At 46.5% G+C, this 115,343-nt stretch carries 98 protein-coding genes, 1 tRNA gene, 1 pseudogene and 1 riboswitch (2 of these 101 only partly in view); of the genes and pseudogenes, 45 read left to right on the top strand and 55 right to left on the bottom strand.

Going from position 1 to position 115,343, the window contains the following annotated elements:
- From GA0116948_RS04610 to GA0116948_RS04570, 9 genes are all read right to left on the bottom strand, one after another.
- Positions 1-4: the 5' portion of a DUF4961 domain-containing protein gene (locus tag GA0116948_RS04610; protein ID WP_089709431.1), read on the bottom strand. Its footprint begins 962 nt before the window's first position; only the first 4 of its 966 coding nucleotides appear in the window; the start codon lies at positions 2-4; its stop codon lies off the left edge, out of view.
- 17 nt (positions 5-21) lie between these two features.
- Complete coding sequence (locus GA0116948_RS04605; protein WP_089709430.1) at positions 22-468, bottom strand: DUF5004 domain-containing protein; 447 nt, start codon at positions 466-468, stop codon at positions 22-24.
- A 10-nt stretch (positions 469-478) separates the two neighbouring features.
- The gene (locus GA0116948_RS04600) at positions 479-2,167 is read right to left on the bottom strand and encodes a RagB/SusD family nutrient uptake outer membrane protein (RefSeq protein ID WP_089709429.1); all 1,689 of its coding nucleotides are present in this window, start codon (positions 2,165-2,167) and stop codon (positions 479-481) included.
- A gap of 211 nt (positions 2,168-2,378) precedes the next feature.
- Positions 2,379-4,703 carry a GH92 family glycosyl hydrolase gene (locus GA0116948_RS04595; protein ID WP_089709428.1) on the bottom strand — a complete coding sequence of 775 codons (2,325 nt, stop codon included), beginning with the start codon at positions 4,701-4,703 and terminating at the stop codon, positions 2,379-2,381.
- Positions 4,704-4,707: 4 nt separating this feature from the next.
- Positions 4,708-6,090: an SGNH/GDSL hydrolase family protein gene (locus tag GA0116948_RS04590; RefSeq protein WP_089709427.1), complete on the bottom strand. Its 1,383-nt coding sequence runs from the start codon at positions 6,088-6,090 to the stop codon at positions 4,708-4,710.
- Positions 6,091-6,103: 13 nt separating this feature from the next.
- Positions 6,104-8,611 (bottom strand): glycoside hydrolase family 38 N-terminal domain-containing protein, encoded by a 2,508-nt coding sequence (locus tag GA0116948_RS04585; protein ID WP_089709426.1) that lies wholly within the window; start codon positions 8,609-8,611, stop codon positions 6,104-6,106.
- A gap of 57 nt (positions 8,612-8,668) precedes the next feature.
- On the bottom strand, positions 8,669-9,187 hold the full coding sequence (locus GA0116948_RS04580; protein WP_165798405.1) for a hypothetical protein: 519 nt from the start codon (positions 9,185-9,187) through the stop codon (positions 8,669-8,671).
- Positions 9,188-9,356: 169 nt separating this feature from the next.
- The gene (locus tag GA0116948_RS04575) at positions 9,357-10,142 is read right to left on the bottom strand and encodes a response regulator transcription factor (RefSeq protein WP_089709425.1); all 786 of its coding nucleotides are present in this window, start codon (positions 10,140-10,142) and stop codon (positions 9,357-9,359) included.
- Complete coding sequence (locus GA0116948_RS04570; RefSeq protein ID WP_165798404.1) at positions 10,139-13,273, bottom strand: ligand-binding sensor domain-containing protein; 3,135 nt, start codon at positions 13,271-13,273, stop codon at positions 10,139-10,141. Before GA0116948_RS04570 ends, GA0116948_RS04575 begins: the two co-directional genes overlap by 4 nt.
- Before the next feature lie 186 nt (positions 13,274-13,459).
- On the opposite strand from GA0116948_RS04570, the gene GA0116948_RS04565 reads away from it, so the two are divergent.
- Positions 13,460-14,014, top strand: coding sequence for an RNA polymerase sigma factor (locus GA0116948_RS04565; protein ID WP_089709423.1), 555 nt, complete (start codon positions 13,460-13,462; stop codon positions 14,012-14,014).
- A gap of 574 nt (positions 14,015-14,588) precedes the next feature.
- Here the strand turns inward: GA0116948_RS04565 and GA0116948_RS04555 are convergent.
- The 9 genes from GA0116948_RS04555 to GA0116948_RS04515 form a co-directional block, all read right to left on the bottom strand.
- Positions 14,589-15,080 (bottom strand): SgcJ/EcaC family oxidoreductase, encoded by a 492-nt coding sequence (locus tag GA0116948_RS04555; RefSeq protein WP_089709421.1) that lies wholly within the window; start codon positions 15,078-15,080, stop codon positions 14,589-14,591.
- A gap of 258 nt (positions 15,081-15,338) precedes the next feature.
- Positions 15,339-16,475, bottom strand: a complete 1,137-nt coding sequence (locus tag GA0116948_RS04550; protein WP_089709420.1) for a TlpA disulfide reductase family protein — start codon at positions 16,473-16,475, stop codon at positions 15,339-15,341.
- 3 nt (positions 16,476-16,478) lie between these two features.
- On the bottom strand, positions 16,479-17,945 hold the full coding sequence (locus GA0116948_RS04545) for a PKD-like family lipoprotein (RefSeq protein ID WP_089709419.1): 1,467 nt from the start codon (positions 17,943-17,945) through the stop codon (positions 16,479-16,481).
- 11 nt (positions 17,946-17,956) lie between these two features.
- Entirely contained in the window at positions 17,957-18,697 is a 741-nt protein-coding gene (locus GA0116948_RS04540; RefSeq protein ID WP_089709418.1) for a DUF4843 domain-containing protein, read from the bottom strand.
- Positions 18,698-18,706: 9 nt separating this feature from the next.
- On the bottom strand, positions 18,707-20,143 hold the full coding sequence (locus tag GA0116948_RS04535; RefSeq protein ID WP_089709417.1) for a RagB/SusD family nutrient uptake outer membrane protein: 1,437 nt from the start codon (positions 20,141-20,143) through the stop codon (positions 18,707-18,709).
- 18 nt (positions 20,144-20,161) lie between these two features.
- Entirely contained in the window at positions 20,162-23,515 is a 3,354-nt protein-coding gene (locus tag GA0116948_RS04530) for a SusC/RagA family TonB-linked outer membrane protein (RefSeq protein ID WP_089709416.1), read from the bottom strand.
- 114 nt (positions 23,516-23,629) lie between these two features.
- Positions 23,630-24,808, bottom strand: coding sequence for a FecR family protein (locus GA0116948_RS04525; RefSeq protein WP_089709415.1), 1,179 nt, complete (start codon positions 24,806-24,808; stop codon positions 23,630-23,632).
- Between the two features lie 42 nt (positions 24,809-24,850).
- On the bottom strand, positions 24,851-25,435 hold the full coding sequence (locus GA0116948_RS04520; RefSeq protein ID WP_165798403.1) for an RNA polymerase sigma-70 factor: 585 nt from the start codon (positions 25,433-25,435) through the stop codon (positions 24,851-24,853).
- An 811-nt stretch (positions 25,436-26,246) separates the two neighbouring features.
- A complete protein-coding gene (locus tag GA0116948_RS04515) occupies positions 26,247-26,933 on the bottom strand; it encodes a hypothetical protein (RefSeq protein ID WP_089709413.1) in 687 nt (228 codons plus the stop codon).
- A gap of 256 nt (positions 26,934-27,189) precedes the next feature.
- Between GA0116948_RS04515 and GA0116948_RS04510 the strand changes: the two genes are divergently transcribed.
- The 8 genes from GA0116948_RS04510 (at position 27,190) to GA0116948_RS04470 (ending at position 38,249) form a co-directional block, all read left to right on the top strand.
- Positions 27,190-27,654 carry an Hsp20/alpha crystallin family protein gene (locus GA0116948_RS04510; protein ID WP_089709412.1) on the top strand — a complete coding sequence of 155 codons (465 nt, stop codon included), beginning with the start codon at positions 27,190-27,192 and terminating at the stop codon, positions 27,652-27,654.
- 99 nt (positions 27,655-27,753) lie between these two features.
- Positions 27,754-28,944 (top strand): cation:proton antiporter, encoded by a 1,191-nt coding sequence (locus GA0116948_RS04505; RefSeq protein WP_205686091.1) that lies wholly within the window; start codon positions 27,754-27,756, stop codon positions 28,942-28,944.
- A complete protein-coding gene (locus GA0116948_RS04500; protein ID WP_089709411.1) occupies positions 28,941-29,231 on the top strand; it encodes a hypothetical protein in 291 nt (96 codons plus the stop codon). Before GA0116948_RS04505 ends, GA0116948_RS04500 begins: the two co-directional genes overlap by 4 nt.
- A gap of 662 nt (positions 29,232-29,893) precedes the next feature.
- Entirely contained in the window at positions 29,894-30,484 is a 591-nt protein-coding gene (locus GA0116948_RS04490) for an RNA polymerase sigma factor (protein ID WP_089709409.1), read from the top strand.
- 99 nt (positions 30,485-30,583) lie between these two features.
- The gene (locus GA0116948_RS04485; protein ID WP_089709408.1) at positions 30,584-31,738 is read left to right on the top strand and encodes a FecR family protein; all 1,155 of its coding nucleotides are present in this window, start codon (positions 30,584-30,586) and stop codon (positions 31,736-31,738) included.
- Positions 31,739-31,839: 101 nt separating this feature from the next.
- Complete coding sequence (locus tag GA0116948_RS04480; RefSeq protein WP_089709407.1) at positions 31,840-35,208, top strand: TonB-dependent receptor; 3,369 nt, start codon at positions 31,840-31,842, stop codon at positions 35,206-35,208.
- A 10-nt stretch (positions 35,209-35,218) separates the two neighbouring features.
- The gene (locus tag GA0116948_RS04475; protein WP_089709406.1) at positions 35,219-37,009 is read left to right on the top strand and encodes a RagB/SusD family nutrient uptake outer membrane protein; all 1,791 of its coding nucleotides are present in this window, start codon (positions 35,219-35,221) and stop codon (positions 37,007-37,009) included.
- 37 nt (positions 37,010-37,046) lie between these two features.
- A complete protein-coding gene (locus GA0116948_RS04470) occupies positions 37,047-38,249 on the top strand; it encodes a glycosyltransferase WbsX family protein (RefSeq protein ID WP_089709405.1) in 1,203 nt (400 codons plus the stop codon).
- Between the two features lie 674 nt (positions 38,250-38,923).
- Here the strand turns inward: GA0116948_RS04470 and GA0116948_RS21755 are convergent.
- Positions 38,924-39,240, bottom strand: a pseudogene (locus GA0116948_RS21755) (type I restriction endonuclease subunit R, EcoR124 family).
- Between the two features lie 210 nt (positions 39,241-39,450).
- Here GA0116948_RS21755 and GA0116948_RS04455 point away from each other — a divergent pair.
- The 3 genes from GA0116948_RS04455 to GA0116948_RS04445 are packed head-to-tail and all read left to right on the top strand — an operon-like array spanning position 39,451 to position 40,978.
- The gene (locus GA0116948_RS04455; protein WP_089709403.1) at positions 39,451-39,666 is read left to right on the top strand and encodes a helix-turn-helix domain-containing protein; all 216 of its coding nucleotides are present in this window, start codon (positions 39,451-39,453) and stop codon (positions 39,664-39,666) included.
- Complete coding sequence (locus GA0116948_RS04450) at positions 39,666-39,989, top strand: HipA N-terminal domain-containing protein (protein WP_089709402.1); 324 nt, start codon at positions 39,666-39,668, stop codon at positions 39,987-39,989. The genes GA0116948_RS04455 and GA0116948_RS04450 overlap by 1 nt, the downstream gene beginning before the upstream one ends.
- Positions 39,990-39,991: 2 nt before the next feature.
- Positions 39,992-40,978, top strand: a complete 987-nt coding sequence (locus GA0116948_RS04445; RefSeq protein WP_089709401.1) for a type II toxin-antitoxin system HipA family toxin — start codon at positions 39,992-39,994, stop codon at positions 40,976-40,978.
- Positions 40,979-41,288: 310 nt separating this feature from the next.
- Here GA0116948_RS04445 and GA0116948_RS04440 read toward each other — a convergent pair whose 3' ends face one another.
- From GA0116948_RS04440 to hflX, 9 genes are all read right to left on the bottom strand, one after another.
- Positions 41,289-44,396, bottom strand: coding sequence for a type I restriction endonuclease subunit R (locus tag GA0116948_RS04440; RefSeq protein ID WP_089709400.1), 3,108 nt, complete (start codon positions 44,394-44,396; stop codon positions 41,289-41,291).
- Position 44,397: 1 nt separating this feature from the next.
- Entirely contained in the window at positions 44,398-45,528 is a 1,131-nt protein-coding gene (locus tag GA0116948_RS04435) for an AAA family ATPase (RefSeq protein WP_089709399.1), read from the bottom strand.
- A 1-nt stretch (position 45,529) separates the two neighbouring features.
- A complete protein-coding gene (locus GA0116948_RS04430; RefSeq protein WP_089709398.1) occupies positions 45,530-46,696 on the bottom strand; it encodes a restriction endonuclease subunit S in 1,167 nt (388 codons plus the stop codon).
- Positions 46,693-48,240, bottom strand: coding sequence for a type I restriction-modification system subunit M (locus tag GA0116948_RS04425; protein ID WP_089709397.1), 1,548 nt, complete (start codon positions 48,238-48,240; stop codon positions 46,693-46,695). The genes GA0116948_RS04430 and GA0116948_RS04425 overlap by 4 nt, the downstream gene beginning before the upstream one ends.
- 159 nt (positions 48,241-48,399) lie before the next feature.
- On the bottom strand, positions 48,400-48,618 hold the full coding sequence (locus tag GA0116948_RS04420) for a helix-turn-helix domain-containing protein (RefSeq protein ID WP_089709396.1): 219 nt from the start codon (positions 48,616-48,618) through the stop codon (positions 48,400-48,402).
- Positions 48,619-49,199: 581 nt separating this feature from the next.
- On the bottom strand, positions 49,200-49,505 hold the full coding sequence (locus GA0116948_RS04410) for a hypothetical protein (protein ID WP_089709394.1): 306 nt from the start codon (positions 49,503-49,505) through the stop codon (positions 49,200-49,202).
- Between the two features lie 467 nt (positions 49,506-49,972).
- A tRNA-Asn gene (locus GA0116948_RS04400) sits at positions 49,973-50,046 on the bottom strand.
- Positions 50,047-50,310: 264 nt separating this feature from the next.
- Positions 50,311-50,640, bottom strand: a complete 330-nt coding sequence (locus GA0116948_RS04395; RefSeq protein ID WP_089709392.1) for a Rieske (2Fe-2S) protein — start codon at positions 50,638-50,640, stop codon at positions 50,311-50,313.
- Complete coding sequence (hflX, locus tag GA0116948_RS04390) at positions 50,640-51,827, bottom strand: GTPase HflX (RefSeq protein ID WP_170876068.1); 1,188 nt, start codon at positions 51,825-51,827, stop codon at positions 50,640-50,642. Before hflX ends, GA0116948_RS04395 begins: the two co-directional genes overlap by 1 nt.
- Positions 51,828-52,000: 173 nt before the next feature.
- Here hflX and GA0116948_RS04385 point away from each other — a divergent pair, with 173 nt between their 5' ends.
- Together GA0116948_RS04385 and GA0116948_RS04380 are read left to right on the top strand one after the other, a co-directional pair.
- Positions 52,001-53,974, top strand: a complete 1,974-nt coding sequence (locus GA0116948_RS04385; RefSeq protein WP_240619174.1) for a S9 family peptidase — start codon at positions 52,001-52,003, stop codon at positions 53,972-53,974.
- A gap of 172 nt (positions 53,975-54,146) precedes the next feature.
- Positions 54,147-54,926 carry an enoyl-CoA hydratase-related protein gene (locus tag GA0116948_RS04380; RefSeq protein WP_089709570.1) on the top strand — a complete coding sequence of 260 codons (780 nt, stop codon included), beginning with the start codon at positions 54,147-54,149 and terminating at the stop codon, positions 54,924-54,926.
- A 61-nt stretch (positions 54,927-54,987) separates the two neighbouring features.
- Here GA0116948_RS04380 and GA0116948_RS04375 read toward each other — a convergent pair whose 3' ends face one another.
- On the bottom strand, positions 54,988-55,680 hold the full coding sequence (locus tag GA0116948_RS04375) for a porin family protein (RefSeq protein ID WP_089709391.1): 693 nt from the start codon (positions 55,678-55,680) through the stop codon (positions 54,988-54,990).
- Between the two features lie 175 nt (positions 55,681-55,855).
- Between GA0116948_RS04375 and GA0116948_RS04370 the strand changes: the two genes are divergently transcribed.
- A complete protein-coding gene (locus GA0116948_RS04370; RefSeq protein WP_089709390.1) occupies positions 55,856-58,780 on the top strand; it encodes a PAS domain S-box protein in 2,925 nt (974 codons plus the stop codon).
- A gap of 142 nt (positions 58,781-58,922) precedes the next feature.
- Here GA0116948_RS04370 and GA0116948_RS04365 read toward each other — a convergent pair whose 3' ends face one another.
- Entirely contained in the window at positions 58,923-59,966 is a 1,044-nt protein-coding gene (locus tag GA0116948_RS04365; protein WP_089709389.1) for an MBL fold metallo-hydrolase, read from the bottom strand.
- 114 nt (positions 59,967-60,080) lie between these two features.
- Here GA0116948_RS04365 and GA0116948_RS04360 point away from each other — a divergent pair, with 114 nt between their 5' ends.
- Positions 60,081-60,434, top strand: a complete 354-nt coding sequence (locus tag GA0116948_RS04360; protein WP_089709388.1) for a winged helix-turn-helix transcriptional regulator — start codon at positions 60,081-60,083, stop codon at positions 60,432-60,434.
- Positions 60,435-60,474: 40 nt separating this feature from the next.
- Here GA0116948_RS04360 and GA0116948_RS04355 read toward each other — a convergent pair whose 3' ends face one another.
- The 4 genes from GA0116948_RS04355 to gcvT form a co-directional block, all read right to left on the bottom strand.
- The gene (locus GA0116948_RS04355; RefSeq protein ID WP_089709387.1) at positions 60,475-64,218 is read right to left on the bottom strand and encodes a DEAD/DEAH box helicase; all 3,744 of its coding nucleotides are present in this window, start codon (positions 64,216-64,218) and stop codon (positions 60,475-60,477) included.
- 233 nt (positions 64,219-64,451) lie between these two features.
- Positions 64,452-65,180 carry a 2-phosphosulfolactate phosphatase gene (locus tag GA0116948_RS04350; protein ID WP_089709386.1) on the bottom strand — a complete coding sequence of 243 codons (729 nt, stop codon included), beginning with the start codon at positions 65,178-65,180 and terminating at the stop codon, positions 64,452-64,454.
- Positions 65,181-65,249: 69 nt separating this feature from the next.
- Positions 65,250-65,723 (bottom strand): SRPBCC family protein, encoded by a 474-nt coding sequence (locus tag GA0116948_RS04345; protein WP_089709385.1) that lies wholly within the window; start codon positions 65,721-65,723, stop codon positions 65,250-65,252.
- Between the two features lie 192 nt (positions 65,724-65,915).
- The gene (gene gcvT, locus GA0116948_RS04340; protein ID WP_089709384.1) at positions 65,916-67,001 is read right to left on the bottom strand and encodes a glycine cleavage system aminomethyltransferase GcvT; all 1,086 of its coding nucleotides are present in this window, start codon (positions 66,999-67,001) and stop codon (positions 65,916-65,918) included.
- 185 nt (positions 67,002-67,186) lie between these two features.
- Here gcvT and GA0116948_RS04335 point away from each other — a divergent pair, with 185 nt between their 5' ends.
- The 4 genes from GA0116948_RS04335 (at position 67,187) to GA0116948_RS04320 (ending at position 70,990) form a co-directional block, all read left to right on the top strand.
- Positions 67,187-68,419, top strand: a complete 1,233-nt coding sequence (locus GA0116948_RS04335) for a M28 family peptidase (RefSeq protein WP_089709383.1) — start codon at positions 67,187-67,189, stop codon at positions 68,417-68,419.
- 10 nt (positions 68,420-68,429) lie between these two features.
- A complete protein-coding gene (locus tag GA0116948_RS04330) occupies positions 68,430-68,846 on the top strand; it encodes a hypothetical protein (protein WP_089709382.1) in 417 nt (138 codons plus the stop codon).
- Positions 68,847-68,933: 87 nt separating this feature from the next.
- Positions 68,934-69,878 (top strand): aldo/keto reductase, encoded by a 945-nt coding sequence (locus GA0116948_RS04325; RefSeq protein ID WP_089709381.1) that lies wholly within the window; start codon positions 68,934-68,936, stop codon positions 69,876-69,878.
- A 35-nt stretch (positions 69,879-69,913) separates the two neighbouring features.
- A complete protein-coding gene (locus tag GA0116948_RS04320; protein ID WP_089709380.1) occupies positions 69,914-70,990 on the top strand; it encodes an oxidoreductase in 1,077 nt (358 codons plus the stop codon).
- 66 nt (positions 70,991-71,056) lie between these two features.
- On the opposite strand, the gene GA0116948_RS04315 is transcribed toward GA0116948_RS04320, so the two are convergent.
- The 4 genes from GA0116948_RS04315 to GA0116948_RS20975 form a co-directional block, all read right to left on the bottom strand.
- On the bottom strand, positions 71,057-72,403 hold the full coding sequence (locus GA0116948_RS04315; protein ID WP_089709379.1) for an amidohydrolase family protein: 1,347 nt from the start codon (positions 72,401-72,403) through the stop codon (positions 71,057-71,059).
- A gap of 104 nt (positions 72,404-72,507) precedes the next feature.
- Positions 72,508-73,722: a trans-sulfuration enzyme family protein gene (locus GA0116948_RS04310; RefSeq protein WP_089709378.1), complete on the bottom strand. Its 1,215-nt coding sequence runs from the start codon at positions 73,720-73,722 to the stop codon at positions 72,508-72,510.
- A 151-nt stretch (positions 73,723-73,873) separates the two neighbouring features.
- A riboswitch (SAM riboswitch) is annotated at positions 73,874-73,976 on the bottom strand.
- Between the two features lie 105 nt (positions 73,977-74,081).
- Positions 74,082-75,557: an alpha-amylase gene (locus GA0116948_RS04305; protein ID WP_089709568.1), complete on the bottom strand. Its 1,476-nt coding sequence runs from the start codon at positions 75,555-75,557 to the stop codon at positions 74,082-74,084.
- A 14-nt stretch (positions 75,558-75,571) separates the two neighbouring features.
- A complete protein-coding gene (locus GA0116948_RS20975; RefSeq protein ID WP_108675033.1) occupies positions 75,572-75,724 on the bottom strand; it encodes a lmo0937 family membrane protein in 153 nt (50 codons plus the stop codon).
- A 317-nt stretch (positions 75,725-76,041) separates the two neighbouring features.
- Here GA0116948_RS20975 and GA0116948_RS04300 point away from each other — a divergent pair, with 317 nt between their 5' ends.
- Both GA0116948_RS04300 and GA0116948_RS04295 read left to right on the top strand, forming a co-directional pair.
- A complete protein-coding gene (locus GA0116948_RS04300; protein ID WP_089709377.1) occupies positions 76,042-76,503 on the top strand; it encodes a ferritin-like domain-containing protein in 462 nt (153 codons plus the stop codon).
- 118 nt (positions 76,504-76,621) lie between these two features.
- Positions 76,622-77,134, top strand: coding sequence for a lipocalin family protein (locus GA0116948_RS04295; protein WP_123891753.1), 513 nt, complete (start codon positions 76,622-76,624; stop codon positions 77,132-77,134).
- Positions 77,135-77,162: 28 nt separating this feature from the next.
- Here the strand turns inward: GA0116948_RS04295 and GA0116948_RS04290 are convergent, their stop codons facing one another.
- Together GA0116948_RS04290 and dnaN are read right to left on the bottom strand one after the other, a co-directional pair.
- Positions 77,163-77,414, bottom strand: coding sequence for a hypothetical protein (locus GA0116948_RS04290; protein WP_089709375.1), 252 nt, complete (start codon positions 77,412-77,414; stop codon positions 77,163-77,165).
- Between the two features lie 600 nt (positions 77,415-78,014).
- The gene (gene dnaN / locus GA0116948_RS04285) at positions 78,015-79,133 is read right to left on the bottom strand and encodes a DNA polymerase III subunit beta (protein ID WP_089709374.1); all 1,119 of its coding nucleotides are present in this window, start codon (positions 79,131-79,133) and stop codon (positions 78,015-78,017) included.
- 385 nt (positions 79,134-79,518) lie between these two features.
- On the opposite strand from dnaN, the gene GA0116948_RS04280 reads away from it, so the two are divergent.
- From GA0116948_RS04280 to GA0116948_RS04240, 9 genes are all read left to right on the top strand, one after another.
- Positions 79,519-80,778 (top strand): pyridoxal phosphate-dependent aminotransferase, encoded by a 1,260-nt coding sequence (locus tag GA0116948_RS04280; protein ID WP_089709373.1) that lies wholly within the window; start codon positions 79,519-79,521, stop codon positions 80,776-80,778.
- A 150-nt stretch (positions 80,779-80,928) separates the two neighbouring features.
- Positions 80,929-81,231, top strand: coding sequence for an urease subunit gamma (ureA, locus tag GA0116948_RS04275; RefSeq protein ID WP_089709372.1), 303 nt, complete (start codon positions 80,929-80,931; stop codon positions 81,229-81,231).
- 107 nt (positions 81,232-81,338) lie between these two features.
- Positions 81,339-81,713: an urease subunit beta gene (ureB, locus tag GA0116948_RS04270; RefSeq protein ID WP_089709371.1), complete on the top strand. Its 375-nt coding sequence runs from the start codon at positions 81,339-81,341 to the stop codon at positions 81,711-81,713.
- Positions 81,710-83,431, top strand: a complete 1,722-nt coding sequence (gene ureC / locus GA0116948_RS04265) for an urease subunit alpha (RefSeq protein ID WP_089709370.1) — start codon at positions 81,710-81,712, stop codon at positions 83,429-83,431. The genes ureB and ureC overlap by 4 nt, the downstream gene beginning before the upstream one ends.
- Before the next feature lie 34 nt (positions 83,432-83,465).
- On the top strand, positions 83,466-83,969 hold the full coding sequence (gene ureE, locus GA0116948_RS04260) for an urease accessory protein UreE (protein WP_089709369.1): 504 nt from the start codon (positions 83,466-83,468) through the stop codon (positions 83,967-83,969).
- A 2-nt stretch (positions 83,970-83,971) separates the two neighbouring features.
- On the top strand, positions 83,972-84,655 hold the full coding sequence (locus GA0116948_RS04255; RefSeq protein ID WP_170876067.1) for an urease accessory protein UreF: 684 nt from the start codon (positions 83,972-83,974) through the stop codon (positions 84,653-84,655).
- A 12-nt stretch (positions 84,656-84,667) separates the two neighbouring features.
- Positions 84,668-85,297, top strand: coding sequence for an urease accessory protein UreG (ureG, locus tag GA0116948_RS04250; RefSeq protein WP_089709367.1), 630 nt, complete (start codon positions 84,668-84,670; stop codon positions 85,295-85,297).
- A complete protein-coding gene (locus GA0116948_RS04245) occupies positions 85,294-86,082 on the top strand; it encodes an urease accessory protein UreD (protein ID WP_089709366.1) in 789 nt (262 codons plus the stop codon). The genes ureG and GA0116948_RS04245 overlap by 4 nt, the downstream gene beginning before the upstream one ends.
- The gene (locus GA0116948_RS04240) at positions 86,079-86,777 is read left to right on the top strand and encodes an urease accessory protein UreH domain-containing protein (RefSeq protein WP_089709365.1); all 699 of its coding nucleotides are present in this window, start codon (positions 86,079-86,081) and stop codon (positions 86,775-86,777) included. The genes GA0116948_RS04245 and GA0116948_RS04240 overlap by 4 nt, the downstream gene beginning before the upstream one ends.
- An 84-nt stretch (positions 86,778-86,861) precedes the next feature.
- Here the strand turns inward: GA0116948_RS04240 and GA0116948_RS04235 are convergent, their stop codons facing one another.
- The 12 genes from GA0116948_RS04235 to GA0116948_RS04180 all read right to left on the bottom strand — a co-directional run bounded on the left by GA0116948_RS04235 (position 86,862) and on the right by GA0116948_RS04180 (position 96,798).
- Positions 86,862-87,704, bottom strand: coding sequence for a DUF475 domain-containing protein (locus tag GA0116948_RS04235; protein ID WP_089709364.1), 843 nt, complete (start codon positions 87,702-87,704; stop codon positions 86,862-86,864).
- Positions 87,705-87,731: 27 nt separating this feature from the next.
- Positions 87,732-89,261, bottom strand: a complete 1,530-nt coding sequence (locus GA0116948_RS04230) for a helix-hairpin-helix domain-containing protein (protein WP_089709363.1) — start codon at positions 89,259-89,261, stop codon at positions 87,732-87,734.
- 3 nt (positions 89,262-89,264) lie between these two features.
- Complete coding sequence (locus GA0116948_RS04225; RefSeq protein WP_089709362.1) at positions 89,265-90,665, bottom strand: protein phosphatase 2C domain-containing protein; 1,401 nt, start codon at positions 90,663-90,665, stop codon at positions 89,265-89,267.
- 3 nt (positions 90,666-90,668) lie between these two features.
- The gene (locus GA0116948_RS04220; protein ID WP_089709361.1) at positions 90,669-91,724 is read right to left on the bottom strand and encodes a TerY-C metal binding domain-containing protein; all 1,056 of its coding nucleotides are present in this window, start codon (positions 91,722-91,724) and stop codon (positions 90,669-90,671) included.
- Positions 91,725-91,728: 4 nt separating this feature from the next.
- Positions 91,729-91,995 carry a hypothetical protein gene (locus GA0116948_RS04215; RefSeq protein ID WP_089709360.1) on the bottom strand — a complete coding sequence of 89 codons (267 nt, stop codon included), beginning with the start codon at positions 91,993-91,995 and terminating at the stop codon, positions 91,729-91,731.
- Positions 91,996-92,028: 33 nt separating this feature from the next.
- On the bottom strand, positions 92,029-92,664 hold the full coding sequence (locus GA0116948_RS04210) for a vWA domain-containing protein (protein WP_089709359.1): 636 nt from the start codon (positions 92,662-92,664) through the stop codon (positions 92,029-92,031).
- 62 nt (positions 92,665-92,726) lie between these two features.
- Positions 92,727-93,365, bottom strand: a complete 639-nt coding sequence (locus tag GA0116948_RS04205; RefSeq protein ID WP_089709357.1) for a vWA domain-containing protein — start codon at positions 93,363-93,365, stop codon at positions 92,727-92,729.
- A gap of 9 nt (positions 93,366-93,374) precedes the next feature.
- Positions 93,375-93,926 (bottom strand): TerD family protein, encoded by a 552-nt coding sequence (locus tag GA0116948_RS04200; protein WP_089709355.1) that lies wholly within the window; start codon positions 93,924-93,926, stop codon positions 93,375-93,377.
- Positions 93,916-94,737, bottom strand: coding sequence for a phosphoribosyltransferase family protein (locus GA0116948_RS04195; RefSeq protein WP_089709353.1), 822 nt, complete (start codon positions 94,735-94,737; stop codon positions 93,916-93,918). The genes GA0116948_RS04200 and GA0116948_RS04195 overlap by 11 nt, the downstream gene beginning before the upstream one ends.
- Positions 94,707-95,423 carry an HAD family hydrolase gene (locus GA0116948_RS04190; protein ID WP_089709351.1) on the bottom strand — a complete coding sequence of 239 codons (717 nt, stop codon included), beginning with the start codon at positions 95,421-95,423 and terminating at the stop codon, positions 94,707-94,709. Before GA0116948_RS04190 ends, GA0116948_RS04195 begins: the two co-directional genes overlap by 31 nt.
- 6 nt (positions 95,424-95,429) lie before the next feature.
- Positions 95,430-96,098: a TerD family protein gene (locus GA0116948_RS04185; protein ID WP_089709349.1), complete on the bottom strand. Its 669-nt coding sequence runs from the start codon at positions 96,096-96,098 to the stop codon at positions 95,430-95,432.
- 121 nt (positions 96,099-96,219) lie between these two features.
- A complete protein-coding gene (locus tag GA0116948_RS04180; RefSeq protein WP_089709347.1) occupies positions 96,220-96,798 on the bottom strand; it encodes a TerD family protein in 579 nt (192 codons plus the stop codon).
- Positions 96,799-97,199: 401 nt separating this feature from the next.
- Here GA0116948_RS04180 and GA0116948_RS04175 point away from each other — a divergent pair, with 401 nt between their 5' ends.
- The 10 genes from GA0116948_RS04175 to GA0116948_RS04130 all read left to right on the top strand — a co-directional run bounded on the left by GA0116948_RS04175 (position 97,200) and on the right by GA0116948_RS04130 (position 109,829).
- On the top strand, positions 97,200-97,814 hold the full coding sequence (locus tag GA0116948_RS04175) for a TetR/AcrR family transcriptional regulator (protein ID WP_089709345.1): 615 nt from the start codon (positions 97,200-97,202) through the stop codon (positions 97,812-97,814).
- A gap of 3 nt (positions 97,815-97,817) precedes the next feature.
- Positions 97,818-98,435, top strand: a complete 618-nt coding sequence (locus tag GA0116948_RS04170; RefSeq protein WP_089709343.1) for a TetR/AcrR family transcriptional regulator — start codon at positions 97,818-97,820, stop codon at positions 98,433-98,435.
- 72 nt (positions 98,436-98,507) lie between these two features.
- Positions 98,508-99,863: a TolC family protein gene (locus GA0116948_RS04165; protein ID WP_089709341.1), complete on the top strand. Its 1,356-nt coding sequence runs from the start codon at positions 98,508-98,510 to the stop codon at positions 99,861-99,863.
- 58 nt (positions 99,864-99,921) lie between these two features.
- Complete coding sequence (locus GA0116948_RS04160; RefSeq protein WP_089709339.1) at positions 99,922-100,989, top strand: efflux RND transporter periplasmic adaptor subunit; 1,068 nt, start codon at positions 99,922-99,924, stop codon at positions 100,987-100,989.
- 29 nt (positions 100,990-101,018) lie between these two features.
- Positions 101,019-104,195: an efflux RND transporter permease subunit gene (locus GA0116948_RS04155; RefSeq protein ID WP_089709337.1), complete on the top strand. Its 3,177-nt coding sequence runs from the start codon at positions 101,019-101,021 to the stop codon at positions 104,193-104,195.
- 235 nt (positions 104,196-104,430) lie between these two features.
- Complete coding sequence (locus GA0116948_RS04150) at positions 104,431-105,306, top strand: NAD(P)-dependent oxidoreductase (protein ID WP_089709335.1); 876 nt, start codon at positions 104,431-104,433, stop codon at positions 105,304-105,306.
- A gap of 110 nt (positions 105,307-105,416) precedes the next feature.
- Positions 105,417-106,559, top strand: a complete 1,143-nt coding sequence (locus GA0116948_RS04145) for a C1 family peptidase (protein WP_089709333.1) — start codon at positions 105,417-105,419, stop codon at positions 106,557-106,559.
- A 129-nt stretch (positions 106,560-106,688) separates the two neighbouring features.
- The gene (pheS, locus tag GA0116948_RS04140; protein ID WP_089709331.1) at positions 106,689-107,717 is read left to right on the top strand and encodes a phenylalanine--tRNA ligase subunit alpha; all 1,029 of its coding nucleotides are present in this window, start codon (positions 106,689-106,691) and stop codon (positions 107,715-107,717) included.
- Positions 107,718-107,811: 94 nt separating this feature from the next.
- Entirely contained in the window at positions 107,812-108,669 is an 858-nt protein-coding gene (locus GA0116948_RS04135) for a 3-hydroxyacyl-CoA dehydrogenase NAD-binding domain-containing protein (RefSeq protein WP_089709566.1), read from the top strand.
- A gap of 179 nt (positions 108,670-108,848) precedes the next feature.
- Entirely contained in the window at positions 108,849-109,829 is a 981-nt protein-coding gene (locus tag GA0116948_RS04130) for an NAD-dependent epimerase/dehydratase family protein (RefSeq protein WP_089709329.1), read from the top strand.
- A gap of 28 nt (positions 109,830-109,857) precedes the next feature.
- Here the strand turns inward: GA0116948_RS04130 and GA0116948_RS04125 are convergent, their stop codons facing one another.
- The 3 genes from GA0116948_RS04125 to GA0116948_RS04115 form a co-directional block, all read right to left on the bottom strand.
- Positions 109,858-110,538, bottom strand: a complete 681-nt coding sequence (locus tag GA0116948_RS04125) for a hypothetical protein (protein ID WP_123891752.1) — start codon at positions 110,536-110,538, stop codon at positions 109,858-109,860.
- Between the two features lie 156 nt (positions 110,539-110,694).
- A complete protein-coding gene (locus tag GA0116948_RS04120; protein WP_089709325.1) occupies positions 110,695-111,639 on the bottom strand; it encodes a UDP-3-O-(3-hydroxymyristoyl)glucosamine N-acyltransferase in 945 nt (314 codons plus the stop codon).
- A 642-nt stretch (positions 111,640-112,281) separates the two neighbouring features.
- Positions 112,282-112,989 carry a Crp/Fnr family transcriptional regulator gene (locus tag GA0116948_RS04115; RefSeq protein ID WP_089709323.1) on the bottom strand — a complete coding sequence of 236 codons (708 nt, stop codon included), beginning with the start codon at positions 112,987-112,989 and terminating at the stop codon, positions 112,282-112,284.
- 55 nt (positions 112,990-113,044) lie between these two features.
- Here GA0116948_RS04115 and GA0116948_RS04110 point away from each other — a divergent pair, with 55 nt between their 5' ends.
- The 4 genes from GA0116948_RS04110 to GA0116948_RS04095 form a co-directional block, all read left to right on the top strand.
- The gene (locus tag GA0116948_RS04110) at positions 113,045-113,632 is read left to right on the top strand and encodes a pseudouridine synthase (RefSeq protein ID WP_089709321.1); all 588 of its coding nucleotides are present in this window, start codon (positions 113,045-113,047) and stop codon (positions 113,630-113,632) included.
- 82 nt (positions 113,633-113,714) lie between these two features.
- Positions 113,715-114,590: a YicC/YloC family endoribonuclease gene (locus tag GA0116948_RS04105; RefSeq protein WP_089709319.1), complete on the top strand. Its 876-nt coding sequence runs from the start codon at positions 113,715-113,717 to the stop codon at positions 114,588-114,590.
- A gap of 27 nt (positions 114,591-114,617) precedes the next feature.
- Positions 114,618-115,103: a gliding motility lipoprotein GldH gene (locus GA0116948_RS04100; RefSeq protein ID WP_165798401.1), complete on the top strand. Its 486-nt coding sequence runs from the start codon at positions 114,618-114,620 to the stop codon at positions 115,101-115,103.
- A protein-coding gene (locus GA0116948_RS04095; RefSeq protein WP_089709315.1) for a sensor histidine kinase crosses the window boundary here: on the top strand, positions 115,103-115,343 show its start. 779 nt of this gene lie beyond the right edge of the window; the window shows 241 of its 1,020 coding nt (coding positions 1-241); it begins with the start codon at positions 115,103-115,105; its stop codon lies off the right edge, out of view. The genes GA0116948_RS04100 and GA0116948_RS04095 overlap by 1 nt, the downstream gene beginning before the upstream one ends.

Here is a 115,343-nt window from a genome sequence, read left to right as displayed (position 1 = left end):
TCATATCGTGGAATAAAAGGTTTAAGGCTGCACCCGTTGCAGCGTGTACAGATAAGTGTTTGACGAGCAGCCGGGGCTGAAAGAAAAGACGATGGTTCTCGCCCCATTCACCACCGGGTAATTAAAGGTGGTGGATACAGCACTATCGCCCGTGGGCGTGAAAGTGAGGCGGAAGGGATAGGCCGGATCGTCTAAGGAATAACTGCCATCTTTGCTCACCACAAAGGGCAGCGGATTTTCCAGGCTGTATTTATTGTCTGCTGTGAAGTGTATGCGGAATTGAGAAAAATCGGCCAGGGTGGTAATGTCAATACCATTGCGCACTGCTTTGCTAATGCGCCAATCACCAGAGATATCTTTCTGCGCTTCTGCTACCACTACTTCACTTTGTTTACAACTGCCAGCCAGCATCAGTAACAGTACAATGCAGAGATGACCCGCACGGTGGAATAAATTTTTGGTTGTCATGCTATAGCTTTTACCAGGAAGGATTTTGTTTCAGTTCGGGCGACTTAGCCGTTTCGCTTTGTGGGATGGCCCAGAAGTACATGGCATCGCGGAAATTATGTTTGCGCACGGGGAAGATGGTATAGGTTACATTATTGCCGTCCCTTCTTACTTCCATACCGTTCATCTGCAAGCCTTCTGTGGTGCCGGCTATCTTCCATCTTCTTACGTCCCAGAAACGGTGGCCTTCAAAGGCCAGCTCCACGCGCCTTTCTGCCTGTATGGCTTTGCGCATGTCGTCTTTGCTAAGGCCTTCCGGCAGCTCGTATGGCGATAGTCCTGCGCGCCTGCGTACCAGGTTTATAGCATCGTACACAGCTTGCTCCGGGCCGTCGTGTTCATTGGTGGCCTCTGCAAAATTGAGCAGGATCTCTGCATAACGTATCAGAGGAAAACAACGCGCAGAGTTGTGGATATTGTTAGCCGCAATGTTGGCATCCAGCATTTTGTTGGTATAATAACCCGTGGGCGTACCGGCGTGTACGGCATCCTGGCTGGAGGCTTTACCATCTGCGGTGAGGTAAATATTGACGGCTTCTTTGAGGTTGTTATTTTGAATGAGCAGGGTCTGATCGCGGATAATGGAATAAGCAAAACGCGGATCGCGGCCAGCATAAGGATTTTGCGGATCGTAGCCGGAGGCAGGATCGGTGATGGGCAACCCATTGGCCATGCCAAAAGCATCAACGGTTTCCTGGTAAGGGAATCCACCGGTGCCCCCGTTGCGGGATGGCGGTTGCCAGGCGGCTTCCAACTCTTTGTTGGCTGACTGCATTTTAGCCAGCAGGTATTCGGTATTCACCCGTTGGGTAAATACATAGTAAAAACCATAACCCGGTGCAGTAGTATTGTCTTCGTATAAGGAATAAACGTTGGCGTCCATCACCGCCTTGGCTGCATCTGCCGCCAGTTTCCAGCGTTCAGGATCGTTATCGGTATAACCGGTGAGCGGATTTTGCGGATCAATGTTGCCCCCGTTAAAAAGCGGGCTGGCGGCATACAGCAGTACCCTTGATTTCAGCCCCAGTGCAGCGCCGCCGCTGGCGCGGCCATAATCTTCCCGCACCCGTGTTAAGGGAAGGGCACCATAGGCAAGATCGCATTCAGACAGGATATAATCCACACATTCTTTGTATGTATTGCGCACGGCGGATATCTTATCTGTTTCGCTATAAATGGTATCGCCCACTATTGGCACACCGCCATAATGTTTGAGCAGCGTGGCGTAATACCAGGCGCGCAGGAAATGAGCTTCCCCCGCCATGGCATTGCGGATATAAGAAGGCAGGGGCGCTTTGGGCAAATTTTTAAGTAATACGTTTACCCGGCGCACGTCTGCATAACAAGTATTCCAGGCGTCGCCAGTAATAATGGCCGGGTTTACAGTGCCGGTGGCAAATTGCACAGAGGTGGTCACGGACGCCGATTTCTGGGGTTCAGATTCGTCGCTGGCTGCATCCAGGCCCCCATTCCCAAAACGGGTAACGTTTTCGGAAAAACCAATGTCAACGTAAATATTGTTCAGAAATTCCACAGTACGGGCACTGTCGGAGAATACCGTCTGCTCATTGAGGTCAGTAGTCTCAGTCTGGTCCAGGAAGTTTTTCTTACTGCAGGCACCCATCAGCAGTATCCCCAGCCCCAAACTTACGGGAAGCATACATTTTAAATTCATAACGTGTGGTACGTGGGAGAGCATCGCGCTCTGGTGATAAAATGTTAAATTAATAACGGGAATATATGATGATGCCGCCAAAAACAAGTTTTTGGCGGCGCTTCTACGGTATCAGGGACTACTTTTCAGCAGTCTGGCTATTCTAGACTAATGTCACCTCAGTAAACCAATACCGCCATTCACTTTTCAATTTTTTTTACCGGATGCCCCAATCTTTTGCCGGCAGGGGACCCATTTCCAGTTCCAGCTTCCCGCCCTTCATAATATCGGCATGCTCAAGATAACTGTGCGTATAGGGCTGCCCATTCAGCCAGGCATGTTGAATGTACACATTTTCAGCACTGTTGTTACGGGCCACGACGGTAAATTGTTTTCCCTGCGCATAAACCGGATCCAGGGTAAAGGTTATGCTGCTGAATACCGGGCTGGTAATCTCATACTGGGTACTGCCAGGGCAGAGGGGGTGCAGGCCACTGGCAGCCAGCACGTACCAGGCAGACATCTGCCCTACGTCTTCATTACCCACCAGGCCTTCTACAGAGTTGTGATAAGCGCGGGTGCAAATGGCACGGGTCCATTTTTGGGTAAGCCAGGGCGAGCCTAGCTCGTTGAAAAGAAAGGGTACGTGGTGTACCGGTTCGTTGGCATGGTTGTAATAATTGTTCCACATCATATTTTCAGGCACCTTTGCGAAGAAGGTATCCAGGTCTGCCAGTACTTTTTCTTTTCCGCCCATGAGCGCCACCATGCCCGGTACATCCTGGGGTACAAACCAGCCCTGTTGGTAAGGATTTGTTTCAATGGTGCCGTATCCTTGCAACATGCGGCCTTCCTTGGGCCAGGCCTGCCAGCTTCCATCCGCATTGCGCGGGCGAAACCAGCCTACCGTTGGGTCATATACATTTCTATACTCGCCGCCCCGTGACGTGTAGCGGGCAGCATCGTCTGCCTTGTTCAGCAGGTGGGCCAACTGGCCAAGGCACCAGTTGGCATAGGCATATTCCAATGTCAGGGATATACTTAACCCGCCGCTGCTATAGCCTTGTGGGCCGTTGTTAAATTTCTCTGCGGTATTGCGCGCAAAGGTATAGGCCTGCTGCGCATCAAAATTGCGGATGCCTTTGGCGTATGCATCGGTGATCACGGAAATACCGGGGTTACCGATCATACAGCCGCTATAGGCATTTAGCAATTCCCAGCGTTCTAAATAATGCTGCCCACTTTCACTGGCCAGGGTTACCAGGGAATTTATCATATCATTTACCACCGAAGGATTGATGATGGTCTGCAAGGGAAACTGGCTGCGAAATACATCCCAGCCGCTGAACACCGTGCGTTTCCGGAAGCCCACCTGCTGATGCACTTTTCCATCCCCCCCGGGATATTGACCGGTTACGTCGGAAAACATGCGTGGGTCTATCATGCTATGGTACAGGGCCGTGTAGAACACGGTTTTCTCTTCCTCCGTACCACCGGTTACCTTCATTTTACCCAATGCATTGTTCCATAGTTTACTGGCCGCTTGTTGTACCTTTTCAAAATCCCAGTTGCGGATCTCTGCCTTTAGATTGGCCTTTGCGCCGGCAATGCTCACGAAGGATATACCTGCCTTTAGCATCACCGTTTCCTGGCTGGTGGTGGCAAATTCGGTGTAAAAGCCCAGGTGCTTGCCCGCTTTGGCGCGTAGTCCCGGCAATACAGCCGCTTTGGCCACCTGCTGCTGATAGCGCTCACTGGTTACATCTTCCAGTTTGCGGCCCCAGGTGTCCGGAATATCGGCGCTCCATACTCCGAAGTGCCGGAGTGGTTTGCTGAATTGCGCATAGAAATATACGGTGTAGTCTGCCTTGCCCACACCATCGCCCCATCCGCCGCCATCGGGCGTACAGCGCATGTAGCCGGCTATCGTATGATCGTCTACCACCTTCACCTCCTCCCAGGTAGCAGTGCCGCCCACGCGGCGCGCCAGGTCTATCTGAATGCGGGACTGTGCATTTTCCGGGAAGGTAAAGCGCATGATGCCGCTGTGAGGGGCAGCCGTCATTTCGGCTTTAATAGGCTGTTCGGTAAGCTGTACGCTGTAGTAGCCCGCTGAAGCATGCTCCTGGTCTTTGGCGTAGGTAGAACGGTAGCCTTGCTCGGGGTGGTCTATCGGACCGCTGGCCGTTTGCAAAGGGCCGGTAGTGGGCATCACCAGGAAATTACCCAGATCGCCTCCCCAACCTACCCCGCTCATTTGGGTGAAGGCAAAACCTTCAATGGTTTTATGTTCGTCACTATATCCGGAGCCGTTGTCGCCGCCGGTAATGGTGTTGGGGCTAAGCTGCACCATGCCAAATGGGGTGGCGGCGCCGGGAAATGTTTTGCCCAGGCCATGATAGATACCTGCCGCACCCACGCTGGTGCTGGCGCCAATGAAGGGATTTACATAAGCTGCGGGCGTTTTGTCCGGTACCTGTGTAAACGCTATGGCAGGAAAGGCCAGCCATAGCGCTATGCTAACAATACAATTTTTTCTCACTTCCTTAATTTTTTACAATCTCTACTTGATGGGGAACGGGTTTGTCCAGCTTATAAACCAGTTTTATAATCGTATCAATTTCCTGCTGCCATACGTCGCGCAATTCTTTATATTGGGCGGTTTCGTAGTTGCCGGAATGGAAGCGCAGGAAGCCATCGGTTTTTGCATACAGCCGAATGGTATCCAGCGCGGCAGCATCGTCCTGCATGCGCATGCCTCTTTTGTCCAGGTAGTTGCCCTGTATCCAGGCGTAGGAACGGAAGCGGGCTTCTATTTCTGCGCGGCGCATGTTCAGCGTCATGATAGATTGGGCCTGTTTGTATTCCGGCGTTTCCGGCTGCAAGGCCAGGTTAATGCCCTGGGAAAATGCTGCTGCCGGCCAGTGGCCTATTACGTGACCATCCATCTTCAGGGTATAATCGCCATCGGCCAATCCCTGTACCTGTAATATTTCCTGGTTAAATTCTTCGGTAAAAGGTATCCATTGCAGGGCGTCTACCTGTTTCTGGCTATTGCCAAAAATGCGCGATACGGTGTCTAACGGGAAGGGCAGCGATTGGGCCAGATAGGTGAAATGCAGGTTGCCGCTGGTAACGGCCAGTTTGCTTACCTGGCAGTTTTCTGCCTGTTTCACTTTGGCAGCAGCAGCGTCTATCTGCACATTGGCTACGGGCTTGCCCGCCAGGCCCTGGTCTTTAAGGAACTGGGCCGCCATTACAAGGTGGCCGGCATTGCCCGGGTGTATGCGGTCTGGACCAATAAGGGTAAAGTTGGGATCTTTTTCCTGGAGCTTTTCGTTGATCGTAGTGAGTGGGCGCAGCAGGTCTACAAAGCCCCAGTGATGCTCCTGTGCAGCGGCTTCCTGGAAGTTGGCTATTTCCAGCATGGCCTTTTGCTTTCCTTTAAAAACGTTGTTATTAAACTTAGATGTTTCGTCGTATGGCGAGGAGGCCATCAGTATTTTGGTGACGGAGGGCAACTGTAACAGGCGGGCCTCTATTTTATTGAATTCAGTGTGCGACAGGGCGATGCGTTCTTTGGTCTTCTCGGCTGCATTGTCACCATTAAACTCAAAATATCCCGTGTCATTCATGCCGAATGTCAGCACAATCACATTGGGATGCTTGGCCAGCACATCGTATTCCAACCGGCGGTAAATATCGCCTGCGCGATCTCCTCCTACGCCGGCATTCATGATGACCAGCGGGCGACCAGGGAAGTGGGTCATGTAGTAGAGGTAAATATAGGATACATAAGCACCGGCTTCGGTGATGCTATTGCCCACGAAAACCACCCGGTCATTTGACTGGAAGGGTTTTACCGGGGCCTGAGCCTTTGCCGGCAATGTAGCAGCAATAAGGCCCATGGCATACAAGAATTTCTTCATAACGTATGTTTGTTTATCGGTTGATGGTTACATTTTTAAATCGCAGCGTACGGATGCCGAAACGCGGCATAGCCACTTTCACGACGCATCCCCCATTGGTAATGTTTGTTATTTTAAGCGACTGTAATAAGCGGCCATCCAGTTGCTCCAGCAAGGCTTGCGTAGCCTTGCCATTCAGCCGTATTTCCTGCGGCCTATCGTCGCCCGCTGCATTGTACAGGCGGATAAGCAGGTCTTTACCATCTATCATCACGGCAGGCGATTGCCAGCGCGTATCTGTTACAGAAAACAGGGAAAACGTAGCCTTGCTATCGCCCGGTACTACCTGCAAGGGGGCGCACCATTTAGTTTCTTCCGCAGCAACGCCGCCCTGTTCCCAGTTGCCCTGGTGGGGCAGCAAAGCATAATGTACCGTGGTAGGACCGGTGATGGTATAGTTGCGGCCCCACAGCGCCCTACCACTATATTGCAGCGTGAACCCCAGCGGGTAATGCTCGCCATGCACATAACTGGTGGTATGATCGCTGAACACCGCCAGGCCTTCGCGGCCAGCGCCATCAGTTACATCCACCCAGTGCAGCAGTACGTTGTTTTTAATGCTGTCCCACCTGTTGAAAAAGGTGTTAGACAAACGACTGGTGGTAACATCGTAGGGTGCGTCTTTATGCACCTGTTGCTGTTGCAGATTAGCCGGAAATAGTACCAGCAGTTTGCAACTATCGTTGTAGAAAGCTTTCTGTGGGCTTTCTGCCTGATAACCTTTATCCTGCGAATAAGCGCCGATGCCAGGATTGCCCTGCCAGTCTATGGTTACCTGTAGGTCTATCCGGGGCTGTCCGCTGGCGAGTGTAATTAGTTGGGTAAAAGGGTGAGGGCCAATAAATCCCTTCACCTGCACCGTTGTTTTGCCTACCCCGTCTTCCAACACCGTTACAGTGGCAGCGGTGTCCATGCTGGAATGCCAGGCACTGTCATGGTAAAAATATCCGCGCATTTCATTGAAACCCCGGCTGCTGGCGGCATCCACCAGTTCTTTCGATCCGGCTCTTTTGTCTACCAAACTGGTAATTATCCCACCCTTTGCAGGGTCTATCACCACCTGATATAAATCGGTGTGGATGTTATATTTCCCATCGGGCAGGCGGCTGCTTAAATGGGCGGTATTCCCCAGGGGCTGTCCTTCCACCAGCCGGTAGGTGGTAAAACCCATGGGGGGCACTTGTGCGTGGAAGACAAGGGTAGTATCAGTACTGCGGGAAGAGGGTATTGGCTTACCTTGCGCATCGGTTACCACCAGCGTGGTGCGGGAGGAATAGGGGATGGTTACCCACTCATCGCGGCGCAATACCGTGGTGTTTACCAGGCGAATTTGCTGTCCGGCGACCAGTGGTGGCGGTTGTAAAATATCATGGCTCACTGCCCGGGTATTATCCGTCCACGCCTGCACTTTATCTATCCAGGTATCGCCGGGACGCCCATTGTACGGCACTATCCAGCAATCGTGGTGTTGAGAAAGCAGCAGGTTTTTCCAGGCACTGTCCAGGGCATATTGGGGCCACGCTTGCTGCTCTAGCAAGGTGCGCATGGCAGCATATTTCTCTGCCGCCACAATGTTGTTTTCTGCAGCACGTACCTGCTGTGCAATACGCTGCAGGGCCTGGGCTCCCCACACCAGGCTTACCAACACGTCTTCCTGGCTGAGTTTCCATACCGTTGCCTTCCGGTGGTCGGCCACGTGTCCGATGTATTCCCGCCAGGTAACATATTGTGCATGATCCTTCAACCAGGGTCCATTACGCCAGCCCGCATCCTGCAGGCACATACCCACCGGATGCGCAATACCGGCGGCCAGGGCGGACTGGATATAGCCGACATTGTTATTCCAGGCGGTGGTTTGCCAGGTAGATTTTTTTTCCAGTTGCTCACTGCTATAACGGGGTACGGTTAGTACCTGGCTTCCATCTGGCCCCTGCCATTGCACCAGCTCCCCGCCAAAAGCACGCGTATAACCTCCCCAGCAGGTGTTGGGGTTTTTGAGCGCGGCATAATGGATACCAAAGGACAACAATACCTGGGGTAATGCGCTGGTAAAACAGGGTTCTTCGCTGGAATAGGTGGTAAACGTAGCTTCGGGGAAGTGGGCTTTAATTTTCTGCATGCCATAGCTAAACTGCCGGATCATGCTTTCGCCGGAGCCGGTGTACAAATAGCTTTGTCCATAACTTGGGTTCACATATTCTATACGTCCATTAGCGGCCTCCCTGGACATCGTTTGCTTAAACACGGCATAGGCTTCCGGCTCCCGGCGCTGCACAGCATCCCAGGTTACCGGCTCCAGTTCCAGGTTGATCTTCCAGGCAGGATGCGCCTGTAGTTGTTCATTTATAAACGCCGTATAGTCGTCCGGGTAATGCCCGTAAAAACCGCCATGATAGCCGTCTATAAAATAATTTTGTTGAGCAGTGGCCGTTTGTACCAGCAAAATGCCCAGCAACACACCACCCATAGGTTTTAATTTCATGCGATCGTTATTGTACCCATGCCTATTCGTAAGAAATGCAGGCTATGGGTAGAGAAATTAGCGACTGAGTGAAAAAGGTTTGTCTTCATCGGCTATGCCCCGCTGTGTAGCCGGGCTGCTGCCCATGTGCGCTCCCCTTTCCGTAGGCGTAATCTCTGTGGTTACTTTATTGGCAAATGTTACTTTGTAATAATCTGGGTGGGCCATTTCGTCTTCATGCCGGAAAGGCTGGGCAGGGGCATCTTCCTGTACTTTTAGTTCGCCGCTCACCGGCATGAGCGAGAACACTCCGTAGTCACCCACCCAGGGGCTGCATTGGTGCGTTTGCTCAAAACCACGGATGGTGGATGCCTGGAACTGATATTTCCAACCACCACCATTTTTACCGGTTTGGGCCGTCCATGCCTGCATGCCAAATGGTAGCGAGGTAATGTAGGTAATTCCCCGGCTGAGAGAAAATCCGGAATGGGTTCCTTGCAGCGTATTGGCATAAGCTACCAGGTCTTTTTGCTGCGCATGGGCGCTCAACATGCCCACAAAAAAGGGAAGGACAAATAATTTCCGTATCTTATTCATAACGTGTTTCATGCTGCTGGGCATCTTCCGCTAGCTATCCTAAAGACACCTGCATAAGCGTGTACCGCTATTGGAAGGGGAATAATTTTTGGGGATTTCCTCATAATTCCTGCTTTTCCTGCCGGGCCAGGGGTGTATCACCGCCATTAAAGGGGATACCTTATTCTTTCTATTCACTCTTTTTGGTTCTGGTACGGGCATACTCGGCAGGCGATATACCAAATTGTTTTTCAAAATTCCGGGAAAAAATCTTGGCACTGTTATACCCGGTTATCTCCGCAATTTCCTGCAAGGAGTATTGGTCATTGATCACCAGCTCCGCCGCTTTTTTTAGCTTACTGAGGTTTATCAGTTCATTGGGGGAAAGATCTGTGATGGCGCTTATTTTCCGGTAAAGCGTGCGCCGGCTCATGTTTAAGAACCTGGCCAGGTGTTCTACATCCAGTTGCGGATCCTGCATGTGTTGCACAATTAATCCATCCAGCATTTCCAGGAATTTTTCATCAGACCGGTTATGCGCCATACTTTTCAAGAGGGCAATGGGAGAATTGGCATAATGCGCCTTTACCTTGTTTCGGTTTTCCAGCAAACTGGCAATCTGCATCCGTAAATATTTAGGGGAAAATGGTTTTTCGATATACACGTCGGCACCCAGTTCCAGCCCTTCAATTTTGGATTGCAGAGTATCCTTGGCCGTTAGTAACACAAACGGAAGATGACTTAGTTCCACATCAGATTTCACCCGCCTGCATAGTTCAAATCCATCCATCACTGGCATCATTACATCACTCACAATCAAGTGCACGGTTTCCTGTGCCAGCACTTCCAGCGCTGCAGCACCCTGCATGGCGGTGAGTATGCCATAGCAGTCTTCCAGATTTGCCGCGATGAACTCCTGTATTTCTTTATTATCCTCCACCAGCAGTATCACCGGCTTATCGTTATTCTTCATCATTCCATGTCTTTTTTATTTTCCTTAGGGTCCGATGGCGTCAGGGGCATGCTTAGCAGGAAGGCATTCATGCTGCCATCCGGCGCTAATAATTTGAGCGTACCTCCATGCAACTGCACCAAGGACCGCGACAAAGACAAGCCTATGCCTGTACCGGGCTGATTGGCCGTTTCTTTTACCCGGAAGAAACTTTTAAAGATATCCTCCTGGAGTGCATAGGGAATAATAAAACCGTCGTTTTTCATTAACAACTGGTAGTAATCGCCTTCCCCGGCAGACACGCTTTCCAGGTAAATTTCCACCCTTGATTTCGCATATTTCACGGCATTATCCAGCAGGTTACTGACAATCTTATGCAGCGCCTCCGGATCGGCCTTGGCAATGAGGCTGGCGGGAAGCTGCCATTTCACTTCAATACCCTTATGCTCCACCACTGGTTTGTACACCGCAAAAATTTCTTTTAATAAATGTACAATATCTGTATCTATAAAGGACAAGCGGAAACCGCTGGCCTCCGTTTTTGAAAAGTCGAGCAGTTGGGTGGTAAGTTGTATGAGCCGTTCCGTATTCCGGTTCATGATCTGCAAATTATTGCGGATGGCCGGCACCTCGTCTATACGGTCCATGATGTTTTCCATCGGTCCTTTGATCAAGGTAAGCGGTGTCCTGATTTCGTGGGCCACATTGGTAAAGAAATTTAATTTGTCTTCATAGTTTTCCTTTTCTTTCTGAAAGGCCAGCCGCTCCAGCCTGCGCCGGTTGCGGTCGCGGGCCTTGTCTGTAAAATAACGCACGATGAAATAGGCGATCAGCAAGGCCACACCCATGTACAAGGCGTAGGCCCACCAGGTGAGCCACAGTGGCGGTAATATTTCTATGCGCAACCTGGCCATTTGCCCTCCCGGCATAGAACTGCCGTTGATAGTGTGCACGTTAAACACATAACTGCCGGATTTCATTTCTGTAAAGTAAATCCTGCGATTGGTTTTGAGATAAGTCCATTCATTATCCAGCCCGTCCATTTTATACACATATTGTATGCTGGCTGGTGCGCTAAAACCCAGCGCCGCAAAATCAATACTGAATGAAGCCTGGTTATGTTTAAGCACCACCTTGTCAGTGTAAGTAATAGACCGGGTAAGCGGCGAACCTTGTTTCCCAATTTCCAGTTCTTTATTGTACACCTGGAAACCGGTGATATATACCGGCGGGTTAAAAGTATTGCGGGCAGGCGCATTGGGGTCAAAGCTGATCATGCCATTTACACTGCCAAAATACATGCGGCCCGCACTATCTTTGTAGGCTGCATTAAAGTTAAACTGATCGGTTAGTAATCCCTGGGCGCGGTTATACACCTTCAATGTTTCGCTGCCAGGATCAAAACATACCAGCCCATTGGAGGTACTGATCCATAAATGATGGGTGTTATCTTCTTTAATGGCATACAATACGTTGGCAGGAAAACCATTGCTGGTATTGTAAGTTTTAAATGTTTTCCTTCTCTCGTCGAATTTGCACAAGCCATTTTCCGTTGCCAGCCATATGGTGCCGCTGCTGTCTTTAAAAATATAGTTGATAATATCACCAGGCAGGCTGTCGTGGTTATGTGCGGCAGCCTGGTAATGCGCCACAATCCCTTCATTTTTGTCCAGCACAAAAACCCCATCGCCATATGTGCCGGTCCATATGTCCCCGTATTTATCTTCACACACCGTTTTATAATACACCTTGGGAGCAGCCATTATTCTTTCAAAATCCTTTCTACCCGTCAAATATTTATACAAACCGTCGTCCGTTGCAAACAGCATTTTACCGGCGCCTGTTTTATAAATGCTGTACACGAAATTGCTGCCCAGTCCAGAGTTGGCGGTATTATAATGTTTTAACCGCTTTCCGGTTTTTACATCCAGCACATCCAACCCGTGCAGGTAGGTGCCTGCCCATATGTAATTACTGTCTACCAGCAGGCCATGTATGTTGCTGTAGGAAACGCTTTGGTCCGAACGTTCGGGGCTAAATTGGGTAAACTTGCCGGTGGCCAGTTCCAGCCGGTTGAGGCCTGCATCTTCCGTGCCTATCCAAAGGTTCCCATACCGGTCCGGGTGTATTTCGCGCACCGCATTCCCGCTGATGGAATTCGCGCAGGCCTTGGGATAATACCGGGTAAAATGCAGTGATTCCTGTGGATAATAATTGGCACCACCAAAGTAGGTGCCTACCCACATGCCCCCTTCTTTATCTTTACACAAAGTATGTACTATATTATCCGAAAGCGAGTAAGGATCATTGTAGTGCTTGCGAAGATTGGTGAAAGTACCGTGATCCATATTCAGGATGAAAATACCGGATTGCGTGGCCACCCAGTACTCTCCCGGCTTCACGGCTACGATGTCGCGCACCATGATATCGGTTTTATACTGGGTGAGTGAAAGCAATTCAGTGTAGCCCCCGGTGGTTACGTTCAGCGCTTTTAAACCCTGGTTAGACGTACCCACCAGCAGATTGCCATCTCCGGTTTCAAATATACAACTGATGTACTTGGACACGGTGTAGGCAGACTGGTTAAACACATCATAGGTACGCAGGCTATCGCCGGCACTGTTGTAATGCACAATGGTACCGGCCACCGTAGACACCCACAGCCCCCCATCCCTGGCCAGGCAATAAGCTGTTACCCCCTTGCCGGCATCATAATATTTTACTGTTCTTTTGGCCAGGTTATGCCGCCAGAGCTTTGAAAAGGAAACATACCATAATTCACCATTCCTCACTTTAAGGGCCGTAATGGATTTATCGCCGGCGGGTTTAAACTGGGCAAACCTTTCCGTGGTTTCATCATAGGCAAAAATGCCCTTATCCGTTCCCACCCAAATGGTCCGCAGGTCATCCTCACATAGGCATACAATGGAATTACAGCCAATACTCCGATCGGAAGAAGGATCATTACGGAAAACTTTAAACGAAAGGCCATCGAACCGGTTTAACCCGTCTTTTGTGGCAAACCACATAAATCCCTGGTGGTCCTGGATGATATTGAGTACAGCGTTGTTGGAAATACCGTTTTCTACCTGGTAATGGGTGAAATAATAATCCTGGCCATACCCGGATAACGCGACCTGGAAAGTGAAAAACAAACATATTAGTACCTTCCACCTACCTAACATTCTACTTCGTGGAATCATATCCTTCATAACCGGTTTTGACAAATTTGGAAAAATACAGCCTAAATTGACACGAAAAGGAATAAAATTGACACGAAAAAGTTCCACGGAATGCCCGTGAATGCGTCACTTTGGGGCTAAAATTACAACTGATTTCTTATGCGCGTTTCATCAACCGTTCTGCAGCAGCCATCAGATGAATTGCTCTTTAAGCTCGTTAAACAGGACAACCGGAAAGCCTTCGAAGAAATATATGCCCGGCACTGGCCTACGCTGGTAACTTTTGCCTGTAGCAAAGTTGCGTCGCAGCATAAAGCAGAAGACATGGTGCAGGACATTTTTATAAGTTTGTACAAGAGAAGGCATTTAATTGACTTCAATATATCATTAAAATCATACCTAAACAAGTCGCTGAAATTTAAGATCCTGAACGAATACCGTTCGCAATCTGTCCGGAAAAATTACCTGGATACGGCTTCCTATCACCAAGATACCTTTAATACCATGACCGCCGTAGAGCTAAAGGAACTCACCTCCGGCATCACTCGCTCTATCGAAGCGCTGCCACAAAAGTGCCGGGAGGCTTTCCTGCTCAGCAGGTCGCAGGAACTTTCCCATAAAGATATTTCCCGATCTATGGGTATTTCTGTGAGTACCGTTGAAAAGCACATTGTAAAAGCGTTAAAGCATATCAAACAAAACCTGCCAGCTTAATGCTAGTTGCACATTGCTTCTTTTTCCATCGTTATAGCGTATCCTCCACTTATTTTAACATCATTATTACCATTTAAAAAATACACTACACCACGCTTTGTTAGGAATAGGCAGCCCATTAGCACAGGAGAAACGCTGCCGGTAACATTTGCCACGTTCCTTATAAGCCCGTGAAAAATTCCTCCACGCTGCAATTGATTATCCGTTAAAACGAATACCAGACATGTTGAAAAAACAGCTAATGGCTGCGGTGATAGCTTTCCTATTTTTAAACATGGATACCCTGATTGGCTAGGGAGACAAAGGAAGTATAAAACTTATATGGAAGCGGGTTAACTTTTTCCAGGGCCATGTATCCCTTCGGTATGGTGCGGTTTACACTAATCTTAATAATTACTTCAAAGCATTTGTGGTAAACCATGTTCATCTAAGGTGTGCTACATAAAATAAATGGTTCCTGTATTATGGTTGTGCAGACAGCAGGGCAGCTGTTGCCGCTAATGATACGGCTAACAAAAGCCCTTAGCAGCAGCCTGATTCATAGCGCTACTGCCAGTAAAAAAGCCCCATAAATTTAATGGGAGGGGAGATCGGTGTTATGCATGATCAATATCAGCCATTCGGTACCCACCCGCTTCATAACGAAACTGAGAAGTCCTTTTCTGAGCGGAATCTCTTGGCCCGTTACAGGAGATATATCACCCGTCATGTCCCAATGTGCATCTACCATGGCCAGATCAGCCGTGAGCGGCCTTATTTTCACCGCACCCAAGGATTGCCGGGAATTTTTAAACCGTCCCTTAAAGATGGTAGCATGAAATGCGTCAATGGCAGCACGGCCATGTGCAGTATCTCCCCGCACGTTGGTGAAATCGGCATCCTCCGTAAATGTGACGCCAAATGCAGTGGCATCATGTTTATTCCAGGAAAGCATAAAATCATTTAACGTTTTACAGATAGCCTGTTCATCGCGGGATGATACCAATGCGGCTTCCTGGTGACGCTGCGAAAAACCATATCCCGAAAAAAGTAACAGGATACCTAGTGTTAAAAGTTGCCTATACATTTTAAAGTGATTTATAGAAAGCTAGGCAAACTTTATAGCAGCCTAAAGGCATATCTCTTAATTGGTCCTTTTTACCGGGTAGCTGGTGTACTATGGACACTATCTGGTTGCAATGCATCCAGCCCGCACTATTAGTATTCCTGCGCTATTTACAGCAGCGATGCCCCCCGGTGTATCCTTGAAAGCTATAATGAATCCTTACCCTAAAAGAAACGGCGTACCGCTAACAAACGATACGCCGGCCAGGTGGCTTTTTAATCATGGTGCCGGTGTTAAAATTTCCCCCAGTTTTTGTTGCAATTCCCCGCCCCGCAAATTTTTTGCAATGATCTTTCCAGTGGGATCTATCAGGAAGTTCTGTGGGATGGACTTTACATCATACTGTTGGGCTACTTCACTCTTCCAGTATTTAAGATCAGATACCTGCGCCCATTCCAGCCCGTCTGTTTTAATGGCTTTTATCCAGGCGTCTTTTTGTCCTTCTTTATCGAGGGAAACACCCAATAAGGTGAAGTTTTTATCTTTAAACTGGTGGTATGCTTTTATATAATTAGGATTTTCTGCCCGGCAAGGCCCGCACCAACTAGCCCAAAAATCGAGCAACACATATTTCCCCCTAAAATCGGAGAGCTTAACGGGTAACCCATTTACATCGTTTAAGGTAAATGCCGGGGCCATGGCGCCCACTGTTACGGTTTTGGCTGCTGCAATCCGCTCTCCCAGCGCCTTTCCGCTCACCGAAGATTTTAGGCGATCAGAAAGACCGTTATACAAAGGTGCTACCACTGGCACATTGATCGTTGCACCGGCCAGCCATTGCAAGGCCATCAAACTCACATAACTATCCGGATGATGCTCAATCCACGTGCGTTGCAAGGCATTGAGTTCCCGCATCAAACCGCTCATGGTGCTGGTATATTGCTTTTGGGCAGTCGTGTCCTGCCACAGTTTTTTTCCACCTGTATTCCATTTGTAGGCTTCGACTTCCAGGCTGTCCATTGGTATTTTAACGTAGCGGTTATACATGGCCAGTTCATCATTCATCTTAGACCCTGTAATCACCGCATGTACTAAGCGCTCATGTGCGGTAATATTGATCGTACCTTGTTCAATGTAAAAGGTAAGCAGATCTGGCATTTGCCCATTTTTATAACCATAACCCCTGCCATCAAGGCTTAAGCTCCCGGTAAGCGGGTAAGGGACTTCCACCTTAAACACCGTTTTGCCATTTACCAAGGTGGAAGAATCCACCACCGTTTTATCACCAATTTTATACAATAAATACGCCTTCCTTGCGGATGCCGTATCTACGTCCAACTGAATGATACTGCTTTGCAACTGTGCCTTGCTAATAACCGGCAGCAACAGCGCCGCCATGATGATAATCCTTTTCATATTTTATCCAACTTTATACGTAAGCGAAACAATCTTTTCAAAACCCGTGACCTTTTGCGTGTACGTATTATTGCTAATGTCGCCCGTAGCCGCTACCGGCAGGTAGTACACGGTACCACCGCCTGATTGTCCATTCCAGGTGGCCAGCGTAATAACGCCGTTCATCAATTTTAGCGCGGTTACATTTTCACCACTGGCAAACTGGTAGATAATTCTCGACTGGTTTGCCGCCATGTCATAGACATACAACTTGTTATCTGCCGCATAATACATCTGCTTAACAGTGCTCGAAAACAGGTAATCGGGGCTACGCTGCACCTCCGGACTATTCAGGATAGGCTGCCAGGCTGCCGCTACAGGAGATGTAGTGAAATTACCATTGGCATTGAGGGTATATAAAAAACAACTGTCGTTCGTTTCATTCTTAAAAACAGCATACCAGTTGGTGGGTGCTATTGCCAGTCCAAGGCCCGCCCGCATGGTCAGCATTTGCAGCGGAACGTTATTTAGGTTATAGGCCATGGTAGTATTCTGCGGAAATACTTTCAGGCTGGTAGAAGTACCGCCACCATCGTATAAAAACCGATGGTGCGCCTGGTCAAAGAAAATAGCACCGAAGGAGCTGCCTCCTGCTGCAAAAGGAGCCAACGTATATCCCTGGCTATCCGGCTGCGTAAAAGCAGTACCAAATAATTTAGAAGCAAAAAGTCCGTTGAGGCCATACACCTTCCCTCCGCAAAGGGCGTAAGGCCCATAGGAATAGAAACTAGGCTTTATCATTTCATAAGGCTGTACCAACTCCGGGGCGGCATAAAACAGCTTTGTATAATTGCCTATCACTTGCAGGGAGGTATTATCGAGGGTATAGCCGCCACCATCAAAATACACCATATTCAATGTTCCTAGCAAACTTTGTGTACTAATACTCATCACCTTTCTTGCACTTGCTGGCAGCGGACTAGAAGGATTACTGGCCGAATACACCCCATGATAAGGCGCATAGGCGGGTGTAATAAAACTAATATCTGCTTTGGAATCCATTTGTTCAAGTAACATCCAGCCAGTTTGGAATACCGTTCCTACCTGCACGAACATGTATTTGAAATAGTTCACCCCAGTTACCGTATCCTTCACTACAAAATCAAGATTGTAATAGGCGGAACGCGGTTTAAGCGTAATCGGTTGATTCAAATTTCGGTCGTGCGAAATCACCACTATTTTACCGGGATCCAGTGAGTTTCCCGGATCGGTAATGGGATATACCCTCCACTCAAAACTGAGCCGGTTGGTATCCAAACCCGCTATAGCCGGCGATATGCGCAGTGTATCAAACTGGTTTACCTGAAAACTATCTTTTGCTACCGTGGTTACAATATCGTTAATGGGATGATAATCATAATTGCCTTTGTCTTTATAACAGCCTGCACCCAGCAGGATAAGCAACAACAATAAGTTTATAGTATGCTTCATCGTTCTTTTAGTTAAGGGATTACTACAGGATTACCATTTTCGTCCGTTAAAGCCGCATGATTGGCATTGTATTCCAACAGGGCATTCCTGACAGTGTTTTGATAATATTGTAAAGTGGGATAACCCAACGCATTGGGTCCACTGGACGGAAAGGTGGAAACACCCAATACGGAGGCGATAAATCGCAATTTGGTTTCGCTATAGGTGCCAAAGAAAATAACCAGATAGGTATCCCAATTGCCAGGTTTTATTAACCGATCGTTGAAGATGATACGGACCTGGTTCCTGTTATAAAAGGCTCCATCCCCCATGAGGGTATCCTTCATTAATACCGGAAAATCTGCACTGGGCTGAAGCCCTAATGTAAGGGTAGCGGAGGTATCCTGTAAAGACGCATCGCGCAGCAGTACCACACCCAGGCGGGTAGCAAATGCATTTCCCGGCATGTTATAATCCAGCAACTTGTATTGCGTATTGGGTAAGGCAGTTGTTTGGTTTGCAACCACCGCCAGCTTAATAGCGCGGTCGTAAGTGGTTGTATTGCCTGCAATGCGTACGGGTAGCCATACCGTATCCTGGGTCACCGTACTGGCCTTATCCACGAAAGTATAGGTGATGCTATCAATACCGCCTGAATAAACATCATTGATATTGTAAATAAAATATACACTTTCCTGTCCTTTGTAAGACGTTGAAATGTCGATTTTACTGCACGCTGTTAAAAATAAAAGGAGTACTAGTATTTTTTTCATACCATATTTTTAGTTTCTGTACTGTAATTCTGCATCGGGCAGGGGTAATACATATATCTTATCATCAGTTGCTACGGCGGAAAATCTTATCTGCGGACTATTGGTCCTTTTATAGTAATAAAACAATTGTCCTTCGGCATAATACTCCTTCTGGTATTCTTTTAATAGCTCGTTCTGCACATCCGGCTGGCTCATTTCATCCGGAAGATTGCTTAAACCCCGCTCGTGGCGCACGGCATTCAAATAGCCGGTAGCGGCGGTTGGGTCCGCGCATTCCGCTGCTATATAATACATCTCCGGTAGTCGAATGAGCGGCACTACGTTTATATAAACCGGGTTGCCGGCATCCTGCCAAAACTTGGAACAGAAATACACTGTGCCGCTGAGTTCCCATAAACGTGCATACCGGATATCGCTCACACCTCCTGCATTAATTTCGTATATCTGGTCTACCACACCACCATTGCCGTAGGTATTGGTCAACTGCGTATTCACTCCCAGATTAACGGTTCCACCGGTGGTTTTAAAATAAGTGCTTACCTGGTTATTAAGATTAAACTTACTCAGGGCAAATACTTGTTCAGGAATAAAGGTTCTATCCTGGTAATTCGTGATCCTGTCCGGCGTCTGGAAGGTGAACATCCCGGAGTTAATAACGTTACTGGCATGCAGCAGCGCCTGCACTTTATCGCCTTTATACAAAAAGGCCCTGGCCAGTGTAGCCTCCGCTGCCCAGTAATTGAAATGATTCTGCCGGTGATTCTTCCAGTCGTTGGGCAACTGGTTGCTGGCGTCATAGTAATCATTATTGACCGTTTTGTACGCCGCCAGTAGGGAGTCTGCTACGGTAAGCTCGCTGATAACGGAGTCTAGCACCTGGCTAACTGTTAACAAAGGCGTAACCTTCCCGGAAACGGTTTTTACATAGGGAATGGCGGGCCTGGATGGATCTGTTAAATAAGAGGCGCCAAATAACCGCAGCAAGTCGAAATGCATGAATGCCCTCAGCCCGATCGCTTCTCCTTTTATCAACTGGTAATTACCGGGTTGAAAGAGATCTTTGTCACCATCAATTTGCAGCAGGATGTTATTCACATTAGTGATGGCGTAATACATAGAATCCCACACGTTATCAATACGGGCCTTCACCCCAGCATCCTGGTAATTATACACAGCCGCCTGGTAAAACTGATGACTGGGGTTAGCCTGGCAATTATACTGTTGGGCCAGTACATCCAGGAAGCTCATTGTGAGCTGATCACCATATAAGGCAGCCCCCGCCATAGTGGTATATACACCATACATGGCATCTTCATAGCCATTTTCTGTAGAGAATAGTTTATCAGGTGCCACCAGCGTCTGGGGCCGTGCATCCAGCCATTTATTACATCCTGCCGCGACGAGCAGGAAGCATAAGCCTGTTATCAACATATGAACCTTTTTCATACTGAAGCTTTTTGTTTGTTAGAATCCCAATTGCAGAGAAAATGAATAATTGCGGGCAAATGGATAACTTAATCCCCTTTCCTGCCGGATGGAAGACACCAGGAATGGATTGTTGATATAAAAGAAACATTGCAGCCGGCTCATTTTCCACTGGTCGGTAAGCAGGTGCGGAAAAAGATATCCCAGGGTAATGGCATCGCAATACAAGGTGTTATTATCCTGTATGAACCTGGAGGTAGCTTTAGTAATATCCGTCCGCGTATTACCATTCAGGTTGGTCAATCCCTTATAGCGGGCATTATCCCCCGGTTTTTGCCAACGGTCCGTCAGCACCCGGATATCTACATTGTATACCGGGTTGGCATTTTCCACCCGATCGGACAGTGTGCTGTTATACATCTGTCCACCGAGTTCTGTACGCATCGAAACGTTTATGCTAAATCCCTTGTACATCAGGTTAGAGCCAAAGTTGCCAGTTACCTTTGGTTGATTATCTCCTACCGGCACTTCGTCGCGGGGACTCCATTTGTAGGTTTGCTTACCATCCGCCGTAAGAAACACTTCGTTGCCGGTGCTGGGGTCAATACCCAGGGAACGCACGGCATAGATAGTACTTACGCTTTGTCCTTCTTTGTATTGCAGTACCGGAGCGGTTACAGGATCATCGGATTTTGTTTGCTGGTCTACTGCCTGCTCATTCTGCGCTTTCAAGGCGTCAGATATGCGCAACAGTTTATTCTGGTTATGTAACAGGTTGCCGTAAAAACTCCAGTAAATGTTTTCCTTCACTTTTTTTACGGCGAATAGGGTAAGATATAATTCCAGCCCCCTGTTTTGTACGGTACCCAGGTTGGCAAAGAAACTGCTGAACCCAGAGGAGGGAGTGGTATTTACCGTAGTAAACAGGTCATTGGTGCGTTCTGTATAATAATTGAAAGTAACCTGCAAACGACCTTTGAACATTTCAATGTCCGTACCCAAGTTGAACTTATTCGTTTGCTGCCATTTCAGGGAAGTATTTCCCAGGCTTAAGAGCGATGCGCCAATATGGTCCAGGTAGCGAGTAGAGGTCAGGTACTGGTAGGTTTGGGCGGCAGCAAAAGAAGGAAAATCCTGGGAACCGGTAGACCCATAGGACGCACGCAGCTTCAACCGGTTGAACATATCCGGTATATGAAGGAAGTGCTCTTTATTCACATTCCAGCCTAGCCCTACCGACCAGAAAGGTGCATAATGCTTATCCGCCCCAAACAAAGAAGAGCCATCCTCCCGAAAGGAAAGGTCTAGCAGGTAGCGGTAATCATAAGCGTAGCTAACGTTGGCATAATAGCTGATCAGGCGTTGTATGCTTTCTGTACCGGTAGGCTTACCATTCACCGGGTATTGCAGGCCAAAAAGAATATTATCCAGGTCTGCATTAGGAAATCCCTGCGCCATAACGGTATTTTGGTTGGCCTTATCCTCCTGGATATGATAGCCTGCGGTGGAGAACAATGTATGCTTACCGAAATTAGCACCATAGTTCAAGTATACATCTCCCTGGTAGCTGGATGATAGGCCATTTGTTTGCTGGTAATAACCTCGGGTGGAGAACAAGCTGTCTGGCGTATTTACGAATTCCACGGCATCTGCCGGCAGGAACACGTCGGCAGTATTGGACTGATTATACATGCTGAAACGGGTGCTTAGTTTCAAGGCCGGCAGGATATTCCAGTCGGCCTGGAAGTTTTCCGTGATGTTTACGTAATCCGAATTATTTTTTGTCTTCAGCGATGCATCATACATAGGATTGTAAACCATGTCGTACATCCCGATCTGATCATTACTTTCCTGTAAAATTTTAGCAGTTTTGCCACTCACCGAATCCACCGGGCGAAAGTAAGGGTTCATCTTTGCGTACTGGGAGAAATCACCATAAGGAGAATTCTCCGCCTTGTTGCTGGTAACCGACAAATAATTGGTGAACTGTAGCGCGCCCTTATGGTACATCAGGTTTACCCCACCAGACAAATTATCTCTCTTAGATCCCTTCATAACGCCGGGTGTACCTGCATAAGAAAGATCCACGCCGTATCGCATGTATTCATCGCCCCCGTCCAGGTATATGCTGTGCTTCTGGCCAAAGGCAGTTTTAAGTGGTTGCGATAACCAGTAAGTATTCACGCCGCGTTTTATTTCGGCCAAGCGGTTGTTGTATACCTCGTCTAATTTTTCCTTTGCAGAAAGCGGCAGGCTGGAAGTGATGTTGTATATGCCAGCCACCTGTTCTAATTGCAGCTTTTGCGATGCATTCAGCAAATGATAACTGGTAAGATCTGGGGCATTAACGGAAAGATTGTTATTATAACTCAGGCGCAGCCGTCCCGTCCGGGGTTGCACGGTTTCTATCACCAGCACGCCATTGGCTGCTTTTGATCCATAGATAGCTGTAGCGGCAGCGTCTTTCAGGATGGTAACTTTACTGACCCGGTTCATATCCAGGTCATAAATCTTCTGCAAGGGTACTTCAAAACCATCCAACACAAACAATGGCGGATTACTAATATAACCATACTGGCTGGTAAGATTCGTATTGGCGATACTGTTAGCCCCACGTACCTGTATCTGCGGCAGGTGGTTAGGATCTGATCCGAAATTCAGGTCGGAAGGTACCTGGAAAGAAGCATCTAAGGAACGTAATGCACTGATCACATTGGTATTATTCACCCTGCGCAATTGATCTACTGTGTAGGTTCTGGCTTCTCCCGTATAATTCTCCACGGGTCTTTTGTAAATGCCATTCACCACGGTTTCGCCCAGGTTCATGATGAGTGGCTGAAGCATGATCTTAATGCCGGAAACCGCATCCACTTTTACTGCTGTGGGCGCCTGGTTAAGGCAGTTGATCAGCAGGATATCGCCTTGTTCTGCCGGAATAGAAAATTGACCATTGGCCCCAGTGGTAACCCATAAATTTTTACCTTTTACCCGCACCGTAGCCCCGTTTAATGGCTGGCCGTTCTTATCGGTAATAATACCGGAAACGGGTGCAGGTTGCGTTCCACCAGAAGGTGGTTGCTGCTTCGGGAACAACATAATTGTTTTACTCCTGATCACGTAGTCTACCGGCAGATCAGCAAACAACAAATCAAGGAATTTCTGAAGGGCGAGATGGTCTGCTTTAATAGAAACCGGAGGAATGTTATTCAGCACCGGGCCATTGTACATTACAAAGTAGCCAGTCTGCTTTTCTACTTCCTTAAATACAGTTTTGATAGGTACATCTTTCCCGGTATAGGTAACATCCTGTGCTACTCCTGTTACACATAGGTGCAGGAGTGCGAACAATAGCAGGTAACGACAACGCCTGCTACGAAATTGGTTGTGCTGCATAATTTTGCAGTGTTTGGTGATTAATTTGTTTTGGTTGATATATTACAAAGCATACCCTTCACCGCCTTTAAGGGCGCGTGCAATTGGTCATACACTACTGTTTTTTGCTTTTACTTAATTGCCGGTTACTAGTAAGGTCCGGTCTTTCAAAGTATAGTTTACACCCATTTTAGTTAGGAAATCCATCACTCCCTGCAGACTAATATTACGGTCCATTTTCCCGTTGATCATCAATGCCGGTATTGTTCCTTTATACAACACTTTTATATTATACCATCTTTCCAATTGTTTCATCACTTGTGGTAAACTGGCGTCTTCAAAATAAAATATGCCATTTTTCCATGCAATCTCCTTTTCAACATTCACCCGGGGATGGATGCTCAACGGCTCATTATCACTTTCCACGGCCTGCTCTCCCGGCTTGAGTATCACGTTGCTGCCGGTCATTTTTATACGCCCCTCAATTAACGTGGTTTTTGTGTTCCCCTCGTCGCCATAAGCGTTGATATTAAAGCTGGTGCCCAATACTTCTATGCCCGAATGGCCAGGGATTGCTACGGCAAAGGGATGTGCCGCATCGTTGGCCACCGCTATATACACTTCACCGGTAACGGAAATTTTACGCTCTCTGTCTGTAAACGCAGCGGGGTAAGTGACCGAAGAAGCCGCATTTAGCCACACTTTAGAACCATCTGGTAAAGAAACCTGGTATTGCCCCCCCACCGGGGTGGCTATTTTATTCATCATCACCCGGTCTGCCGCTCCTGCATCTTTTGTATCATAATAAACCGCTCCATTTGCCGACTTAACAATCGCTACGGGTCCTTGCCGAGCTATTGTTCCATTTCCCGCACTGTCCAGGGTAATCGTAGATCCGTCAGACAAAGTGAGTATCGCTTTATTACCACCTGCCGGCACATCCAGGGTTGCCACTATCCGGGGTGCAGGACGACGATCTACATACATAAAAACTATAATCCCCGTGATCACGGCAGCCGCCGCTAACCAGGGCAACATCATAACCCTTCTTCTTTTTCGTTTTCCCCATTGCTCCCGCAAGCTATCACTGGCCTGGAGCATGTTTTGCCACATCTGTTCTTTATCCTCCAACACGGCTGCCTCCTCACCCGGAACAAGGGTAGTATCCATCGTGCGCAAGACCAATTCCCGGCTTGCCGCATCGTTCTCCGGATCTTCCAGGAACCTGAACAGTTCTTTTACCTGCGCATCAGTTGCCTGATTGCTGGCATACAGCCGGCAAAGCTGCCGGATATGTTCGGTTTCATTCTCCATATACAGTAAAGTCGATTAAGAAAGGGTGAAGGACTACTTGTTTCAAAAAAAAATTAAAAAAAAGAGCATTGGCAGGAATTCGCCATGGCTAATCAGGTGCGCACGAATGGCTGCAAAAGCCCGTACCAGGTGATTGCGGACGGTATTAGCGCTAATCCCGAGCCGCGCTGCGATAGCCTTGTAGCTCAGCATTTCTTCCTGTTGCAGCTTGTATACCGCCTGTTGCTGCGCCGGTAAGTGGGCCACCGCTTCCGCCACCAGCTTGCGCAGTAAAGCATAATCCAGTTGCCCTGGCTGATCTTCATGGGGGGAAATATTTAAAAGGTACTGGGCCCTTATTTCCAGTTGCTGCCGTTTTATTTTGTCGAGGCATTTATTAGACACTACCCGGAAAATCCAGGCCGCGGGCTGCTCAATAGCCGGTAAGGTGGCCCTGCTTTCCCAGATATATAGCATGGCTTCCTGCGTTACTTCCTCGCTCCAATACGCAGATTTAAGTAGCCTGGTGGCGTTTAAGCATAATACTTCAAAATATTTATCAAATAAATGGCGGAAGGCAACAGCATCACCTTCCGCAATCCGGGCAAAGAGTTGCTGATCTTGAGATAAATTATTATTTTTTAACACCTTATCCATATTACAATAGCCGGAAAACCACTTGGCATAACGGTCATGCGCCAAACTTATCAAAAAGCAGGCATAAAACATAGTAGACTGGTTTCACACCATCTACGGGCTATCTTCAATGATTAGGAGCTCTTTTCCGAAAAAATGCAATGCTTTTTGTAAACAGGCGATAAGGTAGCAACTGACCCTACTGCAATCAGCAGGGGAAAATAAAAACAGTATTACCAAAGGTTTAAATAGCCCGTACTAGGTAGAGAATGGTTTTATAAAAGCCACTGGCAATAGTTTATTGCTGATAAATGCGTTCTCCTTTTATGACCATTTCCACCGATTTAATGTTATCCATCTTATCTAACGGGTGGAGGGAAAGCACTAGTATATCAGCTTACATGCCAACGGTTTAACATGTTATCAAAGGATGTTCTTAAAGGAGTAATATGGGAATCCACCAAACAAATGGCCGACCAGATCATGGAATATATCAACACGTATTTAAACTTGTGCAAAAACCTTCCAATGGACCAAGGATGGACGTAAAAACGACAAATAGTATACTTCTTCACACTAGATCCAAGAGCGGGCCACCCACAACTTATCAACTATCAGGTGAAGCATCTATCATACCCCAAAGATTGGTTTATTTTTTTCAAATACCAGGGGCTGCTATACGGCTGCAGGGCTGCTGTGCTATACACAATATTTAAATGTGAAAATCTGGGGTTGGGTTATACAAGTAAAGGGATATTTAAGAATATGATTTATTGAGATTAGGGGTGAAAATTCAGGAATAGCCCTTCCACCCCCTACTGCATCAATTTTCCACTTTTACATTCAGCGTAAGCACAGCCCGATCGCCATCAGGAACATTGGCCACGTAATCAGATATGCTTAAAAATCCCTTTTTGCCATTCTTTTCAACAAATGCAAAAATTTTATTTTTAGCCACATCGTTATCTCTTGCAATGTCTTCAATAGACTTAAAGGCAGTCGGTAATCTTGCAAAATAAGCTTCCAGGTCCGTCTTAGTTTTCAACGCCTCGAACTCGGTCTCCGTTACCTCATCCGTTCCTAAAATCTGGCTATCAGTGATAAAAGAATAGGCTTTGACATAGTAGGTGCGTGACGACATACTTTTTACATTTTCAAAGAAGCGGCATGTAGGACAGCCGCCGCCATGATAGTTGTAGGCCAGGTCTATCTTACTGGATACTGATATCCCGTCGACTTGGTTATATGCCTTGCCGTCGTATAAGTCAATAAAGCCGGCGCGGGAAGGGAGAATATCCCCATTTGTGCCTATAATAGATTCCACCACAATGGTATGCTGTTTAATTCCGGAATATGTATCCCCTTTATCGCCGTTTTTCTTACAGGCAGCAAAAGCAAACAACCAAAAAATTAATATTAGGGATGCTATTTTGGGGTGGATAGTAAAAAATTGAGTCATGATCCAAATAAATAATTGATGAAAAAACAAAATAATAAACAGCAGGGACACGGATGAAGGGTAATGAGTAAGTGGTGGGAGAAAATGAGTAGTTAACAGCTGTGTTGGGTAAGTGCTCGGGTATTATAATGGTTTACCACGCCCCTAAGGACATATCTGCTAACACCGTCAAAATTTCAATCCACCAAAGAAAAGTTGACACCTCTCTCTATAGGATACAGACTAAAAATGTCAAAATTTCATACGCGCTGAATTGGCATTTTGGTTGATACGAAAAAAATGAAATTAAAAACAAAAGGAGGACATTATGACAAACATCATCAAAAAAGACAATGGTCGTCCGGCTACTTTCGGAAGTGTTGTTGATCAAATCTTCCAAAACAACTTAAGCCGCTTTTTCGAAGACGAATACTGGGGATTTACCGGACTTCAGAATCCCAGTTCAGTTCCTGTTAACATCCGTGAAACGGATAAGAGCTATGAACTAGAAGTAATAGCGCCCGGCTTGAAGAAACAGGATTTTCTTCTTGACGTGAAAAACGATCTGCTGACCATTTCCTTCCAGCATAAGGAAGAAAACAGGGAGGAAGACAAGAATAAGGGTTGGCTCCGGGAAGAATATAAGCGCAGGGAATTTAGCCGCAGCTTTAGCCTGGACGACACGGTGGATGCAGCAAATGCTACTGCCCGGTATGAGGATGGCGTGCTGCATGTAGAACTGCCGAAAAAGGAAAGCGTTCTAAAATTATCCCGTACGATAACAGTGGCGTAACGGGCATCAGATGGAGGCAATGGGGCGGATTGTTTTAATTCCGCCCTTATTGCTTTTAAATGGTTGCAGCTTGCAACAAACAGCATTAATCTGCCGTATATGCACGACTTGTTATTGCCCATAAGCGTCATGAGCATGGTAATTCTGCTGCTTATCTTTTTATTAAAGCGGCTCAACCAACCATATCCAGTCGCTTATATATTGGCCGGATTTCTATTAGGCCCGCAGGCCGCAGGAATATTTACCGGTCCGGAGAATATTGCTGCTTTGGGCGAGATCGGCGTCTTGTTGCTTATGTTCTTCCTGGGTATGGAAATAGAAGTACCAGACAAACGCAGTTTGCTGCTTCAACCCATTATAGCACAATTGGTCAAAACCATTTTAGCGCTTGGAGGTGCAATGGCCACGGGCTTCCTGTTACATTGGAAGATTGGCAATACCCTTATCCTGGCTATTTTGTTGCTTTTTAACAGCACTGCCGTCGTCAGCGAATTTTTGCGGAAAACCCATGAGCTGCACACGCCTATGGGCAAAATAGCCCTGAACATTTTATTGGTCCAGGACATTCTAATCGCCCCCGTTTTTACCCTGTTCAGGATCATTAGTAATAAGCACAGTCTCCATCCGGCAGACCTGTTAGCATCCATTACCGGCTGCATATTGATCTTTTTGCTGCTCAGATCTATCCGCTATCAAAACCTGTTACAATTACCGGTTTGGAGGGAAATGGATCAAGACCACGATCTGCAGGTATTCACCGGAGCCTTTATCTGCATTGGCTTTGCGTTGCTGGCGTCCTGGATCGGGTTTTCAGGTCCGGTAGGTAGCTTTGTGGCCGGTATTTATATCGGGCGTACCAACGCTTTCCATTGGCTGGGAAATGTGCTGAAACCCTTTAAAGTGTTCTTTGTGGCCCTATTCTTTATTTCCATTGGCCTCATGCTGGACCTCTCCTATATCAAAGCCAATATTTTAACCATTTTAACGATAACCCTCCTTATCCAGCTAATCAATAGCATGCTCTCCGCCGTCGTTTTCCGAATACTCCGTTATTCCTGGCATGATAGTCTTTATGCCGGCGCTTTGCTTTCACAGACAGGTGAGCTGGGCCTATTGGCCTGCTCGATGGCTTACAAGGCTGATATTATTGAAGAAAGCTTCTTTAAAACAGCCCTGGCCGTAACAGGGCTTACCTTATTACTTTCCACGGCCTGGATAAATATCTTGCGTAAATTGATCCGTTCGGGCAGATCATCTAATTCAAAGATTGCAACAAATACATTGTTATGAAATCTACATTTTACATAACCCTGAACATGAAAACAGCCGACAATTTTGAAACCTATGGTCGTTTTTGTATTGGCAATGACCAGAAGGCTGCCGATAATATTTTTGCTACACTGAAAGGCAGTGAAGTGATTGGGGAAAAAGACATCCTTCACTTAGAGCTAATGGAAATAAAAGAGGGTCTGCCTGTTAATATCAGGATGATCAATTGTACCCTCGAAGAACTTTCAGAAAATTGCCGGATCATTACCAAAGAAATCTTCAAACTTCTGAACCTGGAAATAACATGACCCATTACCCGCCTGCTTAGTTTTTGCGACACTAACCAAACAGGTTTGAAGGTCGTCCGGGAAAGGCTAAAAAAAATAGAACGAGGTCTGGAAGCGGCGGCCAAAAAGCTGTTTATTTTTACCTTCGGGTACTTTGGTAAGGTAATTCCGGGATCTCATCTCAAGGGAATTGAAAATTATTCCCTTAAGCAACCGGGCAATAGAGAAGAAATTTTCCGGGTAAGAAGCGGAGGTGTCATGAACACCTAGCGTGTTGAAAAAACATTTTCTAAGACCTTACAGCAACTGCAAACCGGCGATTTTAAGAGCGCGGATGTGCGGAAGATGATGGATACCGGCTATTACAGCGCCAGGCTAGATATCCGGGACCGATTGATTTTCTTTATTGTTCAGTATAAAGGACTAAAACATTTGCTGCTGGAGATCATAAAAGAACACAATTATGCCCAAATGCCGGGTAAGATAGCACTGGCTGTCCTGTGATTTTCGGAAACGAGTGGCGGAAGCGACTTACAAACTATTAATTTTTACTATCTAAATGAGTTATTTTATTATCATTACAACTTGAATAAATTTTGCATTTATGTATTTTACCAGAGATAGTACATGACGGTTATCTAATATGAAAATAATAGATTCGTAAGAACAAAATATGTCAATTTATGGCATCCTTCCACGTTATTCCTGATCAGGAACTTTTAATTCGTTTACAGAAAGGTGACCATGCAGCATTCACTAAATTATACAACAAGTATTGGGAAAATTTATTGTCCATTGCCTGGAACCATACGAAAGATAAATGTACCGCCGAAGATATCGTTCATGAAGTCTTCATGGCGTTGTTGAGAGAGAAAAATAATTTTGACATTCTAAGTGTCGGCGCATTTTTGGCTACCAAAATAAAATTTGCTGTATTTAAGCACTATCGCAAACAACAACGCCGGGAAAGACTGGCAAAAACCAACCTCACATTTGAAAAAGTGAGTTTAGATGAAGAGAAATTAGATGCATTGTTCTTAAAAGAATATATAGACGGGATCATTGAAACACTGCCGGAAAAATGTAAAATGACCTTCAAATATAGTCGCTATGCTGGCCTAAAAAATAATGAAATTGCTGCCAAATTGAGTATCTCCGAAAAAGGAGTAGAGGCAAACCTGACCCGGGCCTTAAAAATCATCAAACATCACCTTGAAACCAGCGGACTAGCCCTTATTTTATCAGCCGAGCTACTTAAACGTTATAACCTATAACGCCCTGCTAACATCTTTTAACCGGAATTTGTAAAAAAATGGAACCATTGTAGGGTAAAACCCTTTTCATGGTCACAGTCTATTATAAGCTAAATACAAATGTCCGGGAAAAAGATTAACAAATTGCTACGGAAGTACATTGACGGTACCATTAGTAACCGTGAAAAGCAAGAGCTGATCGACTTATACCATAAAGTGAGTAATGAAAATGCTCCATATCCAGACGATCCGGACCTTGTTCGGGACCGGATGTTTTTACGACTAAAACATGAATTTCAACCTGTAAAACGATTCTGGAATTTTATTAAACTACCCGCTATTGCCGCAGCTGCTATCATTTTTATTGCAAGTGCTGGTATCTATTTGTACAGCCGCCCGGACATAAAAACGCAATTGGAAAACCAGCAGGTTGCAAAAAATCTGGATGCAGAACAGGTCATATTACCTGGAAAAAATGCAGCTATTTTAACGTTGGCAAATGGTGAGCGTATTGTATTAGATACTGTAGGCAAAGGTATACTGGCAGTACAGGGCAATGCAGTAATTACCAAAAATAATGCTGGTGAAATCTCTTACCAGAAAACGGCACGGGAAGATAACAACGACACCCCGCCAGCCTACAACACCATTACCACTCCACCGGGAGGTCAATTCACGGTCAATTTACCCGATGGAAGTAAAGTATGGTTAAACGCAGCTTCCTCCTTAAAATATCCCAGCAGCTTTAAGGGGGCGGAAAGACATGTAGAATTAACTGGCGAAGCATACTTTGAGATTTTAAAAAACGCAAAAACTCCTTTTACGGTGACTGCGGAAAACACCAGCATACAGGTGCTGGGTACGCGTTTTAATATAATGGCTTATAACGACGAACCGTCCGTGCAAACCACGTTATTGGAAGGTGCTGTATCCTTAATAGCCAATAAAACGCACAAAATTTTAACCCCAGGTCAACAGGCAATTGCCAGTAAAACAAGCAATGATATCAGCTTCCAAACGGTAAATATGGAAGATGCTATTGCCTGGAAAAACGGGTATTTTTCTTTTAGGAAAGAAAATATCCGTACCGCCATGAACAAAGTAGCCAGGTGGTACAACGTAGAAGTAGCGTATAGGGGAAACTTAAACGACAAGGTACTTGGTGGCTCTATATCCCGAACGGAAAACATCGCCAATTTATTAGATTATTTAGCCCTGACAGGAATAGCATCATTTAAAATAGAGGGAAGGAAAATTATAGTTACCTGTAAATAAATTCAATACTTAAAAAATCAGGACCGCCCAAACGGCCACGATTTGGAGGGACGAGCACTATAGAAATGTCCCATACCATCTAATGCCCTAAACTCAACCAGATGTATAGAAAAATTCCACTTATTGGTTGGAGGGGTTTCCTCTCCACCAGACGTTATGCCTTTTTAAAAATGAAGCTGACACTTATCGTTTTCATGAGCTCCTTGCTGCAGGTTGCCGCGGCATCTTACGGGCAAAGCGTTACCTTAAATGTAAAGAACGCACCTTTTGATCAATTGCTGGACGACATCAGCAGACAAAGCGGCTATCATTTTCTCTTTGCGGAACAGTTACTAAATAAGAGTACCCCTGTTACCCTTCACGTAGTAAATATGCCCTTGCAACAAGTGCTCGCTAAATGCTTTACAGACCAGCCATTTACTTACGTGATAAAAGAAAACAACGTAATTATTACGGGAAAAGCGGAGAATACCAAACCACCTAATGCTGAAGCCATAACTGTAACGGGACTGGTAACCGATGAAAAAGGACAGGCCCTACCCGGTGTTAGCGTTGCGGTAAAAGGAACAAAACAGGGCACCGTAACAGCGCCCGACGGGAAATATCACCTTTCGGGATTACAGGATGATGCAGTGCTTATTTTTAGCTTTGTAGGTTATAGCCCGAAAGAGGTACCGGTTGCGGGCCAAACCACTATTAATGTAATGTTGACACCCTTGGTAGGAACATTAAACGATGTAGTAGTGGTAGGATACGGCACACAAAAAAAAGCAACGTTGATTGGTTCAGTAGCTTCCGTTAAAGGAGAAGCGTTAACCCAGGCCCCTGTTGCCAGCACGATCAATTCGTTAGCAGGAAGGTTACCCGGATTAGTATCAAAGCAATCAACCGGCCAACCGGGCGCAGATCAGGCATCTATCAATATCCGCGGCTTTGGGCAGGCAATTTGGATCGTGGATGGAGTTGAATCCAACTTTAATAATATTGATCCCAACCAGATAGAGTCGTTAAGTATTCTTAAAGACGGGGCGGCCTCTATATATGGCGCCCGCGCAGGAAACGGCGTTATATTGGTAACAACTAAACGCGGTAAGGAAGGGAAACCCAGCATTACGGCTAATTCTTCCTATACCCTCCAAAGCAATACATTGATGTCGAAGCCGGTCAATTCGGGTCAGTATGCAGAAATAACCAACTTGTTCTATGCCAACCAGGGAAAACCGGAGCCTTATACAAAGGAGCAGGTACAGAAATACTATGCTGGAACTGACCCCGCCTATCCAAACACCGATTGGCAAAAAGTTGCTACACGAACCTGGGCCCCGGAAACGCAACAAAATTTGTCCGTTCAGGGTGGTACCAGCCAGCTCAAATATTTTGGGTTTTTCGGCTATCTCAATCAATTGCCCATGTGGAAAAATCATGGTGGCGGTTATAACAGGTACAATCTACAGTCTAATTTAGATGCACAGATCAATCAAAACCTGTCCATTCAATTGCTCCTTTCCGCCGTAAGTGAAACAAATTCGCAGCCAGTACGTGGTCAGGGTGTGGGAGGGAATACGCTATGGCAGGATCTGTGGAACTCGTTACCTATTTATCCCGAAAAATTACCGGATCCTACCAAATATTCTTACGCAAACGGTCAAGGGGTGGGTAGTATCGCACTGGTATCAAACGAGAACATAGCCGGATACGACAGGTCAAACTCCCAGAATATGAAGGGAACCTTTATAATTAACTACCAAATACCGGCTATTAGTGGACTAAGTGCCAAAGCTTTTATTAACTATGATAAAACTTACGTTACCGACAAGAACTTCTCAAAACCATATAGCTTTTACACCTATGATTATTCCACACAGGCCTACACCCTCGCCGGGTCGCTTGGCTCACAGGCAAAACTAACTTACCAAGAGTCACAGACCCGCAATATAACCGGCCAGCTCTCCTTAAATTACGAACACGTTTTCAACAAAGACCATCATATTACCGCACTTGCCCTTTACGAGGCCATAGATAACAACTACACTTATATAATAGCAGGAAGGGAGAAATTTTTAACCCCTGTTGTTGAAGAATTGTACGCCGGTTTGGTTTCCACAAGCGTGGCAAATAGTTCAGCATCGCAAATGGGGCGTGCCAGCTATGTGGGACGATTGAATTACGCTTATAAAGAAAAATATCTTTTTGAATCCTCTTTGCGGGCAGATGCATCTGCAAAATTCGACGCAAACAAGCGGTGGGGATACTTCCCGAGTTTCTTACTGGGATGGAGAATGGAGCAGGAAGAATTTATTAAAAACCTGAATATTGTGGATGAACTCAAACTCAAGCTGTCCTATGGCGCTTCGGGTATTGACGATGTAGGTAGTTTTCAATACCTCACAGGCTACCAGTTTGGCGGACAATGGCTCATAGGGAATGGTACCCAGGCGGGCATCGTATCTACAGGTCTGGCCAACCCAAATCTTACCTGGGAGAAAGTAAATATTTACAATGCCGCTGTTGATTTCTCTTTATTCAACAGGAAACTTTTTGGAACTGCCGAAGTCTTTTATCGCACCTTATCCGGAATTCCTGCCACCAGGATCCAAACCCTTCCCAACACCTTCGGAGCCGCCCTCCCTTCTGAAAATTTAAATAGCCAGAATAACCGGGGTTTTGAATTTGTTTTGGGAACCAATGGCCATATTGGCGAGCTAAGCTATCAGGTTTCAGCCAACATTTCCTGGTCTCGGGCACGGTGGGATCATTACGAAGAACCGGTTTATACGGATCCCGATCAGGAAAGAATATCAAAGAATTCAGGAAAATGGGTAGACCGGGCTTTTGGATATCTATCTGATGGGCTCTTTACCAGCCAGAAGGAAATTGATGATTTGAAATTTACTTATCCTGGTGGTAACGCGGCATTACGTCCAGGAGATGTTAAGTATATTGATCGCAATGGAGATGGCAAATTAGATTATAAAGACCAACAGCAGGTTGGTACTGGTACTGTACCCAACTGGATGACGGGAGCTACCGTGGACCTTAGGTATAAAGGTTTCGATATGCAATGCCTGCTGCAAGGAGCTTTTAACTATTACAGTACCGTGTATTTGTATCATAATGGCCTTAATTACTCAGAGGCTTTCTACAAAAACATGTGGACGGAACAAAACAATTCCGCTTATGCCACGCCGCGAATTTCCGGCGCATCTTCAAATAGCTTCTTTTCTGATATCTACTATAAAAAGACCAGCTATATGCGTCTGAAAGCATTGGCCTTGGGATATACCCTGCCCAAGCAACTGCTTATCAGAGCCGGTATTCGCCAATTAAGAGTGTATGTGGCCGGCACCAATCTATTAACCATTAACCCGCTTAAAAAATATGACATCGACCCTGAAGCACCATCAGGACAGGCAACCTATTATTATCCACAACAAAGAACGGTTTCAATAGGGTTAAATCTTACACTGTAAATTTAAGAAGATGAAAAAAATTATTCCACTGATATTTCTAATTAGTCTAGGTTTTTCCTGTAATAAACAAGTGCTAAATAAAAAACCACTCGATATCATTTCAGATGCGGATGTCTTTAAAGATCCTGCATTGATCAACGCATACCTTACCCAGATTTATTACGATATCCCGGTGTTTGGAAATGATTGTAACGCAAGTGGCCCTACTGATGGCGACGGAGGCTGGCATGCCTTTGATATCAACGACGTTTCCGACGAAAGCTTTCCTCAGTTTAGAGATTGGAACCCCAGTAATGCGTTTTCTTTCAAATACGGCAATTTAAATATTAACGGAGGGCTGCTGGATTGGTGGGGGTATAATACCGTACGCGAGATTAACCAGTTCCTTGAAAAATTACCCACTTCTCCACTTCCGGAAGATGAGGTAAAATCAAAATTAGCAGAAGCGCGGTTCCTAAGAGCATTCTGTTACTTTTCCATGGTAAAAAGATATGGAGGTATTCCACTGATCACCAAGGTTCAGAACGCCAACGATCCCGACTCCACACTTTTCCCCGCGAGAGAAACAGAGCAACATGTTTATGACTTTATCCTTTCCGAAATTGATGCGATTGCAGATGATTTGCCGGAAGTAGTAAATGGTGACAATATAGGAAGACCATCGAAATATGCAGCGCTTGCCTTGAAAAGCCGGGCTGCATTGTATGCTGCAAGTATAGCGCAATTTGGCAACGTTCAATTGAATGGAGTAGTAGGTATACCTGCGTCGCTGGCTAACTCCTATTACCAGGCATCTTACAATGCCTCCCAAGCTATTATTAAAAGCAATAAATACAGTCTTTATACTGGAGATGCTGATAAAGTAACTAATTTCAGGAACATCTTTCTAGTTAAAAACAATAGCGAAGTGATTTTTGCCAAACGCCACGACAACGTAAACCAGGCTACCGGCGGAAACGGATGGGGGGTTGACTTTTTCAATTGTCCCAGACCCCAGGCATGGGGCCGCGGATTATATGAGCAGGCCTATCTTGAATTTGCCGAGTCTTTTGAGCATGTTGACGGAACACCGGGCACACTGGATCGTGCCGCTATTCAAAGTAAACTACTTACAACAGACGAATTGTGGGCCAATAAAGATCCCCGCTTTTATGCCACCTTTTACACACAGAATACAAGCTGGAAAGGTGGAACCCTCGACTTCCATGCTGGCATCCGATTGCCTGACGGAACAATCAAAACAGATGGTGCATATAATGGCATTGCTGCTACAGGCAACCAGGATTACCAGGGAACCGGCATCGGTATTTTAAAATATTTAGATGAAAGCCACGACAACATGGCCGGATCTAACAGTGGATGGGCTACCTCCCAACAGGATTGGTTGATTTTCAGATATGCTGAAATACTGTTAAATAATGCCGAAGCAGCTTTTGAGTTGGGCAACAAAGACGATGCCCTCCATTCAATAAATCAGATAAGAGACAGGGCCGGAATTGCTCCATTAACGGATATAACACGGGATAAAATTCATCATGAGCGAAAAGTGGAACTCGCCTTTGAAGGTCAGCGCTACTGGGACGTAAGGAGATGGCGTACCGCAGTTAACGATTTGTCTGTACGCTGGTCTGGTATCCGTTATATCCTGGACGCCACCACGGGAAAATACCAAATACAGATCATCAATAACGTAGATGGCAGTTCCAATATTCCACAATTCAGGCAGGAAAACTATTACTTGCCCCTCACCCTTCAAAGAACCAGCAATAACCCGAAACTACTGGAAAACCCAGGATATTAATTAAATACCCGTTTATTAAGCTGAAAAATATATACAGATGATAAAATCAACAGTATTCGTTTACCTAACAGTGATACCGATTGTTTTAGTTTCTTTTTTTGCAACAGCACAGCAACAGACTAATACTAAAAACAAGTACGACGTAGCCGCCTATTACTGGCCAGCTTATCACAACGATCCGCGCTTTAAAGATATACACGTTTTCCCCGATGGAAAAGGTGAATGGGAAGCCATTTACAAAGCTAAACCCAAATTTGAAGGTCATGAAGTGCCCAAAGTTCCACTATGGGGTTATGAAGATGAATCCAAGCCGGAGGTAATGGCTAAAAAGATAGCAACCGCAACAAAGTATGGGGTAAATGTAATGATCTTTGACTGGTACTGGTACGACAATAAGCCATATCTGGAAGATGCCCTGAACAAAGGTTTCCTAAAAGCAAAGAACTCAAACGACATGAAATTCTACCTAATGTGGGCCAATCATGACCACACCTCCTACCTAGACCCTTCCAATCCCGACAAAAGTAAAGTGTACTGGTATGGAGGCGTAGACCGCCCTACATTCGAGGTAATGATAGCACACATCATTAAAGACTACTTTAAAAAACCAAACTATTATAAGATCAACGGAGCACCCGTTTTTAACATCTACGAACTTTCCACATTCATCAAAGGAATTGGCGGCCCAGAAAAAGCAAAAGAAGCAATCGACTACTTCCGGAAAAAAACCATTGAAGCCGGCTTCCCGGGATTACACCTCCAAGCTACCCTCTGGGGCAATATTCCTTCCACCTTACAAGGTGTGCCAGGAGACCGGATTCAGACGCAGGATGAAACGCTGGAATACTTTGGATTTGCAAGTATGACGAATTACCAATGGGTGCACCTGGTAGCCCCAGAGGGAGACTACATTCCATGGGCCGAAAAATCCATATCCAACTGGGCAATATGGGACAAGTCATTTAAAATTCCATACTTCCCCCACGTTTCTATAGGCTGGGATAGTAATCCACGCTTCCCGACTACAAAACAAGGCTTGATTGTCAACAACAGGCCCGAATACTTCCAGACTTACCTTGAAAAAGCAAAGGAATATGTAGATCAACATCCTGGTCAACCCAGACTGATTACAATAAACGCCTGGAATGAATGGGCGGAAGGAAGTGCACTTGAACCCAATATGAAATATGGATTTGGCTATCTTGAAGCAGTAAAACATGTGTTTCTTGACGGCAATTAGAGCCTAACTTATCTCCGATGAAATTACAAAGCCTCTGTTGTGTATAAGAGGCTTTGTAAATAATATTACTTAACGCTTTGCCCTTTCTTCCGGCAATGCGGTTTTAATGCTGTTAAAGCAATTTCAAGATATTTTTGTAATGGTTATAATTACTGTTGGTCCATTTAGCGCCTTTGTATAATCCCGTTTGATCCAGAATCGCAGGAATTGCTCTGGACGTAATTTTTGAAAATCTGTAGCTCATCAAATCCATGCTTTTTTACTACAGCTAAGAAATAGTTCAAAACTGATTTTAAATCAGCCCGAGTCTTTCTGACTACCTCGCACATCAAGGAGATGCACTTTCTCGTTGATCAGCCTATTGATGCGTGCCTGGCGGTCTTCTTGTTTTTAAAACAATTCATGCCCGCAAAGCGAACTAGTTTCGCTTCAGGGTACTTATTTCTTTTAGACGGGTCATGGAATCTTTAACTAATGTACCAACCTTGCTTTCTCGAAACTTTTCGGATGTTCCAGTTAGAGAGGGTGCTTCGATTTCGGTCCTGTAGCATGAATGTAAGAGTAGCTTAGTTTCTTTTCTAATTTTTGACATAAACAATTTTTTGCGTTACACTTTGCATTACGGTTTATAAAAAATTGCTAACAAACGTCAAACGAGAAAAAAGCGAAAGCCTTTAAGGAAAAAGACTTTCGCTTGCTCCCCCTGCTGGGCAGTAAAAAACATTATAAATAATAATCCTGCGTATTTCTTCAATTAAAGAGGCTTTGTCTTTTGTCTTTTTGTTGTGCTCAAAAATTAATTCGAGAATATAATCAAGGTTTATCTCTTGCGATTTGAGTAAGTCCACTTCAAAGCCTGATCATCCCAATCTATTGTAGATTCTTCAGATGCTGCCCCATTTTTCTCACGCCTTAACCAGTCTCGTATATCATTGTAGGTAGAACGATAATCCTGTATAGTCCGCTCTTTCAGCAATTCAATCTTCTTCATGGAGGCTGTTTTGGCGACTGAATGGCCTGGTGGACAAATGGCTATTAGCTACAGTTAAGGGGTAAAAAGTCTTAAAAGGGCATTATGATGCCCTTTTAGTAGTATTTGGAAGCACTCCACACATATTTTAATAAAAAAGTGCGTTTTGCTGCACTTTTTACTAAGATTTTATACCAGAATGCTTAAATTTACTCTGAAAAAGGTATTATAATGCACTCTAGGGAAATATTTAACATCGTGAAAGCCAGAAGAGAATCTCTAAATGTGACGCAGGAGACGCTCGCCCAACTTTCCGGCGTAGCGTTGAGAACCTTGAAACAATTTGAAAGCGGCAAGGGCAATCCTACCTTGCAAACACTCCAAAAGCTCGGTGACGCACTGGGACTTGAAGTAACGGTCATCATTAAAAACAAGGGGATTAACTGATGAGAGCAGCCAAGATTCTTTTCAAAGGTCAAGAAGCCGGCGTACTAACACAACATGATGACGGTACATTCACATTCCAGTATAACGCATCGTGGGTAGAAGACAGCAGTAAGCCGTCGATCAGCCTTACATTGCCGAAGATCGCCTCACCATACCATTCTAGTTACCTATTCCCATTCTTCTACAACATGCTGCCGGAAGGGTCAAACAAACAGGTCGTTTGCCAGCTTAACCACTTGGACAAGACCGACTATTTCGGGTTATTGCTGACGATTGCACAAACAGATACCATCGGCGCGGTTACCGTGTCAAAAATCGAATAAACATGAGTTTACCAGATATCCAACATTGTCCCGGTACGCTGGCCCCCGGCTACAATACTTATAGCCGAACGGCACTCGTCAGAGTTTTCAAGGGCCGTAAAGTGAGTCATCTTCTTCCCTACGATTCACCCGCCTCTAATGTGGCAATGGACGAACTCTTTGATGAAAATAGAAAACACATGTCCATCTCAGGTGTACAAGAAAAATTCTCCGTTCTACTCGAGAAGAACAAACTTCGATTGATTAACGAGGGCGAACGAGGTAGTTACATCCTGAAACCAATTCCGGCAGCCGGCCGGCGACCGGACCAGATGCCCGCAAATGAACACCTTACCATGCAGATTGCGCGGCAAGTATATCATATCGAAACGGCGGAGAATGCGCTGATCTTCTTCCGTAATGGAGCACCTGCGTACATAACCAAACGTTTTGATGTCGATGAAAATGATAGAAAACTCGCGCAAGAAGATTTTGCATCTCTAGCCGGGCGCACGCCTCAAACACATGGAGAACATTATAAATATCTGGGTAACTATTTGGAGTTATTTCAGCTCATGCAAAAATACGTCCCGGCTTATCCCGTAGAAGCGCCCAAATTATTGAAACTGCTTATGTTCAACTATCTATTCTCAAATGGTGATGCACATTTCAAGAATTTTTCTCTCCTCGAAACGCCGATGGGGGATTACCGGCTAAGTCCGGCGTATGACTTGCTTAACAGCTGGATTCACATTAAGGACAAGGATTTCGCCTTAGATGATGGCTTACTCCCCAAAAGTTTGGCGCAGGGGAAAATTATGCAGCAGTTCTCCATATTAGCCGATCAGGTCGGCATTTCACTGGCCTCCTTCGATGCAATCAGGCAACTTATGCTTTCCCAAACAGATAAGGTGAAGGAATTAACGTCGGCGTCCTATCTGGATGAAACCACCAAGCGTAATTATTTGCAATCGTATCAAGGTCGATTGCGGCAACTGGAAAAGACTTGAAGATTAATTGACGATTGAAATTCAGTATTGTAATTCTCTATAGAAAGGAATCAGTCCCAACGCTCGGTTTATCACAAGGATATTTATTAGATAAGTTTAAGTTAGGTGGTTTATTCGTACTATGAGTACGGATATAGGAAGAAAAACAAACCAGTTCTGACGGTATCACCTGAAGTGGCAGATGTCATTGGCGCTGGAATTGGCAATGAGATAGGTTTAAATAACACTGATTGATGGCCGCAATAGCGTTTTGAGGGAAAACGTTATTATCATAAAACATTTAATTAATCAAATTCTACTTTGTCCTTATTTAAAGTTGACCACCTACTCCCTTAAACTTTTCAATGAAAGAGGTTAGTTTTTGAAATACCCTTTGTTTTACTGTCAAATACTGAGGATTTAAAGGACTCATTTTCGGTAAAAGAGCATTCAGTTCTGTTCCGTTTTCACTTGCGTATTCTCGCTTTAAAGAAGTTGTTATATAACGTTTTGCTTCTTCCTCATTCAAATTTTCATCTACAATTAATTCTGAGGCTTCAGCTTTCTGTTTGCTTTGAGCATATGCAAAGAATGAATCAATAACATTTGCTTTATCCTGAAGGGTATCAAGCTCAGTTTCATTAATGAAATCAACTACCAAACTCTCTTTTGCTCTATTACCAACACTTGCACGAATAACCCTGCGTATTTCTTCAATTAAAGAGGCTTTGTCTTTTGTCTTTTTGTTGTGCTCAAAAATTAATTCGAGAATATAATCAAGATTTATCTCTTGCGATTTGAGTAAGTCCACTTCAAAGACTACATCATCCCAAGCTATAGTAGATTCTTCAGATGCTGCCCCGCTTTTCTCACGCCTTAACCAGTCTCGTATATCATTGTAAGTAGAACGATAATCCTGTATAGTACGCTCTTTCAGCAATTCAATCTTCTTCATGGAGGCTATTTCCTCATCCGTAACAAAATGCTCCTTTTTAAAGGATTGAATAGCGTCAGCATTATTTATATCTATTTCTTGAAATGCTTTGAGATGATTAAACTCATCGTAGTTCTGTAGAATGTTTTCAACTCTCAAATACTCTCCGAATAGTTTTGCAAATTCCTTTTTGTCTTTCTCTTTTACGATTTCGTCAGGGTTAGGGAATTTCCCATTTAACTCTTTTACTACCTCCACATAACCTCTACGTGCTTCACCTGTAACAATGTCTGTAAAGCCTTCTAAATATTCTTTGAAACTCTTTTCAAGAACTACATTCCTGGTATTGCTATCTCCGAACAGCGTAATAGCATCAATGGTTGCTTTTTCTAAATCTCTGAACGTAATAATATTTCCAAAAGTCTTTGTTGCATCATAAATTCTATTTGTTCGTGAAAAGGCTTGAATCAAGCCATGATAACGCAGATTCTTATCAACAAACAATGTATTGAGTGTAGGAGCATCAAATCCGGTTAAGAACATTCCAACAACAATAATTAGGTCAACCTCTTTATTTTTTACCCGTTTTCCAAGGTCACGATAATAATTTTGAAACTCATTGCTGTCAACTCCATAACTGGTTTTGAACATTGCATTGTAATCATTGATAGCTTTAGTCAAGAACTCTTTAGAACTGCTATCCATTGCAGAGGGCTCAAAACTTTCATCTACTATTTCACCGATTGCCCTTTGTTCCTCATTGGCTGCAAAAGAAAAGATTGTCGCGATCCTTAAAGGTTTATCTCTATCCTTTTGTAAATTGTTTAATTCCTCATAATAACATTTGGCTGCATCAACACTACTTACAGCAAACATGGCGTTAAAACCCTTGTTACTTCCTTGGTTCCTATGCGTTTTTACCTTGAAATTCTGTAAAACATATTGTGATATTTCTTTAATACGGGCAGGATGCAGCAAAGCCGTTTTGTTTTCTGCTGCACTTAGTTTCTTTTCATCAATTTCCGTTTCAATGCTCTTAAATTGGGGACGAACATCATTATAATCTACTTTAAATTTCAGTACTTTTTCGTCCCTAATGGCATCGGTAATTACATATGAGTGCAATTCACTACCAAATACACTTGCTGTAGTATCAGCACCCAAAGCATTTTGCGGAAAAATGGGTGTTCCGGTAAAACCAAATTGATAGAACTTTTTAAACTTCTTTTTCAGATTCTTTTGCGCTTCGCCAAACTGAGAACGGTGTGCTTCATCAAAAATGAAAACTACCTGCTTTTGATATATGGCTAAATCGCCCTCATTTTTCATGAGGTTATTTAGTTTCTGTATGGTTGTTACAATAATCTTATTATCCTCCTTTTCAATATTTCTCTTTAAACCTGCTGTGCTATCGGAGCCATTTACGCTATCAGGAGAGAAACGCTGATATTCTTTCATCGTTTGAAAGTCCAGGTCTTTACGGTCCACTACAAAGAATACTTTATCAATAAAGTCTAATTGAGTTGCTAATCGTGCTGCTTTGAAACTGGTAAGCGTTTTGCCTGAACCTGTGGTGTGCCAAACATAACCACCGCCCTCTGTTGTTGACCATTTCTTTGCTTCATAAGAACTTTTTATTTTCCATAACATGCGTTCTGTTGCAGCAATCTGATAAGGTCGCATAACAAGCAGTGTATCACTCGTGTCAAAAACAGAATAGGTAAGCAATACATTTAATAAAGTATGCTTTTGGAAAAATGTTGACGTAAAGTCTTTTAGGTCTTTGATTAATGTATTATCAGCCTTTGCCCAGTTCATAGTAAAGTCGAAGCTGTTTTTATCTCGTTTTACCGTGTTGGCAAAGTACCGGCTGTCCGTACCATTTGATATAACAAATAGCTGTATGTATTTATAAAGTGAATTACTGCTATTAAAACTTTCTTTGGAATAACGATGCACCTGATTAAAAGCCTCTCGTATTGCAACTCCTCGTTTTTTAAGCTCTACTTGCACCAGGGGTAAGCCATTCACTAATATGGTAACATCATAACGATTGGCATGTGTGCCTTTTTGTTCAAATTGTTTAATGACCTGCACTTTATTACGTGCAATATTTTTTTTATCTACTAAGTAGATGTTTTGGATATGACCATCATCGAAAACAAAATCATAGATATAGTTGTCGTGTATTTTTCTTGTTTTTTCAACAAGGCTATCACTTGGTTTATCTAAAAATTCTTCTACAAAACGAATCCACTCAGCATCCGAAAAAGCTACATCGTTAAGCGATTGTAGTTGGGTTCTTACATTTGCCAACATCGCTTGATGTGTATTTATGCTCAAAGGATTTTCATAACCCTGATAGATTAGGTCTTGAATAAATTCATGCTCCAATGCCGACTCCGTCTGATAAACAGCAGGTGTTTCATTCACCTCATAATACTTGGTAAATTTATCAAGTACAATAAAATTTTTTGATTCCGCTATGGTTTTATACTGTGACATTCTATTCTGTTTCGTTATTTTTTACAATTGATTTGAATCCGTACATCCTTTTTATCTCACCTACTAAAAAGCCCAATACTCTCTTATCATTTTCTTCAACAATCGAAATTTCATCGCCATTATGTTTAGAATGACTTGAGAGATTTATAATTCGTTTGTAATACGCTTCACGTGATTCCTGTGGCAAAAGGTCTTCCCATTTATTGTATCCAAGAAAAGTGGATGTCTTTTCTAATATGTTACGAAGAAAATTGAAATGAAATTTTTTAATATCGCTTGGTGGTTGTATAGCTTTTTCTAATTCTGATAAAAGAAATAAGTGATACGAAAAGGGAGAGTCACTTGCCAATTCACCTATGGAAAAAGTACCATCGTTTAATTTTTCTAACCGCATTTTCTTCGTGCTTTTGACTCTATTAAATTCATTAAAAAGCACATTATAGAATAACGGATTATGTGTGGTGATTATGAATTTTAATTCTGAAGTGCTTGACTTTATTAATTCAGCAATATTTACAGCCAATTCAATTAGGTGAGTATCATCTAATGAGCTTACCGGGTCATCAATGAAAATATAATCCAGATTATTATATTGGTCAGTTTCACGAATTTCTTTTTCAGCAATGTTTAGTACACTTATCACTTGCTCAATTAAACTAAAAAAAACACTCCAAATGAAACAACTTTCTTCGCCTTTCGAGATTTTCACAAATTCGGTATCATTTTCATTTCCCCGCTCAAACGAAAAGCGAACCTCAGTGAAATCTTCACTGAATTGTGGGGTTAATTTATCATTTGTTAATTGTTGGAAATTCTCAACAATATTTCTGTCTTGACCTTGCTCTCGAAGTACCCAATATGTAAAACTATTAGGCTGTATTTTTAGCTTTCTATCGGAATCGGCATCCAAATCATTATCCCAGTAAAACAAATCTTCTGTGAAAGCATTATAGTAAAGTATTTTAGTGCCTGATTCCTCTTGCTGCTCTGCATCAAGTTCTTTCGGGGCTATCAACTCTTTAAATTCACGGGACAGCCGTGTTTTGCCAGAGCCATTAAAAGCATAGATTAACTGTACTTTTTTATCAGCATCTTTAAGCGTTTGAGCTATCTCAATTAATGACTGTGCCATTTTATGATTCTATGGTATTCTGAGGAAAGGTTAATAATAAATCACGGTAGTATTCATACTGCTTTTTCCTTAACTCAATTTCCTTTGGAAGACCTTCGCTAATGGAAGTGGTGAGTATGTCGAATTTATCGAGGATGTTAACAATGCGTTGTTGTTCTTCGAGGGACGGGACGGGGATTTTAAAACTTCCGTATTGTTGTGCATTTATGTTTGGTTGCGAACCGCTACTTTTCGTTTGCGCTATAAAATGATTGTATTCGCATGAATTTAGATAATGATAAATATATTTCGGTACTGCAATCTCTCTATTAACCTGAACACGGATTAAATAACCGGCATAGATTGCTTTTCCAAATTTTTCTGTGAAGTAAAAGTTTTTTCCAACTGTTGCACCGCTACGAGCCAATAAAATATCACCGTCTTTCAGTAAATATTTTTCCTCAAAATTACTTGGCGACATTGGGACATCTGTCAAATTCCCATCTTCAGTAATGTCAGTGATGCGAATATATCTCGTGTCTCCGTCAAATTCTATTGCGGAAGCTCCTGAGCCATAAGATAATTTATAATTTCCTAACTCACTCATAGTTAACCATTTATAACCACACCCATTTAAGTTATTGAAATTCAACAGTTTATCACGATAATATTCGTACTGTTGTTTACGAGCTGTAAGCTCTGCTTTAAGCTCTGCTGTAAGCTCTGTAAATGTGTCGAGAACACGAACAATTTCTTTTTGAACTTCTAATGGTGGAATTGGGATTTTGAGTTTCTCAACTACAAAATTGTCTAAGGTAGGTATCCCTGCAACTCTAACTTTTGATTTTAAGAAATGCTGTTCGCCTATTAAAAAATAGTAGAGAAACTTATTGTTTATAACTTCCGAATGTTCAATGCAAAAACAACCGTCAGATGACCAAAATGCTACAGGACTATAACCAACTGTGCCAGCAGAAGCACCTACATTAATTATCATAACTGTATCGGCTGGTCGATTAGATTTGGAATAAAATCCCAATGGCTCTATGCCACCGTGAAAAACTGGATATTTTTCATGTTGCGATAATTCTTGACGTGTTAGTCTTTTGCCACGTAAAACATTGGAAACCTCCCCCAAAGGCATCCATCCCACTTCTGCACCTTGTAATAATTTATCTAAATAACTCATGCTTCAATTTCTTTAATAATTTCATCAATACTTGTACGCAAGGCATTTATCTTCTCTACAGTTTTCGATAATTCTGCATTTAATTTTACAATATCTACTTTCTCCTTATTGTCCTTTGCCTCTATATAAGAGCTGACGGAAAGGTTATAATCGTTTTCAGCAACCTTGTTGTTGTCAATAGATTTTGCTATATGTTCTACATCTTGTTTGCTGTCGAACAGTTCCATAATTCTTCCAATGTGCTTATCTTCAAGCACATTGTTGTTGGTGGCTTTTTTAAAGAAAGCTTCACCACTGGCATCAATAAACTGGATTTTATTTTCAATCTTATGTTTTGAAAGTACCAGTATGTTTACGGAGATAGTAGTACCATAAAATAAGTTTGATGCTAAAGAGATAATGGTTTCTACAAAATTGTTATCCACCAAATACTTTCTGATTTTCTGTTCTGCACCGCCACGGTAAAAGATGCCAGGGAAACAAACAATAGCTGCCCGTCCTTTGCTTGAAAGATAACTTAGGGCATGAAGCACAAAGGCAAAATCTGCTTTAGATTTAGGAGCCAATACACCAGCAGGTGCAAATCGATCATCATTAATGAGTGTTGGATCATCATCACCAATCCATTTTATAGAATATGGTGGATTAGAAACGATGGCATCAAATGGTTTTTCATCTCCATAGTGAGGGTCAATGAGTGTATTGCCAAGGGCAATGTTAAACTTGTCGTAGTTGATGTTGTGCAAAAACATGTTCATACGAGCAAGGTTGTACGTGGTGTGGTTTACTTCCTGCCCATAAAAACCTTCTTCAATAATATGATTGTCGAAATGCTTTTTGGCTTGCAAAAGCAAAGAGCCTGAACCTGCCGCAGGGTCATATATCTTGTTTACTTTGTCTTGCTTGTGCATTGCCAATTGGGCAATGAGTTTTGAAACGTGTTGTGGCGTAAAAAACTCACCACCCGATTTTCCTGCATTGGCGGCATAATTAGAAATTAAAAACTCATAGGCATCGCCAAAAAGGTCAATATGGTTATCTTCAAAATTCCCAAAATTCAGTTCTTCAACACCTTTCAGAACAGATGCTAAACGGCCGTTTTTGGCTTCAACGGTATTTCCAAGCCGAGTGCTTGTTGTATCAAAGTCTGCAAACAATCCTTTTATATCCGGTTCGGATGGATAGCCATTTGCAGAGCTTTCAATAGCATCAAAAATGGCTTTTAGGTCTGTATTAAGATTTGTATTGGTATTAGCTGTCTTGGCAACATTCACAAAAAGTTGACTTGGATAAATGAAGTATCCTTTTGTTTTAATTGCATCATCTTTTATTTCAGGAGTGATTTTATTATCAGGATAATTTGCGTAGTTAACGCTATCATCACCACCTTCAATGTAATTGGTAAAGTTTTCACTAATAAAGCGATAAAAGAGTGTACCCAATACAAATTGTTTAAAATCCCATCCATCGACAGAGCCACGTACGTCGTTGGCTATTCTCCATATTTTAGCTTGCAATTCTTGTCTTTGTGCTATGCTGGTCATTTTTTATCTTTTATTAATTCTTTTGGGTTCACTTTTAAGAACTATGTAATTTCAAGTGTATATCTCAAATTATAAGTTGAACGCTGTTTTGTATATAGCTGATTTTATTTTGAAAATCCATCTTCATACAAAAATTAGGAGCGTCAGTATATGGCTATTCTATTTCTTCTTCAACTTCAAACTTCCATACAATGCGTTCAACAGATCACAAGGGGCAACATCTATCGCCAATGCAATAAGATATAGTTCTTCCGCTCTTAAATGGCTCCGCTCATGTAGAGTGAGTTCATTCAACCTTGCTCTGGATAAGCCCGTTTTCCTGGCTACCTCTGATTTATTTACTGATTTTTGAGCCAGATATTCTCCCAATAAAGTCATTAATTGTTAGGTTTATCTATAATAATTAATAGAATGAAAATATATTATTACAGAATAGCTAACTATTTATTGGGGAAATTGTAGGATAAACGATAAATAGTGTTGTATATTCTATAATAATTAATCGTTAATCAATCATGCTTATTTATGAAATACAATACATTTTAAAGCAAAAAAGGAAAATTGCAGGCCTTACAATATTAAGCGCATTTGCTTTATTCTCGATCTCCGAAACTGCGACCTTCCAAGATCACGATAAAATAGGGTAAATCGCTCATGCTATGGCGTGGGCGTTCTTATTCGTGATCAGGGTGTCGCAGCCCTCGGAGAATATAGGGTCTAACCTACGCCTCTTTTTATGTACCGCCGGTTGGTCTACTCACAAATTCTTTACTTCTAAATGTTCCCCATGAAAAAGAATCTAACCGTCAAGCAGCAATGGCTTAAGCCCAAGCCGGAAGAGGAACTAGGCGAGGCACATCATTTTACTACGCGCTCCAGTGACATACATTCCAAATACATGATCATAGAGAACATCCTGACGTCTCATATAGATAAGGTCCTTGTAATACCAGCAACCATTAATTTGCAACATAAATAACTGCTGATCTCTGATTTGACTCCATCAAGGAGGCAACAGTGAGCTTCTTTAAATTCCGGATATCAATCACATCCCAATGCAATCCTTCTTCTCTATCCGGCACTTTCACAAAAACTTTCCTCATAATTTCAGCCACAGTATCCGTGTCTATTAGTTTGTCATTTTCCGCCGCATATTTGAGCACTTTTAGAAACTTGTCAAAAAGTGATTTTACGGAGGCCGGGCTCATATAGGTATTTTTCTGACCTGGTTGCTTTGCCAAATAGTTGCGAATGCGTGCAGCCATTTCTACATCGTCAAAAGTGCTTTAATAGTATTGTTACTTTGGAAAGCGTATGGACTGATCGGTTTAACCCATGAATGGTCTTCCCCGGACCATTCGTCCTTAGTTGGGTTCTGGGGAAGCTTCACAGGATAATACTTCTCCCCAGGACCATCCAAATAGACATAAATATGGACCGGATACCGCACGTTTTTATTGATCTTCCGCCGATAGTTAAATTTCATCTTAATTGAGACTGCCATTTGCTTAATTTTTTTGGGTGATGCAAAATGATTATCGAAAAGCAGTAGTTGTTGAACAGGGTTTGGATTGAGGATTGTCTAAAGTGACAGAAAAAGTGCAAGAGAACCTGCAAGAAACATGGCGGAAATGAGCGGAATTCTACGGAATGATGAATCAACCCAAACGAAAAAAACCTGCGACCAGCGCAGGTTTTAATTCCTTGGATGTCCGGTGACATCCGTTAAGTGCTCCCCCTGCTGGACTTGAACCAGCGACCCTCTGATTAACAGTCAGATGCTCTAACCAACTGAGCTAAGGAGGAATATCCCCTTGAATTGGGATTGCAAAAATAGGAAAATTTCCATTCCTGCAAAATCTTTGTTCCCCTTTTCCCAAAAAAACTTTCCCGCATACAAGAAAACCCTTACCCAGCGAAGTACACCGCGTGAGCGGCATTCATAAAAATTCTAACCAGAGAAATGATAAAACGTAGCAATCCACCATAGAAAACACATTTACCCTGCTTCCATGGCAGAATGGTTACCTTTTTATACCCGGTAAGCTAAGTAATACGCAAACCCATTCTCTAAAACCAACTACTCTTTTCAATACCCACATAAAGCCCGTCTTCCCGCTGTTCTACGGGATAGGTTTTCAGGTGATATCCTTCCCCGCTGGAGTTATGCCCGTTGCGCAGGTCAAAGCGATAGCGATGTAAAGGGCACACCACTTCGCCTTGCTGTATAAAGCCGTCGGCCATGATGCCACTGGCATGCGGACACTTGTAGGCAAAAGCAAACCAGGTTTGCTCCACCAGCGTCAGGCAAATGCGCTTGCCGCCGGCATCCTGCACGGTAATTGCTCCAGGGGCCACCATCGGGTCGTCCAGCTTATGCCATTTATAGTCTTTAGCCATTAAAAGAAAGCGCTTTTGTAAGGATATTTTTGGGTGTATAGTTCCGTTACTTTGTCTAGGATGGTCTTGCGCAGCTCCTCCACGTTACGTTTTTCTACGGCGGCAATGAATACACAATTGCCATGTGTGCGGATTTCCCAGCTTTCTTTTAACTGGCGCAGGATGTCTTGTTTAATATCATCGGCCAGCCACTCGTCGAAGGTGTTTTGCTCGTAGAGATCCATCTTGTTAAAGATCATGATGGTGGGCTTGTCAAATGCTTTCAGTTCCTGCAAAGTGCGGTTTACTACCTCTACCTGGTCTTCGTACTGCGGGTGTGAAATATCCACCACGTGCAGCAGGATATCGCTTTCCCGCACTTCGTCGAGCGTAGATTTAAAACTCTCCACCAAGTGATGGGGCAGTTTGCGGATAAATCCTACCGTATCGCTGAGCAGGAAAGGCGTCTGGTCAAATACCACTTTGCGGGTGGTGGTGTCCAGGGTGGCGAACAATTTATTTTCCGCAAATACTTCGCTTTTGCTCAGCAGGTTCATGATAGTAGACTTCCCCACGTTGGTATACCCAACGAGCGCCACGCGGATAAATTCGCCGCGCTCTTTGCGTTGGGTGAGTGATTGCTTGTCGATCTCCTCCAGTTTTTTGCGCAACAACCCTATCTTGTCTTTTACAATACGGCGGTCTGTTTCAATTTCCGTTTCACCCGGCCCCCTGCTGCCAATGCCGCCGCCCTGGCGTTCCAGGTGACTCCACATGCCGCGCAGGCGGGGCAGGATGTACTGGTACTGCGCCAGCTCTACCTGCACCTTGGCCTGGGCAGTACGGGCCCTGCGGGCAAAGATGTCGAGGATAAGATCACTGCGGTCTATCACTTTTACGTTGAGGACTTTTTCAATATTGGCAATCTGCGAGCCGGTAAGCTCATCATCAAAAATGACGAGCGAAATATTGCGGCCCAGCACAAAAGCTTTGATTTCTTCTAGTTTTCCCTTGCCCACAAAAGTGGCCCGGTCGGGATGGGCCAGGCGTTGGGTAAAGCGTTTCACAGCAGTGGCGCCGGCAGTCTCCGCCAGGAAGGACAGTTCATCGAGGAACTCCTGGGACTGGCGTTCGGTTTGATCTTTTGTGATCACGCCCACCATCACGGCCCGCTCTTCCTGCTGTACAACTTGTTTCTTTTCGATCAATGTAAGTTCAGTTTATCCCACAAATTTAGTCATTTGCCCGCATTGCCCCCGCACCTGTATGGGCGATGCAGGTAATTGATTAATTTACGCCGGTCAATTCATCTTCCATTTCAATGATCAACAACATGCGCAGGCATTGGCTACTGGCCACCATATTAATAACCAACACCGCAATGGCTCAACAGAAAATGACACCGGAGCTGCTCTGGCAGCTAGGCCGGGTAAGCGGAGAAGCCGTAAGCGCCGACGGAAAATCGGTACTGTACAGCGTTTCCCACTATGATAAAGATCAAAATAAGGGCGAAAAACACCTCTTTAGCATTCCACTGGCCGGCGGCCAGCCTACGCAACTACTGCCCGAAGCAGGCAATGGCGACATTGCCGTAGCTGCCACCAGAACGGGTTTCAGCCGGCAAGGCCAATATTGGGAAATGAACCCCGATGGCAGCCATGCCGTACAGCAAACCACCGTCACAGAAGGGATGGACAACATCCGCCGCTCACCAGACGGTCAGTACATCCTCTTCTCCCGCGAAGTGAAAGTGAAAAAAATAAATGGCAAAGACATTTATCCAGATCTGCCTAAAACTACGGCGCAGATATACGACAACCTGAACTACCGCCATTGGGATACCTGGGAAGACGGCAGTTTCCAACACGTTTTCTACGCTACATATCGCGATGGGCAAATAGGCACACCCATAGACCTGTTGGAAGGCGAACCCTTCGATTGCCCGCAAATGCCCTATGGCGGCGCGGAAGACCTGATATGGGCACCAGACAGCAAAAGCATTGTATACGTTACGAAAAAAAGTTTCGGTAAAGACTACGCTACCAGTACCAACACCGGCATATACGAATATAACCTGGCCAATAAAACGACCAAAGATTTGGCAGCAGGCCTGCCCGGCTACGACATAGCCCCCGCTTTCAGCGCCGACGGTAAATATATTGCCTGGCTAAGTATGGCCCACGATGGATATGAATCCGATAAAAACGATATCGTAGTGCTGGACCGCGCTACGGGTAAGCGCACAAATCTTACTAAAGATTGGGACGGCACAGTAGGCAGCATTCAATGGAGCAGTGATGGCAAGAAAATATTTTTTGTTGCCCCCATCAAAGGCACGGAACAGTTGTTTGAGATCGCTTTGCAAAAAAATATCGCACAAACTAACGCCGCTCATCTACGTCAGGTAACCAATGGCGATTTTGATATAGCCGGCATCGTAGGGCAGTCTGCCAATACACTGGTGGTATCCCGCACCGATATGAACCACGCCGCAGAGCTATATACGTTAGATCTGAAAAATGGCCGCTTAAAACAATTGACGACGGTTAACGACGATATTAATAAAAGCGTAGGTCAATGCCGCACCGTAAAACGTTGGATCACCACGACAGACAATAAACAGTTGCTAGCCTGGGTCATTTATCCGCCAGACTTTGACGCTACTAAAAAATATCCTACATTATTATATTGCCAGGGTGGCCCGCAATCGGCCCTCACTCAATTTTATTCTTTCCGCTGGAATTTCCAACTCATCGCCTCACAGGGATACATTGTGGTGGCGCCTAATCGGCGTGGTATGCCAGGACATGGGGTAGAATGGAATGCCGCCATTTCCCGCGACTGGGGCGGACAGCCCATCCGCGATTACCTGAGTGCGATCGATGATGTAGCCAAAGAACCTTACGTTGATAAAAACCGCCTCGGTGCAGTTGGCGCCAGCTACGGCGGCTACTCCGTGTACATGCTGGCCGGTGTGCACGAAAACCGGTTCAAAACATTCATCGCCCACGATGGGCTATTTGACCTGCGCAGTTGGTACGGCACTACGGAAGAATTATGGTTTGCCAACTGGGATATTGGCGCTTATTGGGACCCTGCCAATGCAGCCAACCTGCAAAAGTTTAATCCCAGCGAATACGTAAACAAATGGAATACGCCCATCCTGATTGTACAGGGCGGCATAGATTTCCGGGTACCTATAGAACAGGGGCAACAGGCCTTCCAGGCGGCCCAGCTAAAGGGCATAAAAAGTAAGCTGCTATATTTCCCGGATGAAAACCACTGGGTGCTTCATCCTCAAAATGCATTGGTATGGCAGCGGGAGTTTTTCTCCTGGCTGAAGGAAACATTGTAAACGATATCCTATAAAATAAATAGGCGGTCGGAAAAGCCAAAGGTTTTCTCCGGCCGTTTTGCATTTATTAACCTGCTTCTCCTAAAAACCTGCTCATCAAGAAAGCATGCCGGTTTTTCCAGGCATCATTTTCCTTACCTTCCATTCCAGGCAAGACCCTAAAATCCACGTTATGTATTCATCGCTGATATACGAAGTGCATCACGGCGTAGGCACCATTACCCTGCACCGTCCCGAGGCTTATAATGCGTTCAACGACGCCATGAGCTATGAACTTCAGGACGCGCTGAAGCAAGCAGCCAATGATTCAACGGTAAGAGCCTTGGTACTTACCGGCGAGGGCAAGGCCTTTTGCAGCGGGCAAGACCTCAAGGCCGCCAGCGAAGCAGGCGTGCGCAACCTGGGCGAATCGCTGCTCAAACGTTATAACCCTATCATCCGGGGCATCCGCGACCTGCCAAAGCCCGTTATCTGCCAGCTCAATGGCGTGGCCGCCGGTGCCGGCTGCTCCCTGGCCCTAGCCTGCGATGTGATCATTGCCAGCGAAACGGCCAGCATGATAGAGATCTTCATCAATATTGCCCTGGTGCTGGATTCCGGCTCCTCCTACTTTTTACCCCGCACTTTGGGCTACCACCGCGCATTTGAACTGGCCACCAAAGCCTCCAAACTTTCCGCGCAGGAGGCCAAAGCACTGGGCCTCATCAATAAAGTAGTGCCGCCCGAAGCCCTGGTAGAAGCAGTGGCCGCAGAAGCAACGTTTTATGCCAATGCACCCACTACCGCCATTGCCCTCTTGAAAAAGATGCTCACCAAAGGCATGACCGAAAACCTGGAAACCGTGCTGGAATATGAAGCCTATTGCCAGGAGATAGCCGGCCATACAAAAGACAACGCAGCAGGCATCCAGGCTTTCCTGGAAAAAAGAACACCCGTGTTCACCGGTTCCTAAGCACATAAAAAAAGCTTTCCCGCAAAAACAGGAAAGCCTCTATATAATTTTCATACCCGGATTATAGGCCACTCAGGCAAATACCGATAGAATATGCCGATATGTCGATCTGGGAAGTGTTTTTGAAGATTGGATTGAGGTTGTAAGTACCAAACAACCCAATGTTGCCCAGGCTAATTCGGGCAGTGGCCGCAAAACGGAAGTTATTAAAATAGCGGCGGGAAGACTCTTTTTCTATTACTCGGGAATTATTCACCGATAGTTGCTCCTTGGTATGGGCATTCAGCAGGTAACCGGCCTTGATGCCAATGGCTGCTTTGAAACCCTTATTGGCATTTTCCTCGTTCTGGCGGTAACGCAGTTCCACGGGAATGTCCAGGTAAGTGGTGGCAATCTTAAAACGGCCATTATTATCCGAACTCGAAAAGCTGGGAACCGTGTTTACATTGCTGGTAGAGTTGTCCAGTCGATAGTCTTTCAGGTAAATACCGCTGGTACCAAAACCAATACCAGGGGCCACGGAGAGGTGATGCTGTAAAGGCACATCGTACATGAAATAGGCGTTGAAACCACGGTTAAAACCAGTTTTTACACCAGCGGGCAGGCCGCTCCATCCGTCATAGGAAAGCTGTAACAAAAGGAAATCATGGGAATGGGTCAGGGCCTTTTTAGCCACCGTAGCACCAACACCATCTTGTGCCATAGCCGAAAAGAAACAACCGATCAGCGCAAGTGTAAATACTATTCTTCTCATAAAAATAAAAGCTTCGATCCAAGAAAATTAGGCAAATTTAATGGAATGCCTGTAAAACAAAGATTTAAAATATTATAAAAATAGCGACCAGAATCCTATATTAGTATCACAACTCTCCCAAATACCCGAATTTGCCGGTATTTCCCCCAAATAGGCCTGCTGAAAAAACCAAGTGATGAAACAACTGAAACGCCCTATTATCCTAATAATTGCCATCGCGTTATTGTGCATCACAACCTTCGTAGGATACACCTATAAGGCAAACCGTAAAATGGCGGAAGCCAGTGAATGGGCCTTTCACACCGGGCAGGCATTGGATCATATTAATAATGTACGTATGTATGCCAACCGCCTGGAATTGGACTTCCTTGGCTATTTGCGCTCCCAGGATAGCAGCTACCTGCTGCAAAAACGTATGCCAGACAGCTTGCACCTGGCCGCAGCACTAGCCAGCCTAGACACCCTGCTGGCACAGGAGCCATTACAAAAAACCGCACTAGACACCCTTTACCAGCTCCTGGGCCGGCAAAATTCTTTCCAGCAGCAGCAACTATCAGCGGTTTCAATACCTGACAGCGCTGCCATTCCGGAATGGCAGCGTTCCGAACCACTGTTGTCAGCTATATCCACCCATGTGCAACGCATGTACGACCGCCAAATGCAGATCCAGGAACAACAACTGGCCACCCGGAGCAGCTATGCCGCCCGGCTTTACCAGTCTGGCATTACCGGCGGCATCGTACTCAGCATCATCCTGGTGATGGCCTTGCTCCGTATTAATTTTATCATGCACCAGCTTCGTACTACCCGCGTAGCACTCCATGACCATGGGCAACTGTACCAGCAACTGGTGGAAGCTTCCGGGTCGCTGATGTACCTGACTAACTTGAAAGGCTATTTCGAATACATTAGCCCACAAGCCCTGGCCCTTTGCGGTTTTGCACCGGAAGAACTGCTGGAAAGGCATTATTCCTTACTACTCACCCCAGAAACGTTTCAAGAACTGCGCGCTTTTTATGAAGAACAGGTAGGCCGGAAGTCTCCAATAACCAACCGCGAATTCGAGATTATCACCAAATCCGGCCAAAAGAAATGGGTGGAACAACAGATTACACTGCGTTATCAACAGGGCAAGGTGATAGGCTACCAAGGCTTGGTAAAGGACATCCACGAAAAAAAAATGCTGCAACTGGCCATGGAGGCGGCACACCAGGAACGCGAAAACCTGCAATATTTGATGCAGGCCATATTACAACATACCCCCACCTTTGTATTTATTAAAGATCTCCAGGGTAAATACCTGCTGGTGAATAAGGAGTTCGAAAAAGTGAGTGGCCTTGCCGCTCATGAAATCCTGGGACATACCGACCAGGAAATAACCCAGCCAATAGAGGCCCTCAAATGGGCTGCCAGCGACCAAAAGGTCATCGACTTCAGAGAGCCTGTAAAAATGCTGGGCAGCCTGGAACGTAATGGGCAAACCTACCAATACCTGGTCACCAAATATCCCCTGTTCAATGCTAATAATGAAGTGTATGGTATAGGTACCACCGGTGTAGACATTACAGACCATGTAAGCCGGGAAAACGAATTGCTGGAAGCCCGCACTAAGGCCGAAGAGGCCCGCCGTCTACAGGAAATTTTTCTGGTCAATATGAGCCACGCATTACGTACCCCCATTAATAGCATTACTGGCATGGCCTACCTGCTACATAAAACCGTACTCAGCGAAACACAAAAAGAATACACGGAAGCCATTACCGCATCTACCGAAAAACTTACCTTGCTCATCAACGATATCGCAGCTATTTCCAATATCCATGCAGGAAGGCTACAACTGGAAAAAGGCCCCTTAAACCTGCCCCTGCTACTACAAAAATCCATGGCCGCTGTAAGGCCCCTGGCAGAAACCAAAAGCCTTAATCTTTACTGTGACCTGGATGAAAATATTCCCACCCATCTCTATGGCGATGCCCTTCGCTTGGGACAAGTGTTTGGCGCCTTGCTGGAAAACGCGGTAAAGTTTACCGCTGTGGGCAACGTAGAACTTACCGCTATGCTGCTGGAAGAAAAGGATACAGCTGTACGTATAGGCATAACCGTTACAGATACCGGCATTGGCATTGAGCCTGGCCAGCAGGAAAATATTTTTAAAACATATGAACATACCAATCCGGAAACATCCCTGTACTTTGCCGGTGCCGGCGTGGGACTGGCCATTTGCCGGGAAATTTTACACCTGCACCATGGCAGCATTGCCATAAAAAATAGACCTGGCCCCGGCACCACATTCTATGTGGAGCTGCCGCTGGAGAAATACAATGTGCCGGATACCCCCCGACAAGCCCTCACCGGCCAGAGCCTGGAAGGCAAAAAGATACTACTGGCGGAAGACAATCCTATTAACCAAAAAGTAGTGCGCTATACCCTTCAGCAGTCCGGCGCCCAGGTAGACGTAGCCTCCGATGGCCTAACCGCCATGCAAATGATGATGCAAAAAACCTACGACTGCATATTGCTGGACTTACAAATGCCTGAGATGAATGGTTATGAAGCCATCGCCGCCCTGCGCCGGCTGGGCTTCACTACACCCTCCATTGCAACAACGGCCTCCACCCAACACGAAGCAGCAGAGAAATGCATGGCCGCAGGTTTCAATGCCTACATCGCCAAACCATTTTCTCCCGATGAACTGGTGTATAAAATACTTGATCTCCTGGAAGTCCAGGCCATAGCTGCCCCTACTGCTTCGCCCACGCCACCGCTGGTAGATTTCGAATACCTTTTTAACATTACCCAAAAAGATAAGCCCTATCTTTCTGAATTGCTAAACACTTTTACCACCACGGCGCCTGAAAACCTGGACAAAATTTCCCAGGCGATGGAAAAGGAAGATTGGGAGGAAGTAAAATTCTGGACCCACCGTATGCAGGCCAGCCTCGCAGTAGTGCGCATTGCATCACTCAACCGGCTGTTGCTGGAACTGGAACAGGATATAGAAAAGCCTTCACCAAACATGGCGCAAAAAAAACTTCAATCGGCCCGCCAGCTTTATGAAAAAGCAGCCACGTTGATTGCTGCCATGCAAAATACATTATAGTGGTCCTGTATCTCAATAAACATCAAACCATCGCTTAGCATCGTTTATTCGTAACCGTTAGTATTAACACACGATGTTTGATAGTGCGATACACCCAGTTATGATAGAAGGATTATTGCCCCAACCCGCTTCCTTTCGCCACTTAACACTCATGCTTCATGCCTGGCTCACCTTTATGAGGTATGGCCGCATACGGCGTGGCAAAACTGTCTGCCACCCATTCAAATGCCTCCTCTTTTGTGCGCACATGGCCTAGGCCTGGCCATGGCAGGTGATAGGCCAGCACCTTAGTTCTGCTGGCCGCCAATGCCGCCAGCACGGTGCGCCTGGTAGTAACTGCCTGTTTAAAATCAGTATCACCATAAAAGCCCCATTCAGGATGAGGAAATAATAATACGTCCGAATGTACCAGGTCTGCTATGTGGAGGAGCTTTTCGCTGCCGGAAAAAATTTCCACCAGCGTATGACCCGGCGTATGACCCGGAGCCAGGTGAAGGCGTATGCAGCCTAACAGGGACTTGCTATAATCTAAGAAATGCAAACGTTTGCCCTGGGCCTGTATATTTTTTTTGATTCCCGCTATCATAGGTTGCAACGATTTTATGTCGCCATATTTGCTCCTGGAAAAGTCTTGCAAGGGAGCCATCCAAAAATCCTGCTCTGCCTGCGACAAATACACTTGCGCATTGGGAAATACCAAACTGCCATCCTTTCGCAACAGGCCCCCCATATGATCAGGATGTGCATGGGTAAGCACTACATCGCTCACCTCATTCAGCGCAAAGCCCGCATCTACCAAGCTTTGCGGCAGCCATCCACTACCCGGCCCAAATAGTGTACCCGCACCGGCATCCACCAGTATTACCTGCCTGCCTTTCCGGATAACAAGGATATTCATGCCCAGCTCTATTTTGTCGGTAGATCGGAAGTTATCACGCAGTAGGGCCTGTACGGCATCTGCCGCCACGCCTGGTGCAAAGGATGGCTGCACGGGTTGCATAGTTAGCTTGCCATCCGTAACAATGGTCAATTCCAAATCGCCCAGCGCAAAGCGATGATAAGGATGCTTATCTACCCGAAGCATATCGTTATGTACTACACGCCCGCCTGCCAGCGAACTTGTTAAAGGCAGGGCTGTAGCCAACCCTGCCATTCCTATGTTTTTAAACATGGTTCTTCTTTCCATAACCTAATTAATTTAATGCAAATGTATCTGCTCGTTATCTTTGTATCAAGTATGCACTTTTTTGTAGGCTACACACCAAAAGGATACTATTGTTGACTGTCAATAATTAAAAGTATGGCTATCGAAAAAAATAAAGAGAAGTTCGCGATCTGTGCAGTAGATTATGCGTTTCGTCGTATCGGGGGAAAGTATAAGGGACGTATTCTCTGGCACCTTCATATACACCAGGTATTACGTTACGGTGAGTTAAGAAAAACCATATTGGACATTACACCCAAGATGCTCTCACAAACACTAAAGGAGTTAGAATTAGATGGACTCATTCACCGAGAATCCTATCATGAGGTACCACCCCGGGTTGAATATACACTTACGCCGGTGGGCATAGAACTGATACCTGCGATCGGCCAGTTATTTAAGTGGGGTTTTAAGCAATTGGAAAAGGGAAAGGCAGCGAACATGCCCTGAGAGTAGTCAACAGCAAGATCCCTGCAAATAAAGATTACACTTAGCTGAACAGATACAATACATCCTCCTTAGTCAGCTTCTTTATAAAGCCAGTATCGTCGGCAATAATCTCCTTCACTAGGGATTTTTTCCGCTCCTGCAATTGCAAAATCTTTTCCTCCACAGTGTCCTTACAGATCATACGGTAAGCAAAGATGTTTTTAGTTTGCCCAATACGGTGGGTACGGTCTATGGCTTGTTGCTCCACTGCAGGGTTCCACCAGGGATCTACGATATACACGTAATCTGCTGCCGTTAAGTTCAGGCCTACACCACCTGCTTTCAGGGAGATGAGGAATACCCGGCACTCATCATTGTGCTGGAAATTCTGAATAGCTCTTTCCCGTTCTGTGGTAGAGGTACTGCCATCAAAATATTCGAACGGAATGTTCAGTTCCTGCATTTTAGAACGGATAAGCCCCAGCATGCCAAGGAACTGGGAAAACACCAGCACTTTATGATGACCAATATTTTCGGCTATCTCCCGTGTCAGTTCATCCAGCTTCACGGAATAATTGGGATATTGATCGGCTTCATTCAGGATGGCGGGTGAATCACAGATCTGCCTCAATTTCATGAGGCCCTGCAAAATGGTAAGCTGGGAGCGTTCCATGCCTTGGTCCTCAATCACGCCCAATATTTTGGAGCGGTAGGTATTGCGGTAGGCGTCATAAATCTGCCGTTGCTCGCTTTCCATTTCACAAAAAATAACCGTCTCAATTTTATCAGGCAGATCTTTGGCCACCTGTTCTTTAGTACGGCGCAGAATGAATGGGTAGATCAGTTTACGCAAATGTTCCTTGCGTTCTTCATCCTGAAATTTATCGATCGGCGTAGCAAATTCATTGCGAAAAAAGTCTACACTGCCCAGCATACCCGGGTTCAGGAAATGCATCTGCGCATAAATATCAAATGTATTGTTCTGCATGGGCGTACCACTCAGCGCCAAACGGTTTTTAGTATTGAGCAACTGCGCCGCCTTGGTTACTTTAGACTGCGGATTTTTAATGGCCTGGCTTTCGTCCAGCACCACATAGTCCAACGCTATTTTCATGAGCAACTGCACATCACTGCGCAGCGTGCCATAGGTGGTAATAATAATATCAAACCGTTCTAAATCTTCCTGCTTTTTAAGCCGGGTGGCACCGTGATGAATATGGTAGGTCATCTCGGGCGTAAACTTTTTGATTTCACTTTCCCAGTTATAGATCAGTGTTGTAGGGCATACCACCAGCGCGGTGCATTTGCCATCGTGTTTGTTCTTGTAATGTTGGATAAAAGTAAGCGCCTGTATGGTTTTACCAAGCCCCATATCATCTGCCAAAATGCCGCCCCACTTCACTTCATCTAGGTAGTTCAGCCACTGGAAGCCACTCTCCTGGTAAGGCCGCAGCGTGGCCTGGAGGTTGGAGGGCAGGGAAATGTTACGGATCTCGTCGAACTGCAATAACTTTTTGCGCTTTTCTTCCAGTTCCGCCAGCACCGCCTCATCGTCGATGAACTCATACAGCTCATCGATTACGCTGAAATTGTATTTAGAAAGTTTTAACCCTTTATCTTTTTCCTCCCCAATTTTAAACAGCAGTGAGTACTTGCGCAGCCATTCCTCGGGCAGCAATCCCAGCGAACCATCTGCTAGCTGTACGTAATTCTGCTTGTTTACCAGCGCATGTTTGATCTCTTTAATGCTTACCTTCTGGTCGCCATAAAGAATTTCCACCTGCGCATCAAACCAATCTATGCCGGAACTAATCTGCAGATTAGTAACAGGTTTGTGGCTGCTGAACTTAAAATTCCGCAGGTTATCGAACCCGAATACGCGCACGTTCATTTCCTTCAGCGTATCGAAGAAAAGGAAAAACCAATTGTTTTTGAGCGCATCTTTAGAACGCAGGTAAAAATAGTTGTTATTGCTCGGTGCAGAGAAATTGGTGTGCAGGCTCCGTATTTTTTCTACGAAGTTATGCTCTGCCTCTTTGTTGCGATGGATGATCAGCACGCGGTTGCCTTCCTGTATGGTAATGCGCGGCTCGTCATTCCACTCCACTTCTTGCCCATGATAGGCAAACCCTGGCTGGATGATAAAAGTCTCGCCCATTTCTTTAAGGTAAATGCGGGGTTCTGGTGCAATGTCGTCTACTTCGGCCAGCAGGGAACGGTCGTACTGAATATCATACTGCTTGCTCAGTGGCAACAAGAAATCTTTCAGGTAATCGGCCCATTCGCCGGCGGCCACTTTCAGCACGCCCTGCTCCATGAAGCGGGCAATGTACTGGCTGTCTTTCGGATGCTCGAAAGCATACAGCGTATTTTTATACAAAAAGAGTAATGGACTGGCCCATTCATTGGCCGATACATTTACCCAATCATCTTCAATATTTACCCAGCAGCTTACTTCAACGCCTTCCTCCCCGATGTGGGTGCGAAATTGCAGGGTCAGGGTATGCTGAGACACGCCAACGGGTATTACATGCTTCGTCTTGAAAGGCTGATGGTTGGGCAGGTAAAAGTTTAGCTTCTGGTTTTCTAACTGCGGCAGGAGCTTTAGCACCTTGGGATGCAGATATTCCAGGATGAGGTCTTTGGTCTCTGCTGGTAAATCTTCATCATTTTCAGTGGTGATGTTTTCCCATATACCGGCAAAGGGCGAGTTCTTGCTCAAATATTTACTAACCTCGCTTTGCTGCAATTTGCGCACGGGGGCAATGAGCTCCCGGTCGCTTTCCCGATACTGGTAAAAATCAATATACTTGGTAAGGTCTAGTTTGTTGATTAGAGATACAAAAGCCGTTTCCTCATCATTGGTTTCGCCATTGATCAGATCCACTTTAAAATAAGGGAATAATTTTTCATTGGCATTCCACACCACGCCCATGCGCCGATTTACCAGCAGCGTCTCCTCCGCCGCAGAAGTTGGTTGGGAAACAGGTACAGCATTCGTATTTACCGGAGCTTCCACCCGCTTAATAGTAGGGTCCAGCACCCGCAGGAAGGGTTTGCCATCCATGTAGGTAAAGGTGAACTTTCCTTCCAGGTTATCGTTGAGGGAATACCCGTAAATGGCCAGCAGTTTGTTCTTCTCCTTATCCCAGTTACGCAGGGTATCAAAATAATACGGCCCGTTCTTCTGCAGTAATTGCAGGAACAGGGCGGTTTTATGCATGCACAACGCATGGCCCTGCTCATCACAGGTACAGTGCGTGTCAAAAAAACGTTCTTCGTTGCGTTGAAAAATAAGGGGATATTCCTTGCCATCGGCTTTCAGGGAAGCTTCTACGCGCTCATCTTTGGCCAGGATAATCTTGGCTGCATGATGGCGGAGAATTTTTTCCGCTTCTGCAAATATAAACTGCGACGTAAGCAGTTTAATGGTTTTCAGGTCTATGAATTTCATCTTCACCAGCGTGTGCTGCTGGTCAAAGGTGGTATCAAAAGTTTCAAAGTGATTTTTATCCAGCATCTCCTGCAAACTAAAGAGCGCCGCAGCCTCATGCCGGCAGATATCGCCCAGGTTGTAAGGACATTGGCAACGGATCGACATATTGGTCGGTTCGTTGTATTTACTGATGGTAACTTTATAAAAATTAGCGTGGGTATCGCTTTTCACCCGGAAATTGGCCAGCTTCAACAATGGATCGGCGTCCAGGAGTTCTACCCCGCCTGTAGAAAAAATACGCTTGCCCCGACGTATAACTTCGTCGGTACCATTATTATAAACGTATTTCAGCAAATGGGGCAGTGACATAGTAATCCTTGCCGCTTTTCTTCACCACACCACTTAACTAAAAAAGTTAGCAGGTTGTGAAAAGGCAATCCACAAAAGTAAGCATAAAAATCCAAAAAACTGACAGGGTGGGGCTACTGGCTCTCCTGCTACTGCCCGTAAAATAGCCCTGCCAGCACGTATACTGGCCGGGCAAACACATTTAATAAATTATAATTTCTAGTATTGTAAATGGCAACCTATAGCAGACTCTTCTATTGGTGGTAAGCCACCAGTTCATTGTTTACCAGCAAAGGCAGCACATTGGCCCCGTCTGGCGTAAGGCAGTAACGGATATCGTCTTCCAGCCCGAAACCAGACAGGCGCTTGAAGTGGGTGGCACCCTGCATGAAGGTAAAGAGATCGTCTTTGCCCGCCAGGTAAGTGCTTTCAGATAGCAGGGCCGAATCGCAGTTGACCGTAAAATGATCGCGGATGCGGTTTACCACCGCGCCGGCAAAGAGAGTGTCTTCCATATTCACCCGGTCTTTCCAGGCCGCGCAGCCCAGGAGCACATGCTGCTTTTGCGCCACCAGGTAATCGCATACCGCGCTCAGGTTTGGAAAAGAGCCTGTAATGATCTGTTTGGCATCTTTGGCCATGTGCAGGAGTTTGGTGCCATTGGTAGTGGTCAATACCAGTGTTTTGCCTTCCACGAAATTGCGGGGGTATTCGAAAGGCGAGTTTCCATATTGCAGACCATCGGCAATTTTGCCATCGCGCTCACCGGCAGTAATAGCACCCAGGGCCTGGCCTATGCGAACACATTCGGCCACATCGGCCACCGGGATCACCCGAACTGCCCCATTGTACAACGCTGTACAAATGGTGGAAGTGGCGCGCAATACGTCAATAATTACAACAATGCTGTCTTTTACATCATACAAATGCAACAGGGCCGGCGACATACATACTTCTAGCCGCGGCTTAATAGATTCGCTCATTCACTTGGAGGTCTTATGCATGCCTAAACGGTCAATGCACTATTAAATAATCAATGTCTGCAATTTTGTTTAATCTAGCACCACCCGCCACTTCTCCGATTCCGCAAATTCTTTCACCGTCTGGTTACGGAGCTGCAACAAATTGGTCATGTACCGCAGCAAATAAAGACGGTTAAACCATCGCCCAAATGGGCCATACGGGGTAGAAAAATTCAGTATGTCGATGGCTATCGTACCATTGCCAATCTCTTTAAAATAGTGTTCATGCCGGAAGGACCGGAAAGGCCCGTCCGTCATTTCATCACAGAAGTATTGCCAGGGTTGCATGGCAACAATCTTGATGGTCATTTCCCGCAACCTGCCCAGGTGTCTGGCTTGCCAGGTTACCGTTTCGTTATATTCAATGAGCCCGCTGGTGCGGCCTTTTACTGCCTCCTCCTTAGTATGCTCCATACTTCGCTTATGCAGGGTGATACTGCGGCTCAGGTCAAAGACCCGCTCCAGCGGTGCATGAATAACGGTGGTCAGATGAATGGTAGGCATCAATGATATGGTTAAGGTTTTTTCAAGAAAAGCAGGTCCGCTCCCTCCCGGGGCAGACGCGCTGGCATAGGTAGCTAAATTACTGCCTTTTCCGTAAATTACTTATGCCCGCGCCCGCTTTATCGCCTTAAAACGCAACCGCCGCCTACATTTTCATGCAGCGGCGGTTATATCTTTTCCTTTACCATTGGATTAGGCAAACGGCAATTTTACCACCTTGGCTTTCAGTTTTTTATCGCGCACCGAAATGAAGATTTCACTGTCGGGCGAGGCATGTTCCAGCGCAACATAGCCCAGGCCAATTGCTTTTTGCAACGTAGGGCTTTGAGTGCCGGAGGTTACACGGCCAATTTCCTTACCGGCAGCGTCTACGATCTGGTAGTCGTGGCGGGCAATACCTTTATCCACCATTTCAAAACCTACGAGTTTCTGTTTAATGCCGGCCTGCTTCTGCGCCTCAATAATAGGACGGGCGGTGAAGTCTTTGGTGAACTTGGTGATCCAGCCCAATCCTGCTTCCAGTGGTGAAGTGTTGTCGTCTATATCATTGCCATACAGGCAGAAACCCATTTCCAGCCGCAGGGTATCGCGGGCGCCCAGGCCTATTGGTTTCAGTCCTTTGGGGCCGCCGATAGCGAAAAGTGCATCCCAAATTTTGGAAGCCGCGCCGGCGGTGTCCTCAAAATAAATCTCCACCCCGCCAGCACCGGTGTACCCGGTGGCGCTTATCAGTACATTCTCTACGCCGGCAAAGGTGCCTTTGGTAAAAGTGTAGTATTTTAAGCCCGCCAGGTCTACATTGGTCAGGGGTTGTAACATGGCCGTGGCGTTGGGGCCCTGGATAGCCAGCAGGCAGGTTTTGTCGGAAATGTTATGCATTTCCACATTGCCCGTATTATGTTGAACAATCCAGTTCCAGTCTTTTTCTATGTTACTGGCATTTACCACCAGCATATACACCTTGTTTTCTTCAATGCAGTATACCAACAGGTCGTCTACAATGCCGCCTTTATCATTGGGCAGGCAACTGTACTGGGCCTTGCCGGCAGTTAGTTTGGAGGCGTCGTTACTGGTTACGCGCTGGATGAGATCCAGGGCGCCTGGGCCTTTCAGCATAAATTCGCCCATGTGGCTTACGTCGAAAACGCCGGCATTGTTGCGTACTGCCGCGTGCTCGTCGTTGATCCCAGAGTAGGAAATAGGCATGTTGTATCCTGCGAATGGTGCCATTTTTGCTCCAAGATCCAGGTGTTTTTGCGTAAAAGGTGTTTGCTTCATAGCGCTGACAGTTTTTTGTTGTACCGCATTCAGGCCGCAAAAATAAGGGATCGCTGCCTGAAAAAAAGCCCTGCTCCCTTAATATCGCAGGAAGCTGATCGAATACCGGCGCCAAAGCCCTTGGATTGTCATAGAAAGGTTTCGTGCAATCCGCTTATTTTTGTACCAGTTAAAAAAAATACCGCGTGAAGAACTGTATTGTGTTATTGCTCCTGGCCACCGTGCCTGCCTCCGCCCAGAAAAAGGCCGATCGCAAAACACTGGAAAACCTGCAAACCACGGTAGCCGCCCTCCATGCTGCCAACGGGGAGCTTCCCGGTACACCGGGCGAACAACGCGCCGCTGCCTGGATTACGGCCCATATGCAACAGGATGGACTGCTGCCCAAAGGTGATAGCGGCTTTCTCCAGGTATTAACTATAAAAGATGCCCGCGAAACCGCCCCCACCGCCCAACTCATTATTAACGGCCACCCGCTTCTACCAAACGATCAGTTTTACGCACTGCCCTTTAGTGCCACCAAAGCCGTGCAGGGAGAGGTGGTACCGCATTTGAACGAACCCAATAATATATGGCTGGTAAATTTGGCCACCCAAGACGTATCCGCCACCCGGCTATTGGATAATCTTCGCAATCAAGCCATCGAAGCCACCCGCACCGGCGCCAGCGCAGTGGTGTTTTACAACGGAAAAGTAAGCCCCGCCGAGCTAAAAAACTGGAGTAGCATGAATCCTAAACCCCTGGCTATTCCAGTACTTTGGGTGAGCGAACCCGCCGCAAAAAAATGGATGGGTGATGACGTAGATAACTTTAAGGTGACGATGAAAGTGGCCTTTGAACAAGTACATACCACCGCTACCAATGTGCTGGGTTATATAGACAATGGTGCTCCGCAAATTGTGATCATTGGTGCACCTTACCATTTTCTTACTGCCAGTGTTCCGCCAAATGATGACGAGGCCAGTGCCGCCGCTGCCCTTTTAGAACTGGGACGCCTGCTGAAAGCCAGCAACCTGCATAACAATAATTATCTGTTGATTGCCTTCTCCGGCGAAGAAGCGGGTAAAACGGGCGATCATCATTTTGCCCGCCACCTGGTGGTAGACAGCAATAACATTAACTACTCACTGAAACTGGATAGGCTAGGCGGCCTTTCTCCACAGCAAGGCTTGTTAATACAGGGTAGCAGCGGATGCCCGGTGTGGACCCAGTTGCTGAACAATGCTAGTCCCAAAGGAATTAAAGTGAATTACGATAGCAGCGCCCTGTCAAGGGAAAACCGGCCGGAGCTGGTGTTTTCAGCACCCGCCCAGCCTTCCGGCCCCTTGAATTACAATGGCACACTTGACATCGTAAAAATGATCTACCATCTTATCGAAAACGCCAACAGCCAGGGAAAACTGGCTAGTCAGCCATAAACATCATTACATGCTACTTAGAAAAACCGTTACCGGCTTAGCCATCGCCTTTAGCCTGGCTGCCTGCCACCAACCCAATCCAGCCAAGCACGATACCGCTGCTTATGACGTGATCCGTGATAAATCTTACCTGGTAAGGGAAAGCAAGCCCCTCACTAATACGCCGGCAACAGATAGCGTGCTGGCCAAGAAGGCCACCTTTATCGCTTACCTGGAAAAACAGGGCTTTAAGCGCCATGTTATTCAGCAAGACAGTCTGCTGTTTCACCGGGAGAACAGCCTCGAAGTAGAAATGATATTGACTCCACCCACAGATATCTGGGATATGCAAACTATTATCGTTTTCGATCCTGCCAAAAATCCTTTCTTTGTAAACCTTCACCGCGATAGCACCCAACTCGTGCATTACGTAGAAAGCAAGCCTTAAAATAGCGGGTGGCAAACTGCGTTAACCGTTGTAAATTGTAAAGCCATTCTACCGGAAATTATTTTTTTATTCATGAAATCATGCACAATGGAAAAAAGAACACTGGGAAAGTCAGCACTGCAATTGGCACCCATAGCATTTGGCGGTAACATTTTTGGATGGACAGCAGATGCCAGCACCTCCTTTACCCTTCTGGATGCCTTTACCGATGCCGGATTTAACTTCATCGACACGGCAGACTCTTATTCATCATGGGTATACGGGCACAAGGGTGGTGAGTCGGAAACCATTATTGGCCAATGGCTTAAAAAAAGCGGTAAGCGGGATCAGGTGATCATCGCCACCAAAACAGGTGCCAAAGGCACCCTGGGCGAATCCCTGCAAAAAGATGGGATCCGCAAGGCAATAGAAGCTTCATTGCAACGCCTGCAAACAGATTATATTGACCTTTATCAAAACCATTACGACAACGGCACCACACCGGTGGAAGAAACCCTATCGGTATTTGGAGACCTGATTAAAGAAGGCAAGGTACGCGTCATCGGTGCGTCCAATATTACGCCCATACGCCTGAAAGCTTCCCTGGATGCCGCCTCCCAGGGACTACCCCGCTACGAAAGCCTTCAGCCGCTTTACAATCTTAGCGACCGCAAACCGTATGAAACAGATTTTGAACCACTCGCCACGGAATATGGCTTTGGCGTTATTCCTTATTATTCACTGGCTAGCGGCTTCCTTTCCGGCAAATACCGCAGCGAGGCCGACCTCCATAAAAGCCCGCGCGGACAGGGCATCAAAAAATACATGGATGCCCGCGGCATGCGCATTCTCAACGCCCTGGATGAAGTAGCCAAGCGCTACCATGCTACACCATCCGCCATAGCCCTGGCCTGGTTAATGGCAAGGCCCAACATTACTGCACCCATTGCCAGCGCCACCAGTACGGAACAACTGAAGTCATTGATACAGGCTACACAGTTGGACCTGGATCGTGATGCCATCGAACAACTGAATGTAGCCAGCACCTATTAAACACACCACCTTTTATCATCTAACCAGCGGAACATATGACCATTAACGTAGGCCTGATCGGCTTTGGTGCCGGCGGGCGTATTTTTCATGCCCCCTTCATCACCAATGTTGCGGGATTGCATTTAAAACGCATCCGGGAGAAAAGGCCAGAGAACCTGGCCTACATCAAAGCCCAATATCCTGACACGGAAATCGTATCAGAAGCGAATGAAATCATCAATGATCCTTCCATAGACTTGGTAGTGGTAGCTACACCAAACAGCTCCCACCTCCCACTGGCCAAAGCAGCTTTGCTGGCCGGCAAACACGTGGTGGTAGAAAAACCTTTTACCATCACTAGTGCCGATGCAGATGAACTCATAGCCATTGCAGCACAGCAAAAACGAATACTCACTGTACACCATAACCGCCGCTGGGACAGTAATGCGAAGACCGTGGAAAAAATTATAAAGGGCGGCATGCTAGGCACGCTCGTAGAATTTGAAGCGCATTACGACCGCTTCCGCAATTATTTCCGGCCAGGTGCCTGGCGGGAAGAAGATATGCCCGGTGCCGGTATCTGGTACGACCTGGGCGCACACCTGGTAGACCAGGTACAACAGCTTTTTGGCCTGCCTACCGCCATCACGGCAGATATTCGCATACAACGCCCCGGCGGAAAAACTATCGATTCGTTTGATGTGCGCCTGGACTACCCCGGACTTAAAGTAACGTTAAAAGGCGGAATGCTGGTGCGGGAACCGGGTCCTACTTTTTTGCTTTACGGCACAGAAGGTAGTTTTATAAAATATGGAATGGATGTGCAGGAAGATACTTTGCGGGCAGGTGGCCTGCCACATGGCAACACCAGTTGGGGCCTGGAGCCATCCAATATCTGGGGCAAGCTCAATACTACCTACAACGGCCAGCACTTCATTGGCCAGGTGGAAAGTGAACGGGGCGATTATACCGGTTTTTACCAAAACGTATATGATGCCATCACGGGCAAAGCGCCCCTTATCGTAACACCACAACAGGCCAGGAACACCATCCGCATCATTGAAATAGCCATGCAAAGCCACTCAACCCGCAAAACCCTGCCTTATAGTCCAGGCGAAACAATTGTCGTTTAATTCCTTACTAAAATTGAAAAAGGTGGCTGCGTAGGAATGCAGCCACCTTTTTATGTGTAATGCTAATTATAAACCTGCTTGTTGTACCCCATTGATCCACACCTGTGAAATGGTATGGGTGTTTCTGATATCATCCACCGGGTTTTTATCCAGTACGATAAAACTGGCTTTCTTTCCCGGCTCCAGGGTGCCTGTTTCTTTGGATACCTGCAGCATTTCTGCCGCATTTTTGGTGGCACAGGTAATGGCCTGTAAGGGCGTAAGGCCGGCCAGCACCATGAGTTCCAGCTCCAGGTGTTCAGAATAGCCCTGCGTACGTAAAAGTTGTGCGCCGGAATCTGTACCCATACATACTTTCACACCAGCGGAGTGAATTTTTACCAGGTTTTGCATAGCCGTATGAAAGGCATACATTTTCTTCTGCAGGTCTTTATCAGCCTTTGCTTTGGCCTTAAATGCAGGACTGGTAATCATCTCGTAAATACCCGGCTCCAGCGATTGTTTAAAAAAAGGATCGTTTATCCAGGGCACTGTATCGGCAGCATAAGCATAACTGTACTGGTCTAGCGAAAGGGTCGGTATGTAATAAATGTCTTTGCTTTTCATGGTTTCAATTAGCGCATCATCGATTTCCTTATCCCGGATGCTGTGTGCAATTACATCTACCCCGTTATGAATGAGGCGGCGGGCATCTTCCAGGTAATATACGTGAGCGGCTACACGTAGCCCATGGTCATGGGCGCATTTAAGAATGGTATCATAAATAGAAGCCGACATTTTAGGAAGGCTGCCATTAAAATCATCCACCCACATTTTTACAAAATCAGGCTTTTGTTTAGCAAGGACATCCATATCGCCTGCCACTTCCTGTGGGTTTTTAGGACGAAAAACTTTGCCAGCAAAGGTTATGGGCGGCCCGCCGTTTTCCACGCCAAAACCATAACCAGCGGTGTAGATGATTGCACCCGGCAACTTACCCGCACGGGAACTATCGCGCAAGCGCCAGATGGCTTCCTGATCGGTACCCATGGAAAGCACGGCACCCACCCCATAAGCCGCATATTTCTTTAGTTGGCGTTCCACATTTTCGGGAGTATAGTTGCCCGATACTGCTGTAGTATCTTTCAGTAAACCCAAGTGACCATGTGCGTTGATCAGGGTAGGCATCACCGTTTTTCCAGTAGCATCAATAACAGTAGCATCTTTAGGCAGGGAGTCTGTACCCACTTTCAAAATTTGCGATAAGGCATCACCCCGTAGTACCAGGGCTACATTGGTTTGCGGCGTACCGCCATTCCCATCTATCAGATTTACCCCCTTAATTACAGTAAGCTGCTCCCCATTTTTGACGGCAGGCTGCTGGCAGGACATAATACCAGTCAATGCGACCACGCAAAGCATCCACATTCTCATAAGCAGATTTTTCCGCAGAAGCCTCAAAATACACGCCAATAAAACTAATACCGCCGCAAGTTATACCCTGTTTACTAAGCGTTAAAACCATCCTGCCTCCCTGCTCATAATGCCAGCGCCAACGCTAACTCCTCCTGCTCGCGGTATGCAGGTAATTTTTCTACCTGTTTTGAACTGCCTGCCCTGGCAAAAGCTTGCTCCAGGTCGGCTATCAGGTCTTGCGTTTCTTCCAGGCCTACAGACAAACGGATCAGGCTATCGGCCACACCATTGGCATGACGGATATCTTCGGGTATAGATTTATGGGTCATGCTGGCGGGGTGGCACAGCAGACTTTTAATGCCGCCCAGGCTTTCTGCCAGTTTAAAGTAGTGCGTGCTACACACCAGCGCCGTAGCGGCTGGCACCGTGTCTGTTTTTAGCGTGAAAGATACTATACCACCAAATCCCTTGGCCTGCTGCTTAGCCCTATCATGGTGTGGGTGGGAGGGTAAACCCGGATAAAATACTTTGTCTACCAGCGGGTGCTGTTCCAGATATTCCGCGATGGCCTGTGCATTGCTGCCATGCTGACGCACCCGCAGGTGCAAGGTTTCTAAACCGCGGATAAGCAGAAAACTATCGAACGGGGAAAGGATGGCACCGCATGCGTTCTGGTAAAACTTAATCTCATCTCCCAGCGCCTTTTCCTTAGTTACAACTATGCCCGCTATGAGATCGCTGTGGCCACCCAAGTATTTTGTGGCGCTATGCACCACAATGTCGGCGCCCAAAGTAAGCGGTTGCTGTAATACAGGCGATGCAAAGGTATTGTCCACACAAAGCAGCGCTCCATGGGCTTTTGCCAGGGTGGCAATGGCGCGGATATCGGATATCTTCAAAGTAGGATTGGTGGGTGTTTCCAGCCACACAAGTTTTGTTTTGGCAGTAAATGCCGCTGCTACTTTTTCTGTATCGGTCGTATCAACATACTGCACGCTGATGCCGAATTTCTTATACACTTTATCGAATAGGCGGAAGGCTCCACCGTAAATATCATCCACGGCAATAATCTCATCGCCAGCTTGTAGCAGTTTCACCACCGCATCGATGGCGGCCAGTCCACTGGCAAATGCATAGGCCGCTGCGCCTTTTTCCAGACCTGCTACCAATTGTTCCAATACGGCACGGGTAGGATTATTGGAACGGGCATAATCATATCCCTTGTTTACACCAGGAGCTTCCTGTACAAAAGTAGAGGTTTGATAAATAGGTACTGCAATAGCGCCAGTCTGCGGGTCTACGGGGATGGAGTGGATCAGTTCTGTAATGGTACTCATCGTTGTTGTTGATTTAGTTTGATGAAGGAATTGAATAAACAGGTTCCTGGTCAAAACGCTTATCAACAAAGATGGCGGGGCATAAAAAAAACCCAACCGTAACCGGATGAGCTTTATTATAAAAAAGAATTTTATAGCTAAACTGTGATCCGCATTATCTCTCCGCCATTACAGCGGATGGAAGTAGCACCTTTCCCGAAGGAAGGTTGCTAAGGTATCGTCGGGCCATATCCCTCCACCTTTCTTGATAAGCACTTAAAAGAACTGTTGCAAAGATAAAACAGAATATTTGAAACCACCAAATAATAATCTACCATTTCTGTAGACTATAATAAAGAAATATTTTACTCCATAGATTTTTAATCCTGCGCTACCCACACCGCTATTCCCTGTCGGTCAAGGTAAAAATTGGCACTGCCTTCTTCATCCACTACCAGGGTTTGTGCATGGTTTAAAAAATTATAAAATGTCTTGCCGGCAAATTTTTTATCAACGTTCATTTTGATATTTCCTCCCTCTGCCGCGCGGCTCATAATCACCACGCATCCACTGTTTGGCATATCATCAATTCCCTTCCTTACCCAGCCAATTACGTCGGCGGATACAAAGTAGTCCTGCTGCTCACCATATGCGAAATTTTTGCGTAACTCCAGTAAACTATCCAATTCTTCCACTTTGCTGATGGTGATCTCCTGGTCCTTGTCTTTGTAGGTAACGCCGTATAAGTCTGGATAAAACACACAGGGAACACCTTGCAAACGTAGTAATATGCAACCATAGGCCAGTGGCTTAAACCAGCCTTCCACGGGGCTTTCCAGCGCTTGCAGGGGCTGGGTGTCGTGATTATCTACCAGCGTAATACTATTTTCTGCATGGCTAGCCGTAAGGGTGTCGTCGTATATTTTCCACAGCTCTCTTTCCCCCTTGGAGGCCTGATGAAAATTATTATGCAAAGGGGCATCAAACAGGCTAAAGGAAAATTCTATCTTGTTCAGGTAATCGATCATCTCCGGCAAATTATTTGGTGCCCAGTATTCACCGATAACAGTCAATTCTTTTCCGGCTGCCTCGCGCATCGCCTTCACCCATTTTTTAACGAACATCCAGGAGGTATGTTTAATGGCATCCAGCCGCAGCCCGTCTATACCGGTAGTGGCGAGGTACCATTTTCCCCAGTTATATAATTCATCCCTTACGGCTGGATTTCTCGTTTCCACATCGTCGCCAATGAGGAAACTGAAGTTCCCATTCTCGGGCGATACTTCATCGTTCCACTCACCTTCACCATACTCATTCAATATTTTAAAAATACCCTGTTCTTCTGCAGGCAGGTTTTCTGCATAGTCTACCCCCGCAAAACTGTGAAAATCCCAGATGTAGTTAGAATATTTTTCCTTGCGGCCGGGGAAGGTAAATTTAGTGTATGCGGTAATCTCTATCGGTTCACCGATCATTTCATTACGATTGTCTGGGTTTACACGGCGTACAGTAACGTTCTCCTTATCGTCCCCCCCTGTACGATGCCCCATGACAATGTCTGCCAATACTTTCAATCCCTGTTGCTGAGCGGCTTTGATGGCAGCGAGATATTGATCTTTAGTACCATATTTAGTGGCCACCGTTCCTTTCTGATCAAACTCTCCCAGATCGAACAGATCGTACACATCATATCCTTCAGAAGCATTGCCCCTGCTGCCTTTGAAGGCTGGCGGCAACCATACGTGTGTAATACCTTTCGCTTTTAAGGCGGGGGCCTCTTCCTGAAAATATTGCCATAAAGCCCCATCAGCAGGTGTATACCAATGGAAAAATTGAATGAATGTTTCGTTCTGCATATTACTATTCATCTTTATAATGATCGACCACGGATTATGTTTAACAGGATGGCAATTATGGCCAGTACCAGTAATATGTGAATAATACTTCCAACAGAGTACACGAAAAAGCCAAGTGCCCAACCAATAATAAGGATAACGGCGATGATATAAAGAATACTGTTCATAAAAATGGTTTTAATCCGTTAAATTATTTAACAATTCTGTGCCAACCTGTTCTTTGGGCTAAAACCAGGCATTATCGATATTGTGCCGATAGTAAGCACATGTATTTGTAGAAGCCTTTCCCCCGTTCGGGAAAAATATCGCCCGCTGAAACACTTGTCTACATTGATTTTACACTGAAACGATTGGCAGCGTTTTTGAAACACATGATTCAGCTGCAAGTAGTATTACACTTGTACGCTACACATTTAGCCGTCTCAGCTGCACTACATTTTTGGCAGCGTGGATTGAATATTTTTAAACATAAAAAACTTAAGTTATGGCAACGAATGAAAAAGCAACAGAAGTATTGAACGATCTTGTTAAAATTAATAACGACAGGATTGAAGGTTATGATAAAGCTACCGCTCAAACACAAGACAATGATTTGAAAATTCTGTTTAAACAGATGGTAGATGAAAGCCGCAAATATGTAAATGAATTAAATCAGCAACTGAGCTTGTATGGCAAAGAAATTCAAACTGATAGTACCGTGTCTGGTAAAATCTACAGAACTTGGATGGATGTAAAACGCGCCTTCACTGGTAATGACCGTCATGCTATCCTAGCTTCCTGCGAACATGGTGAAGACGCTGCACAAAGTGCTTACCAGGATGCCCTGAATACAGATGAACCCTTGCCAAATGATCTGCGCGAGCTGATCACCAAGCAAAAGGCTTCATTAAAGAGATCACACGACATCATTAAGCAACAACGTGATCTGGAAAAGGTTTCGCAATAATTAGTATGCAGTTATAATGTAGAAAGCGGGGTGCCATAGGTACTTCGCTTTTTTTGTATGGTAAGTTGTTGAAATCCCTATATTTGAACGAGTGTATTGCACCGATCAAAACGTATTCATGCAAAAGATTGCCCTGCTTAGCCTGGCGCTGATGCCCGCTTTATTTTTTTGGCCTTCCTGCCGCCAGCAAACGGCACCTGGCAACACGCATACCGACACGCTCCATAGCCACGATTCTTCCCTTCTTTCCCCAATCCTCTCAGATACTACCCCTGTGATAAACGATAGGGCGGATCATAAAGACAGCCTGTTGGTCACGGAACAACAAATGATAGGCAGGTGGACGAGACCCGTAGCAGGAAAAGAGAATGAAACGGAGGGGTTCGATCTGAAGAAAAAAGGATACATCCGTAGTTTGAATACTACGCATTTCAGCACCGTGTACGAAAAATGGGAGTTAAAAAAGGATACGTTGATCCTACGCAGCCATCAGCAGTGGGATGAGGAACCAGTGATCACCATTGATACGGCGTTAATATTAGACATATCGGATTCTTCCCTGGCAATATTTCCTATCAGGGCTGCGGCCGGTTACGAAGAACGGTACACACGAAAAGGGCATAGGAAATAGGATATGGTTAATCAAAACAAAACTGCGACTAGTGGTAAATTTCCCACAGTCCTATTAATACAGAAAGCGAAGCCATGAACAGGCCGGCAATGATCATTTGTAATTCTTCGGTAGACTTACGGCCAATGATCAACGCGATCACTCCCACGGCAGCGGCAGCGGCACCGGCAATGACGGCGTGCGCAGGATTGTTAGTGATGAAAGCATATACAGCGGCGAGAATACCGAGTATCATTACGCCTACATAGCTAATTTTAGGGACACTGATGTGAAATTGCATAAAAAACAATTGAGGGAATTATGAAATATAAATGATTGTCAACGGTATTAAATTTTTGGTAGCCATAACCATATAAATAAGGTTGCTGCCTTTAAATTTCTGAGAGGGTATACGGATAGTTAACAAGTACAAAACGTGGTAGTCCTATTACTTTACTAAAGATGCCAAAGCCTTAATTCTTTATGGTGAATAAATGAATATTTACCGGATCAAATAATTACTGGTGGAAAATTAAATCATTTCTTTCATATACAAAACGCTGAAACCCGCCATGGGCAAAGAAAAAAAGCAGCCTGTTGTATTAGTTTTGATTACACATTAGCGTAAAAATTAATTACCGAAGAGCTCCTCAACACATTAACCTATAAAAAATATGTGGCTTTTTTTAAGGGTTTACCAATTAGTAAACCATTGATTATTTTGGTGTTTTGTCTATTATACATATATAGTATTATTTCAAATTGCGGTAACTCCTTACTTATAAAAACCTACCTTATAAATCATAGCAATATTTATAAAAAAATTTTCATCTCCGCAATAAAAAAGCCGCAGGACCGTTAGGCGCCTGCGGCTATGAGAAGTTGTTGACAATCGTTTTAATTAGCTGTTCAGCATGAGCGGCATCACCAGCATGAGAAGATCTTCGGCGTCTTCTTTTTCTGAAGGACGAAGAATGCCCGCTTTAGTGGGCGTAGAAAGCTCTATGGTTACTTCGTCGCCATCAGCGGCGCTCAGCATTTCAATGAGAAATTTAGCGTTGAAAGCAATCTGCATATCTTCCCCGGTGTATTGGCAGCTCATGCGCTCATTCCCTTCAAAAGAGAAATCCACATCCTGGGCCGAAAGCTGTAGTTCGTTGCCACTAATGCTGAGCGCCACTTGATTGGTGCTTTTGTTAGCAAACACTCCTACGCGTTTCAGCGCATTTTGAAAGTCGTTCTTGGCCACCACCAAGCGGTAAGGGTTGTCTTTCGGGATCACCACTTTATAATCGGGGAACCTTGCATCGATGAGGCGGCAGATCATGGAAGCGTTCTCATGAATTACGAAAAAGTGATTTTCACTATAGGCAATTTTCACTTGGTGGTCATTATCTGGCAATACCCCTTTCAGCAGGTTCAGCGGTTTTTTAGGTACGATAAAGGAATCTGATGCGGGGCATTGTACATCGGTACGTATGTATTTTACCAGGCGGTGAGCATCTGTGGCTACGAAAGTCAGGCTGTTAGGTGCAATTTCAAAAAACACTCCTGTCATAGACGGGCGGAGATCGTCATTGCTCACTGCAAAAAGCGTTTTATTAATCGCCGTAACCAGCGAAGAAGAAGTCAGATTAAAAGAAGTGGTGTCATCCGCCGCAGGCTCTTTGGGAAAGTTTTCAGGGTTTTCGCCCATTACTTTATACTTACCATTGTCGGAAGTGATTTCCACAGCATACGAATGCAGGTCTATCGTAAAGGTAAGCGGCTGATCGGGCAGATTTTTCAAAGAGTCTATCAGGATCTTTGCGGGAATACATACACGCCCATTTTCCTTGGCTTCTACTTCCAGCTTTACTTTCATCACGGTTTCCAGATCGGTGGCCACCACCGTAAGATCATTCTTTTCTATGATGAAAAGGAAATCTTCCAGGATGGGGAGTACCGTATTGGAATTAATCACCCCGCTTATTTGCTGTAATTGTTTTAACAAAGTGGAGGAAGAAACAATAAATTTCATGCGTCTGTTTATTTTTTTTGCGGTGTGTGGTTTGACCGGTTTGAATGGGTGAATTGCCTTGTTTGGTATTCCCACAGCAACAATTCACGGACAATATAGTATAAAAGTAGGTGAACCGCGCAAAGATAGAAAGTTTTGTTATATGCTGCACCGGCCCTGCAATTGGTTGCAGGAACTTATCTCCCAACAGGTGCCGCGCCCGTTGATTAGCGGGCAATGATGGTGCTGGCAGGCGTTTATAAAAACAGCCGTACTCTTTTATGAAACTGCAATAATATAGTCATTTTCTTAAACAATCTAAAAAGAAAGCACCCATTCATTCAATCTACTTTCAAATCAGTTACCTTTGCGCTCGCATAAATTGCTCACATAAAAATCCAGGATTATGAAACTATCTCATTTAGCGGAGACACTGATTGGATCTGAAATTATTAAACTGGCCAGTGAGATCAAGGAAAAGATAGCAAAAGGAGAAAAAATATACAACTTTACCATCGGTGATTTTGACCCAAAAATTTTTCCTATTCCTGCAGCATTTGAACAGGAAATTGTGAATGCCTACCGCGATCATTATACGAACTATCCGCCCGCAGATGGTATTCCCGAACTGCGTAAAGCAGTGAGCGAATTTATTGACACGCGCGAAGGCCTGCGCTACGATCCCGCTTCCGAGATCGTGATTTCCTGCGGAGGCCGTCCTATTATTTATGCAACCTACCGTACCATTGTAGATCGTGGCGAAAAGATCGTGTATGCTACGCCTTCGTGGAATAATAATCACTATACACATTTTCTGGAAGCCGAGCATGTGGTGCTGGAAACCAAGGCGGAAAACGACTTCATGCCCACTGCGGCAGAACTGAAGCCCCTGCTGAAAGGCGCTACCCTGCTGGCCTTATGCTCCCCGCAGAACCCCACCGGCACCGCGTTTGGCAAGCAGCAACTAGAAGACATCTGCGACCTGGTGATCGCAGAAAATAAATCCCGCAGCGAGGATGAAAAACCCCTTTACATTTTGTTTGACCAAATGTATTGGGTACTTACTTTTGCCCAAACTAAACACTACACACCTGTGGGCCTCCGCCCAGCACTGCGCGACTATACTATCTTCATCGACGGGATGAGCAAATCCTTTGCCGCCACCGGCGTGCGGGTAGGCTGGGCACTGGGCCCCAAACATGTGATCAGCAAAATGAAATCTATCCTTTCGCATGTAGGCGCCTGGAGTCCGATGGCCGAACAAAAAGCCGCCGCCAAATACCTGGTGCAAAAAGAAAATATAGATTCTTACCTGGCCCACTTTAAAGGCGAGATAGAAGAAAGATTGTTCAGTATCCACGAAGGCTTCCAGTCCTTGAAAGCCGCCGGCCACCAGGTAGATTCCATTGCTCCGCAGGCCGCCATTTACCTCACCCTGAAATTTGACCTGGTGGGAAAAACCACGGCAGATGGCAGCCTGCTGGCAGACCAGGCAGCCGTTACTTCCTACATTCTAAACGAAGCCAAACTGGGCCTGGTACCCTTTGTAGCCTTTGGCGCGGCAAAAAATTCGCCCTGGTATCGCCTGAGCGTGGGTACTTGCGTGAAGGAAGAAATACCATCCATGCTTACCCAGTTAAAAAATGCACTGGAAAAATTGAAATAGTCAATTACCCCGCGAAATGGGGATGGAAATAATAAAAATCCGGTTACTGGTATCAGTAACCGGATTTTTTTATAGCTTAATGCCTGCATTAATAAACATAAATTTATTTGTAATGCCATCATCCAACAGCCATCACTTAATTATAGATATATGCATTTAACAGCAAGGGAAACCGAAAAGCTACTGCTATTTCTGGCCGGCGAACTGGCGGAGAAACGCAAGGCGCGCGGGCTAAAACTCAATTATCCCGAAGCCATCGCCCTAATCAGCAGCCGCCTCCAGGAAGCCGCCCGCGACGGGCAGTCTGTAGCGTCGCTCATGCAATATGGTGCCACCATCCTTACCCGTGCAGACGTGATGGAAGGCATCCCGGAAATGATACAGGAAGTGCAAATAGAAGCCACCTTCCCGGATGGTACCAAACTCGTAACCGTGCATGACCCAATCCGGTAAGGCCTAATAAAAGAAACAATTACCACCCGGCATGGCAGCTATATTACATTTATCACTTACCAAACGCTGAACAACCTACCTTGTACAGTATAATTAATACAATCCTTATGATCCCAGGTGAATACTTCATTGCTCCCGGAAATATTGTATGCAACCAAGGCCTGCACACCGCGCAGGTAACTGTTGTAAATACCGGCGACCGGCCCGTACAGATTGGCTCACACTACCACTTTTTTGAGGTGAACCGCCAACTGGAATTTAACCGGGAAACGGCTTTTGGCATGCGTTTGAACATTGCCGCCGGCACCGCCGTACGCTTTGAGCCTGGCGAACAAAAAGCCGTGGAACTGGTAGCCCTTGGCGGGCGCCACATCGCACAGGGACACAATAACCTCGTGAATGGCAATGTAGCCAATGCAGCTATCCGCCAAAAAGCTTTTGACCAACTTACCCCACAGCACTTCAAAAATAAAACGGTATGAGCTTGCAGATAAATAAAATTAAATATGCCAATATGTACGGCCCTACCACCGGCGACAAAGTGCGCCTGGGCGATACCGGCATTATCGTGGAAATAGAGAAAGACTTTGCCGTGTATGGCGAGGAGGCCAAATTTGGCGGGGGCAAAACCATCCGCGACGGCATGGCGCAGAACAGTAACGCCACCCGCGCAGAGGGTGTGTTGGATTTCGTGATCACCAGCGTGATGATCATTGACCACTGGGGCATTGTAAAGGCAGACATTGGCATTAAAGATGGAAAGATTGTAGGCATTGGCAAGGCTGGAAACCCCGACACCATGGACGGCGTAAGCCCTAACATGATCATTGGCGCCAGCACCGAAGTACATGGCGGCGCCGGACTTATTGCTACTGCCGGCGGCATTGATACCCATATTCATTTTATAAGCCCGCAGCAAATAGACCATGCCCTGTACAGCGGCATCACCACCATGATTGGCGGTGGCACCGGGCCGGCAGACGGTACTAACGCCACCACGGTAACACCCGGCGCCTGGAACATCCAGAAAATGCTGGAAAGCGCAGACGCCTTTCCCATGAACCTGGGCTTCCTCGGCAAAGGCAACGTTTCCTCCCTGCCGCCCCTGCGGGAACAGGTGGAGGCCGGAGCACTGGGCCTGAAGATCCATGAAGACTGGGGTTCTACACCCGCCACCATAGACGCAGCTTTGCAGGTGGCAGATGCTTACGATGTGCAGGTAGCCATTCACACCGATACGCTGAACGAATCCGGATTTTTAGAAGATACCCTGCGCGCCATAAACGGGCGGGTAATCCATACTTACCACACCGAGGGCGCCGGCGGAGGACATGCGCCGGATATCATCCGCGCAGCCATGTTCCAGAACATCCTGCCATCTTCTACCAACCCTACCCGCCCTTTTACGGTAAATACAATTGATGAACACCTGGATATGCTCATGGTATGTCATCACCTGGATAAAAATTCACCGGAAGATGTATCCTTCGCCGATTCCCGCATACGCCCAGAAACTATTGCCGCAGAAGATATCCTGCACGATATGGGCGTATTTAGTATGATGAGTTCAGACTCGCAGGCCATGGGCCGCGTGGGAGAGGTGATTACCCGCACCTGGCAAACGGCAGACAAGATGAAACAACAACGTGGCGCCCTGCCGGAAGATGCGGCCCACAATAACGATAATTTCCGTGCAAAAAGATACGTGGCCAAGTACACCATTAACCCCGCTATCACACACGGTATTGCGCAATATGTAGGCTCGCTGGAACCGGGCAAACTAGCAGACATTGTGCTGTGGAAACCCGCCCTGTTTGGCGCTAAACCGGAATTGATTATCAAAGGCGGCATGATTATCAGCGCCCGCATGGGCGATCCAAATGCCTCCATCCCCACGCCCCAGCCGGTTATTTACCGGCCCATGTTTGGCGCTTATGGCAAGGCTTTGTTTAAGACCTGCGCCACCTTCGTATCGCAGGCCTCCCTGGACAATGGCATGGTGAAAGGTTATGGTCTGCAAAAGATGCTGCTGCCCGTAAAAGGTTGTAGAACCATAAGCAAGAAAGATCTTATTCACAACGACCAGACCCCGGAGATCACCGTGAACCCGGAGAATTATGAAGTGCGGGTAAATGGAGAGAAAATTACCTGTGAGCCCGTAAGCGTAGTACCGCTGGCACAACGTTACTTCTTGTTTTAACCGGTTTTCACAACCCTGTTTATAATTTGTTATTATGATCATTCAATCCATTTCCGGCAATATAGCCACCCAGGCACTGGAAGGAAAAGAGATAGATATACTGCCGCTGGAATGGTTTGAAACCCATAAGCGCATACAGCGCAAACGAAGCAGGGGCGGGCAGGAGCTGGCATTCCGCTTTTTGCAGGAAAATCCAAACCTGCAAGACGGGGATATTGTTTTTATTGACAATGCCCGCGCCGTGGTGGTTGAGATACAGCCCTGTGAAGCCATTGTGCTAATGCCTGCCTCCATGCTGGAAATGGGAACCATCTGTTATGAGATCGGCAACAAACACCTGCCGCTTTTTATACAAGGAGCGGAAGTACTGGTACCCTACGAGGCCCCCCTGTTTCGCTGGCTGGAAGCATCGGGGTATGCGCCGGCACGCGCGGAGCGCAAACTTACCAATGCCTTACGCAGCAATGTAACGCCGCATACACATGGCGACAGCGGCGGCTCGCTGCTCTCTAAAATCTTGAACATTACAAGCAAATAATTATGCCAGCCTACTTGCTTCACCTGCTCCAGCTTACTGACCCGGCCCTGCCAGTAGGCGGCTTCTCCCACAGTGCGGGGCTAGAAACCTACGTGCAGCAAAATATGGTAAAGGACGCGCCTTCGGCAGATGCTTGGATACGGCAAATGCTCAGCGCCAACCTGGCCTATAACGATGCCGCTTATATGAGCCTGGCCTACGACGCCGCCGCCAACGGGCTTACCCCACTGCTACACCTCGACGAGCAATGCACTGCCCTGAAGACTGCACGCGAAATGCGGGAAGCCAGCAAAAAACTGGGACTGCGGCTTATAAAAATATTCCGCACGCTACAGCCATCCGGCATAGCGGAGGCTTATGCACAGGCCATTAAAACCCAACAGGCGACTGGCCATTATTGCATTGCATTTGGCGTGTATGCGTTTGCGTTAGGCATACCCAAACCAGAGGCGGTCACTGCATTTTTTTACAATGCTGCCGCCGGTATGGTGACTAATTGCGTGAAGCTAATACCGCTGGGACAACTGGATGGTCAACAATTATTGTTCCGGCTGCAACCCCTTATTCATGAACTTACCGCAAGCACCCTGGAGCCAGACCCGGACATCCTGGGGCGTTGCAACGTGGGCTTTGACATTCGCGGCATGCAGCACGAGCGATTGTATTCGCGGCTATACATGTCTTAAAAACTTTACAACATGGAAAGAAAATATATTAAAATAGGCGTAGCCGGCCCGGTAGGTTCCGGCAAAACAGCCCTTATTGAAAGACTTACGCGGCAACTGGCCGGGCAGTATAGCCTAGGCGTTATCACCAACGATATTTATACGAAAGAAGACGCAGAGTTTCTCACGAAAAACAGCACCCTGCCGGCTGCGCGCATCATAGGTGTAGAAACCGGGGGCTGCCCGCATACCGCTATCCGTGAAGACGCCAGCATGAACCTGGAAGCCGTGGAGGAAATCATCACCCGTTTCCCCGACATCGAGATCGTATTCATTGAAAGTGGCGGCGACAACCTTTCTGCCACCTTCAGCCCCGACCTGGCAGACGTGACCATCTTCGTGATAGACGTGGCAGAAGGCGATAAAATTCCCCGCAAAGGTGGTCCCGGCATCATCCGCAGTGACTTACTCGTGATTAATAAAATAGACCTGGCTCCTTACGTACATGCCAGCCTGGAAGTAATGGAGCGCGATGCCCGCAAGATGCGGCAAGACCGCCCCTTTATTTTTACAGATTTGATGAAGGGCAGCGGCCTCCCGGAAGTAATCCGGTGGATAAAGCAATACGGCCTGCTGGAAGACGTGGCGGAGGCAACAACATGATCTGCGAACTGCATATAGAAGCCGGCCAGCGCGAAGGGAAAACGTACCTACAGCAAGCCTACTGCACCCGCCCTTTTAAGGTGGCCAACATCCGCGAAGACAAAACCGCTCCGCTGCTGCCCCTGGTGATCATGAGTGCCTCACCCGGCATGCTGGAAGGCGATGTGTATGATTGGAAAATAACAGTACACGACGGTGCACAGTTGCAATTGCAAACCCAGTCTTATCAACGCCTCTTTACCATGGAGCAGGGCGCACAGCAACGGATACACGTAGCGGTAGGCGCCGGTGCAGCGTTGCATTACCTGCCCCACCCTACCGTTCCACAAGCAAAATCCGTTTTTACAGGACATACGGAAATCCGTTTGCAAGCTAATGCCCGCCTGCTATGGAGTGAGATCGTTACCTGCGGACGCAAACTGAATGGAGAAATATTTGCCTTCACCCGCTATCAAAACCTCACGGAAGTATACTGGAAAAACAAACTGGTGCTACGCGACAATCTCTGGCTGGAACCACAGCGATGGCCGCTTTCCGGGATGGGGCAACAGGAAGGCTTTACCCACCAGGCCAGCCTGTTCTGCTTTGATGAACAGGCGGATATGAACGCACACGCAGATGCCCTGTACCATCTGTTTGCAGCAGATGAACAGGTAGCAATAGGCATTAGCCGCACAGCCTATCATGGGTTAATGCTTCGCATACTGGGAGAGGGCGGTGAACAATTAAAAGATAAAATAACCCGCGCAGCCCAACTGCTGGCGGACCCGAAAATCGTAGTATGAATACCGGATTGAGCGCCCTGATGGTAACTGCTATTGCCAATACCTGCCTGCACACCCTGTCTGGCCCGGATCATTATGTGCCTTTCATCGCCATTTCCCGCGCCCGCCAGTGGTCGGTAACGAAAACTATTTTATGGACTATGCTGTGTGGGCTGGGCCATGTAAGCGGCTCCATCATCCTGGGTGTGGGCGCCATCGTGCTGGGCTGGTCTATGTCTAAGATCGGATGGTTTGATGCTATCCGTGGCGGCTTTGCTGGTTGGGCATTACTGACATTTGGCTTCCTCTACGCGCTGTGGGGGTTGTGGCGTGCGCACCGGAATGCAGCACACAAACATTTTGATGTGATGGGGGATGAGGTGTATGTGTATGCACACAAACACGGAGATTATGTAAAACCTACGGACCGAAAAAAAGTAACCCCTTTTTTGCTGTTCATCATTTTCGCCTTTGGTCCTTGCGAGCCGCTGATACCTCTTATGGCCCATCCCGCTGCCAGCGCTTCCTATTGGAATTTGTTTTTGCTGGTGTCGGTATTTACGCTGTTCACACTGGCCACAATGGTCACCATGGTGTTGCTGGGATACTTTGGATTCCCCTTGCTCCGCACGGAGCGCATAGAAAAATACTTACATTTTCTCGGTGGAATCACCATCATGATCTGTGGGGCAGGCATGGTATTTTTGGGGTGGTAAAATGTTTTAAGCTCCAGATAATTTTGCATTAAAAAAGGTTGCACTTCACATGAGGTGCAACCTTTTTTTAGCTGTTAAAAAAAATTATTCTTCCGTGCTGCTTACGGTATGTTTCTTCGGGAAGTTGAAAAGCGTTGAAGTAATGATGGGCACAAAGAAAATAGCCAGCGTTAGTATCGTGGTAATCACATCGCCATACACCGTTTCGTGATGACCTTCGGGGGGTACGCCGCCACTGGCCTCCAGGCAAGCGTCGTGGCCTTCCATGAATATAGAGAAGCCCGCGCAGGGGTAGAAATGCGTGTACACCGACAGGCCCAACTTTATGCCCAGGATGGCAATTACAATGAAAGCGCAGGTTTCCAGGAAAGTGTATTTCTCCATCAGCTTTACAAAACCCTGTGCTACAAAACGCATAGCCAGGATACCGATGAACACCCCCGTAAGAATGAGTAGAATGTTTTTGGAGAATGCCACTGCAGCAAATACGTTATCGATAGAAAAAGCCATGTCCATCAGTTCTACCAGGGCCACGGTGGCCCAGAAATTACCGAGGGCGCCCACAGTAGAGCGGTACAGCCAGTTTTGTTTTTTATCTAAGGTTTCATCCGCTCCGTCGTTATCGGCATGTTTGTCTTTCCACCATTTGTACACGAGGTATAGCAGGTATAGGCCGCCTAATGGTTTTAGCCACCAGAAGCCCAGCAGAAAGGATGCAAATACCAGCGCCAGGCCACGGAACACATAAGCACCGAGAATACCATAACGCAGCGCACGCTTGCGTTCTTCGCCAGGCAGGTCCATCACCATAGTGGCTAGTACTGCGGCATTGTCTACAGAGAGCAGGCTCTCAATCAGGATCAGGTTGCCCACTATCGCAAGCGATGGCAACGGATTATCCAGGATTTGTTTGAGTAATTCGTACATAAATTGAAAATGTGTGTATAATTTAATTTAATTCGCTACAAGTTGAACAATTACCAGGTGGCCTCCTTCATCTTTAGAAAGCAGTAGTTGCTGGTTATCCTTCAATACTACCATCTGTCCAATGGGAATGGCCGCATCAGCCGTTACATCTTTCAGGTCGGGCATCGCCTGGTTTACCAGCACCCAGTTGCCTTGGTGTTGTACGAAATAACCCACGGGCTTTTTCTGTGCATCGGTGAGGCGCTCATTGGGTGTAATGTTACGGTTTACATGCCATTGATACAAGTATTGATTATGGTATACCATGAGCCGGTGGTTCTCCGGCACATAGGCACCGGGCTTGCGTGCCCAGTAAAAATTTAAAATGGGTAGTTGTCCCTTATAACGGGTACCGCAGAAAGGGCATACGGGCTGGGTGCTGTTGTCGAACACGAACCATTTCTGTGCGCATTGCGGATTTTGGCAGGGTTGCAAACTGTCTACCGTTTTCAGCAAGGCGCTTTCCCAATCATCAGCGGTGGGCCTTTCAGCCGGATGGTGCAACCCGTTTATAAAAGCCTTGTCGAATAAGGCTTTCAGGTGGGGGCCACACAGCGTATAGGGCAGTTTGTTCACATCTGCCCAGGGCAGGTGGGTAGGTTTCACTTGATCCAGGCGGGGCCGGTTAGAGGTGTCTGTAGGATGCTCAATAAACAATGCTTTTTCGCCCATAGAAAGCACCTCGTCCCGTTCTGCGTCCAGGTCATTTACCTTGCCCCCGCGCAGCGGATGACGGTATAGCAGGTACATATACACCATCACAGCCAGGGCATGCCGGTCGGTGCTAATGCTGGGAAGTTTGCGGGCAGGATCCTCCTTCGGCAAGTGTTTGGTGGCCATCACTTCCGGCGCAATGAAGTCGGGCGTGCCGATCACGTCTGGCGGAAATTTGCCGGGTACAACCAGCCCGTCTATGTCAATGATGGAAGCGCTGCCGCTCACGGGATCTACGAGTACATTTTTATACGAAAGGTCGGAGTGAGCCAGGCCAGCGGCATGCATACGGCGCACCGCCCGTGCTATTCTAATGCATACCAGGATAAACTTAAACCAGTCGCCTAGTTCGCGGTCGTCCAGGTGCAGTTTAAAATTATGATTCCGGAATTGCGCCGCAGCAAACCACTTGCCTTCCTTTTCCTTACCCACAATGCTGGCAATGGCCGCTCCTGCCGGGTTGTAGCCGTATTTAAAAAAAAATTTGCTTTGGTACACAGGCGCCACCACTCCAATAAGACCATTATATTCCACCACCTTGGTAGGCCAGCAAAAGAGGTCTTTCCAGTAATCACCGCCGGCCTGGTTAAAAATGCGTTCTCGGTAAGTATTGGTTATGGTAGTAAGCCTGTCCTTCTGCGCGGTATATTCTGCGGGCTTAAACTTATCGCGGAAAAACGCTACCACGTAGGTTTTGTCTGGACTGAAGTACACATCCTTCATGCCGCCCTGCATGGGCGCACCGGTGTCTACGTACTGTACCTGGCTGCCATCATTGGCGGTAAGCGTTACGGTTCTGGTCATACGTTAAAATAATATGGCAATGGTTCGGTCATCGTGATTTCCCGGCGACCAGAAGTCCAGCCAGTCCAATAAAGCCTGTGATGCCTGCGCTGCGTTCCGGTCTAACACCCTGTGTTCGGGTCCTTGCAAATCATCCCACAGGGCATTCCAGTATTCCACTTTAGTCAGGTTGGCATCGGTCTGAAATTTAGGATCGGTAATGCCGTCTGTCATTAGCACCAGAGCCGTAAAGTCGGGTATCGTGCGGATAGAAAAACGTCTATAAAAACTTTCGTCCTTAAATATTTCAGGCATGCTTACAAAACGGGTTTGGCCGGCAAATTCGCCTCCATCGGGTGTTCCCAGGGTAAATACCTGTCCGGTGTCTTTACTGTAAATGCCCATGCCCCCGTCGCCCACCATAAAAGATGCGACGAAGTAACCGAAGTCAAATTTTTTTACAAGCAAAAATAATAAGGTCGTGGCAAAGTCGCGGGTGGGAGCTTCCTTTTCTGCTGCAGCTGCATTTAGTTGCTGATGCGCATCGTAGGCAGCCTTGCCAAGATAATCTATCACCAGGCGGCTCAGCGTTTTCTGGTGGTCTGGCGTGGCACTGGTTTGGGCGGCCACGATGGCATTATCCAAATCGGCCCAGTGAGCGTTGGTAATTTTTTCTTTGAAAAAATTCACCACTGCATCGCAAACGATTTTGGATCCGCGGCGGGAGAATTTGGCACTGCCGGCGCCATCGGCTACGGCAATGATTCCCCAGCCACCGGCCAGGTTGGCCGCGCCAAAATCATCATCCCGAAACCTGCCTTCATGGGCATGGCTGCGGCCCCGTTTAGAAGCCACAATGAGGGTTTTGTCGCCCATTGCCAGGCGGGCCTGGTCGGTGTCTGGCTTCCAGTAAATATCGGTGGTATCGGAGTCGAGGTTTTTCCACAGCGACTTCGGATCGGCATTCACCAATAAAGAAATGACTTTTTCTTGCAAAGGCGCATCTTCCGCGCTGGCCGCTACGCGGAAGCGAAAGGAGAGTGGGAAAGTACCCGCAGTGAGCGGCTTACCGCTAAGGGTAAAATCGGCTGCGTTATACACTAAGCCACTTTCCGGTGGCACCGCCAGGTCAAAAAAAGAAAGTGCGGGCAGGCCGGCCTTCGCCGGGTCTAGCGTAAACAAATAAGGTTGCCCTACCTGTGCGTTGGGCACGGGCAGGGGCTTGGATTTTACGTCTGCTATATCTATATTTTCTTTCCAACTTTCCATAATGCGCTGTTGAATTCGGATGATCTCCGCGTAAGCCTGTTCCATCATCTCACTGTTAGCGAAAGCTGCCAGCAGGGCCTGTTGCTGCGCAGGCAGCGACTGCCCGTGCTGCTGCAATAAAGCTTGAATATATTTGTGGGTGTCTTTACTCATCATTCACTAACCTTGCGAGCGGTTCAGGTCCATATTGCCCCCGCCCAGTCCATAATTGCCCGTCTGGCCGCACCAGGGGCAGGTGCTGGTTTGCTCCGTACCCGTACAGTGTACATGTCCACAGGTACATACACTAAAACCGTATTGGTTACCGCAGGAAGGACAGGAAGGAAAACCCACCAATTCATCGGAGGCTATTTGCTGACTGAACGTTGCCGTTTTGTCCGACAATTCAAAATACGTATTATCCACCGTAAAAGCGCCTACTAACTGGTAGTAGCGTGTTTCCAGGTCCAGGCCCATGAGGTCGTTGCGCTGCTGGTCTTTCCGGTATTTAATGAGGTAGGGCCGCTGGCTGCGCTGACATTTGGCAGTAAATACGGCGAAATTATCATCCACTACACCCTGGGTAGCAGGCAGTTTATTAAGATCTATTTTCTCCATCACATTCTCCGGCAGCTTAGATAGCTCAAAACCGCTGCCATTATTATCGACGCTGATACTGCTGGTACGGATAGACGCGGTAACCCAGGCAAAGAAATCCGTGTATTGCTTAGGTGAAGTGTTTTTAAAAAGAAATACGTTTTCTGTAAGCTGTTGCAGCACCTGCAAGTCTGTTTCCTGACCAAAGGCAATAGCAACAAGGTTGGCCTTACGCGCCCATTGTTGTTGCCATTCGGCAATGGCTGTCTTGGATTCATCCGTAGGCACCCCATCGGTAAAGAGATAGATAATGGGCTTCCAGTCGCCCTTCTGGGTAGGTGTAGTGCATACGGTATTTTTGCGCAGCTCATACATAAGGTGGCCCAACCCCTTACTTAGCGAGGTTCCCCCGCCAATGGGCAGCCGGGGTGGATAAAACTGGATGAGTTCCTGCAAAGGCACCAGCGTGCGGGCCTGCCCTGCAAAAACAAGCACGGAAATATACACCGTTTCCAGCGCGTAAGGGTCTTGTTTCAAGGCCTTGATGATGTGCGCAATCCCTTCTTCCACCTGCTGCACGGGCTCTCCTACCATCGACTCAGAAACATCGATAAGAAAGTAGATCGGTAGTTTTCTCATGGTTTTAAAAGTAATGGAACACGTTCAGCAGTACCAACAGGATAATAAGCAACGCAAGCTGGGCAGTGTCTACCGCCAGGCCAGTGCCCACCTGGGCTGGTTTGAAAATGCCTTTGAGGAAATTGATGATGGGTGTAAAAACTTTGTTCACGAAGTTGAACAATCCTGCATAGTTGCCCGTGAGCCGGTCTTTGTAGGGCAGCAGCTTGGAGTACAGGAATAGGGCCACAATGAAAAAGTTAATGGCAAGGAAAAAGATTTGTGCGATCATGTAAATGGCGGATTAAAAAATGATAGCTGTAGGTCAGATCACTACATGTACTTCTTCCGGCGGTGGTGGCAGTACCAGGTTGTCGGTGGCTCCTACACTTTGATTGCCCACGCCGATGGTGTCGGACACCCACTTAAAGAAAGATAAAAGGGTAGTACTGTCGGCGGTGTCCAGGTGTACTACGTTATCGGTAAGTTCTTTCAGGTATTCATCTTTGGCTTCTGCACCGGCGGCACAAGCCACAATGCTGGCCAATCCTTTACGGCGTATCAACGGAATGGCGGCGCGATAATCGGCCAGGTCAGAGGGTTTACCATCAGTCATTACAAAGAGCAGGGGGCGCCAATCGCCTTTGCGCTCAGCAGTACTTTTAGACACTTCCATATCCAGGCGCTGGGCAAGTATGTTCAGGGCCGCACCCAGGTTGGTAGGGCCACTTTCGGGCGTTACGATCTCCGGCAGTTGCAACGCTTCCAGTGCGGTGAGGGGCAGCAATTGCTTCACTTCCCGGTCGAAGGTAATAATGCTGATCCACACCGATTCCAGCGCGTAAGGATCTTGCCGCAGCCGCGACACCAATACTTCAAGGCCATTTTTTACGGCCTCTATCCGCTCGCCCCGCATAGACCCCGACGTATCGAGCAGCAGGTACACCGGTAATCTTCTCATGCCGTTTTGATTTAGTAAAGGCAATATCTACGCGGGATATACGCAGGTATTGCCGGGAAAAACTAGACTACGATATTTACTTCTGGCGGTGGTGGCGGCAGCTCGTTTAGCCCCGTTACTTCCTTCCCGCCACTTTCTATTTTCTGACTACCGGTACTCACAGAGGCCGATACCCATTTAAAGAAAGCCTTGATGGTAGCAGAATCTGCTGTATCCAGTGATACTACGATGTCGGTGATCTGCTTCAGGATGCTGGTATCTGCCTGGTTGCCGGCGGCGCAGGCTACCACGATGCCTGTTTTTGCTTGCTTGAACTCCGTTACCCCACTGCTCCAGTCGTCTGTAGGACGGCCATCGGTCATCAGGAATACCAGCGGTTTCCAATCGCCTTTCACATCTGGGGTGCTTTTAGACACTTCGCGCGCAATGCTTTGCGCCGTCAGTTTCAGGGCATCTCCCAGGGCGGTGCCACCACCGGCATTTATCTGCGGTATCTGGAAAGTGGTAAGATCGGTGAGCGGAGTCAGTTGGCGCGCACTACTATCGAAAGTAATGACGCTGATGAAAGCCGTTTCCAATGCATATGGGTCTTGTCGCAACGTGGAAATGAGCACCTGCACGCCGTTTTTCACCGCTTCAATAGGTTCGCCCGTCATGGAACCGGAGGTATCCAGCAGTAAGTAAACCGGTAATCTTCTCATGGGAATAAATTAATTGTACTTGTTTAAATAGTCTTGCAGCCCGCCTTTCATACCCACGCCCACGGCCTCGAATTTCCAGGAACCATTGCGTTTGTAAATGCGGCCAAACTCTACGGCTGTTTCAATAGAGAAATCTTCATCCAGTTCATATTTCACTAGCTCCACATTTTTATCATCTACCACATGGATAAAGGAATTACGCACCTGCCCAAAGTTTTGTTTACGGTCGGCGGCTTCGTGGATGGTAACCACCACGCAAATCTCTTCCACGGCGGGATTCAGTTTGCTGAGGTCTACTACAATCTGCTCGTCGTCTCCATCCCCGGCACCTGTCAGGTTATCGCCGGTATGGGTTACAGCACCGTCGGGCGATGTTTTGTTGTTGTAAAAAATGAAGTATTCATCGGCCAGGATCTTACCACTTGCTCCCAGGAGAAAAACGGATGCATCGAGGTCGAATGCGGCGCCGCTGGCGCTGGCATTCACATCCCATCCCAAGCCTATCGTAAATTTAGTGGCGCCGATTTGCTCGCGCTGCCCTTTTTGAAGATTAATTGCCATACTGAATAAATTTAATGATAATATTCAAATTGTTCCGGTAATCGTCTAGCAGGTGATAGTTATTGCCCACGGCATAATGCACTAACTGCTGCAATTGTGCGCCATTGGCCTGCGGCAGAAAGGTATGCAGGGCCAACGGTTCGCTTTTCAAAATGTATTTGATAACCCGCGTATTCATGGCATATCCAGGCTGCTGCCATAACATGGCAATCTGTTCCACACCAGCCATGTCATAATAATTCAGATAATTTTCAAAGTCGGGCGCTATGCGCTCATTCTGCAACATAGCGTAATAGAGGAACATAAAATGTCCATTTATCCCCGCCTTTTCTACCTGGCGCCGGATCACAGCCTCGTGACTGCCGGTAATGCAGATGTCGTCCAGAAACAATACCAACCGGCCTTCCAGGAAAAAACGGTCGAGATGATAGGCATCCGAAGAGATCAGTTGCAAACGCTCTTCCGCATTTAAATTGCCATAATCCACCGTATAGGTTTTGTAACGGTGTATTTTAGATTGCAGCAGGGTTTTACGTTCGCGCTGGTACAAAAAACAATTCACTTCCTGTAAGAACGCCTGTGCCATAGCATATGATGCCGTGGGAATGGCATCGTATGGACTAGGTACCAGCACCACCTCCTCATGTTGGAGCAGGCAGGCTGCATGCGTATTTACAAAAGCCTGGCCCAGCTCCCGCCCAAAGACGGACGCCTGGCGGCCATCGCCAAATTTAAACCGGCTATATTGGGCTGGTTCAAAAGGCAAATTCGTGGCATCGGTTATATAGTGTTTGGCAAAACGGGTGAACATACAGCAGGTTTCAAAAGCGTGGTAAGCGTTGTGCCTGGAGGCAGCCACAACGTTTTTATTCCAAACTGATCTCCGCCGCCCACATCTGCTACGGGGTTGTCGCCTACGTGCAAAATCTGGTCTTTGGTAGCCGGGTAGAGTTGGTTTACCCGGTCGAACATAAGCTGGTAAAACTGGTAAGATGGTTTACTGGTACCTTCTTCATCGGAATACAACTGGAAATCAAAAAAGGTTTCCAGGCCCCAGTCGGGCATCAACTGGCGCAGGGTAGATCCCCTTATGAAAGCCGTGTTGCTCAGCAGGCTGATGGTATAACCCAGGTTGCGCAGTTCCTGAAATAATGCAGGTGTTTGGGGGTCCATCAGCACCGGAGGATGTTCAAAAAATAATTTTTCCGAAGCGGTATAGTATGCATCCAGCTGTGCTGGCTCCACCTGGCGGATATCCACGCCCAGCGCGGCCAGCAGGTAGTAATATATTTCGTAAAACGTAGCCTGCCCCCCAGTTTTTTCATTGATCACATTGATCAGCACATCGAAATATTTAAACTGGGTATTGATCTCGTCTATGCTTCGCGTAATGCCAAACATGTCGGCAAAAAGTTGATTACGTTTTGGCTTGTAGTCCGGATCAGATTTTATAATCGTGTACCAAAGATCGAATGAAATATGCTTGAGTCCTGTCATCAGTAATTATAAATATTGTGTTTTAAGAATCTCCACAAAATTATCCGTTGCATTTGGATTACCCAGCGCCCGGAATTTCCAGCCACCGTCTTTGCGGTATACTTCTGCAAATACGAGAGAGCACATACCATTATAAGTAGCATCGCCACTCAGGGAAAAACGCGCAATTTCCTTACCGCGCGCATCTACCGCGCGGATGTAAGCATTTTCCACCATGCTAAAATGCTGGCCTTTCTGCCGGCCCTGGTAAATGGTTACAAGAAATACGATCTTATCATATTTGGCATCCAGCGAGTCCAGGCGCACAACAATCTGTTCATCATCTCCATCGCCGGCACCGGTACGGTTGTCGCCGGTAAGCCATATCTGGCCGGAAGGATGCTTCTGGGAATTAAAGAACACTACATCTCCCTGGTACAACGCTACCTGTCGGCCATCTGTGGTGGAGGCGGTGCGGCCGGTGTCTGCCACTTTACCATTGCTATTGAGCAGGAAAGCCACGGCATCCAGGTCATAATCTTCCTGGCTACCACCCAGCAGCTTTCCGAGGAAACCGCCAGACTTCTTTCGAACGTCCCAGCCCAGGCCCATGGTTACAGAAGACAGGTCGAAACTTTCGCCCTGGTCGTTTTTACGGAGGTCTATAGTTTGACCTTTTACCAAATTAATTGCCATAATAAATAAATTGAGTTGTATAGCTTAACATACGTGAAATGAGCGCCCGGCGAGCTCTTGCACAGAGCAGTTATATTGAAAATGAAGAAAGCAGGCAAATAGGCATACGCTATAATACGGCTTACTTTTGAATGGCACCTTTATAATATTTTTCCACAAAATAGGCCAGGTCTTCTTTATAACCGATACCAGAGGCTTCGAATTTCCACTTACCATCACGACGGTATAAGCGGCCAAATTCCACGGCGGTTTCCACTGAAAAATCTTCTCCCAATTCGTACTTTGCTATCTCCTGTCCATTGATCGCATCCACTACGCGAATATAGGAATCCCGCACCTGACCAAAATTTTGACGGCGGCCGGCAGCATCGTGAATGGTTACCACAAATAAAATTTCCTGTATGCTAGCATCCACTTTGCCCAGCTCCACACTAATCGTCTCATCGTCACCCCCAGCACTATTGCCACCGGTAGGATCGTCGCCGGAATGATGCAGGGCCGTATCAGGCGAATCGGTGTTGTTGTAAAAAATAAAATAGCCTTCCGTGGGTATAAGGCGCTGGGCATCGATCATAAATGCCGAAGCATCAAGATCAAATGCAGCGCCGGTACCTTCGTTAGGATTCCATCCCAGGCCTACACTGATGTGTTGCAAACCAATGTCGATCCTTTGACCTTTCTGAAGGTTAATAATAGCCATACATTCTGTAAATTTTAATTGAACAGGAAAACATTTGTTTTCCGGGAATAGCTTTACGCATCGCTTCCACGATAGCGCAGTAAATTGAATGAAAATTATTGATTAAAAAAAATGAGATCCCTCGTATTCACTATCTTTTAACAGGAAGCTAGCCTGTCATCAAAGCTTTTACCAGCCCACTTTATTTTCCCCGCACCACTTCTATTTTTCACCATCTTTTAGGAGGGCTTTTCCTCGTTTTCCAGGCTTTTTACCAGCAAGTCATGCGCAGAAACCCATTAGTTAATACCGGTTTATTTTGTCAGCTTATTGTCAAAAAGACCTTAAGTGACCAACTTAACTTAGCAATTTGGGATTTTGTTCTACTTTTGACTTTGTAACGAAAAAAGTCAGAAAGTAACATGATCACAACGGATAACCGGGACGATACTAAAGAAAGAATATTGGATGCGGCACTTAAGCGCTTCATTCATTATGGTGCCGGCAAAACCACTATGAACGAGATTGCTGAAGATCTTCACTGTTCCAAAGCCGCTTTGTATTATTACTTCCCCGATAAGCATGGCCTTCATATGGCTGTGCTGGAAAGGATTAGCGAACTCTTGTTCCAAGCCGTTGAAACAGAAATGACCAAAATGGTGAGTGCCTCCCACACTTTGCTGAATATTTTGGATATCAAATATGAATTTGGCTGCAGGTTTTGTCAACTGGAAATCTTTAAAATTATCCAGGAAAAAAAACTTATTACTTCAGAACAGTTCCAAGAGTTTCGCAACCGGGAACTGCACCTGCTTACCCGCATTTTTGAGGCTGGCCATGCGCATGGCGAATTTCAGTTAAAAAATGCCAATGTTATTGCCCAATTATACCAGGACACCATGGAAGGCATCCGTTACGTAATCACAGACGGAATACCACCTATGGATGTACACTCCAAAGACAACTTTTTAAAAATCATTCAACAACAGCGCGCAATCGCCAAGATATTTATCAACGGACTTAAATACAAAGAATAACAGATGAACGTACGGGAACGAATCTTAGACACCGCACTGCGGCTGTTCCGGACCTATGGAATGAAAAGTGTGACGATGTTCGATATATCGCGGGAATGCGGTATTTCCAAGAAAACGGTGTATGAACATTTTACCGATAAGGACGCCCTGATCAATGAATCGATCGATTTCTTGCTGCATCAGCGCGGCTCGCAGCTTACGCACTGCTCCGAAACCGGCGCTAATGCCATCGCGGAATTGTTGGAAGGATTACAATACAGCGAGCAATTTGCACAGGCCATTAACCCGGTAATGTTTTATGAACTCCGCAAGTACCACCCCGATGCATGGGCCAGGGTAGATGCGTTTAAACAGAAAACAACCTTACCGGCCATCCGCAAAAATCTCGATAGGGGTGTTGCTGAAGGCCTGTTCCATAATAACTTAAATTTAGATGTAATAGCTCGCATGCGCCAGTTGCAAATGGAATCGGTGTATTTTCCGGAACAATTTCCTGCCACCCAATACAACTCGCATGAAGTGATGACAGAACTTACCTGGCATTATATTCAGGGAGTAGCCACGCTGAAAGGCATGGAAGTTGCCGGCAATTACCGGGACTTGGCTGTAGCGGCCCAATAAAGATCACCGTCGCACCCTACTACCTAAGCCTGACATACACTACAGGCTTACAAAACACAAACTACGAAAGCAATGAAAAGGCTGACACTATCCCTACTGCTCTTTACCGGGCTGGGGATAACGAATGGGTACGCCCAAACGACCCCGCTTACGCTACAACAATGCCTGCAATATGCGCTGGCCAACAACCAGCAATTGGCCCAGGTAAAATTAAATGAAGATATGGGCGACCTGAAAGTACAGGAAACCCGCGCACAGGCATTGCCTCAAATAGACGGAACGGGGCAGTACACCAATAATTTTAAGAAACAGATTATCCCCATTCCCGGCGATTTCCTAGGGCAACCCGGAAAAACTGTATTACTCGCCGCTTCCCTTACCCATAACGCGATGGCCCAGGCAACTTTAACGCAACAGGTCTTTAACCAAACCGTTTTTACCGGCCTCAAAGCTGCCCGCACAGGCCGCGAGTATTACAAGTTACAAACGGCGCAAACCGAGGAAAATGTTATTTATAATGTAAGCCAGTTGTATTATCAGGTGCTGGTGACACGTGAAAGAATTGTAGTACTACAGGCCAACATTCATAAACTGGACACCCTGGTACAAAGCACCGATTCACAAGTGAAAAACGGGCTGGCCAAACGAATAGACCTGGATCGTATTAAAGTGAACCTTGTGAATTATAAAACACAACTTACCACGCAGCAAAACGCCCTGGAAACGGCCTACAACCTGCTGAAGCAAACGATGGGCATGCCAATAGACGCCTCCATCACCCTACCGGAAGCCTCCTTCCAGGAGATTGCCCAGCATACCGATTCTCCCATAGATTTTGGCGCCATGCACCTGGACAACCGCGTAGAATACCTGCTGCTGAAAAAAGAAGAAGCATTGCAACAACTTCAGAAAAAAGCCTATCAGGCAGAGTATTATCCCTCCCTTCAATTGTTTGCTAACTATTCCAGGAATGGACTAAGTAATAAATTTGATCTTTTTGAATCAAATTCCACTGCCTCCTGGTATAGCGCCGGCGCAGCAGGGCTTACGCTGAAAATACCCATCTTCGATGGTTTTGCCCGCCGCAGCCGCGTAGGACAGGCCACCGTGACCTTGAAACAACTAAGTAAAGAGATAGAAGCTACCAACATCTCCCTGAATACACAATACAATAATGCCCGCTTGCAGGTGCAGAATAACCTAAGTACTATCCGCTCGCAAAAAGAGAACGTAGACTTGGCCCAGGAGGTGTATTACGCAACGCAAAATAATTACAAACTAGGCCTGGCGGGCCTTACAGACCTGCTGGAATCGGAGACTTCGCTCACCGAGGCCCAGAACAATTACAATGAGGCATTGCTGCAATACAAACTGGCAGAACTGGATATCATTAAAGCAAATGGTAATTTAAAAACGTTGTTAAACTAATTACATCACCCGCCGTACTTAAACGGAACCTATACGCACATACGAAAACAAAACACTCATGAAAAAGATCCTACTCTGGAGCGTGCTGGTGATCGCCGCGTTGGCCCTGATCGTCTGGAAGCTTAATATTAATAAAAAGGAGAACGACGCAAAGACCGATTTTGTAAAACAAAGTAACACAGGCGATGTGCCGGTACTCGTAGCCAAAGTGGCACAAACCGATTTTTCACAGGGCTTTTCCGCCAATGGAAATTTTGAGCCTATCCGGGAACTAACTTACCTGTCTGAGACCAGTGGCCGTATCCTAAAACTCATGGTAGATGAGGGTTCCGTTGTAAGACAGGGCCAGCAGATAGCCCGTGTAGACGATCAGATTTTGGGTACAGATCTGGATGCGGCCAAGGCCAACATTGCCCAACTGAAAGTAGATAAAGAAAGGTATGAAAGCGCTTTTACCACTGGAGGTGTGACTCAGAAACAGGTAGACGATGCCATCCTGCAATATAACCTGGCCGTGAGCCGCTTGGAAGCCGCCAGCCGCCGCGTGTCAGACACGTATGTGAAGGCGCCCATTTCCGGCACCATTAATAAAAAATACGTGGAACAGGGCGCCTACCTCAGTCCAGGTAATAAAATGTTCGACATTGTAGACGTATCCAAACTGAAGCTCAGTGTAAGCGTACCTGAATCCCAGGTGGTAACCCTGAAAACCGGCGACGCCGTAAAAGTGAGCTGCAATGTGTATCCCGAGGTAAGCTACAATGCAAAGATCACCTTTATTGCTGCCAAGGGCGATAACTCACTGAACTACCCGGTGGAAATGGAAGTCATCAACATCCAGGGAAAACCGCTGAAAGCGGGCATGTACGGCAGCGCACACTTTGGTAGCACCGTATCTACGCCGATGATCATGATACCCCGTACCGCCTTTGTGGGTGGCGTAAACAGTAATCAGGTGTACGTAATGGAAGGCAACATCGCCAAACTGAAAACCGTGACGGCCGGCCACATATATGGTGAGCAGGTAGAAATCCGTGGTGGCCTGCAGGTGGGTGAATCGGTCATCACCAGCGGACAGATAAACCTTACCGACGGCGCTACAGTAATGGTGACCTCCTCTAAATAAAACAGGGCAGCCTGGCAAAATATTGAACCATGAACATTACAGAAATTTCCATCAAGCGGCCTACCATTGTGGTGGTGATTTTCACCATCCTCACGCTGCTGGGTGTGATCAGTTATAAATCACTCAACTATGAACTACTGCCCAAGTTCTCTCTACCTATCGTAACGATTGCCACCGTATATCCCGGCGCATCGCCCAACGAAGTGGAAAGCTCCATAACAAAGAAGGTGGAAGACGCCGTGTCTTCTATGGAGAAGATTAAAAAACTGACCTCCAAATCATCAGAAGGTGTTTCTGTGGTAATGGTAGAACTGAATAACGGCGCCAATGCAGACCTGGCATTGCAGGATGCTCAACGAAAGGTGAATTCGATCATATCCGATTTGCCCACGGACGCCAAAACGCCTTCCCTCAATAAATTTTCCCTGGAAGACCTGCCCATCATCACCCTGTCGGTAACCGCCAGCATGGATGATAAGGCCTTTTATGACCTGGTGGATAAAAAAATTCAGCCCCTGCTTTCCCGCCTGGAAGGCGTGGCACAGGTGAGCCTGATCGGCGGTCAGGAAAGAGAGATACAGGTGAACATTGACCCCAAAAAACTGGAGGCCCATAACCTATCTATATTATCCATACGCCAAATCATTACAAATGCTAACCTGGATTTTCCCACTGGTAAAGTAAAAACTACAGATCAGCAAATATTGGTGCGCCTGGCGGGTAAATATAAAACGGTAGACCAGCTACGTGGCCTGGTACTCACTACACTGGATGATGGTACCCAGGTGCGACTGCAAGACGTGGCCGACGTGCAGGACGCCGTAAAAGATGCAGAACGTATTGCACGCGTGAATAGCGAGAATGCCATTGCGCTGCAAATACAAAAACAAACCGATGCCAACGCCGTAACGGTAAGTGAAGAAGTGAAGAAAGCCATCGGTAACATAGAAGCAGAATACGCGACGAATAAATTGAAGATCGTATTAGCCAACGATTCCAGCGAATTTACCCTGGAATCTGCCGACTCGGTAATCCATGACCTCATCATTGCTGTAGTGCTAGTGGCGTTGGTAATGCTGCTTTTCCTGCATAGCATCCGCAATGCCATTTTCGTAATGATCTCTATTCCTGCCTCCCTGGTGGCCACTTTCATCGGCATTAAACTGTTCGGCTACAGCCTTAACCTGATGTCGCTGCTGGGGCTTTCCCTGGTGGTGGGCATCCTTGTGGATGATGCTATTGTAGTGCTGGAAAATATTTACCGCCACATGGAGATGGGCAAAAACAGGGTGCGGGCCGCTTACGACGGCGTGAAGGAAATAGGCTTTACCGTAACTTCCATTACCCTGGTTATTGTGGTGGTGTTCCTGCCTATTTCGCTGACAAATGAATTGGTATCCCAGATCATTACCCAGTTTTGCGTAGTGGTGATGATCTCTACCATGCTTAGTCTTCTCTCTTCCTTTATGATTGTGCCTTTGCTAAGTTCCCGTTTCGGAAAACTGGAACATATCACTGGAAAAAATCTTTTTGAAAAATTTATTCTTTGGTTTGAAAAACAACTCGAAGCTTTTACCCATTGGATGACCGGGTTGCTGAAAGCAGCACTCCATCACAAACGCTGGACAATACTGTTGGCCGTAAGCCTGCTTATTGCCTCGTTTTCGTTGATAGGCATGGGCTATATCGGCGGTGAGTTTATTTCACAGGGCGACCGCGGACAGTTTATCGTACAGCTGGAATTGCCCAAAGACGCCTCACTAGAACAAACTAACCTGGCCACGCGCAAGGCAGAACAATACCTGAGTAAACAAAAAGAAATAGAACGCCTTATCACCACGGTAGGCCAAACCAGTGAAGATGGCTTTGGCACCTCCCAATCCACCGCCTACAAGTCGGAGATAACGGTGATGATGGTGCCAATAGACCAACGCAAAGACGCCTCCGACATTTTCGCTACAAAAATGAAAGTGGCTTTGCGCAATATACTTCCTGGCGTAAAAGTGAAAAATATCAATGTAGATATCATGGGTACCGCACAACGTGCGCCAATAGAATTGATCGTAACTGGCACAGCGCTGGATAGCGTGATGAATGCGGCCACCCGCGCCATGAATCTGCTGATTAAAATACCTGGTACCACCGGCGTAAAATTGAGTGTGGAAGGCGGTAACCCTGAAATTAACGTGCAGGTAGACCGTGATAAAATGTCGGCCCTGGGACTTACCCTGGATGTGGTGGGTGGTACCATGCAAACGGCCTTTAGCGGCACCGGCGATGATTCAAAGATCAAATTCCGTCAGGGAGATTACGAATACGACATCAATATCCGCTACGACGACTTTAACCGGAAAAACCTGCAGGACGTATCCAACATAAGCTTTACCAACAACCGGGGGCAGTTGGTACGCCTTTCCCAGTTTGCCACCATTACTGAAGGTGCTGGCCCCAGCCACCTGGAGCGCCGGGACAAGAGTACCTCCGTATCGGTACAGGGCCAGGTAATAGGCCGGCCTACAGGTACGGTGCAGGCAGAATTTGCCGCCGCACTGGCCAAGCTGCCTAAGCCCACCGGCATTGGTTATATCTGGGGCGGCGACCAGGAAAACCAGGGCGATTCTTTTAGCACGCTGGGCGTGGCGTTGATCATTTCCATCGTGCTGGTGTACCTCATTATGGTGGCCTTGTACGATAATTATATTTATCCGCTGGTGGTAATGTTCTCCATCCCGCTAGCTATCATCGGTGCCTTGCTGGCGCTGGCGCTTACCAATAATACACTCAACATCTTTACCATCCTGGGGCTTATCATGCTCATTGGGCTGGTGGCTAAAAACGCCATCATCCTGGTGGATTTCACCAACCAGATGAAAGAGCACGGCATGAGCACAGACGAAGCCATTGTGGCGGCCAACCATGCGCGGCTGCGCCCCATCCTCATGACCACCATCGCCATGGTGATCGGGATGCTGCCCATTGCACTGGCCCACGGCGGCGTGGCTACCATTAAAAATGGACTGGCCTGGGTAATTATCGGTGGCCTTACCAGCTCTATGTTCCTGACGCTGATCGTAGTGCCAGTGGTATACAAGATTGTAGATATGGCCATGGTACGTTTCGGATGGAGTAAGCCTTCCCTGAAACGCCTCATCCGCCAGCAAATCACGGCGCCTTATACCACGCCGGAACATGTTACGATGAATTAATGCGCAATCATTATAAAATTTTGTTACTAACAGTGTAACAGTTGTAGGTTTAGGTAATAGCCGGAGCATTCTTGCTCCGGCTTCTTTTTTTATAATACCCTGTGCACTGCCACAGCATGTTTATTGCTTTCTGTGGTATAGCCTGTTTATTTCTTCACACATTACGGTATATTCGATCAGGAAATGCAGTGCATTTACAGTGAACATAATACGTCATACTTAATAATATTTAAAAATGAAAATAGGATTCATCGGGCTAGGTGCCATGGGCCAGGCAATTGCCGGCAATATTTTGAAAGCTGGTTTTTCACTTACAGTATACAACCGGACGGTGGAGAAAACAACGGCGCTGCAAAAGGCCGGCGCGGCAGTAGCCACTACCGTGGCGGAACTGTGTAAAAATGCAGATATCGTACTCACCATGATAACGGATGATAGCGTTCTGGCGCAGGTTTCGGACGGGGCAGACGGCCTGCTTCAACACCTGAAAAAAAATGCCCTGCATATTTCACTCAGCACAATTTCCCCAGACTATTCAGATGCATTGGCCGCCAAACATGCGGCCCTTGGGCAACAATACATTGCCGCCCCCGTATTCGGCAAACCAGACGTGGCCGCCGCTGCTAAGTTGTGGATAGCCAATGCCGGCAGCGCACCGGCGAAGGAAAAAGCAAAGCCCATATTGCAAGTCATTGGCCAAGGCATTTATGATTTTGGGGAGCACCCTGGTGCGGCCAACCTGGTGAAACTAAGCGGCAATTTTATCATCGCAGCTATGATAGAAACATTGGCCGAAGCCTATACCCTGGGCGAAAAAAACGGCATAACCCGCAACGATATGCATGCATTTTTTTCCAGCACCCTGTTTCCCGTGCCCATTTTTAAAAACTATGGACGCCTCGTTGCAGACCATAATTATCTTCCCATTGGCGGCAGCCCTAAGATCCTGCAAAAAGATATGCGCCTGGTGAATGAAGTAGCCGCCAATAGTAGCGTACCGATGCCCTTTGCCAATATTGTTCATAATCGTATGATCAAAATGGCCAATCAGGATGTGGAGGAAGACTGGGCAGGATTTGCCCGCCAGATCGCTACAGATGCGGGTTTGTAAGTAACCGTATATCTGGCAACCATGCCGTTTATGTAAAGCGGCAATGGAAATTTAGTGTCAATCCACTACATTTGACGGATTCACTATTAAAAACCACCACAATCAACCACATGAAAAAATGGATGTTAGGCCTGGCGCTGATAGGCTGTAGCAGCGCTTTTGCACAGGTAAATACCAACAAGGAAGGGAGTCACTACCAGTTTACCACTATCAAAAATCTCGACGCGGGCGACGTGCAAAACCAAGGCATGACCGGTACCTGCTGGTCTTTTTCAGGTCTATCTTTCTTCGAATCGGAAGCATTGCGCAATGGTAAAGGCAAAGGCCTGAACCTAAGCGAAATGTTTGTCGTACACCAGATGTACCCCCTGAAAGCAGTGAACTATGTGCGGATGCATGGCAAAGCTAATTTCGGCGAAGGTGGCGGTTTCCCTGACGACCTGCTCTGCCTGCGCCAATATGGCCTAATGCCCCAAAGCGTGTATGATGGCAATAAAGTAAAAACATACAACCACGCCGAAATGGAAGGTGCACTGGAAAGTTTTGTGAAAGGCCTGGGCGATAAAAATAATATTAACCCCGTATGGCAAAAAGCTTTCAACGGTATCCTCGACGCCTACATGGGCACGCCCCCCACTTCTTTTGAATATAATGGTAAAACCTACACCCCCCAGTCTTTTGCTAAAGAAATGGGCCTGAACGCCGATGATTATGTAGTAATCTCTTCCTTTAACCACCACCCGTACTATTCACAATTTGTGCTGGAAGTACCCGACAACTGGAACTGGGAACGCGTTTACAACGTACCCTTGGAAGACTTTACCAACATCGCGGAAAATGCCATCAACACCGGCTACAGCATTGCCTGGGCGGCAGACGTGAGTGAAAAAACATTCAATTTCACAGAAGGCCTGGCCATCATTCCGGAAACAGACCTGGCAGATATGACCCCCGACCAGCGGAAAAATATCTTCCTAGAACCCGGGAAAGAAAAAACCATCACCCCCGAAATGCGCCAACTTGCTTTCGATAACTACGAAACCCAGGATGATCATGGCATGCACATCATAGGCCTGGTTAAGGACCAGAATGGCAACAAATATTTCCGGGTGAAAAACTCCTGGGGTACACCTAACTTCGACCAGGGATATTTCTATGCCTCCGAACCTTACTTCCAGCTAAAAACCACCGCCATCATGGTGAATAAAAAAGCCTTGCCTGCTGCTATTGCCAAAAAGCTGGGCATCAAATAATTCATTTCTTTGAGAATGATCTAAAGGCCGGAGGCCGGGCTTGCACCCGCTTCCGGCCTTTTTTCTTTCCAGGCACCCGCCCAACCGGGCCTTGCAACCATGTAGTCATTTATCTTATATTTGTGAATCATGGAACAGATAGAACAGCAAATAGCCGCTTACGAACAGGAAATAACGGCCTTCACGCCGGAAAATATAGAGGAGCTGGAACAGTACCGCATTAAATTTCTGGGTACTAAAGGCATTGTGAAAGCCCTTTTCGGCGAAATGAAAAATGTACCGAATGATCGTAAAAAGGATTTCGGACAGGTGCTGAACCGTTTTAAACTACTGGCCGAAGACCGCTATGCCGCATTTGAAGACCTGAAAAACACCGGTGCTAAGGGCGCTGCCAATGTGGATGGAACGCTGCCCGCATCTCCCCTCCGCCTGGGTACCCGCCATCCCATCAGCCTCGTACGCAATAAGATCATCCGCATATTTGAACGCCTGGGCTTCAGCATTGCAGAAGGTCCCGAGATTGAAGATGACTGGCATAACTTTACGGCCCTGAACCTACCGGAAAACCATCCTGCACGCGACATGCAGGATACTTTCTATGTGAGCCGTAACCCAGACTGGATGCTACGTACGCACACCTCCTCCGTGCAGGTGCGTGTAATGGAGGAGGGTAAATTGCCCATCCGCATCATATGCCCTGGCCGCGTGTATCGCAATGAAACCATTTCCGCCCGCGCACACTGCTTTTTCCACCAGGTGGAAGGACTTTACATCGCGGAAAATGTATCATTTGCCGACCTGAAACAAACGCTTTACCACTTCGTGCAGGAATTGTTCGGGGCAGATACCCGCATCCGTTTCCGCCCCTCCTATTTCCCTTTTACAGAACCCAGCGCAGAAATGGATATCTCTTGTTTCATCTGTGGTGGCGTAGGCTGCAACGTGTGCAAACATACCGGCTGGGTAGAGATTCTGGGCTGCGGAATGGTACACCCCAACCTGCTGCGTAACTGCGGCATAGACCCGGATAAGTACACCGGCTTTGCCTTCGGTATGGGTATAGAACGTATTACCATGCTTAAATACCAGATCAAAGATTTACGCCTGTTTTCAGAAAACGATACCCGTTTCCTTTCCCAATTTGAAGGGGCGGTATAAACGAATACGCATACATGGGCCACAAGCATCGGGCTTTCCGGACATACACCGGAATCGGAAGTTGGTGGCCCGTGGCCGTTTTAAAATTATCCGTATGCTTTCTATCGATGAAGTGCAGACCATAGGCGTATGCGGGGCAGGTACCATGGGTGCCGGCATTGCACAAATGGCTGCAATGGCCGGTTACCGCACCATTATGTACGACGTGCAGCCTGCTACCCTGGAAAAAGCACAGGCCCAGATCCGCCAACAACTGAATACCGCTGTGGAAAAGGGAAAACTTACGCAAGCCGCCGCAGACAAGGCTTTCCACCGGCTATATTTTACAGGCAACCTGATGGATTGCAGCGCGGAAATTTTTATAGAAGCAATTGTGGAAAATCCGGCATCCAAAATCGCACTCTTCAACCAACTTTCCGAAATGAACCACAGCGATGTGGTATTTGCCAGCAATACATCTTCCCTGTCTATTGCCACTATTGCCAAAGGAGTATATAATCCTGCCCGTGTGGCGGGCATGCACTTCTTCAATCCCCCACTCCGCATGCAATTGGTAGAGATTGTGCACAGCCCCCAAACCGCCCCTTACGTAGGCGATGTGCTATACCAGCTCGCAAAAAATTTTGGCAAAATACCGGTGCACGCTAAAGATACACCCGGCTTCATCGTAAACCGAGTGGCGCGACAGTTTTATATTGAATCTATGGAGATCGCCAGCAGCACCGGCGCAGACTTTAAGACCATAGACCGGCTGCTGGAAAGTGCTGGTTTTCGTATGGGGCCCTTTGCTCTCATGGATCTCATTGGTCAAGATATTAACCTCGCGGTGTCGCAATCCCTGCATGATGCATTTGAACAAGCTCCCCGCTTTAAGCCTCACCCATTACAGATTTCACGGGTAGCGCAAGGTAAGCTGGGACGTAAAACGGGCGAAGGATTTTATAAGTATTAAGGCGGTATACCCTATACCGTGTGCAAGGTCTTGTGCATTACCTGTAACAAGCCCTGGCACCCCGTTCAACACACTTTAACCCGGCCATTGACTTGTACATAATACCTGGTATAATGTACCCTACAAATCAACAATATCCCTTACTTTTGGCCCCAGCCAACAAAAGGCGGCACCTTCACATGATTTTCGTTACCGGTGGAACGGGATTTTTAGGCAGTCATTTATTACGCGCACTGGTGCAAGCAGGAAAGCCGGTACGGGCGCTGTACCGCCGCGATATACCGGATCACCTGCATGATATCCGCCACGGCGTGGAATGGGTAAAGGGTGATGTACTGGACGTATACAGCCTGGAAGACGCCTTGCAAAATATCACCCATGTATATCATGCGGCCGCCACCGTTTCGTTCCAGGCCGGCGCCTCCACCCGTATGATTCATACCAATGCAGAAGGCACCGCCAACGTAGTAAATGCCTGCCTGGATGCCGGCGTGCAAAAACTCCTGCATGTAAGCTCTGTAGCCGCACTGGGCCGCTCCAAAACAGATGCACCCATAGACGAAAAAGCAGATTGGGAAGAAAGTAAGAACAACTCGGCCTATGCCGTTAGCAAATACCGTAGTGAAATAGAAGTATGGCGGGGCATTGCCGAAGGACTCAGCGCTGCTATTGTAAACCCATCCATTATTTTGGGAACAGGTTACTGGAACGATGGCTCTGGGGCCCTTATTAAAAACGCCTGGAAAGAATTTCCTTATTACACCTCCGGCACCAATGGATTTGTGGATGTGCGCGACGTGGTGAAAGCTATGATAGCACTGATGGATAGTGATATCACCAATAAACGTTTTGTTGTTTGCGCAGAAAACTGGTCTTACCTGGACCTCTTTACACAAATGGCAAATGCCCTGCAAAAGAAGCCACCCCATATTGCCGTAAAACCCTGGCTGGCGGAAGTAGTATGGCGCATAGAAAAAATAAAAAGCCGTATTACCAGCAAGCAACCGCTGATCACCAAAGAAACAGCGCGCAGCGCCCAATTGAAAGTTACCTACAACAACGAGCGACTGCTTAAAGCCCTGCCAGGTTTTTCCTATACGCCACTGGAACAAACCATCCGGGAGATCTGTGCAGCATTTTTGCAGGAGTACGGACGCTAACTTCCCATCCCTATTTTACACAACACCCTTACCCTCTCAGCAACAACGCGCTGATCACGCCGGCAAACAATACTTCCTGAGGTGGCGTCACCATTTTACTCATCCACACACGGGGCTGCGCTCCAGGCATTACCGCTGCCAGGGGCTTTCCCCGGTCTTGTATTTCATAGGTGATTTTCTCATACGCATTCACCGTACCGAAGTGGTTGTGCGCGGTAATGCGGTAGATCGTTTTATCCAGCATCAGTATCCCAATGGGACTGTCCTTATTCAACTCCAGGTAGTTGGCGGATCGCAGCACCAGTTCCCAACGGGCAGCCGGTTGCGCAGGATCGTTGAATAAGGCGTAAAAGAAGGGCGTATCTCCAGGAGCATTCTGCAAAAAAGAGGGCAAATCGCGGCCAGCGAAGACCACTTGTACGGTATAAAGGGTTTGCACGGCCAGACGGGTGGTAGGGCCGGAAATGGTATAATAAAAGGCATCCTTGGGGTGTTGAATGGTAACTGGTAGTCCGGGTTTGGCCACGCCATTTTGCCGCGAACTGGTAGTGTAGTTGCCGATGCTATATGTTTTGGCGCTAAACCAGCCGTCGTGAAGCGTGGCCGTCCATTCCTGGGGTACGGTATAAAGGCCTGCATCAGTGAAGGAGGGTTTCGTAGTAGTACAGCCTACCAGGCAGCAAAATAGCAATAAACAGATTGTTTTCATGATGGCAATTTCAGGAGGAAAAATATCCAACATAAATGGCTATTTACCATAACGCTGAAATAGCAATTTCCAATATCAACAACCCTATTATTCGTTGATATTGGAAATTGCCCTATCCCTGTTTATGGAAGAAGATAACTGGGGCATCTTTAAGCATTATTTTTTGTTCAGCATGGCCCACATCTCGGGTATGCGTTTTACCCAGGCAAGCTCTCTTATTTTACTCTTGGCTTCCTGCACCGGTGAGCCAAAATATACCTTACCACCTTCCAGGCTGCTTACTACTCCGCTTTGGGCAAAGAGTACTGCGCCTTTGCCAATGGTGAGGTCTTTGTTAACACCTGCCTGGCCCCAGATGATCACCTCGTCTTCGATAATGGTCTTGCCGGCAATGCCAGCTTGTGATGCAATTAGGCAGTTCTTGCCAATCACTACGCCGTGACCAATGTGTATCTGGTTATCCAACTTAGTACCTTTGCCAATAATGGTATCGCCACTTACTCCTTTATCCAGGGTACAGCCTGCACCAATTTCCACAAAATCTTCTATCACCACACGACCACAGCTTTCCAGTTTATCATACTGCACTTCCAGGTTTTTCCGGCGTTTAAAGTAAAAAGCATCCGACCCGATTACGGTTGCTCCATGAATAATCACGTTATCGCCAATCACGGTGTGATCGTAGATGACAACGCCTGGGTGAATAAGGCAGTTACGACCTATACGCACATGGTTGCCCACAAAAACACCCGGTTGCAGTAGGGTGCCTTCACCAATAACCGCCGTATCACTGATGGCTTTGGTGGCAGGTTCAAAAGGACGGAAACGTTTTACCAACTTGACATATGCACTGAAAGGATCTTCCAATACCAGCAGCGCCTTGCCTTCCGGCACTTCCACCAGCTTATTGATAATGATAATGGTAGCCGCCGACTTCAGACTGGTGTCGTAATATTTTTCAAAGTCCACAAACGAGATATCACCCGGTGTTACTTTGTGAATCTCGTTAATGCCGGTGGCCTGTAAATCTTTGTTGCCAACCAGTTCTGCGCCTATGAACGCAGCAATTTCTTTGACTGCTATCGGTTCGTTGAACTTCATATTATTCCTCGTTAAGTGCAACAAAGGTAGGAGATTCCCATCCTTAATAAGCCAACCTTTGCATTTTCTACCTTGCAGCTTATACCTTCATCCTGTTGTTATCCACAAATTTTTTAGTGTTGTGAATAAAATTCTTTGCATTTTTTTTCTTTTGTGATGAAATTATTTTTAATATTGTGTAGGGAATTTGTTTTCCCTGTACTTACTAACCCATTCACATAATAAGAAAGTCTGATTGTTCACGCAGTCAGACTTTTTTTATTTCCTTTAAAAGCCGCATAAACAGGGCATTTCAGCCTTTTATAAGTACTGCTTTCTTCTTTCCTGCAATGCTTTTTTTATGTGTTGTACAGCCTATTAGCACTGCTGTACACTTTCCCGTTTGCCTCAGATTTACCATTTAACCGGGGTAGGTGATGTGAGTTGCTGCACAGATCTTGCGGGCCTAAGGCTAGTTGTTTGATTTTTAATGAAATGAAGCTATATATAGGTGGGCCTCATCAGGCACCATGCCCTGGAAAAAAAGAAATTGCCGATAGTAGTGATGGCCCATACAGGTCTTTGTATTGAAGCGTTGTAACCTCTTGAAATATTGTACTAGAGCATGTTTCAGGCAAATTATACTGGCATAAATAAGGGTGATCAGTCGTGCAGGTTAGCTGTTTTCAGGATATGCGGGATATCCAGCAGCCGGATCTTTTTACCCTCCAGTTCCAACATCCCATCTTTTTTGAATTCAGACAATAAACGGATGGCCGATTCGGTAGCAGTGCCGGCCAGGTTGGCAATCTCTTCGCGGGATAAACGAACATTCAATGTTTGCCCATCTGCTTCCAGGCCATAGGTTTCCTTAATAAAGATGAGGGTTTCTGCCAGGCGCTCCCGCACAGGCTTTTGGGCTAATTGGGTAATCTTTACTTCCGCCTTCCGAAGTTCTCCGGAAAGCATGCGCATCATTTCCATGGAAAGGTTGGGGTCTTTTTGCAGCACACTGATGAAAAGGTCTTTTGGGATAAAAAAGATTTCGGTATCATCCAGTGCGGTGGCAGTAGCAGTATAACGCTCACCGCTGAGCAGGGCCTTAAATCCCATGATATCGCCTTCCTTCACCAACCGGATAATCTGCTCCCGCCCGTCGTCGCCACTATGCGATAACTTGATCTTACCGGCATTAATGCCATACATGCCGAAGGAATAAGCTCCCTCGTGAAAAATAACCTGCCCTTTCTTATAGAGATGACATTCCATGGCAGCATTAAGCTCTTCCATGTATTGCTCGTCGGCTTTGGCAAAGATTGCGAACAAGCGGTGCGGTTGCGGATTGCCAGGATGATGTGCGGATGTATCCATAAGCGTGTAATGCAAAAGTACTAATTTGGGCACTGTTCACCAAAGTCAAGAACCCGTGACACCCGTTTATTATCTGATCTACAAACCATACGAAGTACTGACCCGCTTTAGCCCGGAAGCCGGCAAAGCCACGCTGGCCGATCATTTCCGCGTACCTAAAGATGTGTACCCGGTGGGTCGACTGGATTACGACAGCGAAGGGCTATTGCTGCTCACCAATGATACCACCATCAATAACCGCCTGCTGAACCCAACATTCGCACATAGCCGCGAGTATTGGGTGCAGGTAGACGGTGCCATTACAGCTGATGCCATCAACCAATTACAACATGGGGTAAACATCAACATAGAGGGTAAGCGATATCGTACCAAACGTTGTACCGCAATGGCATTCGATCATGAGCCTGCTGTGCCGGAGCGGCATCCACCTATCCGGTTCCGCAAAAGCATTCCTGCACCCTGGATAAGGCTTATACTCACAGAAGGTAAGAATAGGCAGGTGCGTAAAATGACTGCCGCCGTGGGTTTCCCTACCCTGCGCCTTATTCGCTACCGCATAGGACATCTTTCGGTAGAAGGCATGCAACCCGGTGATATGCGCACCCTCACCAGGGATGAAGTGGAAACGCAATTGCTAGGGTAACTCATTCCTGCTCCCTATCCCACGCGGGTTTCTTTGTGCTTTGCCCTAATTTAGCTAGGTTTGTCCATCTTAACTTTATCTTATGTTGAAATCTATGACAGGTTTTGGGCGCGCGGAAGTAACGAAGGGCGAAACCACTATCATTGCGGAAATTAAATCACTGAATGGTAAGCAATTCGAAGTGAACCTCAAGATTTCCCCCCAGTTAAAACCTTACGAATTCGATATCCGCAATCTGCTACAGCAGTCCTTACAGCGCGGCACGATCGACGCCTCTATCAGCGTAAGGCAGAACGGCGCTACCCGCCCCGTGATCATCAATACAGACCTTGCCAAATATTATTACCGCGGCATCGTTACGCTCGCGGAAGAATTAAATATTCCGCAGGAAGATATGCTGAATGTGCTTATGAAACTGCCGGAAGTTGTAACACCCGCTACCGACCAACTCTCCCCCGAAGACTGGAAAGAAGTGCAGGAAGTTGTGAAGACCGCCATTGCCGACCTGGACGCCCATCGCATGGACGAAGGCGCCGTGATGGAGGCAGACCTTGCACTGCGGATTGACAATATATCTTCCTTTAGCGAGAAGGTAAAAACGCTGGATCCGCTGCGTAAAGACCGTATCCGCACCCGCCTGGAAACCCTGGTGGCAGATCATGTGGGCAAGGAAAACGTAGACGCTAACCGCCTGGAACAAGAACTAATTTTTTACTTGGAAAAACTGGATATTTCCGAAGAACTAGTACGCCTGGAAAACCACCTGCGCTATTTCCGCGAGCTACTCAAGGAAAGCGATCCCTCCAAAGGCAAGAAACTTAACTTTGTACTCCAGGAAATAGGCCGGGAGATAAATACCACCGGCTCTAAAGCCAACGACGCCGGCATACAGCAATGGGTGGTGGGCATGAAAGACGAACTGGAAAAAGCAAAGGAACAGGTGTTAAACGTTTTATAGCTAGGCCTTAAAATATCAATGTACCATATGAACAAAATATACCTGGCCGTTTTCGTGGCAGGCTGCTGTGCAATGGCTGCCTGCCAGCCCATGAAGATGGACACCTACGAGAAAAATGTGGATGTACCCCATCATCAGTGGTCCACCGATTTCAAGCCAGAATTCCAGGTAACCTTGCAACCGCAGGATACCGTGTACCTGTATAACCTGTATGTCAATGTGCGACACAAAGACGCCTATCCATACAGCAACATCTGGGTAATCATCACCACACAATTTCCCGGCGCACAGCCCATCGCTCAGCGCGTAGAGCTACCCCTGGAAGACGAAACCGGAAAGTGGCTGGGCAGCGGCGTAGACGATATTTACGAACACCGCATTCCCATACAACGGGGTGCTATCCTTAACAGAGCAGGCACTTATAAAATCAGTTTTGAACAAAATATGCGGCAAAACCCGCTGCCGGATATTCTGAACGTAGGCTTGCGGGTAGAAAAAGCCGGCCATCGATAATGATCAGAAAATTTTATACAAACATCCAGAGCGGTAAAGGCATTACCGCCCTGTATATTATCCTGCTCAGCTACATCGTACTGGCGCTGATCTGGTGGGGCGTGTTATTGTTCCGCCAAAGCAGGCAGATCACCCAATTCGAACGCAGCACCCTTTCCCTGCGCACCGATAGCCTGGCACAGCCTGTAGCTTACCAACTGGAACTACAACGTATTCAAAAGGACGAACACCTGCGCACTT

It is taken from the genome of Chitinophaga costaii (assembly GCF_900094705.1).
Taxonomy (GTDB): Bacteria; Bacteroidota; Bacteroidia; order Chitinophagales; family Chitinophagaceae; genus Chitinophaga; species Chitinophaga costaii.
Note: the sequence above shows the minus strand (reverse complement) of the source record. Positions and strands in the feature narration are given on the sequence as shown.

Coding starts and splice junctions, on each gene's coding strand:
- GA0116948_RS04550 (WP_089709420.1), bottom strand. CDS start 16,475: ATGAAAAGGATTATCATCATGGCGGCGCTGTTGCTGCCGGTTATTAGC.
- GA0116948_RS04435 (WP_089709399.1), bottom strand. CDS start 45,528: ATGGCACAGTCATTAATTGAGATAGCTCAAACGCTTAAAGATGCTGAT.
- GA0116948_RS04225 (WP_089709362.1), bottom strand. CDS start 90,665: ATGATGAGTAAAGACACCCACAAATATATTCAAGCTTTATTGCAGCAG.
- GA0116948_RS04150 (WP_089709335.1), top strand. CDS start 104,431: ATGAAAATAGGATTCATCGGGCTAGGTGCCATGGGCCAGGCAATTGCC.
- GA0116948_RS04525 (WP_089709415.1), bottom strand. CDS start 24,808: ATGGAGAATGAAACCGAACATATCCGGCAGCTTTGCCGGCTGTATGCC.
- GA0116948_RS04315 (WP_089709379.1), bottom strand. CDS start 72,403: ATGAGAATGTGGATGCTTTGCGTGGTCGCATTGACTGGTATTATGTCC.
- GA0116948_RS04320 (WP_089709380.1), top strand. CDS start 69,914: ATGACCATTAACGTAGGCCTGATCGGCTTTGGTGCCGGCGGGCGTATT.
- pheS (WP_089709331.1), top strand. CDS start 106,689: ATGGAACAGATAGAACAGCAAATAGCCGCTTACGAACAGGAAATAACG.
- ureE (WP_089709369.1), top strand. CDS start 83,466: ATGATCATTCAATCCATTTCCGGCAATATAGCCACCCAGGCACTGGAA.
- GA0116948_RS04535 (WP_089709417.1), bottom strand. CDS start 20,143: ATGAAAAAGGTTCATATGTTGATAACAGGCTTATGCTTCCTGCTCGTC.
- GA0116948_RS04510 (WP_089709412.1), top strand. CDS start 27,190: ATGACAAACATCATCAAAAAAGACAATGGTCGTCCGGCTACTTTCGGA.
- GA0116948_RS04530 (WP_089709416.1), bottom strand. CDS start 23,515: ATGCAGCACAACCAATTTCGTAGCAGGCGTTGTCGTTACCTGCTATTG.
- GA0116948_RS04375 (WP_089709391.1), bottom strand. CDS start 55,680: ATGAGAAGAATAGTATTTACACTTGCGCTGATCGGTTGTTTCTTTTCG.
- GA0116948_RS04290 (WP_089709375.1), bottom strand. CDS start 77,414: ATGCAATTTCACATCAGTGTCCCTAAAATTAGCTATGTAGGCGTAATG.
- GA0116948_RS04245 (WP_089709366.1), top strand. CDS start 85,294: ATGATCTGCGAACTGCATATAGAAGCCGGCCAGCGCGAAGGGAAAACG.
- GA0116948_RS04500 (WP_089709411.1), top strand. CDS start 28,941: ATGAAATCTACATTTTACATAACCCTGAACATGAAAACAGCCGACAAT.
- GA0116948_RS04205 (WP_089709357.1), bottom strand. CDS start 93,365: ATGAGAAGATTACCGGTTTACTTACTGCTGGATACCTCCGGTTCCATG.
- gcvT (WP_089709384.1), bottom strand. CDS start 67,001: ATGAAGCAAACACCTTTTACGCAAAAACACCTGGATCTTGGAGCAAAA.
- GA0116948_RS04590 (WP_089709427.1), bottom strand. CDS start 6,090: ATGAAGAAATTCTTGTATGCCATGGGCCTTATTGCTGCTACATTGCCG.
- GA0116948_RS04240 (WP_089709365.1), top strand. CDS start 86,079: ATGAATACCGGATTGAGCGCCCTGATGGTAACTGCTATTGCCAATACC.
- GA0116948_RS04565 (WP_089709423.1), top strand. CDS start 13,460: ATGCGCGTTTCATCAACCGTTCTGCAGCAGCCATCAGATGAATTGCTC.
- GA0116948_RS04130 (WP_089709329.1), top strand. CDS start 108,849: ATGATTTTCGTTACCGGTGGAACGGGATTTTTAGGCAGTCATTTATTA.
- GA0116948_RS04345 (WP_089709385.1), bottom strand. CDS start 65,723: ATGCCTACCATTCATCTGACCACCGTTATTCATGCACCGCTGGAGCGG.
- GA0116948_RS04600 (WP_089709429.1), bottom strand. CDS start 2,167: ATGCTTCCCGTAAGTTTGGGGCTGGGGATACTGCTGATGGGTGCCTGC.
- GA0116948_RS04470 (WP_089709405.1), top strand. CDS start 37,047: ATGATAAAATCAACAGTATTCGTTTACCTAACAGTGATACCGATTGTT.
- GA0116948_RS04145 (WP_089709333.1), top strand. CDS start 105,417: ATGAAAAAATGGATGTTAGGCCTGGCGCTGATAGGCTGTAGCAGCGCT.
- GA0116948_RS04475 (WP_089709406.1), top strand. CDS start 35,219: ATGAAAAAAATTATTCCACTGATATTTCTAATTAGTCTAGGTTTTTCC.
- GA0116948_RS04295 (WP_123891753.1), top strand. CDS start 76,622: ATGCAAAAGATTGCCCTGCTTAGCCTGGCGCTGATGCCCGCTTTATTT.
- GA0116948_RS04215 (WP_089709360.1), bottom strand. CDS start 91,995: ATGATCGCACAAATCTTTTTCCTTGCCATTAACTTTTTCATTGTGGCC.
- GA0116948_RS04185 (WP_089709349.1), bottom strand. CDS start 96,098: ATGGCAATTAATTTGGTAAAAGGTCAAACTATAGACCTCCGTAAAAAC.
- GA0116948_RS04210 (WP_089709359.1), bottom strand. CDS start 92,664: ATGAGAAGATTACCGGTGTACCTGCTGCTCGATACGTCGGGGTCTATG.
- GA0116948_RS04370 (WP_089709390.1), top strand. CDS start 55,856: ATGAAACAACTGAAACGCCCTATTATCCTAATAATTGCCATCGCGTTA.
- GA0116948_RS04330 (WP_089709382.1), top strand. CDS start 68,430: ATGCTACTTAGAAAAACCGTTACCGGCTTAGCCATCGCCTTTAGCCTG.
- GA0116948_RS04105 (WP_089709319.1), top strand. CDS start 113,715: ATGTTGAAATCTATGACAGGTTTTGGGCGCGCGGAAGTAACGAAGGGC.
- GA0116948_RS04605 (WP_089709430.1), bottom strand. CDS start 468: ATGACAACCAAAAATTTATTCCACCGTGCGGGTCATCTCTGCATTGTA.
- GA0116948_RS04125 (WP_123891752.1), bottom strand. CDS start 110,538: ATGAAAACAATCTGTTTATTGCTATTTTGCTGCCTGGTAGGCTGTACT.
- GA0116948_RS04355 (WP_089709387.1), bottom strand. CDS start 64,218: ATGTCACTGCCCCATTTGCTGAAATACGTTTATAATAATGGTACCGAC.
- GA0116948_RS04120 (WP_089709325.1), bottom strand. CDS start 111,639: ATGAAGTTCAACGAACCGATAGCAGTCAAAGAAATTGCTGCGTTCATA.
- GA0116948_RS04585 (WP_089709426.1), bottom strand. CDS start 8,611: ATGAAATTAAAACCTATGGGTGGTGTGTTGCTGGGCATTTTGCTGGTA.
- GA0116948_RS04350 (WP_089709386.1), bottom strand. CDS start 65,180: ATGAGCGAATCTATTAAGCCGCGGCTAGAAGTATGTATGTCGCCGGCC.
- GA0116948_RS04480 (WP_089709407.1), top strand. CDS start 31,840: ATGTATAGAAAAATTCCACTTATTGGTTGGAGGGGTTTCCTCTCCACC.
- GA0116948_RS04490 (WP_089709409.1), top strand. CDS start 29,894: ATGGCATCCTTCCACGTTATTCCTGATCAGGAACTTTTAATTCGTTTA.
- GA0116948_RS04135 (WP_089709566.1), top strand. CDS start 107,812: ATGCTTTCTATCGATGAAGTGCAGACCATAGGCGTATGCGGGGCAGGT.
- GA0116948_RS04325 (WP_089709381.1), top strand. CDS start 68,934: ATGGAAAAAAGAACACTGGGAAAGTCAGCACTGCAATTGGCACCCATA.
- GA0116948_RS04235 (WP_089709364.1), bottom strand. CDS start 87,704: ATGTACGAATTACTCAAACAAATCCTGGATAATCCGTTGCCATCGCTT.
- GA0116948_RS04200 (WP_089709355.1), bottom strand. CDS start 93,926: ATGGCAATTAATCTTCAAAAAGGGCAGCGCGAGCAAATCGGCGCCACT.
- GA0116948_RS04575 (WP_089709425.1), bottom strand. CDS start 10,142: ATGATGAAGAATAACGATAAGCCGGTGATACTGCTGGTGGAGGATAAT.
- GA0116948_RS04100 (WP_165798401.1), top strand. CDS start 114,618: ATGAACAAAATATACCTGGCCGTTTTCGTGGCAGGCTGCTGTGCAATG.
- GA0116948_RS04310 (WP_089709378.1), bottom strand. CDS start 73,722: ATGAGTACCATTACAGAACTGATCCACTCCATCCCCGTAGACCCGCAG.
- GA0116948_RS04450 (WP_089709402.1), top strand. CDS start 39,666: ATGAGAGCAGCCAAGATTCTTTTCAAAGGTCAAGAAGCCGGCGTACTA.
- dnaN (WP_089709374.1), bottom strand. CDS start 79,133: ATGAAATTTATTGTTTCTTCCTCCACTTTGTTAAAACAATTACAGCAA.
- GA0116948_RS20975 (WP_108675033.1), bottom strand. CDS start 75,724: ATGAACAGTATTCTTTATATCATCGCCGTTATCCTTATTATTGGTTGG.
- GA0116948_RS04165 (WP_089709341.1), top strand. CDS start 98,508: ATGAAAAGGCTGACACTATCCCTACTGCTCTTTACCGGGCTGGGGATA.
- GA0116948_RS04445 (WP_089709401.1), top strand. CDS start 39,992: ATGAGTTTACCAGATATCCAACATTGTCCCGGTACGCTGGCCCCCGGC.
- GA0116948_RS04505 (WP_205686091.1), top strand. CDS start 27,754: ATGCACGACTTGTTATTGCCCATAAGCGTCATGAGCATGGTAATTCTG.
- GA0116948_RS04280 (WP_089709373.1), top strand. CDS start 79,519: ATGAAACTATCTCATTTAGCGGAGACACTGATTGGATCTGAAATTATT.
- GA0116948_RS04485 (WP_089709408.1), top strand. CDS start 30,584: ATGTCCGGGAAAAAGATTAACAAATTGCTACGGAAGTACATTGACGGT.
- ureG (WP_089709367.1), top strand. CDS start 84,668: ATGGAAAGAAAATATATTAAAATAGGCGTAGCCGGCCCGGTAGGTTCC.
- GA0116948_RS04580 (WP_165798405.1), bottom strand. CDS start 9,187: ATGAATAAGATACGGAAATTATTTGTCCTTCCCTTTTTTGTGGGCATG.
- GA0116948_RS04300 (WP_089709377.1), top strand. CDS start 76,042: ATGGCAACGAATGAAAAAGCAACAGAAGTATTGAACGATCTTGTTAAA.
- GA0116948_RS04425 (WP_089709397.1), bottom strand. CDS start 48,240: ATGACCAGCATAGCACAAAGACAAGAATTGCAAGCTAAAATATGGAGA.
- GA0116948_RS04115 (WP_089709323.1), bottom strand. CDS start 112,989: ATGGATACATCCGCACATCATCCTGGCAATCCGCAACCGCACCGCTTG.
- GA0116948_RS04420 (WP_089709396.1), bottom strand. CDS start 48,618: ATGACTTTATTGGGAGAATATCTGGCTCAAAAATCAGTAAATAAATCA.
- GA0116948_RS04160 (WP_089709339.1), top strand. CDS start 99,922: ATGAAAAAGATCCTACTCTGGAGCGTGCTGGTGATCGCCGCGTTGGCC.
- GA0116948_RS04395 (WP_089709392.1), bottom strand. CDS start 50,640: ATGGCTAAAGACTATAAATGGCATAAGCTGGACGACCCGATGGTGGCC.
- GA0116948_RS04555 (WP_089709421.1), bottom strand. CDS start 15,080: ATGTATAGGCAACTTTTAACACTAGGTATCCTGTTACTTTTTTCGGGA.
- GA0116948_RS04540 (WP_089709418.1), bottom strand. CDS start 18,697: ATGAAAAAAATACTAGTACTCCTTTTATTTTTAACAGCGTGCAGTAAA.
- GA0116948_RS04220 (WP_089709361.1), bottom strand. CDS start 91,724: ATGAGAAAACTACCGATCTACTTTCTTATCGATGTTTCTGAGTCGATG.
- GA0116948_RS04170 (WP_089709343.1), top strand. CDS start 97,818: ATGAACGTACGGGAACGAATCTTAGACACCGCACTGCGGCTGTTCCGG.
- GA0116948_RS04440 (WP_089709400.1), bottom strand. CDS start 44,396: ATGTCACAGTATAAAACCATAGCGGAATCAAAAAATTTTATTGTACTT.
- GA0116948_RS04155 (WP_089709337.1), top strand. CDS start 101,019: ATGAACATTACAGAAATTTCCATCAAGCGGCCTACCATTGTGGTGGTG.
- GA0116948_RS04360 (WP_089709388.1), top strand. CDS start 60,081: ATGGCTATCGAAAAAAATAAAGAGAAGTTCGCGATCTGTGCAGTAGAT.
- GA0116948_RS04380 (WP_089709570.1), top strand. CDS start 54,147: ATGTATTCATCGCTGATATACGAAGTGCATCACGGCGTAGGCACCATT.
- GA0116948_RS04365 (WP_089709389.1), bottom strand. CDS start 59,966: ATGGAAAGAAGAACCATGTTTAAAAACATAGGAATGGCAGGGTTGGCT.
- GA0116948_RS04195 (WP_089709353.1), bottom strand. CDS start 94,737: ATGTTCACCCGTTTTGCCAAACACTATATAACCGATGCCACGAATTTG.
- GA0116948_RS04455 (WP_089709403.1), top strand. CDS start 39,451: ATGCACTCTAGGGAAATATTTAACATCGTGAAAGCCAGAAGAGAATCT.
- GA0116948_RS04180 (WP_089709347.1), bottom strand. CDS start 96,798: ATGGCTATTATTAACCTTCAGAAAGGTCAAAGGATCGACATTGGTTTG.
- GA0116948_RS04545 (WP_089709419.1), bottom strand. CDS start 17,945: ATGAAGCATACTATAAACTTATTGTTGTTGCTTATCCTGCTGGGTGCA.
- GA0116948_RS04230 (WP_089709363.1), bottom strand. CDS start 89,261: ATGACCAGAACCGTAACGCTTACCGCCAATGATGGCAGCCAGGTACAG.
- ureB (WP_089709371.1), top strand. CDS start 81,339: ATGATCCCAGGTGAATACTTCATTGCTCCCGGAAATATTGTATGCAAC.
- GA0116948_RS04190 (WP_089709351.1), bottom strand. CDS start 95,423: ATGACAGGACTCAAGCATATTTCATTCGATCTTTGGTACACGATTATA.
- GA0116948_RS04430 (WP_089709398.1), bottom strand. CDS start 46,696: ATGAGTTATTTAGATAAATTATTACAAGGTGCAGAAGTGGGATGGATG.
- GA0116948_RS04255 (WP_170876067.1), top strand. CDS start 83,972: ATGCCAGCCTACTTGCTTCACCTGCTCCAGCTTACTGACCCGGCCCTG.
- GA0116948_RS04175 (WP_089709345.1), top strand. CDS start 97,200: ATGATCACAACGGATAACCGGGACGATACTAAAGAAAGAATATTGGAT.
- GA0116948_RS04410 (WP_089709394.1), bottom strand. CDS start 49,505: ATGGCTGCACGCATTCGCAACTATTTGGCAAAGCAACCAGGTCAGAAA.
- GA0116948_RS04385 (WP_240619174.1), top strand. CDS start 52,001: ATGGCTCAACAGAAAATGACACCGGAGCTGCTCTGGCAGCTAGGCCGG.
- ureC (WP_089709370.1), top strand. CDS start 81,710: ATGAGCTTGCAGATAAATAAAATTAAATATGCCAATATGTACGGCCCT.
- ureA (WP_089709372.1), top strand. CDS start 80,929: ATGCATTTAACAGCAAGGGAAACCGAAAAGCTACTGCTATTTCTGGCC.
- GA0116948_RS04305 (WP_089709568.1), bottom strand. CDS start 75,557: ATGCAGAACGAAACATTCATTCAATTTTTCCATTGGTATACACCTGCT.